The 96023-nt window shown below is 70.4% G+C and carries 102 protein-coding genes and 1 riboswitch (1 of these 103 running past the window's edge); of the genes, 51 read left to right on the top strand and 51 right to left on the bottom strand.

All coding sequences use genetic code 11. The features are described 5' to 3' along the window. Positions 1-1078 (top strand): HNH endonuclease signature motif containing protein (locus O6P37_RS25430; protein ID WP_269896684.1); only part of this gene is annotated, 1078 nt, incomplete at its 5' end. A 38-nt stretch (positions 1079-1116) separates the two neighbouring features. Next, positions 1117-1494 carry a pyridoxamine 5'-phosphate oxidase family protein gene (locus O6P37_RS25425; RefSeq protein ID WP_269896683.1) on the top strand — a complete coding sequence of 126 codons (378 nt, stop codon included), beginning with the start codon at positions 1117-1119 and terminating at the stop codon, positions 1492-1494. Between the two features lie 15 nt (positions 1495-1509). On the opposite strand, the gene O6P37_RS25420 is transcribed toward O6P37_RS25425, so the two are convergent. The 4 genes from O6P37_RS25420 to O6P37_RS25405 form a co-directional block, all read right to left on the bottom strand. After that, a complete protein-coding gene (locus O6P37_RS25420) occupies positions 1510-2721 on the bottom strand; it encodes a hypothetical protein (protein ID WP_269896682.1) in 1212 nt (403 codons plus the stop codon). A gap of 108 nt (positions 2722-2829) precedes the next feature. Next, positions 2830-4413, bottom strand: coding sequence for a long-chain-fatty acid--ACP ligase MbtM (gene mbtM / locus O6P37_RS25415; RefSeq protein ID WP_269896681.1), 1584 nt, complete (start codon positions 4411-4413; stop codon positions 2830-2832). A 398-nt stretch (positions 4414-4811) separates the two neighbouring features. After that, on the bottom strand, positions 4812-6437 hold the full coding sequence (groL, locus tag O6P37_RS25410; RefSeq protein WP_269896680.1) for a chaperonin GroEL: 1626 nt from the start codon (positions 6435-6437) through the stop codon (positions 4812-4814). A gap of 183 nt (positions 6438-6620) precedes the next feature. After that, positions 6621-7178 (bottom strand): TetR/AcrR family transcriptional regulator, encoded by a 558-nt coding sequence (locus O6P37_RS25405; RefSeq protein ID WP_269896679.1) that lies wholly within the window; start codon positions 7176-7178, stop codon positions 6621-6623. Between the two features lie 98 nt (positions 7179-7276). Here O6P37_RS25405 and O6P37_RS25400 point away from each other — a divergent pair, with 98 nt between their 5' ends. The 4 genes from O6P37_RS25400 to O6P37_RS25385 all read left to right on the top strand — a co-directional run bounded on the left by O6P37_RS25400 (position 7277) and on the right by O6P37_RS25385 (position 11038). Continuing rightward, positions 7277-8170 (top strand): SDR family NAD(P)-dependent oxidoreductase, encoded by an 894-nt coding sequence (locus tag O6P37_RS25400; protein ID WP_269896678.1) that lies wholly within the window; start codon positions 7277-7279, stop codon positions 8168-8170. A 30-nt stretch (positions 8171-8200) separates the two neighbouring features. Beyond that, positions 8201-8701 (top strand): cupin domain-containing protein, encoded by a 501-nt coding sequence (locus O6P37_RS25395; RefSeq protein ID WP_269896677.1) that lies wholly within the window; start codon positions 8201-8203, stop codon positions 8699-8701. 44 nt (positions 8702-8745) lie between these two features. Beyond that, entirely contained in the window at positions 8746-9126 is a 381-nt protein-coding gene (locus tag O6P37_RS25390) for a hypothetical protein (protein ID WP_269896676.1), read from the top strand. Positions 9127-9331: 205 nt separating this feature from the next. Next, positions 9332-11038: a DEAD/DEAH box helicase gene (locus O6P37_RS25385; protein WP_269896675.1), complete on the top strand. Its 1707-nt coding sequence runs from the start codon at positions 9332-9334 to the stop codon at positions 11036-11038. A 3-nt stretch (positions 11039-11041) separates the two neighbouring features. Here O6P37_RS25385 and O6P37_RS25380 read toward each other — a convergent pair whose 3' ends face one another. The 3 genes from O6P37_RS25380 to O6P37_RS25370 are packed head-to-tail and all read right to left on the bottom strand — an operon-like array spanning position 11042 to position 13878. Further along, complete coding sequence (locus O6P37_RS25380) at positions 11042-11857, bottom strand: HAD-IIA family hydrolase (RefSeq protein ID WP_264015198.1); 816 nt, start codon at positions 11855-11857, stop codon at positions 11042-11044. 27 nt (positions 11858-11884) lie between these two features. Continuing rightward, complete coding sequence (locus O6P37_RS25375; RefSeq protein WP_269896692.1) at positions 11885-13333, bottom strand: PH domain-containing protein; 1449 nt, start codon at positions 13331-13333, stop codon at positions 11885-11887. 38 nt (positions 13334-13371) lie between these two features. Next, a complete protein-coding gene (locus O6P37_RS25370; RefSeq protein WP_269896674.1) occupies positions 13372-13878 on the bottom strand; it encodes a PH domain-containing protein in 507 nt (168 codons plus the stop codon). 40 nt (positions 13879-13918) lie between these two features. On the opposite strand from O6P37_RS25370, the gene O6P37_RS25365 reads away from it, so the two are divergent. The 6 genes from O6P37_RS25365 to O6P37_RS25340 all read left to right on the top strand — a co-directional run bounded on the left by O6P37_RS25365 (position 13919) and on the right by O6P37_RS25340 (position 20414). Then, positions 13919-14839, top strand: a complete 921-nt coding sequence (locus O6P37_RS25365; RefSeq protein WP_269896673.1) for an SDR family NAD(P)-dependent oxidoreductase — start codon at positions 13919-13921, stop codon at positions 14837-14839. Between the two features lie 6 nt (positions 14840-14845). After that, entirely contained in the window at positions 14846-16051 is a 1206-nt protein-coding gene (gene moeA, locus O6P37_RS25360; RefSeq protein WP_269896672.1) for a molybdopterin molybdotransferase MoeA, read from the top strand. Positions 16052-16094: 43 nt separating this feature from the next. Further along, positions 16095-16802: a phosphatidylserine decarboxylase gene (locus tag O6P37_RS25355; RefSeq protein WP_269896671.1), complete on the top strand. Its 708-nt coding sequence runs from the start codon at positions 16095-16097 to the stop codon at positions 16800-16802. Continuing rightward, complete coding sequence (gene pssA / locus O6P37_RS25350) at positions 16799-17665, top strand: CDP-diacylglycerol--serine O-phosphatidyltransferase (protein WP_264015193.1); 867 nt, start codon at positions 16799-16801, stop codon at positions 17663-17665. Before O6P37_RS25355 ends, pssA begins: the two co-directional genes overlap by 4 nt. A 1-nt stretch (position 17666) precedes the next feature. Continuing rightward, positions 17667-19889 carry an AAA family ATPase gene (locus O6P37_RS25345; protein WP_269896670.1) on the top strand — a complete coding sequence of 741 codons (2223 nt, stop codon included), beginning with the start codon at positions 17667-17669 and terminating at the stop codon, positions 19887-19889. 90 nt (positions 19890-19979) lie between these two features. Continuing rightward, entirely contained in the window at positions 19980-20414 is a 435-nt protein-coding gene (locus O6P37_RS25340; RefSeq protein ID WP_269896669.1) for a DUF1707 domain-containing protein, read from the top strand. Here O6P37_RS25340 and O6P37_RS25335 read toward each other — a convergent pair. Continuing rightward, positions 20382-20996 carry a TetR/AcrR family transcriptional regulator gene (locus O6P37_RS25335; RefSeq protein ID WP_269896668.1) on the bottom strand — a complete coding sequence of 205 codons (615 nt, stop codon included), beginning with the start codon at positions 20994-20996 and terminating at the stop codon, positions 20382-20384. The two genes, O6P37_RS25340 and O6P37_RS25335, sit on opposite strands and share 33 nt — an antisense overlap. 21 nt (positions 20997-21017) lie before the next feature. Between O6P37_RS25335 and O6P37_RS25330 the strand changes: the two genes are divergently transcribed. The 8 genes from O6P37_RS25330 to O6P37_RS25295 all read left to right on the top strand — a co-directional run bounded on the left by O6P37_RS25330 (position 21018) and on the right by O6P37_RS25295 (position 28569). Then, on the top strand, positions 21018-21413 hold the full coding sequence (locus tag O6P37_RS25330; protein ID WP_269896667.1) for a hypothetical protein: 396 nt from the start codon (positions 21018-21020) through the stop codon (positions 21411-21413). A gap of 158 nt (positions 21414-21571) precedes the next feature. Continuing rightward, on the top strand, positions 21572-24475 hold the full coding sequence (locus O6P37_RS25325; protein ID WP_269896666.1) for a Na+/H+ antiporter subunit A: 2904 nt from the start codon (positions 21572-21574) through the stop codon (positions 24473-24475). Then, positions 24472-24945, top strand: a complete 474-nt coding sequence (locus tag O6P37_RS25320; RefSeq protein WP_269896665.1) for a Na(+)/H(+) antiporter subunit C — start codon at positions 24472-24474, stop codon at positions 24943-24945. The genes O6P37_RS25325 and O6P37_RS25320 overlap by 4 nt, the downstream gene beginning before the upstream one ends. Further along, positions 24942-26540, top strand: coding sequence for a Na+/H+ antiporter subunit D (locus tag O6P37_RS25315; protein WP_269896664.1), 1599 nt, complete (start codon positions 24942-24944; stop codon positions 26538-26540). Before O6P37_RS25320 ends, O6P37_RS25315 begins: the two co-directional genes overlap by 4 nt. Then, a complete protein-coding gene (locus O6P37_RS25310; RefSeq protein ID WP_269896663.1) occupies positions 26537-27124 on the top strand; it encodes a Na+/H+ antiporter subunit E in 588 nt (195 codons plus the stop codon). Before O6P37_RS25315 ends, O6P37_RS25310 begins: the two co-directional genes overlap by 4 nt. Next, positions 27121-27396 (top strand): monovalent cation/H+ antiporter complex subunit F, encoded by a 276-nt coding sequence (locus O6P37_RS25305; RefSeq protein WP_264015185.1) that lies wholly within the window; start codon positions 27121-27123, stop codon positions 27394-27396. The genes O6P37_RS25310 and O6P37_RS25305 overlap by 4 nt, the downstream gene beginning before the upstream one ends. Further along, positions 27393-27770 (top strand): monovalent cation/H(+) antiporter subunit G, encoded by a 378-nt coding sequence (mnhG, locus tag O6P37_RS25300; RefSeq protein ID WP_269896662.1) that lies wholly within the window; start codon positions 27393-27395, stop codon positions 27768-27770. Before O6P37_RS25305 ends, mnhG begins: the two co-directional genes overlap by 4 nt. Further along, positions 27751-28569: an SAM-dependent methyltransferase gene (locus O6P37_RS25295; protein ID WP_269896661.1), complete on the top strand. Its 819-nt coding sequence runs from the start codon at positions 27751-27753 to the stop codon at positions 28567-28569. Before mnhG ends, O6P37_RS25295 begins: the two co-directional genes overlap by 20 nt. Positions 28570-28572: 3 nt before the next feature. Here the strand turns inward: O6P37_RS25295 and O6P37_RS25290 are convergent, their stop codons facing one another. From O6P37_RS25290 to O6P37_RS25270, 5 genes are read right to left on the bottom strand one after another with little or no spacing between them, the layout of a single operon-like run. Beyond that, positions 28573-29202 (bottom strand): LON peptidase substrate-binding domain-containing protein, encoded by a 630-nt coding sequence (locus O6P37_RS25290; RefSeq protein ID WP_269896660.1) that lies wholly within the window; start codon positions 29200-29202, stop codon positions 28573-28575. A 9-nt stretch (positions 29203-29211) separates the two neighbouring features. Continuing rightward, a complete protein-coding gene (locus O6P37_RS25285) occupies positions 29212-30342 on the bottom strand; it encodes a glutamate--cysteine ligase (RefSeq protein WP_269896659.1) in 1131 nt (376 codons plus the stop codon). Beyond that, positions 30320-31030, bottom strand: a complete 711-nt coding sequence (gene sodC / locus O6P37_RS25280) for a superoxide dismutase[Cu-Zn] (RefSeq protein WP_269896658.1) — start codon at positions 31028-31030, stop codon at positions 30320-30322. Before sodC ends, O6P37_RS25285 begins: the two co-directional genes overlap by 23 nt. 10 nt (positions 31031-31040) lie before the next feature. Next, positions 31041-31505, bottom strand: coding sequence for a LytR C-terminal domain-containing protein (locus O6P37_RS25275; RefSeq protein WP_269896657.1), 465 nt, complete (start codon positions 31503-31505; stop codon positions 31041-31043). Between the two features lie 40 nt (positions 31506-31545). After that, positions 31546-31854: a DUF3263 domain-containing protein gene (locus tag O6P37_RS25270; protein WP_264015178.1), complete on the bottom strand. Its 309-nt coding sequence runs from the start codon at positions 31852-31854 to the stop codon at positions 31546-31548. 151 nt (positions 31855-32005) lie between these two features. On the opposite strand from O6P37_RS25270, the gene O6P37_RS25265 reads away from it, so the two are divergent. Genes O6P37_RS25265 through O6P37_RS25255 form a run of 3 tightly spaced genes read left to right on the top strand, consistent with a single transcriptional unit; the run spans position 32006 to position 34334 of the window. Further along, entirely contained in the window at positions 32006-32599 is a 594-nt protein-coding gene (locus O6P37_RS25265; protein ID WP_269896656.1) for a peptide deformylase, read from the top strand. Between the two features lie 7 nt (positions 32600-32606). Then, positions 32607-33503, top strand: a complete 897-nt coding sequence (locus O6P37_RS25260; protein WP_269896655.1) for an N-acetylglutamate synthase, CG3035 family — start codon at positions 32607-32609, stop codon at positions 33501-33503. Between the two features lie 27 nt (positions 33504-33530). Next, positions 33531-34334, top strand: a complete 804-nt coding sequence (locus tag O6P37_RS25255) for an exodeoxyribonuclease III (protein ID WP_269896654.1) — start codon at positions 33531-33533, stop codon at positions 34332-34334. On the opposite strand, the gene O6P37_RS25250 is transcribed toward O6P37_RS25255, so the two are convergent. Beyond that, positions 34331-37069 (bottom strand): AAA family ATPase, encoded by a 2739-nt coding sequence (locus tag O6P37_RS25250; RefSeq protein ID WP_269896653.1) that lies wholly within the window; start codon positions 37067-37069, stop codon positions 34331-34333. The two genes, O6P37_RS25255 and O6P37_RS25250, sit on opposite strands and share 4 nt — an antisense overlap. Before the next feature lie 216 nt (positions 37070-37285). Between O6P37_RS25250 and thiC the strand changes: the two genes are divergently transcribed. From thiC to O6P37_RS25220, 6 genes are all read left to right on the top strand, one after another. Beyond that, positions 37286-38911 carry a phosphomethylpyrimidine synthase ThiC gene (gene thiC / locus O6P37_RS25245; RefSeq protein WP_269896652.1) on the top strand — a complete coding sequence of 542 codons (1626 nt, stop codon included), beginning with the start codon at positions 37286-37288 and terminating at the stop codon, positions 38909-38911. Further along, positions 38908-39759, top strand: coding sequence for a bifunctional hydroxymethylpyrimidine kinase/phosphomethylpyrimidine kinase (gene thiD / locus O6P37_RS25240; protein ID WP_269896651.1), 852 nt, complete (start codon positions 38908-38910; stop codon positions 39757-39759). Before thiC ends, thiD begins: the two co-directional genes overlap by 4 nt. Then, the gene (locus O6P37_RS25235; RefSeq protein WP_269896650.1) at positions 39746-40360 is read left to right on the top strand and encodes an alpha/beta hydrolase family protein; all 615 of its coding nucleotides are present in this window, start codon (positions 39746-39748) and stop codon (positions 40358-40360) included. The genes thiD and O6P37_RS25235 overlap by 14 nt, the downstream gene beginning before the upstream one ends. 37 nt (positions 40361-40397) lie before the next feature. Further along, a complete protein-coding gene (locus tag O6P37_RS25230) occupies positions 40398-41003 on the top strand; it encodes a septum formation family protein (RefSeq protein ID WP_269896649.1) in 606 nt (201 codons plus the stop codon). A 61-nt stretch (positions 41004-41064) separates the two neighbouring features. Then, positions 41065-42555 carry a flavin-containing monooxygenase gene (locus O6P37_RS25225; protein WP_269896648.1) on the top strand — a complete coding sequence of 497 codons (1491 nt, stop codon included), beginning with the start codon at positions 41065-41067 and terminating at the stop codon, positions 42553-42555. Positions 42556-42586: 31 nt separating this feature from the next. Next, the gene (locus O6P37_RS25220; protein WP_269896647.1) at positions 42587-42868 is read left to right on the top strand and encodes a hypothetical protein; all 282 of its coding nucleotides are present in this window, start codon (positions 42587-42589) and stop codon (positions 42866-42868) included. On the opposite strand, the gene O6P37_RS25215 is transcribed toward O6P37_RS25220, so the two are convergent. Continuing rightward, positions 42835-44073, bottom strand: coding sequence for a TetR/AcrR family transcriptional regulator (locus O6P37_RS25215; protein WP_269896646.1), 1239 nt, complete (start codon positions 44071-44073; stop codon positions 42835-42837). The two genes, O6P37_RS25220 and O6P37_RS25215, sit on opposite strands and share 34 nt — an antisense overlap. 212 nt (positions 44074-44285) lie before the next feature. Here O6P37_RS25215 and O6P37_RS25210 point away from each other — a divergent pair, with 212 nt between their 5' ends. Beyond that, positions 44286-44609: a hypothetical protein gene (locus tag O6P37_RS25210; protein WP_269896645.1), complete on the top strand. Its 324-nt coding sequence runs from the start codon at positions 44286-44288 to the stop codon at positions 44607-44609. Positions 44610-44628: 19 nt separating this feature from the next. After that, positions 44629-45870 carry an APC family permease gene (locus O6P37_RS25205; RefSeq protein WP_408633251.1) on the top strand — a complete coding sequence of 414 codons (1242 nt, stop codon included), beginning with the start codon at positions 44629-44631 and terminating at the stop codon, positions 45868-45870. A gap of 6 nt (positions 45871-45876) precedes the next feature. Here the strand turns inward: O6P37_RS25205 and O6P37_RS25200 are convergent, their stop codons facing one another. From O6P37_RS25200 to O6P37_RS25185, 4 genes are read right to left on the bottom strand one after another with little or no spacing between them, the layout of a single operon-like run. Continuing rightward, positions 45877-46545, bottom strand: a complete 669-nt coding sequence (locus O6P37_RS25200) for a GntR family transcriptional regulator (protein ID WP_269896643.1) — start codon at positions 46543-46545, stop codon at positions 45877-45879. A gap of 53 nt (positions 46546-46598) precedes the next feature. After that, positions 46599-47582 (bottom strand): transketolase family protein, encoded by a 984-nt coding sequence (locus O6P37_RS25195; RefSeq protein WP_269896642.1) that lies wholly within the window; start codon positions 47580-47582, stop codon positions 46599-46601. After that, entirely contained in the window at positions 47579-48430 is an 852-nt protein-coding gene (locus O6P37_RS25190) for a transketolase (RefSeq protein WP_269896641.1), read from the bottom strand. The genes O6P37_RS25195 and O6P37_RS25190 overlap by 4 nt, the downstream gene beginning before the upstream one ends. Then, positions 48430-49773, bottom strand: a complete 1344-nt coding sequence (locus tag O6P37_RS25185; RefSeq protein WP_269896640.1) for an MFS transporter — start codon at positions 49771-49773, stop codon at positions 48430-48432. Before O6P37_RS25185 ends, O6P37_RS25190 begins: the two co-directional genes overlap by 1 nt. A gap of 206 nt (positions 49774-49979) precedes the next feature. Between O6P37_RS25185 and O6P37_RS25180 the strand changes: the two genes are divergently transcribed. From O6P37_RS25180 to O6P37_RS25170, 3 genes are read left to right on the top strand one after another with little or no spacing between them, the layout of a single operon-like run. Then, entirely contained in the window at positions 49980-50819 is an 840-nt protein-coding gene (locus O6P37_RS25180) for a sugar phosphate isomerase/epimerase family protein (RefSeq protein WP_269896639.1), read from the top strand. 8 nt (positions 50820-50827) lie between these two features. After that, positions 50828-51613: an SDR family NAD(P)-dependent oxidoreductase gene (locus tag O6P37_RS25175; RefSeq protein WP_269896638.1), complete on the top strand. Its 786-nt coding sequence runs from the start codon at positions 50828-50830 to the stop codon at positions 51611-51613. Positions 51614-51656: 43 nt separating this feature from the next. Beyond that, complete coding sequence (locus O6P37_RS25170; RefSeq protein WP_269896637.1) at positions 51657-52970, top strand: uracil-xanthine permease family protein; 1314 nt, start codon at positions 51657-51659, stop codon at positions 52968-52970. Between the two features lies 1 nt (position 52971). On the opposite strand, the gene O6P37_RS25165 is transcribed toward O6P37_RS25170, so the two are convergent. The 11 genes from O6P37_RS25165 to O6P37_RS25115 all read right to left on the bottom strand — a co-directional run bounded on the left by O6P37_RS25165 (position 52972) and on the right by O6P37_RS25115 (position 62600). Further along, positions 52972-54423, bottom strand: a complete 1452-nt coding sequence (locus O6P37_RS25165) for a M20/M25/M40 family metallo-hydrolase (protein ID WP_269896636.1) — start codon at positions 54421-54423, stop codon at positions 52972-52974. Continuing rightward, positions 54420-55922, bottom strand: coding sequence for a M28 family metallopeptidase (locus O6P37_RS25160; RefSeq protein ID WP_269896635.1), 1503 nt, complete (start codon positions 55920-55922; stop codon positions 54420-54422). Before O6P37_RS25160 ends, O6P37_RS25165 begins: the two co-directional genes overlap by 4 nt. A gap of 61 nt (positions 55923-55983) precedes the next feature. Further along, positions 55984-56742 (bottom strand): ABC transporter permease, encoded by a 759-nt coding sequence (locus O6P37_RS25155; RefSeq protein ID WP_269896634.1) that lies wholly within the window; start codon positions 56740-56742, stop codon positions 55984-55986. Beyond that, positions 56739-57647, bottom strand: a complete 909-nt coding sequence (locus O6P37_RS25150; protein ID WP_269896633.1) for an ATP-binding cassette domain-containing protein — start codon at positions 57645-57647, stop codon at positions 56739-56741. The genes O6P37_RS25155 and O6P37_RS25150 overlap by 4 nt, the downstream gene beginning before the upstream one ends. Positions 57648-57687: 40 nt before the next feature. Further along, positions 57688-57978 carry a WXG100 family type VII secretion target gene (locus O6P37_RS25145; protein WP_264012446.1) on the bottom strand — a complete coding sequence of 97 codons (291 nt, stop codon included), beginning with the start codon at positions 57976-57978 and terminating at the stop codon, positions 57688-57690. Positions 57979-57989: 11 nt separating this feature from the next. Then, positions 57990-58295, bottom strand: coding sequence for a type VII secretion target (locus tag O6P37_RS25140; protein WP_269896632.1), 306 nt, complete (start codon positions 58293-58295; stop codon positions 57990-57992). Positions 58296-58396: 101 nt separating this feature from the next. Beyond that, the gene (locus O6P37_RS25135; protein WP_269896631.1) at positions 58397-59161 is read right to left on the bottom strand and encodes an SGNH/GDSL hydrolase family protein; all 765 of its coding nucleotides are present in this window, start codon (positions 59159-59161) and stop codon (positions 58397-58399) included. After that, complete coding sequence (gene thiG / locus O6P37_RS25130; RefSeq protein WP_408633250.1) at positions 59158-59919, bottom strand: thiazole synthase; 762 nt, start codon at positions 59917-59919, stop codon at positions 59158-59160. Before thiG ends, O6P37_RS25135 begins: the two co-directional genes overlap by 4 nt. After that, on the bottom strand, positions 59912-60109 hold the full coding sequence (thiS, locus tag O6P37_RS25125; protein WP_269896630.1) for a sulfur carrier protein ThiS: 198 nt from the start codon (positions 60107-60109) through the stop codon (positions 59912-59914). Before thiS ends, thiG begins: the two co-directional genes overlap by 8 nt. Continuing rightward, positions 60106-61116: a glycine oxidase ThiO gene (gene thiO, locus O6P37_RS25120; RefSeq protein ID WP_269896629.1), complete on the bottom strand. Its 1011-nt coding sequence runs from the start codon at positions 61114-61116 to the stop codon at positions 60106-60108. The genes thiS and thiO overlap by 4 nt, the downstream gene beginning before the upstream one ends. After that, a riboswitch (TPP riboswitch) is annotated at positions 61106-61216 on the bottom strand. (Overlaps the previous gene by 11 nt.) A gap of 4 nt (positions 61217-61220) precedes the next feature. Further along, positions 61221-62600 carry an FAD-dependent oxidoreductase gene (locus tag O6P37_RS25115; RefSeq protein WP_269896628.1) on the bottom strand — a complete coding sequence of 460 codons (1380 nt, stop codon included), beginning with the start codon at positions 62598-62600 and terminating at the stop codon, positions 61221-61223. A 109-nt stretch (positions 62601-62709) separates the two neighbouring features. Here O6P37_RS25115 and thiE point away from each other — a divergent pair, with 109 nt between their 5' ends. Beyond that, the gene (gene thiE, locus O6P37_RS25110; protein WP_269896627.1) at positions 62710-63375 is read left to right on the top strand and encodes a thiamine phosphate synthase; all 666 of its coding nucleotides are present in this window, start codon (positions 62710-62712) and stop codon (positions 63373-63375) included. Here thiE and O6P37_RS25105 read toward each other — a convergent pair. Then, the gene (locus O6P37_RS25105) at positions 63359-63862 is read right to left on the bottom strand and encodes an NUDIX hydrolase (RefSeq protein ID WP_269896626.1); all 504 of its coding nucleotides are present in this window, start codon (positions 63860-63862) and stop codon (positions 63359-63361) included. The two genes, thiE and O6P37_RS25105, sit on opposite strands and share 17 nt — an antisense overlap. A gap of 134 nt (positions 63863-63996) precedes the next feature. Between O6P37_RS25105 and glnX the strand changes: the two genes are divergently transcribed. The 3 genes from glnX to O6P37_RS25090 are packed head-to-tail and all read left to right on the top strand — an operon-like array spanning position 63997 to position 68551. Next, a complete protein-coding gene (glnX, locus tag O6P37_RS25100; protein ID WP_264013602.1) occupies positions 63997-65316 on the top strand; it encodes a protein kinase G-activating protein GlnX in 1320 nt (439 codons plus the stop codon). Continuing rightward, complete coding sequence (locus O6P37_RS25095; protein ID WP_269896625.1) at positions 65316-66308, top strand: glutamate ABC transporter substrate-binding protein; 993 nt, start codon at positions 65316-65318, stop codon at positions 66306-66308. Before glnX ends, O6P37_RS25095 begins: the two co-directional genes overlap by 1 nt. Further along, on the top strand, positions 66308-68551 hold the full coding sequence (locus tag O6P37_RS25090) for a serine/threonine-protein kinase PknG (RefSeq protein ID WP_269896624.1): 2244 nt from the start codon (positions 66308-66310) through the stop codon (positions 68549-68551). Before O6P37_RS25095 ends, O6P37_RS25090 begins: the two co-directional genes overlap by 1 nt. A gap of 17 nt (positions 68552-68568) precedes the next feature. On the opposite strand, the gene O6P37_RS25085 is transcribed toward O6P37_RS25090, so the two are convergent. Next, positions 68569-68892 carry a nitroreductase family deazaflavin-dependent oxidoreductase gene (locus tag O6P37_RS25085; protein ID WP_269896690.1) on the bottom strand — a complete coding sequence of 108 codons (324 nt, stop codon included), beginning with the start codon at positions 68890-68892 and terminating at the stop codon, positions 68569-68571. Between the two features lie 219 nt (positions 68893-69111). Between O6P37_RS25085 and O6P37_RS25080 the strand changes: the two genes are divergently transcribed. Beyond that, a complete protein-coding gene (locus O6P37_RS25080; protein ID WP_269896623.1) occupies positions 69112-69345 on the top strand; it encodes a hypothetical protein in 234 nt (77 codons plus the stop codon). A gap of 90 nt (positions 69346-69435) precedes the next feature. Here O6P37_RS25080 and O6P37_RS25075 read toward each other — a convergent pair whose 3' ends face one another. The 4 genes from O6P37_RS25075 to fgd are packed head-to-tail and all read right to left on the bottom strand — an operon-like array spanning position 69436 to position 74745. Further along, complete coding sequence (locus tag O6P37_RS25075) at positions 69436-70635, bottom strand: acetate kinase (protein ID WP_269896622.1); 1200 nt, start codon at positions 70633-70635, stop codon at positions 69436-69438. After that, a complete protein-coding gene (gene pta, locus O6P37_RS25070; RefSeq protein ID WP_269896689.1) occupies positions 70632-72734 on the bottom strand; it encodes a phosphate acetyltransferase in 2103 nt (700 codons plus the stop codon). Before pta ends, O6P37_RS25075 begins: the two co-directional genes overlap by 4 nt. Before the next feature lie 34 nt (positions 72735-72768). Continuing rightward, positions 72769-73728: an endonuclease/exonuclease/phosphatase family protein gene (locus O6P37_RS25065; protein WP_269896621.1), complete on the bottom strand. Its 960-nt coding sequence runs from the start codon at positions 73726-73728 to the stop codon at positions 72769-72771. A gap of 15 nt (positions 73729-73743) precedes the next feature. Next, on the bottom strand, positions 73744-74745 hold the full coding sequence (gene fgd, locus O6P37_RS25060) for a glucose-6-phosphate dehydrogenase (coenzyme-F420) (protein WP_269896688.1): 1002 nt from the start codon (positions 74743-74745) through the stop codon (positions 73744-73746). Between the two features lie 56 nt (positions 74746-74801). Here fgd and O6P37_RS25055 point away from each other — a divergent pair, with 56 nt between their 5' ends. Beyond that, on the top strand, positions 74802-75536 hold the full coding sequence (locus tag O6P37_RS25055; protein WP_269896620.1) for an MBL fold metallo-hydrolase: 735 nt from the start codon (positions 74802-74804) through the stop codon (positions 75534-75536). A gap of 11 nt (positions 75537-75547) precedes the next feature. On the opposite strand, the gene O6P37_RS25050 is transcribed toward O6P37_RS25055, so the two are convergent. Next, positions 75548-75841 (bottom strand): hypothetical protein, encoded by a 294-nt coding sequence (locus O6P37_RS25050; protein WP_269896619.1) that lies wholly within the window; start codon positions 75839-75841, stop codon positions 75548-75550. A 37-nt stretch (positions 75842-75878) separates the two neighbouring features. Further along, complete coding sequence (locus O6P37_RS25045; RefSeq protein ID WP_269896618.1) at positions 75879-76385, bottom strand: GNAT family N-acetyltransferase; 507 nt, start codon at positions 76383-76385, stop codon at positions 75879-75881. A gap of 203 nt (positions 76386-76588) precedes the next feature. Here O6P37_RS25045 and O6P37_RS25040 point away from each other — a divergent pair, with 203 nt between their 5' ends. Then, a complete protein-coding gene (locus O6P37_RS25040) occupies positions 76589-77461 on the top strand; it encodes an SDR family oxidoreductase (protein ID WP_269896617.1) in 873 nt (290 codons plus the stop codon). Between the two features lie 97 nt (positions 77462-77558). Here O6P37_RS25040 and O6P37_RS25035 read toward each other — a convergent pair whose 3' ends face one another. The 6 genes from O6P37_RS25035 to O6P37_RS25010 are packed head-to-tail and all read right to left on the bottom strand — an operon-like array spanning position 77559 to position 81739. After that, positions 77559-77945, bottom strand: coding sequence for a hypothetical protein (locus O6P37_RS25035; RefSeq protein ID WP_269896616.1), 387 nt, complete (start codon positions 77943-77945; stop codon positions 77559-77561). 1 nt (position 77946) lies between these two features. Continuing rightward, positions 77947-79185 carry an O-succinylhomoserine sulfhydrylase gene (locus tag O6P37_RS25030; protein ID WP_269896615.1) on the bottom strand — a complete coding sequence of 413 codons (1239 nt, stop codon included), beginning with the start codon at positions 79183-79185 and terminating at the stop codon, positions 77947-77949. Further along, positions 79182-79592 (bottom strand): rhodanese-like domain-containing protein, encoded by a 411-nt coding sequence (locus tag O6P37_RS25025; protein WP_269896614.1) that lies wholly within the window; start codon positions 79590-79592, stop codon positions 79182-79184. Before O6P37_RS25025 ends, O6P37_RS25030 begins: the two co-directional genes overlap by 4 nt. A gap of 19 nt (positions 79593-79611) precedes the next feature. Beyond that, positions 79612-80082, bottom strand: coding sequence for an Rv0361 family membrane protein (locus O6P37_RS25020; protein WP_269896613.1), 471 nt, complete (start codon positions 80080-80082; stop codon positions 79612-79614). Continuing rightward, positions 80082-81374, bottom strand: coding sequence for a formate-dependent phosphoribosylglycinamide formyltransferase (gene purT, locus O6P37_RS25015; RefSeq protein ID WP_269896612.1), 1293 nt, complete (start codon positions 81372-81374; stop codon positions 80082-80084). The genes O6P37_RS25020 and purT overlap by 1 nt, the downstream gene beginning before the upstream one ends. 41 nt (positions 81375-81415) lie before the next feature. Next, the gene (locus tag O6P37_RS25010) at positions 81416-81739 is read right to left on the bottom strand and encodes a UBP-type zinc finger domain-containing protein (RefSeq protein ID WP_269896611.1); all 324 of its coding nucleotides are present in this window, start codon (positions 81737-81739) and stop codon (positions 81416-81418) included. 56 nt (positions 81740-81795) lie between these two features. Here O6P37_RS25010 and O6P37_RS25005 point away from each other — a divergent pair, with 56 nt between their 5' ends. Further along, positions 81796-83388, top strand: a complete 1593-nt coding sequence (locus O6P37_RS25005) for a Na+/H+ antiporter (RefSeq protein WP_269896610.1) — start codon at positions 81796-81798, stop codon at positions 83386-83388. On the opposite strand, the gene O6P37_RS25000 is transcribed toward O6P37_RS25005, so the two are convergent. Next, positions 83385-83945, bottom strand: coding sequence for a TetR/AcrR family transcriptional regulator (locus tag O6P37_RS25000; RefSeq protein WP_269896687.1), 561 nt, complete (start codon positions 83943-83945; stop codon positions 83385-83387). The two genes, O6P37_RS25005 and O6P37_RS25000, sit on opposite strands and share 4 nt — an antisense overlap. Positions 83946-84048: 103 nt before the next feature. Here O6P37_RS25000 and O6P37_RS24995 point away from each other — a divergent pair, with 103 nt between their 5' ends. Then, positions 84049-85089, top strand: a complete 1041-nt coding sequence (locus O6P37_RS24995) for a Rieske 2Fe-2S domain-containing protein (RefSeq protein ID WP_269896609.1) — start codon at positions 84049-84051, stop codon at positions 85087-85089. After that, complete coding sequence (locus O6P37_RS24990) at positions 85086-86165, top strand: NAD(P)H-dependent amine dehydrogenase family protein (protein WP_269896608.1); 1080 nt, start codon at positions 85086-85088, stop codon at positions 86163-86165. Before O6P37_RS24995 ends, O6P37_RS24990 begins: the two co-directional genes overlap by 4 nt. Here the strand turns inward: O6P37_RS24990 and O6P37_RS24985 are convergent. Continuing rightward, positions 86162-86428, bottom strand: coding sequence for a helix-turn-helix domain-containing protein (locus tag O6P37_RS24985; protein WP_269896607.1), 267 nt, complete (start codon positions 86426-86428; stop codon positions 86162-86164). The genes O6P37_RS24990 and O6P37_RS24985 overlap by 4 nt on opposite strands. An 86-nt stretch (positions 86429-86514) precedes the next feature. On the opposite strand from O6P37_RS24985, the gene map reads away from it, so the two are divergent. Beyond that, the gene (gene map, locus O6P37_RS24980; RefSeq protein WP_269896606.1) at positions 86515-87303 is read left to right on the top strand and encodes a type I methionyl aminopeptidase; all 789 of its coding nucleotides are present in this window, start codon (positions 86515-86517) and stop codon (positions 87301-87303) included. Between the two features lie 23 nt (positions 87304-87326). Here the strand turns inward: map and O6P37_RS24975 are convergent, their stop codons facing one another. Together O6P37_RS24975 and O6P37_RS24970 are read right to left on the bottom strand one after the other, a co-directional pair. Further along, positions 87327-88088, bottom strand: a complete 762-nt coding sequence (locus tag O6P37_RS24975; protein WP_269896686.1) for a MerR family transcriptional regulator — start codon at positions 88086-88088, stop codon at positions 87327-87329. Positions 88089-88145: 57 nt separating this feature from the next. Then, positions 88146-88610, bottom strand: coding sequence for a MarR family winged helix-turn-helix transcriptional regulator (locus O6P37_RS24970; RefSeq protein ID WP_269896605.1), 465 nt, complete (start codon positions 88608-88610; stop codon positions 88146-88148). 63 nt (positions 88611-88673) lie between these two features. Between O6P37_RS24970 and O6P37_RS24965 the strand changes: the two genes are divergently transcribed. The 6 genes from O6P37_RS24965 to O6P37_RS24940 all read left to right on the top strand — a co-directional run bounded on the left by O6P37_RS24965 (position 88674) and on the right by O6P37_RS24940 (position 94659). Next, positions 88674-90701: an MMPL family transporter gene (locus O6P37_RS24965; protein WP_269896604.1), complete on the top strand. Its 2028-nt coding sequence runs from the start codon at positions 88674-88676 to the stop codon at positions 90699-90701. A gap of 11 nt (positions 90702-90712) precedes the next feature. Further along, positions 90713-91525 carry an alpha/beta fold hydrolase gene (locus tag O6P37_RS24960; RefSeq protein ID WP_269896603.1) on the top strand — a complete coding sequence of 271 codons (813 nt, stop codon included), beginning with the start codon at positions 90713-90715 and terminating at the stop codon, positions 91523-91525. A gap of 9 nt (positions 91526-91534) precedes the next feature. Further along, entirely contained in the window at positions 91535-92746 is a 1212-nt protein-coding gene (locus tag O6P37_RS24955; protein WP_269896602.1) for a cytochrome P450, read from the top strand. 19 nt (positions 92747-92765) lie between these two features. Continuing rightward, the gene (locus tag O6P37_RS24950; RefSeq protein WP_269896601.1) at positions 92766-92963 is read left to right on the top strand and encodes a ferredoxin; all 198 of its coding nucleotides are present in this window, start codon (positions 92766-92768) and stop codon (positions 92961-92963) included. 97 nt (positions 92964-93060) lie between these two features. Next, positions 93061-93837, top strand: a complete 777-nt coding sequence (locus O6P37_RS24945; protein WP_269896600.1) for a hypothetical protein — start codon at positions 93061-93063, stop codon at positions 93835-93837. Positions 93838-93903: 66 nt separating this feature from the next. Beyond that, positions 93904-94659: an SDR family oxidoreductase gene (locus O6P37_RS24940; protein ID WP_269896599.1), complete on the top strand. Its 756-nt coding sequence runs from the start codon at positions 93904-93906 to the stop codon at positions 94657-94659. Here O6P37_RS24940 and O6P37_RS24935 read toward each other — a convergent pair. The 3 genes in view from O6P37_RS24935 to O6P37_RS24925 are tightly spaced (at most 22 nt apart) and all read right to left on the bottom strand, a layout consistent with a single transcriptional unit that may run on beyond the window. Continuing rightward, the gene (locus O6P37_RS24935) at positions 94656-95330 is read right to left on the bottom strand and encodes a hypothetical protein (RefSeq protein WP_269896598.1); all 675 of its coding nucleotides are present in this window, start codon (positions 95328-95330) and stop codon (positions 94656-94658) included. The two genes, O6P37_RS24940 and O6P37_RS24935, sit on opposite strands and share 4 nt — an antisense overlap. Positions 95331-95348: 18 nt before the next feature. Continuing rightward, a complete protein-coding gene (locus tag O6P37_RS24930) occupies positions 95349-95984 on the bottom strand; it encodes a PaaI family thioesterase (RefSeq protein ID WP_269896597.1) in 636 nt (211 codons plus the stop codon). 22 nt (positions 95985-96006) lie between these two features. Continuing rightward, a protein-coding gene (locus O6P37_RS24925; protein WP_269896596.1) for an adenylosuccinate synthase crosses the window boundary here: on the bottom strand, positions 96007-96023 show its 3' portion. 1279 nt of this gene lie beyond the right edge of the window; only the last 17 of its 1296 coding nucleotides appear in the window; its start codon lies beyond the right edge, outside the window — the gene reads right to left on this strand; the stop codon is at positions 96007-96009.

Below are 96023 nucleotides of genomic sequence, written 5' to 3'. Positions count from 1 at the left end.
CCGCGCCGTCTGCGACGACGACCCCCGCACCCTGAGCGAACGACGCGCCGACGCCCTCGGCGCACTCGGCGCCGGCGCAACAGTCCTGGCCTGCGCCTGCGGCGAGACCGACTGCCCCGCCACCAGCGACACCCCCACCCCCGCCCGCAACACCATCGTCTACGTCATCACCGACGCAGACGAGAGTGCCGGCGAAGCCGCGGCTGACGTGGAAGAGGCCGCGGACGAAGGCGACCACGGGGCGGGTGCTGACGAGGCGGCAGACACTGGGGCGGGCGGCGCTACCTACGCCGAGTGCCGGCCACCTCACGGCGAAACCCCCGGAACGCCATCTGAGAACACCGCCGACGCCGTCCCCGCGGATCCAGCGTCCGCCCCGGAAGCAGCAGCCCCGGCTTCGCCACCCGAGGACACCGCCGTCCCCGCCGATCCGGCGCCCGAACCCGCGCCCGCGCCGACCCGCAAGTCACAGCGGCCGATGGCGTTCGTGCTGGGCGCCGGGATACTGCCCACCGCGCTGCTGGCCGAGACCACCGGCACAGCCCGCCGCCGCACCGTCCGCCATCCCGGCGACGCCGCACCCGAACCCCGCTACACCCCCTCACGCGCGCTCGCCGACTACATCCGCTGCCGCGACCTGACCTGCCGCTTCCCCGGCTGCGACAAACCCGCCGACCGCGCCGACATCGACCACACCATCCCCTACCCCGCCGGACCCACCCACGCCTCGAACCTCAAGTGCCTGTGCAGGTTCCACCACCTCCTGAAAACCTTCTGGTGCGGGCCATCGGGGTGGACCGACGTGCAATACCCCGACGGCACCATCGTGTGGACCGCACCCACCGGCCACACCTACACCACCCGCCCCGGCAGCGCCCTGATCTTCCCCACCCTGTGCCGACCCACCGGCAACCTACCCCCACCACCACCAGGCACATTGCCGGACAACACATTCCGCGGCGTCAAGATGCCCACCCGCCGACGCACCCGCGCCCAGAACCGCGCCCAACGCATCGCCGCCGAACGCAAAATCAACGACGACTACGTCGCCGAACGCAACACACCCCCACCCTTCTGAGGCACTGGGTCAACACCCGGTCGCCGTATTGTCGGGGCATGAGTGTCAAGGTGGACATCGCCGAACTGTCCGGTGCGCTGGCCGACTACTCCTATGCCTACCTGGTCACCGTCGGCGACGACTACCGCGCTCACACCGTCGCGGTCGAACCGTCACTGGCCGGCGGCGTCCTCTCCATCACCGGAGTCGGTCGTCGCACCGGCGACAACGCAACGCGGCACAGCGACGTCACCCTGGCCTACCCGCCGCGGGACGCCGGCGGCTACACCTTGATCGTCGACGGGAAGGCCGACGTTTCCGGCGACACTCTGACCATCACACCCAACGGCGCAGTGCTGCATCGCAGAAGGGCAGCAGATTCGCCGGCGACTGCCACCGGATGCGGTGACGACTGCGTGCCATTGTCCGGCGAGTGAACCGAGCCGACCGGGTCAGCCGGTGGCGTCCTCCGACGACTTCTCGTCCGACTTCTCGGCGCGCTTCTCTGACTTCTCCGACTTCTCGGCGCGCTTATCTGCACGCTCTTCTGCCCGGTCAGCCTCAGGCTCGCCCGCCTCGTCGCCTGACGTGTCGCCCTTCTCGGCCGAACGACCGCCGTGCACAGCGCGTTTGATGCTCTCCCGCACACCGATCCTGATGTCCTTGATGCCCTGACGGAGCGACGCCCGCGGCTTCGGAGCCTCCGAGGGCGCGTTCGCCTCGGCATCGGCGTCCGCATCGACGGTCTCGGCTGCCGCGTCATCGGTCTCCGACGCCTCCACCGACGTCTCGATCGACGGCCGCTTCCAGTCGAACCGCATCTCGAAGCCGCTCAACGGATTCGGATTCAGCTCGGCACCTTCCGGCAGCTCGGCACCTTCCGGCAGCTCGGCGCCTTCCGGCAACTCGGCGCCGAGAAGCTCCTCGGTGACCTCCGGCGCGTCAGCGGCTTCGGGTGCCAATCCCCATTGCACCTCCCGCTCCGGTGGCTCCTGTCCCCACGGGGTGAGCAGACCAGGTGCCGGGATCGGCGTGCCGCCGACCTCGCCGGTCACCAGCGGACTCAGATCGCCGTACCCGCCGAACAGCAGGCCGTCGATGACATGGCCGGGTGCGGCGGCGATCCCCTCGAAGAACCCCGCCACGTCACCCGTCGTCGTCGGGTAGTAGATCCCCTCGTGCGCGATGCCGGCGGCGCCGATCGCACTCAGCAGCGGACCCACGAGCCGCACGGTGGTGTACTCCACCAGTCCCGGCAACTGCCCGATCGCCTCGGCGTGGTCGGGGAACGCATCGGCGAGCACCTCGGCGACCGCATCGTTGAGCGGTCCGATCACCAACGGCGCCACGGGCGCCAGGAACGAGTCGGCCACCAGGGCGTAGTTCCAGTGCAACAGCTCCGCGTCAGGCCACTGGGCATTCACCTGCTCCCAGATGGCCGGGAAGTCGTTGGCGAGTCCGTCGACACTCTGCTCGAGCGCGGCCACGGCGCCGGCCACCAGGGTTTCGGCGTAACCGGTCAGCGCCACCGACTGCGGCCCGGCGACGACGACGTGCGGCGCCACCGCAACGGCCTCCTCGCCCGGCAGCGAAACGACCGCCGACCAGGTGATGGCGCCCGCACCGGCAACAGCAAGGCCAGCAGTGAATGACCGTCGAAACACTCTGCAGCCCAGACCTTCTGCGGCAAGCGCACTTGGGGTAACCGGATATCGGGACAGACAGTAGCCGAGTTCGCCCCAGGAATGGGGCCTTCCCTTGTGCAGCGCCTGTCAGTCCGCGGCGCCGACGATGCTGCGCTTGACTTCCAGCCTCTTCAACTTGCCCGAGGACGTGCGCGGCAGCGACCCGGGCCGGACGAAGGTCACGTCCGACGGCACCACACCGCATTCCGATGCGACCTGCTGGATGACCTGGGTCCGCGCGTCGTCCTCGTTGGGTCCGCGGAACTCCGCGACGATGGCCAGGCCGGGCCGGATCGATCGTTCTCCGACGCCGACCGCGACCACGGCGCCCTCGCGCACGCCGTTCACCTGTGCGGCAACTCCCTCGACCTCGGCCGGGAAGATGTTGCGTCCCGCGACGGTGATCAGTTCCTTGGCCCGTCCGCACACCACCAGTCCACCGTCGACGAAGTAGCCGAGATCGCCTGTGCGGAACCAATCGCCGGGACCGTGCGCCGTCTCGCCGACGTATCCCGACATCATCGACGTGCCCCGGATCAGGACCTCTCCCACCTCACGGTCCGAGCCGTCGGCGCTCACGTCGTCGCGCGGTTCGATCCGCACCTCCATGCCGTCGATCGCCTCGCCCAGCACGGTGTGCCTGCGCGGGGTGGCGCCGGTGTCCGTCTGCACCACCGTCTCGTCGACCATCAGACCGCGTCCCGGCACGGGCACCGTGACCGCACACGTCGCCTCGGCCAGACCGTAGGACGGCGCCAGGGCGCCGGCGTCGAAACCGAACCGGGCCATCTCCGTCGCGAAGCGCTGAGTGAGTTCGAAGTCCACCGGCTCACCGCCGTTGAGGGCGAATCGCAGGCGACTCAGGTCGATCCCGGTGACTCGCCGGGAGTACTTGCCGATCATGCCGTACGCCATGTTCGGCGCGGCCGTGATGCTCGCGCCGCCCTCGCTGAGCCAGTTCAGCCACCGGAACGGCGACGCCTGGAACGCCGCGGTGGGCGCTTGCCACACCTCGACGCCCGCCAAGGCCCCGGACAGCAGGAAACTCAGCCCCATGTCGTGGTACAGGGGCAACCAGGAACATCCGACGTCGTCGGAGATGTCGACGCCGATGCGGGCGTTCAGCCCCTGCAGGTTCGCCAACACGGCGTCGGGCGACAGTCGCACGGTGCGCGGAGATCCGGTGGATCCCGCCGTGCCCTGCAGGATTGCGACATCGACCGATGCCGCGGGAGCGGTGAACGTGCTGGAACGCCGGGGGTGCGCGACGGCGGCGACGTCGTTCAGCATCTGCGGCTCGACGATCGACCCGAGTCGCTCCAGGTAGCTGCCGTTGCTCAGGATGCGCTGCACACCAATGTTCTTCAGACGGTCGACCGTCGAGAGCGCCCACTGTCCGGAGTCGGCGCCGCGCACGGGTCCCGGCAGGATCGACACCGCGGCGCCGGCGACGAAGGCGCCGACGATCGAGGCGATGAACTCGACTGTGGGCTCGCCGACCAGGCCGACCGCGCTCACCCCGTCGTCCAGCAGCCGCTCCGCGACGTTCTCCGCCCTGACGAAGACCTCGGGCCAGGGGTGCCGAACCCAGTCACCGTCGCCGAGGACCACCAGATCGTTCGGGCTGTGCCTCAGAGTGTCGGCCAGCGCCGCCCCGAGCGAACTCGTCATCGGTTCCTCGGCCCTGAAGTCGCACAGCGGCGCAAAGAAGTGGTCGGAGAACCGGGGAGGACCGGACGCATGTTTGCGTGCGTCCACGACAGCAACAACACGGGACGACGCTACGCAATTCATTGACGAATTGGTAGTTCTACGTGCACGCGCATCGCGAATCACGCACGCCGCGCACGGTTGCCGCACTCCCGCACGGTGACTCGCGATCTTGATCTCATGCAACAGCTGTCACACCGCGCGAAGAGATACGCATGCGGGCGAGCCGCGAATCGGTTCGATCGGCCAGGCTCGGCGAACGATCCCGCCTGCGCCGCCGGACGCCCGTCGAGCGCGCACGAAAAAGCCCGGCCTGCAAGCAGGCCGGGCCTTCCCGTGTTGTTCTGGTTGAGCAGGACTCAGAAGTCCATGCCGCCCATGCCACCGGTCGGGTCGCCCGCGGGTGCGGACGACTTCTCCGGCTTGTCGGCGACGACGGCCTCGGTGGTGAGGAACAGCGCCGCGATGGACGCCGCGTTCTGCAGCGCCGAGCGGGTGACCTTCACCGGGTCCGCGACGCCGGCCTTGAGCAGGTCCTCGTACTCACCGGTGGCGGCGTTGAGGCCGGTGCCGGCAGGCGAGTTGGTGACCTTCTCGGCGACGACGCCGGGCTCGAGCCCGCCGTTGAACGCGATCTGCTTCAGCGGGGCCGACAGCGCGACGCGAACGATGTTCGCGCCGGTCGCCTCGTCACCGGTGAGCGACAGCTCATCGAGCGACGGAGCCGACTGCAGCAGAGCCACGCCACCACCGGCGACGATGCCCTCCTCGACGGCGGCCTTCGCGTTGCGGACGGCGTCCTCGATGCGGTGCTTGCGCTCCTTGAGCTCCACCTCGGTGGCAGCTCCGGCCTTGATCACCGCAACACCGCCGGCCAGCTTGGCCAGGCGCTCCTGCAGCTTCTCGCGGTCGTAGTCGGAGTCGCTGTTCTCGATCTCGGCGCGGATCTGGGCCACCCGGCCCTGGATCGCGTCGGCATCGCCGGCACCCTCGATGACCGTGGTCTCGTCCTTGGTGACGACGACCTTGCGGGCCTGGCCCAGCAGCGTGATGTCGGCGGTCTCGAGCGACAGACCGACCTCTTCGCTGACGACCTGGCCGCCGGTGAGGATCGCGATGTCCTGCAGCATCGCCTTGCGGCGATCACCGAAGCCCGGCGCCTTCACGGCGACGGACTTGAAGGTGCCACGGATCTTGTTGACCACCAGGGTCGACAGGGCTTCACCCTCGACGTCCTCGGCGATGATCAGCAGCGGCTTGCCGGCCTGGATGACCTTCTCCAGCAGCGGAAGCAGATCCTTGACGGTCGACACCTTGGAGCTGACCAGCAGGATGTAGGGATCCTCCAGGACGGCTTCCTGGCGCTCGGCGTCGGTCACGAAGTAACCCGAGATGTAGCCCTTGTCGAAGCGCATGCCCTCGGTGAGCTCGAGCTGCAGGCCGAAGGTGTTGGACTCCTCGACGGTGATGACACCCTCGTTGCCGACCTTGTCCATGGCCTCGGCGATCAGGTCGCCGATGGACTGGTCGCCGGCGGAGATGCCCGCGGTGGCAGCGATCTGCTCCTTGGTCTCGACCTCCTTGGCCGACTTCAGCAGCGTCTCGGTGACCTTCTCGACGGCCTTCTCGATGCCGCGCTTGAGGCCGAGCGGGTTGGCGCCGGCCGCAACGTTGCGCAGACCCTCGCGCACGAGCGCCTGGGCCAGCACGGTGGCGGTGGTGGTGCCGTCGCCTGCGACGTCGTCGGTCTTCTTGGCGACCTCTTTGACCAGCTCAGCGCCGATCTTCTCGTACGGGTCCTCCAGCTCGATCTCCTTGGCGATGGACACACCATCGTTGGTGATCGTGGGGGCGCCCCACTTCTTCTCCAGGACGACGTTGCGGCCCTTGGGGCCCAGCGTCACCTTTACCGCGTCGGCGAGGGCATTGAGGCCCCGCTCGAGGCCGCGACGGGCCTCTTCGTCATACGCAATTGTCTTGGCCATTGCGAAGTGATTCCTCCGAACAAGGGATTTGCACGTCTTTGTGGCCGGGCCCAGTGCCCGCGACGGACGACTCGGGTGTGCTCCGCATACGCGGACCCGTGTCTCACCGTCCCGACCTAGCACTCACTGGTCGCGAGTGCCAACTGCATTTCTAGCACTCGACCAGGGCGAGTGCAAGGTAGTTCAGCCCGCGCGGAGGCCGTCGACGATGACCGCCACCACCCGGTCGGCGATACCGGCGCCGTGATCCTGGGTGGACTTGCACACCATCAGCAATGCCTTCACTTCGGCCGGACCGACGTCGGCCCGAACGGTGCCCGCGCGCTGACCGGCCGCCAGCAGATCGGTGAGCACCTTGACGAACGCGGCTTCGGCGCCGGGTGCGGCCTGGTCGATGTCGACGCCGTAAGTCGCCAGCGCGTCGGCCATCCCGTGGTCCACCGCGGCCGTCCGCACCATCTCGCGCAGGAACTCGAAGAGCGCCGATCCCGGATCGTCGGCGAGCAGGGACTCGGCGGCGGCCACGATGCTGCGCACCCGGTCCTCGATGACCGCCTGGAACAGCGCCTCCTTGGTCGGGAAGTGCCGGTAGACGGTGCCCGGGCCGACGCCGGCGCGGCGGGCGATCTCGTCGATCGGCACCGCGACGCCCTCGGCCGCGAACGTCTCGTAGGCGACGGCGAGAACCCGCGCACGGTTGCGGGCGGCGTCCGCGCGCAACGGCCGTGACGTCTCGGTCACCACAATCGGTCCTTCCGGTTGACAAAACGGAGCGCGCGTTCCGTATAGTCGGAGGAACCGGAGCGCACGTTCCGAATTCATTCTAACGAGGAGGACCCATGTCCCGCTGGAGCACCGCCGACATCCCCGACCAGACCGGGCGCACCGCCGTCATCACCGGCGCCAACACCGGCCTCGGCTACGAGACCGCCGCCGCCCTCGCCGCCCGCGGGGCACGCGTCGTGCTCGCCGTGCGCAACCTCGACAAGGGCAAGGCCGCCGCCGACCTGATCGCCGCCCGAAACCGCGGAGCCGACGTGTCGGTGCAGGAACTCGACCTCACCTCACTGGAGTCGGTGCGCGACGCGGCCGAGGCGCTTCGGGCCGGTCTCGACCGGATCGACCTCCTCGTCAACAACGCGGGCGTGATGATGACGCCGAAGGCCACCACCAGCGACGGGTTCGAGCTGCAGTTCGGCACGAATCACTTCGGCCACTTCGCCTTCACCGGGCTGCTCCTCGACCGGCTGCTCGAGTCGCCGGGATCGCGGGTGGTGACGGTGAGCAGCATCGGCCACCGCTTCGGCCGCATCCGCTTCGACGACCTGGGATCTGAGCGCGGTTACTCCAGGATCGGCGCCTACGGACAGTCGAAGCTGGCCAATCTGCTCTTCACCTACGAACTGCAGCGCCGCCTCACCACCACCGCCACCACCGCCCTCGCCGCCCATCCCGGAGGGTCGAGCTCCGAACTGGCGCGCTATGCGCCGCCCGTGGTGCAGCTCCTCTTCCGCCCGCTGGAACAGAGCACCGCGATGGGCGCACTGCCGACGCTGCGCGCGGCGACCGACCCCGGCGCGCTCGGTGGCCAGTACTTCGGTCCGGGAGGTTTCGCCGAGCTGCGCGGCTTCCCGAAGGTGGTGTCCTCGAGCGACCGGTCGCACGACGTCGCGGCACAGCAGCGGCTCTGGTCGGTGTCGCAGGAGAAGACCGGCGTGATCTTCCCGGTCTGATCCCGTATCGGGCGGGATACGCTCGACCACGTGTCGCTGGTCGTTCCGCCCTATCCCCCGCCCCGATACACCGAGGACGAGCCCGAGGTGAGTGCGTGGCTCAAACGGGGTGACGAGCCGCCGGACTACGACTCCTTCGGCCTCGTCCAGTACCACTACCTCGCCAACCAGCAGGCGACCGGCGGCGACTACGGGCTGTACCGCGTCGAGATCGCGCCGAAGGGCGGCGGACCGGGACCGCACTACCACCGGGCCATGTCCGAGGCGTTCTTCGTCCTGTCCGGCAGCATCAAGCTCTACGACGGCACCGACTGGCTGGACGGGACGCGCAACGACTTCCTCTACGTGCCGCCCGGCGGCATCCACGGCTTCCGCAACGAGGCCGACGAACCGGCGTCGATCCTCATGCTGTTCGCACCGGGTGCGCCGCGCGAGCACTACTTCGAGGGGCTGGCCCAACTGGGAGAGCTGACCGACGAGGAACGCCGCGAGTGGTTCATCGCCAACGACAACTTCTTCGTCGAGCAGTAGCGGCCGCTGTCGCGGTCGGCCTGACTCTCGTGCTCGCAGGCTGCGTGACGTCGGATGAAAGTGGGGCGGCGCAGCGAATCGCAGACGCGATCCGCCCATTGCCCGGGGTCGCCGCGGTCGACAACGACTACCGGAAGACCTTCACCCACGGCGAGAATTTCGACCTCACCGTCGAGCTCGCCCCGGACGCCACCGCGGATCAGGCTCAGCGCGTCGCCCGGACCTTCGTCGCCGAATCCGAAGGTGTGGGGTTCGGCGAGCCGATCGCCGCGGCACTGAACCGGCTCGACCGGCCGGTGGAACTCACCATGGACGGCGCCGGCGACTACATCCGGATCACCGTCGGCGGGTGCCGCCGCCACGATCCGGGCCACCGCCCATCGCGGGGCGAGGCGAAGTTGGCCCAGATCCACGAACGGTGCTGATGACGGCGGGCGCGGTCGTTTGCTCCGCGGAATGGCCCGGCGCCCCGCAGGCGGAGTGATCGCCGCGACCGGCCGCTCCGGGGCGCGGACCGCCCAGCGCCGCGCCCACCCAGCGGACACGCCGGGCCACCCGGCGCGGGCTGCGGATGTGCGCCGCCGGAATCCGTTGTAATAGACTGCCCCTCGATCGGTGAGGAGACCTTGGGTGCGGGCATACGCAGCGCCCGACACCCAGGCCTTGCGAGGCTGGCAGCGTCGGGCATTGGTGAAGTATCTCGGCGCCAAGCCGCGGGATTTCCTCGCCGTCGCCACCCCCGGTGCAGGTAAGACGGCGTTTGCCCTGCGGATCGCCGGGGAACTGCTGGCCGACGGCACCGTCGACCGGATCACCGTCGTGGTCCCCACCGAACACCTCAAGGTCCAGTGGGCCGCGGCCGCCGCACGCGTCGGCATCTCGCTCGACCCGCGGTTCAGCAACTCCGCGGCGCAGCACTCGTCGGAGTTCCACGGCGTGGTGGTCACCTATGCGCAGGTGGCCAGCCACCCCTCGCGGCACCGCGTCCGCACGGAGAACTACCGGACCCTGGTGGTCTTCGACGAGATCCACCACGGCGGCGACGCAAAGAGCTGGGGCGAGGCGATCCGCGAGGCGTTCGACGACGCGACGCGCAGACTTGCGCTCACCGGCACGCCGTTCCGCAGCGACGACTCCTCCATCCCGTTCGTCCGATACGAGCACGGCCCCGACGGATTCGCGCGCTCGCAGGCCGACCACACCTACGGGTACTCCGACGCGCTGGCCGACGGCGTCGTGCGGCCGGTGGTGTTCTTGGCCTACTCCGGCGAGTCACGCTGGCGCGACAGCGCCGGCGAGGAGCACTCGGCCCGGCTGGGCGAACCGTTGAGCGCCGAGCAGACCGCCCGCGCCTGGCGCACCGCGCTCAACCCGGCGGGCGAATGGATGCCCGCCGTCATCGCCGCGGCCGACCGGCGGCTGGAGCAGAAGCGCCGGCACGTGCCGGACGCCGGCGGCATGATCATCGCCTCCGACCAGACCGCCGCGCGCGCCTACGCCGAGCTGCTGACCCGGCTCACCGGCGAAGCGCCGACGATCGTGCTGTCGGACGATCCGGGCTCCTCGGACCGGATCAGCCAGTTCTCGGCGGGTACCAGTCGCTGGCTGGTCGCGGTGCGGATGGTGTCCGAGGGTGTCGACGTCCCCCGCCTCGCCGTCGGCGTGTACGCGACGAGCGCGTCGACCCCGCTGTTCTTCGCGCAGGTGATCGGGCGCTTCGTGCGGTCGCGCAAGCCCGGCGAGACGGCCAGCGTCTTCCTGCCGTCGGTGCCCAACCTGCTGCTGCTCGCCAGCGAGATGGAGGCGCAGCGCAACCACGTCCTCGGCAAGCCGCACCGCGAGGAAGAGGGCCTCGACGACGCCCTGCTCGAGGACGCCAACAAGGCCAAGGACGAGCCCAGTGATCTGGACAACGGCTACGAGATGCTCGGCGCCGACGCCGAACTCGACCAGGTGATCTTTGACGGCTCGTCATTCGGCACCGCGACACCCGCGGGCAGTGAGGAGGAGGCCGACTACCTCGGCATCCCGGGCCTGCTCGATGCGACACAGATGCGGGACCTGTTGAGCCGCAGGCAGGAAGAGCAGCTGACCAAGCGGACCGCGTCGGGCGCCGCCGCCGCCGAGCCGGCCCTGATGCGCGCCACCCACGGTCAGATCCGGGAACTGCGCCGCGAGCTCAACGCGCTGGTGTCCATCGCCCATCACCGCACCGGCAAGCCACACGGCTGGATCCACAACGAACTGCGCAGGCTGTGCGGAGGACCTCCGGTGGCCGCGGCCACCACCGATCAGCTCAAGGAACGCATCGAGGCGGTCCGCACCCTCAAGGCTTGATCGCTACAGCCCGAGCAGCGGCGGCAGGTCGGCGACCGAGTCGATCACGTGGTTGGGCTGCATCGCGAATTCGTCTGCGGCCCAGCGGTCGAGCGTGTCCTGGCGGAACTTGCCCGTGCGCACCAGCACTCCCGTCATGCCGACCACCTGGGCCGCCAGCACGTCGTTGTTGAGGTCGTCGCCAACCATGTACATCTCGTCGGGGTCGACGCCGAGCCTGCGCGCCGCGGCCAGGAAACCCTCGGGTGCCGGCTTGCCGACGGCGGTGGCCTTGCGGCCCGACGTCTCCTCCATGCCGAGCAGATACATGCCGGTGTCGATGCGCAGGCCCTCGGTGGTGTTCCACGACGTGCTGCGGTGCATCGCCACCACCGGCACACCCTGGGCCATCCAGTCGTACACCCAGCTGAGGGTGAGGTGGTTGTACTCGCGGCCCGCACCGCCCAGCAGCACGACGTCGGGCCGGTCGGGCGTGCCGCCGTCGTCGAACTCGTCGGAGTACACCAGGTCGACGCCCGGCATGTCCTCGCCGATCCGGCCGCTGTTCACCAGGAAGCACTGAGCTCCGGGATACCGCTCCCGGACGTACTCCGCGGTGAGGACCGCGGCGGTGATCACCTCGTCGGCGGTGACGTCCATACCCGCGCCGGACAGCAGTTCGGCGATCTGCCTGCGTGTCCTGGTGGTCGTGTTGGTCAGGTACGACCGTGCGATCTGGTTGTCCGCCAGCGACCTCAGCGTGTCGGCGGCTCCGGCGATCGGCTGCCATGACGTCACCAGGACGCCATCGATGTCGAACAGCACTCCACCGACGGCCATGCTGCAAGACAGTAAACGGCGAATGCTTCAGCGCAACTCGGGCCCGGCTCCGGTGCGCGCCCATCCGGTGCCTGTGAGCCACGGCGACACCCCGGCGGCGACCGACCACGCCGCCCCGGCGGGCACGTCGACCACCCGGTAGGCCTTCACCCCCGCGGCGGTCGCGGCGACCAGCGTGGCGACCCCGGCGCGCCGCTGGAACCAGGACTGCCGCACCGTCCAGCCGACGACGCCGGCACCGTCGACACAGTCCCGCCGCCGCTCGAGGCTGCCCGAACGGGCGACCAGCCAGCCGTCGTCGACGCGGTGGCCCAGCGACCGCGACCGGTCCGCCGCGAGCAGTGCGCAGCACACGGTGAGCACCGCCCACACCGGCCATACCCAAAGAGGCATCGAGACAACGAAACTCGTCCCGCCCATGACGATGGCAAGCAGTGCGGGACCGATCAGCGCGCGCGTCCAGCGCCGCCGGGTGGCGGCCGGGCCGTGCGCACGCAGCGCGCCGGTGACGGCGGCAGGATGGTCGATCAGGTCCGTGAGCACCCACCGCGCGGTGTCCGCCGGGCAGGGCGGCAGCAGCAGCGACGACTCGCCCGCACCGTCGACGCCGGTCATCACCGCGTCCAGCCGGGCGCCGCCGAACATCCGCACCAGCAGCGGCTCCCGCAGTGTGCCGCCCCGCAGCCGGCGCATGTCGTAGGTGTGCTCACGCACCCGCACCACACCGTGCACGAGGTGCAGTACGTCACCGTCACGGCGAAGCACGAGGTTCCCGTACGTCGTCAACGACCTCAGCACCGACAGCACCACCGACGCGACCACCACCGCCAGCACGACGACCGTCACGCTGGCCACCACCCCTGCGCGCTCCGCGGCGTCCAGACCGGAGCGCACCAGCCCCGAATCCTGCACTTGCACAACGTATCCCACCTGATACACCAGCCCGAACGCGGCGGCGATCATCGCCAGGCCGGTGAAGCTGAGCGGGCTGTACCGCAGCCAGGACGGCTGCCACCGGGCGAGCACCCGCCCCGGTGGCGCCGGGTCCTGCTCGGTGTCCCCGCCGGCGCCGGCCAGCGAGTCGGCCAGCAGCACGGCCCGCAGCCGTGGCACCTCGACCGCCTCGACCGCGTCCAGTGCGAACGCCGCGTCAGCGCGGGCCTCCTGCCCGGTGCTCAGCCGCAGCACCGTCAGCCCGAACACCCGGTGCAGCAGCCGGGCGTCCGTCGACACCGAACGAATCCTGTTGCGCGGCACGGACAGCACGTTGCGCTGCAGCACCCCGGCGCGCAGCTGGACCTCGTCGGCGTCGATACGGTAGGCGGTGGTGAACCACCGCGCGACGCCGTACCCGACGGTCGCCACCAGCGCGGCGACCGCCCACAGCGGGTTGCCGGTCGCCGAACCCAGCACCACCGAACCGATCAGCACCGGCACCTGGCGCACCACCTCGTGCACGGGATGAACCAGCAGCATCCGCGGGCTCAGCCGCTGCCACACCGGCGCGGGCTCGGTCACGTGGCGTCCTGCTCGCCGAGTGCGGCGATGTCGGTCAGCTGCGCCACGACGCGGTCGGCCACCTCGGAGTCGAGCGCGACGATGTGCACCGCCCCCGCCGAGGACGCCGTCGTCACCGTCACGTTGGCCAGGCCGAACAGCCGGTCGAGCGGACCGCGCTGGGTGTCGACGGTCTGCACCCGCGAGATCGGCGCGATCCGGCGCTCCTGCATCAGCCAACCGGTGCGGGTGTACACCGCCCGGGAATCGATCTCCCAGCGGTGCACCCGGTACCGCCACATCGGCGCGATGCCGACGAACACCACCACGCCGACCGCCGGAACCGCCAGCACCAGCCACGCCACCCACTGCGGCTGCGGGTCGAGTGCCAGCCACACCAGCAGCCCGGCCAGCAGCGCCAGCCACGGCACGGCGGCGCCGATCGCCCACACCAGGGGCGCCTTCCGGCTGGGCGGGTTGGCCGGATCGGTCAGCGTCACGGTCTGACGGGGCGCACCGTTCATCCTTCGAGCATGACCGATCGGCGTGGGTAGGGTTTCGATCATGAGTGCTGACACCAAGTGGGGCGCGGGCGACGTGCCGGACCAGACCGGGCGCGTCGCCGTCATCACCGGCTCCAACACCGGGATCGGTTACGAGGCCGCCGCCGTGCTGGCCGCCCGCGGCGCGCACGTGGTGCTGGCCGTGCGCAACCTCGACAAGGGCAAGGCGGCCGTCGACCGGATCACCGCGGCGACGCCGCACGCCGACGTCACGCTGCAGCAGCTCGACCTGACCTCACTGGACAGCGTCCGGCGGGCCGCCGACGACCTGCGTGCCGAGTACTCCCGCATCGACCTGCTGATCAACAACGCAGGCGTGATGACGACGCCGAAGGCCACCACGTCCGACGGCTTCGAGCTGCAGTTCGGCACCAACCACCTCGGCCACTTCGCGCTGACCGGGCAGGTGCTCGACAACATGCTGCCCGTCGAGGGGTCGCGGGTGGTGACGATCAGCAGCAACGGCCACCGCTTCGGCTCGATCAACTTCGACGACCTGCAGTCCGAGCGCGGCTACAACCGGCTGCGTGCCTACGGCCAGGCCAAGCTCGCCAACCTGCTGTTCACCTATGAGCTCAACCGGCGGCTGTCGAAGAAGGGCGCGCCGACCATCGCCGTCGCCGCCCACCCCGGCAGCTCCAACACCGAGTTGACCCGAAACCTGCCCGGCGTGATCCGCAGGCCCGTCGAGCTGGTCTGGCGCCAGATCGCCCAGGACGCCGCCGGCGGCGCACTGCCCACGCTGCGCGCGGCCACCGACCCGCAGGTGCGCGGTGGCGAGTACTACGGCCCGGACGGCATCGGCGAGCAGCGCGGGCACCCGAAGCTGGTGCAGTCCAACACGAAGTCCCACGACGAGGACGTGGCGCGGCGGCTCTGGACGGTGTCCGAAGAGCTCACCGGCGTCACGTTCCCGGTGTAGCCGTCGATGCGCTCCGTCTCCGAACACCAGAGTGTTGTCGCCGGCCTGATCGCCGCCCGGCCGTCTGTCACCCTGCTGCTGACCGAGGCGCTCGGGCTGGTGCTGGCCGCCGACGTCGTCGCGCCGCTGTCACTGCCCGGCTTCGACAACTCCGCCATGGACGGCTACGCCGTGGTGGCCGACGACGTCGCGGGGGCGAGCGCCGAGCACCCGGTGCGGCTGCCGGTCGCCGCCGACATCCCGGCCGGCCGGACCGATCCGCTGACCCTGGCGCCGGGCACGGTGCACCGCATCATGACAGGGGCGCCGCTGCCGTCGGGCGCCACCGCAGTGGTCCCGGTCGAGGCCACCGACGGCGACTTCACCGCCACCCCCGACACCGTGGAGATCCGGATCGCACCCCGGCCGGGCCAGCACGTCCGCCGCGCCGGCGAGGACGTCACCGCGGGTACCACCGTCCTCACGGCGGGCCAGCCGGTCACCCCGGCCGCGCTCGGGCTCGCCGCAGCGCTGGGGCTCGGTGAACTCACCGTGGTGCCGCGGCCCCGCGTGCTCGTCATGTCGACGGGCACCGAGCTCGTCGCACCCGGCACGCCGCTGCTGCCCGGCCAGATCTACGAGTCCAACGCGGTGATGCTGGCGGCGGCCGTGCGCGACGCCGGCGGCGAGGTGGTGGCGGCGCCGATGACCGGTGACGACGTCACGGCCTTCCACGACACGCTGGCCCGCTACGCCGGGCAGGCCGATCTGATCATCACCACCGGCGGGGTGAGTGCCGGCGCCTACGAGGTGGTCAAGGACGCGCTCGCCGCGACGGTCGAGTTCGTCAAGGTCGCGATGCAGCCGGGCATGCCGCAGGGCGCCGGGCGCGTCGGCGGCACGCCGATCGTCACCCTGCCGGGCAACCCGGTCAGCGCGCTGGTGTCGTTCGAGGTGTTCCTGCGCTCGCCGCTGCGGGCGGCGATGGGCGCCACGCAGCCGCGACGGCCCCGGCGCGCGGCCGTGCTCACCGAGGACCTCACCTCCCCGCGCGGCAAGCGGCAGTTCCGCCGCGGTGTGCTGGACGCCGACAAAGGCACCGTCACCAGCTACGGCCCGCCCGCATCCCACCACCTGCGGTGGCTCGCCTCGGCCAACTGCCTGCTGGAGATCGGCGAGGACATCACCGAACTCCCGGCCGGGTCGACGGTCGCGGTGTGGGATCTGAGCTAGCTGGCCGGATTCTCGACACCGTCCGCACGTAGAATCCACCCCGATGGCCAGACGCCCAAGAACCGAAGAGCTCCAATCCGGCCCCGAGCGGTTGATGGCCCTGGTCCGGACAACCGTTCCGCCGGTGCACCCGGCAGGCCTGCCGTTCATCGGCGCCGGTCTCGCGCTGGCGGCCGCCGGTCGCCGGAACCGCTGGCTGCGGGGCGCGGGCCTGCTCGCCGCCGGCGCCAACGCCGCGTTCTTTCGGCATCCGCCGCGGGTGCCGCCGACGCGCCCCGGCGCGATCGTCGCTCCGGCCGACGGGCTGATCTGCCTGGTCGAGGACGTCGAACCGCCCGCAGAACTGGGGCTGCCCGCGCGTCCCCTTCCGCGGGTCAGCATCTTCCTGTCGATCTTCGACGCCCACGTGCAGCGCGTTCCGATCAGCGGCGAGGTGACTTCGGTGGTGCACCGGCCGGGGCTGTTCGTCTCGGCCGAACTCGAGGCCGCCAGCGAGGACAACGAGCGCAACAGCCTCGTCATCCGGACGGAGTCGGGCGCCCAGGTGATCGCGGTGCAGATCGCCGGCCTGGTCGCGCGGCGCATCGTCTGCGACGCCAAGGTCGGCGACAAGGTCTCGATCGGCGACACCTACGGGTTGATCCGCTACGGCTCCCGCCTCGACACCTACCTGCCGGAGGGCTCCGAGGTGCTGGTGCTGCCCGGGCAGCGCGCCGTCGGCGGGGAGACGATCCTCGCGGAGCTGCCGTGATCAAGCCCAGGGTGAAGCGTCCCGTCGTGAGCCTGCGCATGCTGCCCAGCGCGATGACGGTGGCCGCGATCTGCCTGGGGCTGTCAGCGGTGAAGTTCGCGCTCGACGACCGTCCGACCGAGGCGATGGCGTTCCTGGCCGTGGCCGCCATCCTCGACGCCCTCGACGGCCGCACGGCGCGGCTGCTCAACGCCACCTCGAAGATGGGCGAGGAGATCGACTCGCTGGCCGACGCGGTGAACTTCGGTGTGGCGCCGGCGTTCATCGTCTACGGCACGCTGCTGTCGCAGTCGCGGATCGGGTGGATCGTGGTGCTGTTGTACGCGGTGTGCATCGTGCTGCGGCTGGCCCGGTTCAACGCGATGCTCGCCGAGGACCAACCGGGTTACATGAAGGAATTCTTCGTGGGCATGCCCGCGCCGGCCGCGGCCATCGGCGCGATCGGCCCCTTGGCGGCCAAGATGCAGTTCGGCGAGGGCTGGTGGACGTCGGAGCCCGCCGTCGTCATCTGGATGATCGGGGTGTCGCTGCTGGCGGTCAGCAGCATCCCGATGCGCAAGGTGCACACGTTCGCCATACCGCCGAGCGCGGTGGTGCCGCTGCTGGTGCTGCTGGCGCTCGGGGTCGCCGCGTCGATCCTCTACGGCTACCTCGTGCTGATGGCGATCATCCTGGCCTACGTGATCCACATCCCGTTCGCGATCCGCAGCAGCCGATGGGTGGCCGCCCATCCCGAAGCGTGGGACGACAAACCGAGGCAGCGCCGTGCCACCCGGCGGGCCACCCGCCGGGCCACCCGCCGCGCCCAGCCGTACCGGCGCTCGGTGGCGCGCCTCGGACTGCGCAGACCTCCGGACCGGTGACATGACCGAGATCGACGTCGCCGACGACGATTACGCGCTCACCCATCTGAGACTCACCGCCCGGCTGAACACCTCGGCGCTGGACAACCGCCGCGGTGTGGTCCGGTTGCATCCCGAAGCCATTGCCGCCCTTGGCCTGCGCGAGTGGGACGCCGTCGCCCTCACGGGTGCCAGGACCACCGCGGCGGTGGTCGGGGTGGCCCCGCCCGGCACGCCGACCGGCACCGCCCTGCTCGACGACGTCACGTTGTCCAACGCCGGCCTGCGGGAGACCAGCACCGTGATCGTCGCACCGGTGACGGTGTACGGCGCACGGTCGGTGACGGTGTCGGGCTCCAGGCTGGCCACCCAGTCGATCTCGTCGGCCACCCTGCGCCAGGCGCTGCTCGGCAAGGTGATGACGGTGGGCGACACGGTGTCGCTGCTGCCGCGCGACCTGGGACCGGGCACCTCGACCTCGGCGGCCACCTCGGCGCTGGCCTCGTCGGTCGGCATCACCTGGACCTCGGAACTGCTCACCGTCACCGGTGTCGATCCGGCCGGACCCGTGAGCGTGCAACCCAATTCGGTGGTCAGCTGGGGTGACGGCACCGTGTCGGTGTCGGACCGCAGAGGCGCAGGCGTGAACAGCAGTGTCGGCCAGGCCACCGTCACCACGCCGTCGCAGCGGCCGTCTGTCAGCGCGGACGATCTCAAGGGTGTGCACAGCCAGGTGAGCCGGCTGACCGAATGGCTCAAGCTCTCGCTCGACGAGCCCGAACTCCTGCAGACCCTCGGCGCCGCCGCCAATCTCGGTGTGCTGGTGTCGGGTCCGGCCGGTGTCGGCAAGTCGACGATGGTGCGGGTGGTGTGCGCCGACCGCAGGCTGGTCGAACTCGACGGCCCCGAGGTGGGCGCGCTACACGCCGAGGACCGGCTGCGCAGCGTCTCCGCCGCCGTGGAGACGGTCCGCGACGGCGGCGGCGTCCTGCTGATCACCGACATCGACGCGCTGCTGCCCTCGACCGCGGAACCGGTCGCCACCCTGATCCTGACCGAACTGCGTTCGGCCGTAGCGACTTCCGGTGTCGCGTTCGTCGCGACGACGGCGATGCCCGACGGGGTCGACCCTCGGCTGCGCGGGCCCGACCTGTGCGACCGTGAACTCGGTGTGAGCCTGCCCGACGGGGCGACCCGCAAAGCGCTGCTGGAGGTGCTGCTGCGCGACGTGCCTGCCGGTGAGCTGCAGCTCGACGAGATCGCGGATCGGACACCGGGTTTCGTCGTCGCCGATCTGTGCGCCCTGGTCCGCGAGGCGGCACTGCGGGCGGCCGCGCGGGCGAGCACCGAAGGCACCGCGCCCGCACTCGTGCAGGAGGACCTGACCGGAGCGCTCAGTGTGATCCGCCCGCTGTCGCGGTCGTCCACCGAAGAGGTGTTGGTGGGGTCGGTGACCCTCGAGGACGTCGGCGACATGGTCGCGACCAAGCAGGCGCTCACCGAGGCGGTGCTGTGGCCGCTGCAGCATCCGGACACCTTCGCCCGGCTCGGGGTCGAACCGCCGCGCGGGGTGCTGCTCTACGGTCCGCCCGGGTGCGGGAAGACGTTCGTGGTGCGCGCGCTGGCGAGCTCGGGCCGGCTCTCGGTGCACGCCGTCAAGGGCGCCGAGTTGATGGACAAATGGGTGGGCGCCTCGGAGAAGGCGGTGCGCGAGCTCTTCCGGCGGGCTCGAGACTCCGCGCCGTCGCTGGTGTTCCTCGACGAGATCGACGCGCTGGCGCCCCGGCGCGGGCAGAGCTTCGACTCCGGTGTCACCGACCGGGTGGTGGCCGCGCTGCTCACCGAACTCGACGGCATCGAACCGATGCGCGACGTCGTCGTGCTCGGCGCCACCAACCGGCCCGACCTCATCGACCCGGCGCTGCTGCGACCCGGCCGGCTGGAGCGGCTGGTGTTCGTCGAACCGCCCGACGCCGAGGCCAGGCGCGAGATCCTGCGCACCTCGGGCAAGTCGGTCCCGCTGGCCGAGGACGTCGACCTCGATGCGCTGGCCGACGACCTCGACGGCTACAGCGCGGCCGACTGTGTGGCGCTGCTGCGCGAGGCGGCGCTGACCGCGATGCGACGCTCGATCGACGCCGCCGACGTCACCGCCGCCGATGTGGCCGCCGCCCGAGCGACGGTGCGGCCGTCGCTGGACCCGGTGCAGGTGGAGTCGTTGCGCGCGTTCTCCGAGAACCGCTGACGCCACTTACATCTTGACAGTGCCTAGTTTTCGGGAGCAGACTCGGATCCATCCGAACTAGCCGCTGACAAGTTTGATGGGAGCGCAGTCATGACCGCCCCGGACACCACCACCCGCGCCGGCGACCGCGAGCGGGAGAAGACGGCCACCGACCTCGGGCTCGCCCTCTCGCAGGGCTACCTCGACATGGCGGACTACGAGCGCCGGGTGCAGTCGGCGTTCGCCGCGGGCACCCGTGAGGAGCTCCGCCTGCTGACCGCCGACCTGCCCGTCGCCCACCTCCGCCGCAACGATCCGCGGCGCCGCGAGGCCCAGGCCAGGGCGGTCCGCCGCGGCATCGCCATGCACCTCGCCGCGTATGTCGCGGGTTCACTGCTGATGCTGGGCATCTGGCTCGCGGTCGGCCTCGGCGGCGGCGGATGGTACTTCTGGCCGGTATGGCCGATCATGGGCTGGGGGATCGGAGTCGCCAGCCACACCCTGTCGGCCAGGTCAGGATCCGCCTGCGGGACGATGCGCCGCTAACAGCGCCCGCACCGCCACTGCCAGGTCGTCGGCCAGCCACGAGGGCGGGCGGTCGTCGCGGGCGTGGCGCCGGACGACGGCGTAGGGCAGATCGACGACCGCCCGGGTGACCGCGTCGAGATGACGGCCGGCGCCCTCGTCGCCGGGGTCGCCGTAGAGCCGCCGGGTGACGTCGTGCAACCGGGAGATCAGCGGGGCGTTCATCGCCGCGAGCGTCTCCTGCAGCGAGGGATCCGGATCGCCGTCGACCAGATCGCCGGGGCGCAACGCCAGCAGCAGGCGGGCATCGTCCGGCAGGTCGCCGGCGAACTCGACGGCCGCCACGGCCATGGCCACCGCCTCGTCCACCGGATCGTCGGCCGCCGCCGCCAGCACCCGGCCCTGGAACCGCTCGAGCGCCCGCAGCCAGGCGGCCGTCACCACCCCGTTGCGGTTGCCGAAGCGGTGATACAGCGTGCCGGTCGGGGCGCCGCTGAACTTGGCGATCGCGGCCACGCTGGCCGCACGCGGGCCCTCAGTGAGGATCAGCGCGCGCGTCGCGTCGAGTATGGCGTCGGTCTCATGCTTCCGCGGAGGTGCCACGATCTAGTATGGTCCTTCTATATGGAACGATTGCCCTATATCGATGAGCATGCCATATCGATCGCCGCCCACCGTGCCACCTGCTGGACGGCCGTGCTGTCCGTGATGTGTCGCGACCGCCGCGACCCGTCGAGCGTGCCGCCCGGCTTCCATCTCGAATCGGCCACGCCGCCCGACCGGTTCGCCATGCACGGTCGCCACCCGTTCGCGGTGTACCGGCTCGTGTTCGAACTCACCGACGACGGGCCGGGCCGCACCCGCGTGGCCGCGCAGACCTTCGCGGCGTTCCCCGGCGCCGCCGGGACGGTGTACCGGGCGATCGTCATCGGCACCGGCGGTCATGGCGTCGTCGTGCGCAGAATGCTCGGCCGGATCGCCGCGCTCGCCGAGCGAAATGCGGAGCGGGCCGTTCCGTAGGGGTGCGAGCAGCTCACCGGGCATCCGTAGAATGAGTGAGGACGGGCTGTTCCCACCACCGATGCGTTTCGCGCCGAGCGTGCATCCGAGCGGCTGACACCCACGATCTGATCTTCGCCAGTCGGCTCACCGCCGACCCGACGAGACCACGGAGTGCCTTGCTTGCCATTCTGATCGCCCACGCGGCAGCGACCGCCATCGCACCCGTCCTCGTGGCACGATTCGGCAGGCTCGCGTTCTACCCGCTGGCGCTGGTCCCCCTCACATCGCTGGTGTGGGTGGCGACGAACTGGCCGTCGCCCGGCGACGTCAAGACCGTCGACCTGGTCTGGCTGCCCGAACTGTCGATGAACATCACCCTGCGATTCGACACCCTCGCGGCGATCATGAGCGTGCTGGTGCTCGGCATCGGCGCACTCGTGCTGCTCTACTGCGCCGAATACTTCCACCACCACGACGGTCACACCGAGAAGCGACTGCCGAGCTTCGCCGCCGAGATGGTGGCTTTCGCCGGCGCGATGTTCGGTCTGGTGACGAGCGACAACATGCTGGTGCTCTACGTGTTCTGGGAGATCACCACCGTGCTGTCGTTCCTGCTGGTCGGGCACTACGCCGAACGTGCCACCAGCAGGCGGGCCGCCACGCAGGCACTGCTGGTGACCACTCTCGGCGGGCTGGCGATGCTGGCGGGCATCGTCGTGCTGGGCAACCTCGCGGGCACCTACCGGCTCTCCGAACTCGTCGCCGCCCCACCGACCGGAGTGGCGGCAGGCGTCGGCGTCGCCCTGATTCTCGTTGGCGCGCTGTCGAAGTCGGCGATCGTCCCGCTGCACTTCTGGCTGCCGGGCGCCATGGCGGCGCCCACCCCGGTGAGCGCCTACCTGCACGCGGCGGCGATGGTGAAGGCCGGCGTGTACCTGGTGGCTCGGTTGACGCCGGGCTTCGCCGACTCACCGGTCTGGCGGCCGATGGTGGTGACACTCGGCCTGGCGACGATGCTGCTCGCCGGCTGGCGGGCGGTGCGCGAGTACGACCTCAAGCTGATCCTCGCCTTCGGCACGGTCAGCCAGCTCGGCCTGATCACCGTGATGGTCGGCGCCGGTGGGCGCGACATGATGCTGGCCGGGCTGGCCATGCTCGTCGCGCACGCGATGTTCAAGGCCGCGCTGTTCATGGTGGTCGGCGCCATCGACCACGCCACCGGCACCCGCGACATCCGGCGGCTCGCATGGCTCGGCCAGGCCAGCCGGCCACTGTTGGTCATCGCCGTCGGGGCCACGGCGAGCATGGCGGCGCTGCCACCGTTCCTCGGCTTCATCGCCAAGGAGGCCGACTTCGAAACCGTCTCGCACAGCGCGTCACTCGGCGTCGCGGCGCCGGTCGTGCTGGCGGGCATCGTGTTCGGCTCGGTGTTCACCACCATCTACAGCCTGCGATTCCTGTGGGGGGCGTTCGCGCGCAAGGGCCTGTCGCAACCCAGCGTCCGCGTCGCCGAGATACACCGGCTGCCTGCGACCTTCCTGGTCCCGCCGGCGATCCTGGCGGCGGCGGGGTTGCTGTTCGGGCTGTGGCCCGCACCGTTGGACGCGGTGCTCGACGACTACGCCGCCACGGTGCCCGGCGGCCAGCACTACGAGCTCGCACTCTGGCACGGGCTGAATCTGCCTCTGCTGCTGTCGGTTCTGGTCATCGCGGCGGGCACCGCGGCCTTCTTCGGCCGCCACCGGCTGCGGCGGGCCCGCACCCCGTACCTGCCGCTGGGCAACGCCGACCACGTGTACGACTCCTTCATCCGCGGACTCGACGTGTTCTCGGTGCGGCTGACCGCGGTGACGCAGCGCGGATCGATACCCGCCACGCAGGCGGTGATCCTGTCGACGCTCGTGGTGCTGCCTGCGGCGGTGCTGGCGTTCGGTGCGCGCGACCGGCCGGAGTTCCGGCTGTGGGATTCCCCGGTGCAGGTGGTGGTCGGACTGCTGATGATCGCCGCGGCGCTGGGCGCGGTGGTGATGCGCAACCGGCTGGCCGCGGTGCTGCTGATCGGGGTGACCGGTTACGGCTGCGGCGCGATCTTCGCCTTCCACGGCGCTCCCGACCTCGCCCTCACCCAGTTCCTGGTCGAGACGCTGGTCCTGGTGATCTTCGTGTTGGTGCTCCGCTCGCTGCCCGCCGAGGCCGACCAGGCCGACATCGGCCGTCTCCGGCTGCCGCGGGCCGTGCTGTCACTGGCCGTCGGCGCGACGGTCACCTCGCTCGCCGTCTTCGCGATGGCGGCCCGCAGCGGCGCGGGCATCGCCGAACTGCTGCCCGACGCCGCGTACTACCGCGGACACGGCGCCAACACGGTCAACGTGCTGCTGGTCGACATCCGAGCATGGGACACGATGGGCGAAGTCTCGGTGCTGCTGGTCGCCGCGACCGGGGTGGCGTCGCTGGTGTTCCGGCACCGGAGGTTCGGCGCCGCACCCCGGGTGTCCGACGCCGGCCAGCCCGACATCGGCCCCGTCGGCACCTACGCCAACTCGCCCGCGGCCGGTGAGGTGACGTGGCTGCGCGGCAGTGAACTCCGCGACCCGCGGCACCGCTCGCTGGTGCTCGAGGTGGCGACCAGGGTCATCTTCCCGCTCATCATGGTGCTGTCGGCGTACTTCTTCTTCGCCGGCCACAACACTCCCGGCGGCGGCTTCGCGGGCGGGCTGACCGCGGGGCTGGCGCTGGTGCTGCGCTACCTGGCCGGCGGCCGCTACGAACTCGGCGAGACGCTGCCGCTGGACGCCGGGAAGATCCTCGGCGTCGGGCTCGGACTGTCCGCGGGCACCGCCGCGGCCTCGCTGCTGCTCGGCGCACCGGTGCTGTCCTCGGCAGTCGTCGAGTTCGACGTCCCGGTGCTCGGCACCGTCAAGTTCGTCACGGCGCTGTTCTTCGACCTCGGCGTGTACCTCATCGTCGTCGGCCTGGTGCTCGACGTGCTGCGCAGCCTGGGTGCGCGGGTCGACACGGAGATGGCAGAACCGCGAACCGGTGGCCGGCCCGCCGTCGAGACCGGAACGGCGACCCGATGACCACCTACCTGATCCCGCTCATCCTCGTCGGGGCCCTCACCAGCGCGGGTGTCTACCTACTGCTGGAGCGCAGCCTGACCCGGATGTTGCTGGGCCTGTTGCTGATCGGCAATGCGGTGAATCTGCTGATCCTGATGGTGGGTGGGCCGTCGGGCAATCCGCCGGTGCGCGGCCGCACCAGCAACGGCGAGACCACCACGGCCGATCCCCTGGCCCAGGGCATGATCCTCACCGCGATCGTCATCAGCATGGGCATCGCCGCGTTCGTGCTGGCGCTGACCTACCGGTCGTTCCGGTTGACCACCGCAGAAGAGGTGGGCAACGACCCAGAGGACACCCGGGTGTCCCGGCTGTCCGCCATGGACGCCACCCCCGTCGACGAGGACCGGCCACCGGAACCGGACACCGGCAAGGACACCGACCTGCCCGACGAGCTCGACGCCCTGCCCGGGCAGGAGGGTTCGCGATGACCCTCTCGACCGTGCTGACCCCGCTGCCGGTGCTGATCCCGACACTGGCCGCGGCACTGACGCTGTTCGCCGGCCGCACCCCCCGGTTGCAGCGCGCCATCACCCTCGTCGCGCTGATCGCCGTGGTGGCGGTGTGCGCTGTGCTTCTCTACCTGACGGACCGGGACGGCACGCTCGCGCTGCAGGTCGGCGGCTGGGGCCAGAGCGTGCCGGGCATGGGGCCGCTCGGCATCACCCTGGTGGTGGACCGGCTCTCGGCGCTGATGCTGGTGGTGTCGTCGATCGTGCTGCTGGCGGTGGTCTTCTACGCCATCGGGCAGGGCATCCGCGACGGCGACGACCGCCAGCCGGTGTCGATCTTCCTGCCCACCTATCTCGTGCTGTCGGCCGGCGTGTGCACCGCCTTCCTGGCCGGTGACCTGTTCAACCTGTTCGTCGGTTTCGAGGTGCTGCTGTCCGCGAGCTTCGTACTGCTGACCATCGGGTCCAGCGCCGAACGCGTCCGCGCAGGCATCGCCTACGTGATGGTGTCGATGGTCTCGTCGCTGATCTTCCTCATCGGCATCGCACTGGTCTACGCCGCCACCGGCACACTGAACATGGCCGAGCTGGGCGTGCGCCTCGACGAGGTCGCGCCGGGCACCCGCACCGCGCTGTTCGCGGTCCTGCTCGTCGCGTTCGGCATCAAGGCCGCGGTGTTCCCGCTGTCGACCTGGCTGCCCGACTCCTACCCCACCGCACCGGCGCCCGTCACCGCCGTGTTCGCCGGACTGCTCACCAAAGTCGGTGTGTACGCGATCATCCGGGCGCACTCCCTGCTCTTCCCCGGCGGCGGCCTGGACGCGGTGCTGCTGGTGGCCGCACTCATGACGATGGTGATCGGCATCCTCGGCGCCATCGCGCAGAGCGACATCAAGCGGCTGCTGTCCTTCACCCTGGTCAGCCACATCGGTTACATGGTGTTCGGCATCGCGCTGTCGAACGAACTCGGCATGTCCGGCGCCATCTACTACGTGGCGCACCACATCCTGGTGCAGACCACCCTGTTCCTGGTGGTCGGGCTGATCGAACGGCAGGCAGGCGCGTCGACCATGCAGCGGCTCGGCGGACTCGCGGCCGCCAGCCCGCTTCTGGCCTTCGTCTGGGTGGTGCCCGCGCTCAATCTCGGTGGCATTCCGCCGTTCTCGGGTTTCATCGGCAAGGTGGCGCTGATGGAGGCCGGCGCGGCCAACGGTTCCGTGCTGGCCTGGTTCCTGGTCGGCGGCGGCGTGCTCACCAGCCTGCTGACGCTGTACGTGGTGGCCCGGGTGTGGACCAAGGCGTTCTGGCGAGCCCGGGTCGACGCTCCGGAAGGCCATCTGTCCGCGGCCGTCCCGGCGGCGCTGCTCGTCGAGGACGAGGACGTCGAGTACGCCGACCGGGCACACGTCGGCCGGATGCCGATCGGCATGCTGCTGCCCACGGGCGCGCTGATCGCGGTCGGCCTGATGCTGACGGTGGCGGCGGGACCGATCTTCGCCTACAGCGTGCGCGCCGCTGAGCAGGTGCTCGACCGCGAGCAGTACATCACCGCCGTCGTCGGGGAGCGGCCGTGACCGGCGACAGCGTGCGGAGCCGGTGGCCGATGCGGCGGATCGCCCTGCGGGCGTGGGTGCTGTGCTGGCTGATGCTGGTGTGGATCTTCCTGTGGGGCACCTTCTCCGCGGCCAACGTCCTCAGCGGGCTGGCCGTGGCGCTGGTGATCACGGTGCTGCTGCCGCTGCCGCCGGTGCCCGTCGAGGGCCGGATCCATCTGCTCTCGGTGCTCCGCCTGATCGCGACCGTCGCCTACTACCTGGTGCTGTCCTCGGTGCAGGTGGCGTGGCTGGCGGTCAAGCCGGGTCCGCCGCCGCTGACGGCCGTGCTGCGCGCGCACCTCGCACTCAAGTCCGACCTCGTGCTGGCGCTGGCCGTCAACATCATGAACCTGACCCCGGGCAACATCGTGCTCGAGATCGACCAGGCCCGGCGGATGATCTACGTGCACGTCATCGACGTGGGCTCCGACCGGGCCCTCGCCCGGTTCTACCGCCAGGTCGACCAGTTCCAGCGGTTGCTCATCGCGGCGTTCGAACGCGATGCGGACTGGCGGCCGTCGGCCCATCCGGTGGACGCAGTGGAGGAGGAGGATCGCGCATGACTTACGTGTGGATCGTCGCCGCGGTGATGCTCAGCGCCGCCGCGGCCATCGTGATGTTCCGGCTGCTGGCCGGCCCGAGCACACTGGACCGGCTGGTCGCGCTCGATACCCTGGTCGCCGTCACCATGTGCGCGATCGGCACGTGGGCTGCGTTCAGCCTCGACACCACCGTCACCTACAGCCTCACCGCGCTGGCGCTCATCAGCTTCGTCGGGTCGGTGAGCGTGGCGAGGTTCCGGGTGCCCGATGTCGAGAAGCGGAGGACCCGGTGAGCAGTCCCGACATTCCCGATGTGGTCGCCGCCGTCCTGGTGCTCGGCGGGTCGACGCTGGCGCTGACCGCGGCGATCGGCGTCGTCCGGTTTCCCGACACCCTGTCGCGGATGCACGCCGCGACCAAGCCCCAGGTGCTGGGGCTGCTGCTGGTGCTGGCGGGCGCCGCGATCCGGCTGCGGGGCAACGTCGATGTCGGCATGGTGATCCTGACCGGCCTGTTCACCATCATCACCGCCCCCGTGGTGGCCAACCGCGTCGGCCAGCTGGCCTACCGCGAGCAGAACATCCGCGACGACCTGTTGACCAGGGACGAGATGCATGAGTTCGCGGCCGATGGGGAACACCGACCGCATGGCACGGACGGACTCTGACACCTGGAGCATCACCGAAGGCGTCGGTCCCACCGCGCTGGGGGTGGCGATGGCCCGGGCCGGTGAATCCTCGGCCGGCTGCCCGCTGTTCGACGATCCGTTCGCCCAGGTGTTCATCGACGCCGCGGTCGCCCTCGGCTGGGAGCTACCGACGGGGGCGATGGCCGAGAGGATCCGCGCTGTGTCGGGGTACGCGGCGTCGCGTACCAAGTGGTTCGACGAGTTCTTCATCGCCGCGGGAGCACACGGTGTCGAGCAGTCGGTGATCCTCGGCGCCGGCCTGGACTCGCGCGCCTGGCGGATGCCGTGGGTGAGCGGCAGCGTGGTCTACGAGATCGACCAGCCCCAGGTACTCGAGTTCAAGTTGGACGTGTTGCGCGCCCACGGCGCCGAACCGAATGCGCGGTATGTCCCGGTGCCCGTCGATCTCCGGCACGACTGGCCGAAGGCGTTGCGCGACGCGGGATTCGACGCCACCCAGCCGGCAGCGTGGTCGGCCGAGGGGCTGCTGCCCCACCTCCCGGCCGAGGGCCAGGACCGGTTGTTCGCACAGATCGTCGAGATGGCCGTGCCGAGCAGCCGCATCGCGGTCGAGGCGTTCGTCGAGGAGCGCACCGACGTCGCGCAGTGGCTGACCGCGCAGGGCTGGGAGGTCACCTCGATCGACGCCCGCCGGCTGATGGACCGCTACGACCGGTGCACTCCCGACGACGCCGAGGACGCCTTTCCCAACACCGTGTTCGTCGACGCGAAGCTCAGTTCCGCGGCGTCGTCGGGGCCCACCGCGGCGACCGCCTAGGGACTACTCCGAGAGCTGGAACTCGACCCGGGCGGTCACCGTGTCCACGGCTTCGCTCAAGGCATCCAGCCGCGCCGCCGGGCCGGGCGCGGCCAGCACCGCGTACCGGTCGGCAGGACCCATCGGCAGGCGGTTGGCCAACGCGTACAAGCGCTTCGGCACGTCGGGTTCGGCGCGGGCGAGCAGCCCGTCGCGGTCGCGGATTTCTCCGCCGCGGGCGGCCGCGATCCGCTCGAAGAGCGCGATGATCCGGTTCTCCACGTCGGCGAGCCGGGCCGGATCGACGCCGGCGTCGGGCTCGTCGGGCCACGGTTCGACGTCGGCCCGCGGATACGGATCGTCGTCGAGCCACTCGGTGACCCGGATTCGTTCACCCAGCGGGCAATTCATCCGGTAGCGGCCCTCACCGGTCGCAGCGCACTCGGCGATCCGGGCCAGCACACCGACCCGGCTGCGCCGGTCCCCGCCGCCCACTTCGCGCCCGGCCTCGATCAGCACCACCCCGAACACCGGGTCGTCGGCGGCCAGGCAGTCCCGGACCAGCGCGGCGTACCGCGGCTCGAAGATCCGCAGCGGCAACTCCTCGCCGGGCAGCATCGCCACTTCGAGCGGGAACATCGGCGTGACGCTCATGGGTCCAACCTATAGTTCGAGCTCGCCGACGATGGCGTCGACGACCGCACGCAGGTCGCCGTCGCTCTCCTCGGCCACCCGGCGCTGCCGCTGGTAGGACGCGCCCAACCGGTGGATCTCACTGACCGAGGCCAACTCGTCGACGCAGCCCAGGGACTTCGCCACCGGTTGCAGCCGGTCCACCAGGTTGTCGAGATCCTCGGTGACCAGCCGCTCGTTGCTGTCGGCGTCGAGGATGATGATGGCGTCCAGGCCGTACCGCGCGGCGCGCCACTTGTTCTCCTGCACGTGCCACGGCGGCATCATCGGGAGCTCCTCGCCGGCGTCGAGCCTGCGGTCGAGGTCGACGATCAGGCAGTGGGTGAGCGCCACCAGCGCGCTCAGCTCCCGCAGATTCGACACCCCGTCGCACACCCGCACCTCGACCGTGCCCAGATGGGGCGAGGGCCGGATGTCCCAGCGGACCTCGTTGATGTGGTCGATGATCCCGGTCTTCTTCTGGTCGTGGACGAAGCCCTCGAACTCCGACCACTGCCGGAACTGGAACGGCAGCCCCGCCGTCGGCAGCTGCTGGAACATCATCGCCCGGTTGCTCGCGTAGCCGGTGTCCTCACCGTCCCAGAACGGCGACGACGCAGACAGCGCCAGCAGGTGCGGGAACTGGTTGAGCAGCGACGAGATGATCGGCATCACCTTGTGCGCCGAGGACACCCCGACGTGGACGTGCACCCCCCAGATCACCATCTGACGGCCCCACCACTGCGTGCGCTTGATCAGCTCGGCGTACCGCGGCGCATCGGTGAGCTGGGCCGCCGACCACTTCGCGAACGGGTGGGTGCCCGCGCTGAACAGGTTCATCCCGCGGTCGCGCACCACCTGCTGCGCCGTGACCAGGCTGCCCCGCAGGTCGTCCATCGCCTCCGGCACGGAATTGCAGACGCCCGTGACGATTTCGACGGTGTTGCGCAGCAGCTCCTTGTGCACCTTCGGGTTCTCGCCGATCTCGGCGATCACCGCGGCGGCCTCGTTGCTCAGGTCGCGGGTGACCGCGTCGACGAGTGCGAACTCCCATTCGACACCGAGCGTCGGGCGGTAGGACCCGGCGAAGTCGATCCGGCTACTGCGCGGGAGCGATGACACCGCAGGCCACCCGGCCGCCGGCGTCACCGGTCGCCAGCGTCTGCTGGTCGGGTCCGGGTGTGCCATTGACCTGCTGATACTTCTCCGGCGGGATGTTCGCGAAGTTGTCGGCCTTCTCGTGGATGACGATCGCCGTCTTCTGGCCGGCCTGCAGCTGCTCGGCGGTGAACGCGTCGGTGGTGGTGACGAGCATCGCCGAACCGTCCTCCCGCACCTGCAGCGAGCTCAGGTCACCGCTCGCCGGGTGCGTGGTGTGGCCGGGCACCTGGAAGTGCCCGCCCGCGGAGTTGAAGTTCCCCGGCGCGCCGCCGGTGGGGGCCACCGAGTCGGCCTCGCACTTGCCGACAGAGTGGATGTGGATGCCGTGGAAACCCGGCGTCAGCTGTCCGGATGCGGTGGTGCGCACGGTGACCGTCGCATAGCCGCCGGTGAAGTCGATGTCGGCGGTGGCCACCGTGGTGCCGTCCGGGCTCCGCAGTTCGGCGGTCATTTTCTCGCCACCGGCGCCCTGACCCTCGCTGTGGCCCTCGCCGTGCTCCTCGCCCGGCGCGGCCGACGGCGACGGGGAGCCGGTCCACACCGAGGGCGTGGTGCCGGGAGTGCTGGACGCCTGCTCCGGGGGGCTGCAGGCGCTCAAAGCCAGGGCGGGAACGGCGAACAGGGTGGCGACGGTGGCGGACTTGCGCATGGCCACGAGCCTAACCGGTGACCGCCACGATCACGCCTGGTGGTTGGTCGGCGAGCGCGGGCGTGCGCGGCTCGACCGGCGCCTCGAGGAGCTTGCCCACTTCGTCGGCGGCTTCGCGTTCGCCCGGCGCCTCGCCGAAGTACACCGTGGTGGCGGTGACGCCGTCGAGCGTGAGGTTGTCGGTGTCGGCGACGTTCCAATCGGCCTCGCGCAACTGGGTGGCCACTCCTTCCGCGGCGCCGGCCACGTCGGAGATGTTGTAGACGCGGACCTCGGGGCGCGCGGCCGGAGCCTCCGACGACGCCGGGGCCGCGGAGGTGGTGGAAACGGCGGACGCCACGGGCGCGTCGTCGTCGCCGGAGTCGTCACCCGAGCCCATCGCCTGGAAACCGACCAGCAGGAAGACCACACCGAGGAACAGCAGCACCATGACCATGGCCCGCAGCGGCAGCCCGGAACTCTCTCGCTGGTTCATCGCGCCCACTCTAACGAGTGCGCCTGCGCCGACCGACCGCTCAGGTGACTTCGAAGCCGAGCCTGCGCGCCGCGCGGGCCTTCTGCCTGCTCGCGCGCAGCCTGCGAAGGCGCTTGACCAGCATCGGATCCGCGGCGAGCGCCTCCGGCCGGTCCACCAGCGCGTTGAGCACCTGGTAGTAGCGGGTCGCCGACATGGAGAACAGCTCCCGGATCGCGTCTTCCTTGCTGCCGGCGTACTTCCACCACTGGCGTTCGAACGCCAGGATGTCGTGCTCGCGCCGGGAGAGTCCTTCGGGGAGATCAGAGTCATCGCCGGAAGGCTCAGTACGCGCGATAGCGCCGTCCATATTGCTCCTCGGACCTTTCCGACCTGAAAAGAATGACATCCCTGTAGTTCGCGCTCATTCAATCACGGGTTGCTGGGTTGCGACGTCATCAATGCGGGCGAGTCGGCTGGTGCGTCGTGCGGACATAGGCCGCCGACTTAAGCTCTCCCGCATGGCCGTCGTACCCATCCGGATAGTAGGAGACCCCGTCCTGCGCACCGCGACCACTCCCGTGCCCGTCGGTCCCGACGGTTCATTGCCCGCGGATCTGGCGGATCTGGTCACCGACCTGTACGAGACGATGGACGCGGCGTACGGAGTGGGCCTGGCCGCCAACCAGATCGGCGTCTCGAAGCGGGTCTTCGTCTACGACTGCGCCGACGCCCGCGGCCGCACCACCCGTCGCCGCGGCGTCGTCGTCAACCCGGTGCTCGAGACCTCCGAGGTGCCCGAGACGATGCCCGATCCCGACGACGACGAAGAGGGCTGCCTGTCGGTGCCCGGCGAGCAATTCCCCACCGGCCGCGCGGAATGGGCCCGCGTCACCGGACTCGACGCCGACGGCACCCCGATCACTCTCGAAGGCACCGGCCTGTTCGCCCGGATGCTGCAGCACGAGACCGGGCATCTCGACGGGTACCTCTATCTCGACCGGCTCGTCGGCCGGCATGCCCGTGCGGCCAAACGGGCGGTCAAGTCCAACGGCTGGGGTGTCGACGGCCTGAGCTGGCTGCCCGGCGAGGACCCCGACCCATTCGGTCACTGAGCAGTCCGTGCCGGAACTGCCGCCCACGGGCACCAGGGTCAGCCTGCGCTACCGGCTGCCGCAGGGCTCCTCGCCGCCGCTGACCGATGTGGTCGGTCATCTGGTCGCGGTCGGTCCGACCCTGCGCGTGCGCACGAAACGGGGAGACGAGGTGGACGTCGCCGCCGCCGACGTGGTGGCGGTCAAGGCGCTCGCCGATGCACCCGTGCGCACCGCCGACATCCGCAACCTCGAACACGCCGCCGCCGGCGCCTGGCCGGGGCGCCGTCAGGAGTGGCTCGACGGGTGGCTGTTGCGCGAGGCGGGCGGCCACACGCACCGCGGCAACTCCGCGCTGCCGCTGCTGGCCGGCGCCGACCTGCGCGCGCTGCCCGGCATCGTAGAGTGGTACACCGACCGCGGACTGACCCCGTGGCTCTCGGTGCCCGACCGGCTGGTGCGGCTGCCTGCGTCGGCGCCCACCCACATCGAGTCGCTCGTGATGACGCGCGCGCTCCAGGCCGGCGGGCACCCCGCGGCGATTGACCTGTCACCGCATCCGGACGATCGGTGGCTGCACATCTATCAGCGCGACGTGCCCGTCGACGTGTTGACCGCGGTGCTCGACGGCGAGGTGACGTTCGGCCGTCTCGGCGACGCCGCCGTCGGGCGTGCCGCCGTCACCCCCGCGCCCGACGGCACCCGCTGGCTCGGCATGTCGGCGGTGCGGGTGGCCGACGACCGGCGTCGCCGCGGCCACGCCCGAACGCTGTGCGGCGCGCTGCTCGACTGGGGTGCGGCCCGGGGTGCGACGCGCGCCTACGTCCAGGTCGTCGTCGACAACGCCGGCGCCGCCGCCCTCTACGAGTCGATGGGCTTCGTCACCCAGCACCGGCAGCGCTACGTCGACGCACGTGCGCTGTGACGACGACGCGCTCGTAGGCTGTCACCCATGCGGCTGGCCACCTGGAACGTCAACTCCATCCGCGCCCGCGTCGACCGCGTGACCGACTGGTTGTCGCGCGCCGACGTCGACGTGCTGGCGATGCAGGAGACCAAGTGCAACGACGAGCAGTTCCCCACGATGCCCTTCGCCGCCCTGGGCTACGAGGTGGTGCACTGCGGCTTCAGCCAGTGGAACGGGGTGGCGATCGCGTCGCGGGTCGGCATCGACGACGTCACCGTCGGGTTCGAGGGCCAGCCGACGTGGAGCGACAAGCCTGAGATGGAGGCCGCCGCGGAGGCGCGGGCGCTTGGCGCGACGTGCGGCGGTGTGCGGGTCTGGAGCCTCTACATTCCCAACGGACGCTTCGTCGACTCACCGCACTATCGATACAAGCTCGAATGGCTTGCCGCACTGCGCAAGACGTCGAACAGCTGGCTCACCGACGATCCGCGGGCACAGATCGCACTGGTCGGCGACTGGAACATCGCACCCACCGACGACGACGTGTGGAGTGTCGAGGCCTATCGCGACAGCACGCACGTCACCCCGCCGGAGCGGGCGGCCTTCGACGCGATCGTCGACACCGGGTTCGCCGACGTTGCGCGGCCGTTCACACCCGGCCCCGGCGTCTTCACCTACTGGGACTACACCCGGTTGGCGTTCCAGAAACGGCGCGGCATGCGCATCGACTTCGTCCTGGGCTCACCGGCGTTCGCCGAGCGCGTGACCCACGCCGAGATCGTCCGCGAGGAACGAAAGGGCAAGGGCGCCAGCGACCACGCCCCGGTGCTGGTGGAGCTCGCCGGCTAATCGGCATCGTGCAGGGCCCGCCACAGCCCCGCCCGGGAGCGGATGCCCAGTTTCCGGTACACCCGGGACAGGTGCAGTTCGACGGTCTTGGTGCTGACGTAGAGCTCCGCCGCGATCTCCTTGTTGGTGCGGCCCGCGGCGGCGAGCTCGGCGGCTCGCAGTTCCGGCGCAGTCAGGCCCGGGCGCTGCCGCGGAGCCAGCTGCGTCACCTCCCACCGGGCTCGTTCGGCCCAGAACCGCAGACCCATCCGCTCGAAGGTGCGCATCGCCGACTGCAGCAGATCGGCGGCGGCCTCGCGCTGCCGCAGCCGGTGCCGCAGGTGGCCGGCGAGCAACTGGGTGCGGGCCAGTTCGAACGGCATCGCCGCCCGTCTGTGTTCGCGCAGCGCGCGGTCCGCGGCCACGGCGGCCGCCTCGAGGTCACCGCGTGCGGCGTGCAGCAGGCTGCGGCACCGGGCGGCGACCCCGCGCGTCCAGGGCCGGTCGAGTCGCTCGCCGTTGTGCTCGAGCACCTCCACGATCCGGTCGGCCTCGTCCAGCCGGCCGACGACGATCATCGCCTCTACAGCGTCGGGCAGGAACGGCGCGGTGACGATCTCGGTGGCCGCGGGCAGCAGTCGCCACTCGGCCACCAGCGGATCCAGATGTCGAAGTGCGGCTTCATGATTGCCCAGAGACAGCTCCAGAGATCCCAGCGCGGTGGCCGCCCAGGCGCTCAGCCGGCCGGAGTCGCACCGCCGGCCGATCACCAACGCCTGTTCACCGTTGCGGCGGCAGGCCTCGACCCGCCCGAGCTGGGCGTCCACCAGCGCACGGACGGTCAGCGCGATGAACATCGGTAGGTCCCCACCGAGCGCGAGCGCACGCTCCATCGTCGCCTCGGCCGCCCGCTCGGCCGCATCCATGTCTCCTCGCCAGGTGTGCGCCAGCACGAGGTTGAAGCCGATCAGGATGAGTTCGCTCTCCTCGCCGCGTTCGACGCACCGCTGCGCGATGGACGTGAGCATCGCAGCGGCCTCGTCCACCTGGTGCGACCACAGCTTGACCATCGCGTGAAGGGTTCGCGGGCGGACCGCAAGTGGCACGTCGGCGGGATCGTCGACCTGCAGCGCGCGGTTCAGCGCCACCTCGTCGACGCCGTCGCCGACCAGGAAACGCATCATCGCCCGCATCGTCGTGGCCTGGACGAGGAGATCCTCGCGCGGCAGCTGCTCGGCCAGCTCCACCGCCTGCTCCGCCCGGCGCAGCGCAGTGCCCGCATCGCCGGCGTTGTACTCGACGAAGGCCAACATCACCAGCATCGGCACCTGCCGGTCGGGCACTGCGCCGGGTTGTTCCACGGCCTCGCACAGCAGCGCGGCCGCATTGGCAGAACTGTTGTCGTACAACCGGACCAGCCCGAGCAGGTGCAGCGCCTCGGCTCGCAGCGGACCGGGTGTGAGCCGATCGACGGTCTGCTGCAGCAGTGTTCGCGCCCGTGCCGCGCCGCCCGCCTCGAAATGGTGCGCGGCCGCGGCGATGGTGCGTTCCGGCGTGTCCCCGCCACGCCCGCGGGCGAGCTCGAGGAGTTCCGCCGCGGTGGCCGGTGCGCCCCGCAGGCGGGCGGACTCGGCGGCGGCGTCCAGCGCGTGCAGGACGTGCTCGTCGGCGCCCTCCACCGACAGTGCGAGGTGCCGGGCGCCGAGCTCGGTGTCGTCGAGCACGTTGGCGAGCCGCCGGTGCATCAGCTGCCGCATGTCCGGGGCGGCCTCGGCGTACGCGCCGCGAGCCAGCAGCGGATGGGTGAACCGCAGGTGCTGGCCCGAGATCTCGATCACCCCGGCGTGTTCGGCGTCCTCCAGCAGCGCGACGACCTCCTGCAGCTCCGACTCGGTCACGGAGGCCAGCTCCGCCATGGTGGGAGCAGGCAGGCAGGACGCGGCGAGCAGCACCCACTTCGTCGCGTCGGTGAAGCCGGCGATGCGGGCCCGCACGAGATCGGCGAGCGTGGCGGGCAGCTCAGCCGCGCCGCCGTCCGCCGCACGGGCGAGTTCCACAGCGTAGAAGGGATTTCCGCCGGACTCCCGGTGAATTCGCACCATCTCGCCCCTGGCCAGGGAGCGGGTGAGCCGGCCGGCCAGCACCTGACGCAGCGCACCGAGGCTGAGCGGCCGGACGTCGAGCCGCTGCATCCGCGCGGGATCGTGCAGCTCGAGCTCGGCCAGCGCATGCTCACCCTTGACGTCGGCGCGCACGGTGGCCACGAACCCGATCCGCCCGGTGCACCGCCGTGCCACCGACGAGATGACCAGCCGGCTGGGCGGATCGAGCCACTGCAGATCGTCGATGGCGACGAGGACGGGTGACATCTGCGCGAGCCGGTCGAGCACCCCGCGGACCGCTGGGAACAACGCGCGCTGACCGGCGGCCGGATCGCCGTCGGCGGACGGGGACAGCACACGGTCGATCGCGAGCCGCTGCGGACGGGGCAGCTCGTCGAACGCCGATTCGTCCAGCACCCCCAGCAGATCGGCGAGACCCGAATAGGCGGCAACGGATCCTGTCGACTGCGCGCGGGTGCTCAGGACGCGGAAGCCGACCTCGGTGGCGCGGGCGGCGCAGACCTGCCACAGCGTGGTCTTCCCGATACCCGGTTCGCCGATGAGGGCGAGCAGCGACGGCCCCTCCGAGGCCTCGGCCAGGAACGTCCGGACCACACCGAGCTCCGGCTCCCGGCCGACCACTCGTTCCCCCATCCCGGGATACTGCCAGCCGACGGCGACTTCCCGCTCGGCAAACGCCTCATCGGTATCGCGCCTGCGGCTGGCCGCGCCCCCTTCCCCACCGGGACGCCTTGCGCTACGTTGGGGACGCCATCAACGCGGGAGCGCGCACCGAGCGTGCTGAGAGGACAGCTGGGGCTGTCGACCGTACGAACCTGACCGGGTAATGCCGGCGTAGGGAGACATGTCATGACCGACCGTTCTGTCGTTGCCGACGCTGCGATCACCACCGGCCCGATCACGGGCAGCAGCAAGGTGTATCAAGAGATCCCCGGCGTACCGGGATCCCGGGTGCCGTTCCGGAGGGTGCATCTGACCGATACCCGCGAAGACCACCTCGACCTGTACGACACCTCCGGCCCGTACACCGACGCCGCGGCGGCGATCGACCTGCAGGCCGGCCTGCCTGCGCGGCCCGGCGTGGTCACCGACCGCGGCACGCAGCTGCAACGCGCGCGGGCCGGGGAGATCACCGCCGAGATGGCGTTCGTCGCCACCCGCGAAGGACTACCCGCCGAGCTGGTGCGTGACGAGGTGGCCCGCGGCCGCGCGGTGATCCCGGCCAACCACCGGCACCCCGAGTCCGAGCCGATGATCATCGGAAAAGCGTTCGCGGTGAAGGTGAATGCCAACATCGGCAACTCCGCGGTCACGTCGTCGATCGCCGAGGAGGTCGACAAGATGGTGTGGGCCACCCGCTGGGGCGCCGACACCATCATGGATCTGTCGACCGGCCGCGACATCCACCTCACCCGCGAGTGGATACTGCGCAATTCGCCGGTGCCGGTCGGCACGGTGCCCATCTACCAGGCACTGGAGAAGGCCAACGGCGATCCGACCGCGCTGACGTGGGAGTGCTACCGCGACACGGTGATCGAGCAGTGCGAGCAGGGTGTCGACTACATGACGGTGCACGCCGGGGTGCTGCTGCGGCATGTCCCGCTGACCGTCGGGCGGGTCACCGGCATCGTCAGCCGCGGCGGGTCGATCATGGCGGCCTGGTGCCTGGCGCACCATCGGGAGTCGTTCCTGTACACCCACTTCGACGAACTCTGCGAGATCCTCGCGCGCTACGACGTCACCTTCTCGCTGGGCGACGGGCTGCGCCCGGGGTCGATCGCCGACGCCAACGATGCGGCCCAGTTCGCCGAACTACGCACCCTCGGCGAGCTGACGAAGATTGCGAAAGCCCATGGCGTGCAGGTGATGATCGAGGGTCCGGGGCATGTCCCGATGCACAAGATCGTGGAGAACGTGCGCCTCGAGGAAGAACTGTGCGACGAGGCGCCGTTCTACACACTGGGACCGCTCACCACCGACATCGCCCCCGCCTACGACCACATCACCTCGGCGATCGGGGCGGCGATGATCGCGCAGGCCGGCACCGCGATGCTGTGTTACGTCACCCCCAAGGAACACCTCGGGCTGCCCGACCGCAAGGACGTCAAGGACGGCGTGATCGCCTACAAGATCGCCGCCCACGCCGCCGATCTGGCCAAGGGGCATCCCGGTGCGCAGGCCCGCGACGACGCCCTGAGCCGGGCCCGGTTCGAGTTCCGCTGGCACGACCAGTTCGCGCTGTCACTGGATCCGGACACCGCGCGGGAGTTCCACGACGAGACGTTGCCGGCCGAGCCCGCCAAGACCGCACACTTCTGTTCGATGTGCGGCCCGAAGTTCTGCTCGATGCGCATCAGCGCCGACCTGTCGGACGCCATCCGCGAGGCCCACGAGCAGGGCATGGCCGAGAAGTCCCAGGAATTCGCCGACCGTGGCAACAGGGTGTATCTGCCTCTGGAAAACTCCGTGCCATGACGTTCCTGCCGCTCACCCCGCCGGGCGAGACGCCGCCGAGGGTGATGACCATCGCCGGGTCGGACTCCGGCGGCGGCGCGGGCATCCAGGCCGACCTGCGGACGTTCGCCCTGCTCGGTGTGCACGGCCTGGTCGCCGTCACCGCGGTGACGGTGCAGAACTCGGTGGGCGTCAAGGGCTTTCACGAGATCCCGCTGGACGTGGTGGCCGGTCAGATCGACGCGGTGGCGTCCGACATCGGTGTGCAGGCGGCCAAGACCGGCATGCTGGCGTCGTCGGCCATCATCGAGACGGTCGCCGACGCCTGGCGTGCGGTGGCGCCGGAGGGCGCGGTGCCACTGGTCGTCGACCCGGTGTGCGCGTCGATGCACGGCGACCCGCTGCTGCATCCCAGCGCCCTCGACGCGCTGCGCACCCAGCTGTTCCCCCTGGCGACGGTGGTCACCCCGAATCTGGACGAGGTGCGCCTGCTCGTCGGCATCGACGTGGTCGACGAGGAGTCCCAGCGCGAGGCGGCGCGCGCGCTGCACGGGCTGGGACCGCGGTGGGCACTGGTCAAGGGCGGGCATCTGCGCTCGTCGGCCCACAGTCCCGACCTGCTCTACGACGGCGCCGAATTCCACGAGTTCGACACCTCCCGGATCGACACCGGACACGACCACGGCGCGGGCGACACCCTGGCGGCGGCGACCGCGGCAGCACTCGCGCACGGGTACACCGTCCCGGACGCGGTCGCCTTCGGCAAGCGTTGGGTCACCGAATGTCTGCGCGCCGCATACCCGTTGGGCCACGGCCACGGACCGGTCTCCGCGCTGTTCCGGTTGCACGAGTCCGATGACGCTCGATGACATCGCAGGGGTGGCCCACCACCCCGACGGGGAGCCGGCCGGCGCGGTGGTGCTCACCCACGGGGCAGGCGGCAGCCGGGATGCGCCGCTGCTCACCCGGATCTGCGACGAGTGGGCCGCGAGGGGATGGCTGGCCGTCCGCTACAACCTGCCCTACCGGCGGCGCAGGCCGAAGGGGCCGCCGTCGGGATCCGCGGCCGCCGACCAGGCCGGCGTCGTGGAGGCCGTCGACGCGGTGCGCGCGCTGACGGACGGACCCGTCGTGGCCGGCGGGCACTCCTACGGCGGCCGCATGACGTCGATGGCGGTCGCCGAGGGGCTGGCGGTCGACGTCCTCACGTTGTTCTCCTATCCCCTTCACCCGCCGGGCAAGCCGGACCGCGCCCGCACCGAGCACCTGCCGCGCATCACGGTGCCGACGGTGTTCACCCACGGGACCGCCGACCCGTTCGGCTCCATCGACGAACTGCGGCCGGCCGCGGCGCTGGTGGGCGCGGACACCGAGATCGTCGAGATCACCGGCGCCCGCCACGACCTGGGTTCCAAGACGCTCGACGTGCCGGCGCTGGCCGTCGACGCGGCACTGCGGTCACTCCGGTGACCTGCGCACGGCCCCGGACTGGCGCTATCGTCGCCGAATGACCACACCGCCGGGGCCGCCGCCACCGCCGTACGGGCAGGGACCGTACGGACAGGGCCCCTACGGCCCGCCGCCGGGTCAGCCCTATCCGCCGCCCCCGCCGCAGCCGTACTCGACTCCCGCCGGCTATCCGCCGCCTCCGCCTCCGCCTGCGAAACGGAAGAACCGGCTCTGGCTCATCCTCGGTCTGGTCGGGCTGGTGCTGCTGCTGCTCATCGCCGCGGTCGTCGTCGTCGCGTACTTCCTCGTCGGCAGGGGAACGGTGACCGCGAACAACGTCGAGGTCGGCGACTGCCTGGCCGAGATGCCCGACGGCACCCGGGTGCTCACCGTGCGGACCATCGACTGCGCCGAGCCGCACGCCGGTGAGGTGTTCGCGATGCTGACCATGCCCGACGGCGAGTTCCCGGGGCAGACCGCCCTCGAGGAGTTCTCCGACGGCTGCGGCCCCGCGTTGGCCACCTACGCGCCCGCCGCGATCGAGGACCCGTCCGTCGGCGTGTACGTGCTCTACCCGACCGAGGAGACCTGGGGCCAGGGCGACCGCGTGGTGACCTGCATCGCCACCGTCGACCCGCCGCGCACCGGGACGCTCAAGGGCTGATCGGCGGTCCGGGTCCGGTACCTCTGGGCCACCTACCCGATACCTGGGGTACCGTTCACCCATGACTTCGGAGCACTTCGACGCGGTCATCGTGGGGGCCGGTTTCGGTGGGATCGGCGCCGCCATCCAGCTCAAGCGGATGGGCATCCACGACTTCGTCATCCTCGACCGCGAGGACGATCTGGGCGGCACGTGGTACGTCAACCACTACCCCGGCCTGGCCGTCGACGTCCCCACCACCACCTACAGCTACTTCTTCGAACCCAACCCGAACTGGTCGCGGCTGTTCTCCACCGGGCGGGAGATCAAGCAGTACGCCGACGACGTCGCCGACAAGTACGACGTGCGCCGCCACATCCGGTTCAGCACGACGGTCGAAGGCGCCCGCTGGGAAGAGGAAGCCAAGGTCTGGCGCGTGACGATCGCGGGCGGCGAGACGCTGGCCGCCCGCTACCTGATCACCGCCACCGGATTCCTGTCGCAGCCGAAGATGCCGGACATCCCGGGCATCGACGACTTCCAGGGCCGCGTCGTGCACACCGTCGACTGGGACGACGCTTACGACCCCACCGGTGACCGGGTCGCGATCATCGGCACCGGCGCCACCGCCGTGCAGCTCATCCCCGAACTGGCCGAGACGGCCGCCGACCTGACCGTCTACCAGCGCACCCCGATCTGGGTCGCGCCGAAGGTCGACCTGCACTTCTCCGAGCGGGCGAAGCGACTGTTCGCGCGCTTTCCCCTGACGCAGCGGGCCATCCGCGCGGTGACCGACAACATCTACGAGGCGATGATCGCCATCGGCGTGCTGCGCTACCGGGTGCCGCTGTTCCGGCGACTCAACATCTCCGCGATGGACCTGTGCAAGATGAACCAGTTCTTCTGGATCCGGGACAAGGAACTCCGCCGCAGGCTCACACCGGACTACGACATCGGCTGCAAGCGGCCGACGTTCTCCAATCGCTACCTGCGCACGTTCACCAAACCGCACGTGCACCTGCAGAGCGACGGCATCGAGCGGGTAGAGGCCGACGGGATCGTCAACGCCGACGGCACCCGCACCGCAATCGACACCCTGGTGCTTGCGACGGGCTTCGACCTGTGGGAGGCCAACTTCCCGGCGATCGAGGTGATCGGCCGCGACGGCCGCAACCTCGGCAAATGGTGGCGCGAGACGCAGTTCCAGGCCTATCAGGGTGTGTCGATGCCGTACTTCCCGAACTACCTCAGCCTCGCCAGCCCATATGCGTTCCTCGGCCTGAACTTCTTCAACACGATGGAATACCAGATGCGGTTGATGGAGCGGCTGCTCGGTGAGGTCAGGCGGCGCGGCGCCGCCACGTTCGAGGTGACCGAGACCGCCAACGACCGCTATCTGGAGCGGATGACCGAACTGCTCGGCGGATCGCTGTGGAAGATCGGCAACTGCGCCTCCGCGCGGTCCTACTACTTCAACCCCAGCGGCGAACCCTCGCTGCTGCGGCCTATGTCCGCCCGCGAGGCGATCAGGGAAGCCTCGGAGTTCCCGCTCACCGACTACCAGATCGCCTGAGCCGCCCCACCCCGCCCGAGAGGATTCCACTGTGCCCAAACGATCTGCGGCCAAACCCGATTCGCGTGCCGCCAGGTTCGCCGGCCTCGCCCTGGCCGGCACGGGGCTTGCACACTTCGCCAATCCGAAGATGTTCGAGCCGATCACCGTGGCGTCGTTCCCGAACAACACCCGCCGCCACGTCTACACCAACGGCGGCCTGGAGACTGCGATCGGCCTCGCACTGGCAGCACGCCGCACCCGCCGGCTCGGCCTCGCGGGCCTGGTCGGTTACGCCGCCTATTTGGCCGGCAGCACCGTACGCAGCCGGTAGCGGCCGAGCAGCGTCAGGTCCATCAGCGTGGCGACCGTCGCACGGGACTGCGCCGAGTCGCGATAGGCCATCAACCGGCCCAGGTCGACCATCAGCGCCATCGCGGCGTACACCGCGAAACGCGCCTGCCCCGTTGTCCATTCGGGACGCAGTGTGACCACGATGCCGACCCAGCCGTCGATGGTGGAGCGCTGCAGGTTGCGCAGGATCTCCTGATCGGCCGGCGCCATGTTCAGGCGTTCGGTGTAGTACACGTAGTCCAGCTCCGGGTGGGCGAACGACCGCTCGACATAGGCGTCGACGAGCCGGGCGAGCGCCACCTCCCGGTCCGGCACGGCGCTCAGCACCGTGGACACCTCGGCCGACAGCCGGTCGGCCGACCGCCGGAAACCCGCCGCCAGGATGTCGCTCTTGCCCGAGAAGTAGCGGTAGATGCCCGACGCGGGCATGCCCACCGCCGAGGCGATGTCCTCCACGCTGGTGTCGCGGTAACCCTTCTCGTTGAACAGCCTCATCGACTCACTCAGCAACGCTTCGTATTTCGAGGCGGGCGGCGGGGCGGCGGAGGCAGGCGCAGCGTCGACGTCGTCGGCCACGTCGGGCAGCTCGACACCGGCCAGGGTTGCCACGATGTCGGACATCAACATCCGGATCTGGATGCCTGGGAGCTTGGCGCCGTGATCGACGATGCTGCCGATCACGCTGAGCACCGCGGTCGACAGCGTCCATCGCTGCCGTGAGGTGAGGTCGGGCCGGATCGCGGTCAACGGCTCCTGGATGCGCCGGTGCACCTCTCGCAGCTGGGCGTTGAGGGTCGCCTGGTCGTCGCCGCGCAGGTAGCGGGCCTCCCATCGGTACAGCCCGCCCGACTCCCGGCTTGCGAGCGCGGTCTCGGTGAGCGCCACCGCCAGCCGGCGCAGCGTCTGTATCGGGTCGTCGTCATCGACCGGGTCCACCGACATCACGCTGTCGACCAGCAGCTGCCCGAGGTTGAACACCGCGTCGCGGAACAGCTCGTATTTGCTCGAGTAGTGCCGGTACAGCGCGGCCGCCGAGATGCCGACCCGCGAGGCGATGGCCTCCATGCTCACCCCGTGGTAGCCCAGCTCGCTGAAGGCCTCGGCCGATGCACGGGCGATCTGGGCTTTCCGGTCCTTCGGCCGACGCCGGACACCGTCGACACGGCGGGACGGGGTGCGCGCCATGGCGAACACGATATCCGACGGCCTGCACACATAGAGGCCGAGTTCAGGGGCTTTTTCTTACGGAACTGAGCGGCACAGTAAGAATGACGGTTAACATAGTGGGCGGCACAGGCCCGGTCGGGGGGCCGATGCGCGACGTGTTCGATCCTCTCCGCCGTGGGAGTCGTCCGGTCCCCCCGGGCGACCGTCCACTGCACGAGAAGGGGAGATCTTTGACTCATCGGGCCTGGTACATCGGTATCGCCGGCGCCGTCCTGCTGGGGGTCGGGCTGTTTGCGCTGCGATTCCCCGTCCTGCTCGACACCTACGACCAGTGGGGTTGGCAGGTCGAGTGCGGGAACGGGTTCAGCGCCGACCTCAGTCAGGCGGGCGCCGCGGGGCAGGACCTCGTCGAGCAGTGCGACTCGGCGCTGCTGCTGCGCCGGTCGTGGACGATCACGCTCTCGCTGATCGGGCTGACGGCGCTGCTCGCCGTCCTGGTGGCCGCGATCCGGACGCCGGAGCACCAATCGCTGGTCCCCGGACGAGGTGCCTGACCGGGCGGCCTCACCTACGATCACTGCCGTGACCGCAGCGGACGACTCGGCCCTGCGGCGCCGGCTCGGCACCGGCGATGCCGTCGTCATCGGCCTCGGGTCGATGATCGGCGCCGGCATCTTCGCGGCGCTGGGTCCCGCCGCCGCGGCGGCAGGCGCCGGTCTGCTTCTCGGCCTCGCGATCGCCGCCGTCGTCGCGTACTGCAATGCGACGTCGTCGGCGCGGCTGGCGGCCCGCCATCCGCAGTCCGGTGGCACCTATGTCTACGGCCGCGAGCGGCTGGGTCCGTTCTGGGGCTATCTCGCCGGCTGGAGTTTCGTGGTCGGCAAGACCGCGTCGTGCGCCGCGATGGCGCTCACCGTCGGCTACTACGTGTGGCCCGGCGCCGCGCACGGGGTCGCGGTGGCCGCGGTGGTGGTGCTCACGGTGGTGAACTACACCGGCGTGCAGAAGTCGGCGCTGCTCACCCGCGTCATCGTCGCCGTCGCGCTGGCGGTGCTGGCCGCCGTGGTCGTGGCGGTGCTCGGCGGAGCCGGCGGGGCGGACCGGGCGCCGGGGGTCGACGTCACCGTGGGCGGCGTCCTGCAGGCGGCGGGCCTGCTGTTCTTCGCCTTCGCCGGCTATGCGCGCATCGCGACGCTCGGCGAGGAGGTGCGCGATCCGGCCCGCACCATCCCGCGTGCGATCCCCATCGCGCTGGGCATCGCGCTCGTCGTCTACGCCGCGGTCGCGGCGGCGGTGCTGGCCGGTGTCGGTCCGGCGGCGCTCGCGTCGGCGAGCGCACCGCTGGCCGAGGCCGTGCGCGATGCGGGAGCACCGTGGCTGGAGCCCGTTGTCCGGGTGGGCGCCGCGGTCGCCGCGCTGGGCTCGCTGCTGGCGCTCATCCTCGGGGTGTCCCGGACGACGCTGGCGATGGCGCGGGATCGGCATTTCCCGCATGCCTTGGCCGCCGTTCATCCCACGTTCGGCGGACCGCACCGCGCCGAGATCGCGGTCGGCGCGGTGGTGGCGGTGCTGGCCGCGGTGGTGGACCTGCGGGGCGCGATCGGGTTCTCGTCCTTCGCGGTGCTGGTCTACTACGCGATCGCCAACGCCGCGGCGCTGACACTGGGGCACCGCGTCATCCCGATCCTGGGACTGGCCGGGTGCATCGTGCTGGCGTTCGCGCTGCCGGTGCCGTCGGTGGCCGCGGGTGTGGCGGTCGTCGGGCTGGGCGCGGCGGTCTACGGGGTCCGCCGGCTGATCCGCCGCCGCGACTGACTGCGGCTAGGTGGCGCCGTCGACCAGAACACTGGCCGCGCCGTCCATGTGGTCACGCACCGTGGCCGCGGCGAGCCGCCCGTCGCCGGACTCGATGGCGTCGACGATCTCGAAGTGCCGCTTGGTGTCCATGTTCTTCAACGCCCGGTCGACACCGGCGAACATGATCGACATGCGGATGCTGCCCTCCAGCGACAACCATTGGTGCAGCAGGGTCTCGTTGCCGGTCAGGTGGCACATCGTGCGATGGAAGCGCAGATCGGCCTCGATGCGATCCTCGAGATTCGATGCGGCCCACCGGTCCATGTCGTCGACGGCCTTGCTCAGCTCGGCGACCGCGGACGTGCGGTCCGGCAGTTCGGCGAGGCACTGCGCCGCCAGCGACTCGAGCGCCGCCCGGACAGCGAAGATGTCCCGGATCTCCTTGGTGTCGAGATGGCGCACCGACAGGCGACCCCTGGCGCCCGCGGAGATCAGGCCCTCCTGCTGCAGTTGCCGCATCGCCTCGCGCAGGGTGCCGCGGCTGATCTGCAACGCGTCGGACAGTTCGGTCTCCACCAGGTGGGTGCCCGGCGTCAACTGCCCCGTCGTGATGGCGCGGCGCAGCGCCGTCAGCGCCTGCTGACGCAGGCTGGTCTTCTCCAGCCGCAGCAGCGACGGGGCGTCCACCGACACGGGGCTCCCTTCCGGTCGACACGACTGTCGACAATCAGTTGTCGACAGTGATCCTACAGCCGGTCGAGCACCGAGGCGACGATGCGACGGGTGGACAGGCCGTAGCGGTCGTGCAGCGTCGGCAGCGCCCCGGCGGCGAGGAATTCGTCGGGCAGCGCGATCGGCACGACCGTGCGGTGCACGCCCCGACGCACCGCCTCGGCCGCCACCGTCTCGAAGAGCCCGCCGATCACCGTGTGGTTCTCCAGCGTGACCGCCAGCCGGTCCGAATCGATCTCGCGCAGCACCGTTTCGGCGTCGAACGGCTTGATGGTCGGCGTGTGCACCACCGCGACGTCGACGTTGTGGCCGGCGAGCTCCTCTGCGGCCAGCAGCGCCCGCATGGTCATCAGCCCACTGGACACGAACACGACGTCCGCGCCCGGACGCAGCACCTTGGCCCGGCCGAGCTCGAAGGTGTAGTCGTACTCGTCGAGCACGGTCGGCACCTGACCCCGTAGCAGGCGCAGATACGTCGGGCCGTCGTGCTCGGCCAACTGGGGCACCGCCTGGGCGATGTCGACCGAGTCGCAGGGATCCACGATGGTCAGCCCGGGCACGCCGCGAAATATGGCCATGTCCTCGGTGGCCTGGTGCGACGGGCCGTAACCCGTTGTCAGACCGGGAAGTCCGCCGATGATGTTGACGTTGAGCCCGGGTTCGGCGATGTCGAGGCAGATGAAGTCGTACGCCCGGCGAGCCGCGAACACCGAATAGGTCGACGCGAAGGGGATCAGCCCCGTCTCGGCCATGCCCGCGGCGGCGCCGAAGAGCAGCTGTTCGGCCATCCCCATCTGGAAGTACCGGTCGGGGAAGGCCTTGGCGAAGATGTGCATGTCGGTGTACTTGCCGAGGTCCGCGGTCAACCCGACGATGCGCTCGTCGGCCTTCGCAGCCTCGACCAGCGCGTGGCCGAACGGCGCAGGAGTGGTGCGTTGTCCGGGATCGGCGAACGAAGCGATCATCGCCGAGGTGCGCAGTGGGGCAACAGATGTCATGCGTCTACTCCAGCCTTCTCCTGGTATCCGGCGGTGAGCTGCTCGCGGCAGATCTGCCACTCGTCGGCGTCGATGCGCATGAAGTGCGCCTTCTCGCGGTTCTCGAGCAGCGGGACGCCGCTGCCGACCCGGGTGTCACAGAGGATGACCGCCGGGGTGCCGACGGGTGCTGCCCGCCCGGCGATCTCGTCGAAGGCCGCCAGCAGCGCCTCGACGTCGTTGCCGTTCACCCGCTGGGTGAACCAGCCGCAGGCCGCCCACTTGTCGGCGACGGGTTCGGTGCGCAGCACGCCCGCGGTGGGCCCGTCGGCCTGCAGCGCGTTGATGTCGACCATTGCCACCAGGTTGCCCAGCTGATGGTGGGCGGCGCCCATGGCCGCCTCCCACGTCGAGCCCTCGTCGAGCTCGCCGTCGGACAGGAAGTTGAACACCCGCACCGGCGAGCCCTGATGCCGGAGCCCGAGCGCCATCCCGACTGCGACGGTGAGGCCGTGGCCGAGCGATCCGCCGGAGATCTCCATACCGGGTGTGTAGCTGGCCATCCCGGACATCGGCAGCCGGGAGTCGTCACATCCGTAGGAGTCGAGCTCGGCGGCGTCGATGATCCCGGCCTCGGCCAGCGCTGCGTACAGACCGATGGCGTAGTGCCCGGTGGAGAGCAGGAACCGGTCACGCCCTTCCCATTTCGGGTCGTCCGGGCGAAAGGACAGCTGGTCGGCGTACACGCAGGCGAGCATGTCGGCGGCGCCGAGCGCCTGTCCGACGTAACCCTGGCCCTGCGCCTCGCCCATGTCCAGCACGTGGTGGCGCATCCGGTGGGCGGCGTCGCGTACTTCGTCGATGCGCATCAGGCGGCCACCACATGCGGGTCGGCGGTCTCGGCAGCAGCCTTGTCGGCCAGCGTCCGTTCCCGGGGACCCCACGTCTCGCGGGTGAGGATCGCGGCGACGAGGCCGATCGCCATATAGCCGCTGAACAGCAGCGCCGGGCCCCACCATCCGTAGGCCTCGAACAGCAGCGTGGTGATGAACGGGGTGAAGCCCGATGCGATGGCCGAGATCTGGTACGCCAGTGACGCACCCGAGGAGCGGGTGTTCGCGTTGAACAGCTCGGGGAACCACCCGCCCTGGGCGCCGGCGAGCGCGTTCTGGAACACGCCGTAGGCGATGACGAACGTGGCGATGATGAGGATGAACACGCCGGTGTTCACCGTGACGAACATCAGCACGCCGAACGGAATGCCCAGTGCGCACACCCAGAGGTACAGCGGGCGGCGGCCGATCCTGTCGGTGAGCTTGGCCCAGGCGAAGGTGGCGAAGATGCCGATCGCGGACGCGATGCACAGCGCACCGATGGTCTGGGAGCGCGTCGCGAGTTCGGCGCCTTTGAGGTAGGACAGCATGTAGGTGATCGACACGGCGTAGCCGGCGGTCTCGGCGATGCGGAGGCCGATTCCGCGAATGATGTTCCGCCAGTCCTTCTTGACCACCTCGACGATCGGCGACTTCACGATGTCGCCCTGCTCCTTCACGTCCTCGAACACCGGAGACTCCGGCACCTTCGCGCGGATGATCAGACCGACGATGACGAGGATGATGCTCGCGAGGAACGGCACCCGCCACGCCCAGTCACCGCCGAGGTGGATGCTGACGAAGAAGACCAGGTTCGCGATGAGCAGGCCGACGGGGAAGCCGGCCTGGACGATGCCGGTGTAGCGGCCCTTCTTCTTCCATGGGGCGTGCTCGTAGCTCATCAGGATCGCCCCGCCCCACTCGGCGCCGAAGGCGAGACCCTGGATGATGCGCACGGTCACCAGCAGGATGGGTGCGAGCACACCAACCGAGGCGTACGTCGGCAGCAGGCCGATCGCGAAGGTGGCGAGGCCCATCAGGATGAGTGACGCGACCAGGACCGGCTTGCGGCCGACCTTATCGCCGAGGTGTCCGCCGATGATGCCGCCGAGCGGCCGGGCGACGAAGCCGACGCCGAGGGTCGCGAACGACAGCAGCGTGCCCGCCAGCGGGCTGGAGTTCGGAAAGAACGCCGTGCCGAAGTACAACGCGGCAGCCGTGCCGAAACCGATGAAGTCGTAGGTCTCGATCACGGCGCCGACACCGGAGCCGATCGCGACCCGTTTGGCGTCGCGAGTGCCGTGCACCGGCCCCCGCATCGAGAGAGCGTCGTCGCTCATGAGCAGATCCTTTCCCAGCATCTATACCCGGAATCGGGCGATTTCCACGTCACTGTCGACGGTCAACAGTGCGCCACGTCACTCAGTGTGAGGGCGCACACACACCATTGTCAACAGTCGACACCGACTAGCAGTCAATAGTTGACTGTTAACAGTTGGCACCATACTGTGGCAGTCATCACGTCCGCTCGACGCAGGGAACCGCCATGCACGCCGCCTCAAGGCCGGACCGCCGGCTGGGTTGCTCCACGATCAGCTTCCGGCACCTCGACCTGGAGATGGCGCTGACCTGGATCCGCCAGCTCGGTTTCCGGGGCATCGACCTCGGCGCCCTACCGGGCGTCTGCGACCACGTGCCCTATGAGCTGGACGCCACGGCCGTCGCCTCGGTGATCGCGACGGTCCGCAGCAGCCGTCTGCTGGTGCGCTCCATCAACGGTGACGTCGGCGACCTCAACCTGCCGCTCGACGCGGACGGCAGGCGCAACCGCGAGGCCCACCTCGACGCACTGCTGAGCCTGACCGCAGGCACCGGCGCACAGGCACTGGTGCTGCCGTGCGGCGCACTCGCTCGCACGCCGCTGCGCTCGCTGGACGACGACCTGGACCTGGTCGCCGCCGAGCTCATCGCGGCCGCCCGGCGCGCGGCGCAGCACGGTGTCGAACTGTGGACCGAATCGCTGCACTTTCACCGGCTGTGCTCCGACCTGACGCGCGCGCAGGCACTCTCGGACAGGCTGGCCGGCAGCCCGGTGGGCATCGTGATGGACTTCAGCCACATCGTCGCCTCCGGCGGGGATCCGCTCGACTTCGTCGACCGGTTCGCCGGCCGCATCGCCCACGTGCACATCCGCGATGCGGTGCCCGGCAACATCAACATCTCCGTCGGCCGCGGCGCCGTCGACTTCGCAGGCGGGCTCAAGGCGCTCGCCGACGCCGGATACACCGGCCACTTCGCACTCGAACTCGAGACGCGCGACATCACCGATGACCAACGGCCGACGGCCACCGCCGAAGCAGCACAACACATTTCCGACCTGATCTGAGGAGACACATGACAACACCGACCAACCGCACGCAACGCACCGCCGTCATCACCGGTGCGACGTCCGACCGCGGCATCGGCATGGCCGTCGCGCAACGCTACGCCCGGGAAGGCTGGGCGGTGGTGATCCTCGACCTGGACGGCGAGAAGTCGGCCAAGGTGGCCGCCGACATCGGCAACCAGTTCGCGGTGCCCGCATTCGGCTGCGCCGTCGACGTGACATCGGAGGACTCCGTCGCGGCAGCGCAGGCCGCCGTCGCGGCCGAGGTCACCGACGGCAACCTGCCACCGGTCGGGGCGCTGGCCAACATCGCGGGCATCACCTCGCCGGTGCCGTTCCTCGAGACGACGCTCGACCTGTGGAACAAGGTGATGGCCGTCAATGCCACCGGCACCTATCTGGTCACCAAGGCGTTCCTGCCCGCGATGATCGAGCAGGGCTGGGGCCGCATCGTCAACATGTCCTCGGTGTCCGCGCAGCGCGGCGGCGGCGTGTTCGGCAAGGTGCCGTACTCCTCGGCCAAGGCCGCGATCCTCGGCTTCACCAAGGCGCTGGCCCGCGAGGTCGCCGACACCGGCGTGACCGTCAACGCCGTCACTCCCGGCGCGGTTGACACCAACATCCGCGTCGGCTCCACCGGCGAGCAGGAGGCGAAGCTGGCCCGCGACATCCCCGTCGGGCGGACCGCCACCACCGACGAGGTCGCCGCCTGCATCACGTTCCTGTCGTCCGAGGACGCCGCCTACCTGACCGGCAGCACGATGGACATCAACGGCGGCAGCCACATCCACTAGTCCGAGCGGCGGGCGGCGGGTCCGCCGGGCAATATAGGCACCCATGACCGCACCGGGGAGCCGATGGACCTGGACTCACGTCGAGTCCCGCGCCGACAGCGACTTCGTCGTCGCTCCCGACGAACGCCTGGACTGGGCCCGCACCGTGGGTCTCGGCGCGCAGCACGTGGTGGCGATGTTCGGCGCCACGTTCCTGGTGCCGGTGCTCACCGGTTTCCCGCCGGCGACCACGCTGCTGTTCTCCGGGATCGGCACCATCCTGTTCCTGATCATCACGGGCAACCGGCTGCCGAGCTACCTCGGCTCGAGTTTCTCGGTGATCGCCCCGGTGACGGGCGCGGTCGCCGCGCAGGGCACCGGAAGCGCGCTCGGCGGACTGATCGCCGTCGGACTGATGCTGATCGTCATCGGCGCGGTGGTGCACGTCGTCGGCACGCACTGGATCGACGTCACGCTGCCGCCGGTGGTGACCGGTGCGATCGTCGCATTGATCGGACTGAACCTCGCCCCGGCGGCGAAGGACAACTTCGAGAAGGGACCGCTGGTCGGCCTGGTGACCCTGGTGCTGCTGGTGGTGGTGCTCGCGTTCTTCCGCGGCATCGTCGGCCGGCTGGCGATCTTCCTCGCGGTGGTGGCCGGCTACCTGCTGGCGCTGGCGCTCGGTGACCTCGACCCGGACAAGAAGGCCGCCGTCGCCTCGGCCGCATGGGTCGGGCTGCCGGAGTTCCAGACGCCGTCGTTCACCTTGTCGGTGCTGCCGCTCTTCCTGCCCGCCGTCATCGCGCTGGTCGCCGAGAACATCGGGCACGTCAAGTCGGTCGGCCAGATGACCGGCACCGACGCCGATCCGCTGATCGGCCGCGCCCTGATGGCCGACGGTGTGGCCACCACCCTGGCCGGCGCAGGCGGCGGATCGGCCACCACCACCTACGCCGAGAACATCGGCGTGATGGCCGCGACCCGGGTGTTCTCGACCGCCGCCTACTGGGTGGCGGCCGTGGTGGCGATCGCACTCGCGTTGTGCCCCAAGGTCGGAGCGGTGATCGCGGCGACACCCGACGGTGTGCTCGGCGGCGCCACCGTGGTGCTCTACGGCCTCGTCGGCATCATCGGCGTGCGGATCTGGCTGACCAACGACGTCGACTTCGCCAAGCCGGTCAACCAGCTGACCGCGGCCATCCCGCTGATCATCGGCATTGCCGATTTCAGTTGGCAGGCAGGGAGTCTGACGTTCACCGGGATCGCTCTCGGTTCGATCGCCGCGCTGCTGGTGTACCACGGCATGCGGCTGCTGGGATTGGTGCGGGGCGTCCGCGACGACCAGCGCGACCCGGATCCGACGTCGCCGGTCGGCTAGGTCAGCGCCCTCTGCGGTCGCGCCGATCGCGTGGCGGCACACCGTTGGGGCCGTCGGTGGACCGGGCGTAGGCGCCCACGCCGTAGGCCACCGCGGGGCCCATCACGGACAGGGCGTGCCGGTCGACGTTGTCGACGGTGTCGCGCCGCGTGTGGTAGTTCGGGTCGAACGCGACATCGGCCCGGCCACCCCAGAGTCGCGCCTGCACAGCGGTCTTGCGCTGCGCCGCGCCCGTGGTGACCCCGCCGATCGGCACGCCGGCGGTGACGAAGGGGTGGTAGTCGGTGCGGTCGCCGATCGGCATGTCGGCCGGCCGGACGCCGGCGAGGTTGAGGTAGCCGGCCAGCGTGCGTTCGATGCCCGCCGAGCCTTCCGGCGTCGCACCGCCCGGTTGTGCCGAGGCGGACTGGTCGCCGTCGTAGGTGAAGTACCCGGGGTTGGGCGAGCCGAGCATGTCGAAGTTGAGGTAGAGCGCGATGTCGTCGAGCCGGTCGCGATCCAGGCCGCGCACATAGGCCTGGGAACCGGCAAGGCCGATCTCCTCCGAACCCCAGAAGGCGAACCGCACCGTGTTGCGCACATCGGGCGAGGCGCCGAGCTGCAGTGCGGTCTCGAGCAGCGCCGCCACCCCGGTGCCGTTGTCGTTGATGCCGGGCCCGCCCGCGACGCTGTCGAGGTGCGCGCCGGCCAGCACGACGTTCGCGGTGTCACCGGTCTTAGTCTGCGCCAACAAGTTCCGCGACTTGACCAGCACCGGTTCCCCGTCGAGCACCAATCGCACGGGCGCGGCGGTGCGGCGCAGCGCCGCGTTGGCGGCGGCGTCGATGATGCCCACCGGGACGTCGAGGTCGCGGTAGTAGCCGGGGGTGAACAGCCCGGGCGTCGCTGCGTCCGGCCGGGCAGCGACCACCAGCAGACCGACGGCGCCGCCCGCCACGGCGGCGTCGTGCTTGGCGACCACCGAACATCCGGCGTCGTCGACCACGGCGATGGCCCCCTCGACGTCCACACCGCGGTAGGCCTCGCGGGTGCATCCGTCGGGTGACGCGGGCCGCAACGTGACGGCGTTCAGCCCGCCCGGGCGGGTGGTCACCAGCAGCGACGCCTGCTGCACCGAGTGGTCGCGACCGGCGACCGTGACGCGGGGCTTGCCACCCCGGGTCGAGCCGTAGCGCTCGAACTCGGGCGTCTCTACGTCGAACCCCTTGTCGCGCAGCAGCTTCGCAACGTAGTCGACGCTGGCGTCGTAACCGGGTGTGCCCTCGGCCCGATTACCGCCGTGCTGGTCGGCGATGGACTGAAGGGCGTCGAGGTGCGCGGCCATCGCGTCGATGCCCACCCGGGCCGCCAGATCGCCGGCGAGGTCGGTGGGTGGTGGCGGCGCCGACGACGGGGAGCAGGCCGCCAGCAGCGCCGTCGCCGCGATCGCGACGACCGTCCGCGCGAGCATCATGCGTCGGACAGCGGATGGCGGGTGCGGTCCTCGCGCAGCGGGACGCCGTTGCGACCGCGCTGATCCTGGGCGTACAACCCGACTGCGTACGGCACTGCGCCACCGTTGATCTCCATCGAGGTGCGGTCGATGTGTTCGAGGGTGTCGTTCTTCTTGTGGTAGTTCGGGTCGAACGGCTGGTCGGCCTCGCCGCCCCACAGTTCCGCCTGCTCCTTGGTCATCTTGTTCTCCGCGCCCGAGAACGTGCCACCGGCCGGGATGCCGGCCGCGGTGAACCCGTCGTAGTCGGACCGGCCGTCGAAGTAGATGTCCTGCGCCTTCTTGTCGGTGCCCTGGTAATAGGCGACCAGTGCGCGCTCGATGCCCGCCGAACCCTCCGGCACCCGCGGCACGCCTCCGCGCGGGTCGGGCCGCGAGGACTGGTCGCCGTCGTAGGTGAAGTACCCCGGGTTGGGCGAGCCGACCATGTCGAAGTTGAGGTAGAGCGCGATGTCCTTGAGAGCCTCCTGGTCGAGCGACTCGACGTACTGGGTTGAACCGATCAGCCCGAGTTCCTCGGCGCCCCAGAACGCGAAGCGCACCGCATTGCGGACATCCGGCGAACTGCCCAGTTGCAGCGCGGTTTCCAGCACCGCGGCCACCCCGGAGCCGTTGTCGTTGATGCCCGGGCCCTCCGGCACGCTGTCCAGGTGTGCGCCGGCCATCACCACGTCGGCGGTCGAACCGGTCTTGGTCTGTGCGATCACGTTGCGGGTGCGCTCGGTGCGCACGCCGGCCTTCAACCGCAGGGTCGTCTCGCCGGGGTTGCCGCGCAACTGCGCGCCGTCGGCCTTCCCGACGCTGACGACCGGGATCTTCACCTCGGTCGTCTCACCGAGCGTGCCGCCCATCTGGTCGCCGTCCTCGTTGTCGGCGACGACGAGCGCGACGGCGCCGCGTTGCGCCGCGGCGGCCTGCTTGTCACCGAACGGGCATTCGCCGCGGTCGACGAGCACGACGGCGCCGCGCACCGGTAATCCGTCGTAGTCCTCGGCGGTGCACCCCGGCGAGTCCTCGACGCGGGCGGCCACCAGCGGTCCGGTCACCCCCTGGGGCGGCGTGCCGATGGTGAACTCGAGGGGGCGGGCCGGCACCGTCCGGCCGCTCACGCGCAGTTCCGGCTCCTCCGCGAACGGCAGTTTCACCTCGAATTCGTTCGCCTGGACGTCGAATCCCTTGTCGCGCAACGCATTCGCGACATAGGCCACGCTGGCGTCATATCCGGGGGTGCCCAATGCCCGGTTGCCGCCGTGGTCGTCCGCGATCTGCTGCAGCTTCTCCAGGTGACCCATCATCGCGTCGACCGACACCCGCGCCCGCAGCTGGTCGGCGAACTCCGTCGCGGCCGGTGACGCCTCCTGCGTCGCCGGTGGCGACTCCGGTTCGGAATCGCGGCCGCAGCCGCCCAATGCCGCGGTGACGACCAGCGCCGTCAGCACGGCCGATGTTCTGCGCCCCATGGCACACACGTTAGCCGTTCGCACCGAGTGCCCAGGCAAACCCGTTGCGACCGAGTGGCCGTCACGCGTCGCGGCGGACGAACACCACCGCCGCGGCCACCCACACCACGGCGACGGTCGCGGCGAAGAACACCAGTGACCCGGCAGGTCCCCACGCCATGTCGAAGGTCGGATACAGCCACGTGACGTCGAGGAACCTGAAGACGTTGCCGAACGGCAGCCACGGCCCGACGCGGGTGCCGAGGTCCGGCACGTTGGCCAGGATGGGCTCGGCCACCAGGGGCCACAGCAGAAGCACCGCGACCGCTCCGGCCGCGACGCGCAGCAGCGCACCGACGGCGACCCCGAGCACGGCGGCCAGCGCCGCGTACAGCGCGACCCCGCCGATCACCTCCCACACCTCCCGGGATGCCGGCGACAGCGGGCCACCGGCCAGCGGGTCGGCGGCCAACCGGGCCACCACGATCGCGGCCAGCGCCATCACCGCGGCACTGATCGCCGAGAAGGTCGCCGCCACCGCCGTCTTGGCGGCCAGCACGCCGGTGCGCTGCGGAGTCGCGAGCAGCGTGGTGTGGATCAGCCCGTGGCGGTACTCCGCGGTCATCGCCGTCGACGCCAGGATCATCAGCACCGGCACACCGAACACGGTCACCCCCAGCGCGGCCTCCTGCGGTGACACCGGGCTGTACTCGTAGGCCGTGCGCCCCTGCACCGCGGCCAGCCCGAGCGACAGCAGCGCGGCGCCTACCACCGACCACAGCGGCGCGCGGGTGGTGAACAGCTTGATCCGCTCGGCGGACAACACGGCGAGCCCGCTCATCGGGCTCCCGCCCTGTGGTCGACCGCCCCGTCGGTGAGCGCCAGGTACGCCGCCTCCAGCGAGGCCTCCCGGGTGCTGAGCTCGTGCAGCGTGATGCCGTTGCGCGCGGCCAGGTCGCCGACGACCTCGATGGCCGCACCGCGCACGGTCAGGCCGTCGCCGTCCCCGTCGGGCGCCACCTCGATGTCGGCGTCGCGCAGCAGATCGCGCAGGGTGTCCCGCTGGGGGCTGCGCACCCGGATCGTCTGGCCGCCGGCACCGACGAAGTCGGCCACGGTGGTGGCCGCGATGAGCCTGCCGCGGCCGATCACCACCAGCCGGTCGGCGGTGTTGGCCATCTCGGCCAGCAGGTGGCTCGACACCAGCACGGTGCGGCCCTGCCCGGCGAGCGTGCGCATCAGCGTGCGCACCCAGTGGATGCCCTCCGGGTCGAGTCCGTTGACCGGTTCGTCGAACAGCAGCACCGGCGGGTCGCCGAGCAGGGCGGCGGCGATGCCGAGCCGCTGGCCCATGCCGAGCGAGAGTGCGCCGGCAGGCCGGCCCGCCACCGCCGTCAGCCCGACCATGTCGAGCACCTCGTCGACCCGGCGGCCGGGAATCCGGTTGGCCGCGGCGATCCAGCGCAGGTGGTTGCGGGCGCTGCGCTGCGGATGCAGCTGCCGGGCGTCGAGCAGGGCGCCCACGGTGCGCAGCGGCTCACGCAGGTCGCGGTAGGCGCGGCCGTCGATCGTCGCGGTCCCCGACGTCGGGTGGTCGAGGCCGAGGATCAACCGCATCGTGGTGGTCTTGCCCGCGCCGTTGGGCCCGAGGAAGCCGGTGACGACGCCGGGCTCGACGGTGCACGTCAGGTCGTCGACGGCGCGGGTGTCGCCGAAGGTCTTGGTCAGTGCGGTCAGTTGGATCATCGGCGCCCATCATCCCAGGGGACGCCGATCGGGTCGGGGGTCAGTTGAAGAGGCCGGACACCTGGCTCTCGGTGTCCTTCATGAGGCCGTGCGCCGCCTCGACCGCCTGCACGAGGCGCCTCAGCGCCGCGGACTCCTCGACGGACTCCTTCTGCCACTCACGCTGACGCTGCTCCCACGACCCTTCGCCGGAGCCGGTCCACTCGCTGCCCGCGATCTGGTCGACCAGGGCGCCCTCCTCGGCCGTCAGCTCCTCGAGCTTGGCGGCTTCGGCGTTCAGCTCGTCGACGGCTTGCTGGGCCTCGTTGAATTTCAGGACGATGTCGGTCATCGCGAGTCCTCTCAGATGCCCATCTGGCCGGAAAGGCCGCCGGCCGCGTCGGCGTCGGTCTGGTCGTATTGATTGGCGGCCTGGATGAGCGCGTCGGCGATCTCCATCTCTTCGCGCCGGGTGTCGGACGCCTCCTGCACATAACTCTCCAGCGCTTTCTGCACCGCGTCCCCGCCCTGGCCGGTCCACGCCCCGGTGAACGCGGAGGCGATCCGCACGACATTCGAGACGTGCTCGGCGCGCTGATCGGCGAACTCGTGCATCCTGGCGGCCTGCTCGCGCAGGACCTTCGGGTCGACGCCCAGCGGTGAAGTCATCGTCACGTCCTCGGGTTCTCCGGTAGCTGCGGCCAGTCGCACGGCCGTCGACGATTATCGTCGCATGCACCCCGCACCCGCGGATGCACGAATTCGGCCCGTCAGCGCAGCGCGTCGAGCACCAGATCGGCGACGGCGCGCATCCCCGCGGCGTTGGGGTGCAACGGCGCCGGACGGCCGGGCAGGGGCAGGCCGGGCCGCGTCGTCCACGGCTGCGCCGACCACGCGTGGTGGGCACGGCTGGCCTCGGCGGCCCGCACCCATCGGCACCCGGTCGCCGCGGCTGCCTCACCGGTCAACCGCTCGAGGGTGTCGGCCACCCGCCGGCCCAGCGCGGCGTCGACACCGGCCAGCGGCGGTGCGGGCGAACCGGCCGGCGGCAGCAGCGTCAGGTAGTCGACGAACAGCACGGTGGCGCGCGGCGAACGTTCGCGGACGGCCTGCCCGACCCGCTGCAGCGAATCGGCGACCAGCACCAGGGCGCGGTCGCGCGCCGTCGGGTCGAGCAGGTCGCGGATCCGGCCGCCGAGCAGCGGCAGTGAGCGGGTGAACCGCGGCAGCGCGGCGACGGTCAGCAGGGGCACGTAGCCGGCGTCGTTGCCGCCGATCGTCACGGTCACCAGGCGCTCGTCACCGTCGAGCGCCTCGATCTGCGGCGGCACGCCGTTCTGCCGCTCGTCGAGCACGTGGGCGGTGGTGGCGCCGGAGTAGGTGACATCGACCAATTCGAGATCGAGCGCCGCGGCCACCAGGTGGGGGTAGTTGCGTACCGACCGGCCGGCCCGGAACGGCGCCCCGTCAGCCGACGGGCGGATCCCCGGCCCGGCGGCCATCGAGCTGCCGAGCGCGACGTAGCGGCCGTTCACAGCGACGGGCTCGACGCCTGCGCCCAGAACCGCTTGGGGATCCGGCCGGCCTGGCGGGCGAGGCGTCCGGCCGTGACGGCGGCGGCCATCGCGGCGGCCATCAGCGCCGGGTCGGTGGCGCGGGTGACGGCGGTCGCCAGCAGCACGGCGTCGCAGCCCAGTTCCATCGCCATGGCCGCGTCACTGGCGGTGCCGATCCCGGCGTCGAGGATCACCGGGACGCCTGCCTGCTCGACGATCATCGCGATGTTGTGCGGGTTGGCGATGCCCAGACCGGTGCCGATCGGGGAACCCAGCGGCATCACCGCGGCGCAGCCGGTGTCCTCCAGCCGCCGCGCCAAGACCGGATCGTCGTTGGTGTACGGCAGCACGGTGAACCCGTCGTCGACGAGTTGCTCTGCGGCGCGGACCAATTCGATCGCATCGGGCAGCAGGGTGCGCTCGTCGGCGATCACCTCGAGCTTCACCCAGTCGGTGCCGAGCGCCTCACGCGCCAGTTGCGCGGTCAGCACCGCCTCGGCGGCGCCGCGGCAGCCCGCGGTGTTCGGCAGCGGCGTGATGCCCAGCCGGTTCAGCAGGTCGAGCACGCCGGTGCCGCTCTCGGCGTCCACCCGCCGCATCGCCACCGTCGTCAGCTCGGTGCCCGACGCGACCAGCGCCTGCTCGAGTACCGCAAGGTTGGCCGCGCCGCCGGTGCCAAGGATGAGCCGGGAGCCGAACTCCCTGCCCGCGATCGTCAGCTTGCCCGGATCAGCCACCCTGCACCGCCGTCACCACGTCCACCCTCGCGCCCTCGGCCAGCGGGGTCTCCCACTCCGACCGCGGCAGCACCGACCAGTCCACCGCCACCGCGATGCCCTTGTCCGGGAAGCCCATCCGGTCGAGCAGGTCGGCCACCGTGGGCCGGCCGTCCAGGTCGACGTCCTCGTTGTTCACCGTGACTCTCATGCCCTCACCCCTGCCATGACGTTCAATTCGGCCGCGATGCGTTCGGCGGTCCACGGTGCGAGCAGGAATCCGCTTCGGCCGTGGCCTGCCGCCACCATCGTGCGCTCGTCGAGGCGCTCGACGATCGGCACCCCGTCGGGCGTCATCGGCCGGAGTCCCGCCGCGCACTCGGCGAGTTCGTACTCCCCCAGCGCAGGCACCACCGCACACGCGTCGTCGAGCAGTTCGCGCACCCCCGCGACGGCGGGCGCGGTGTCGCGACCGTGTTCGTACTGGGTGGCGCCGACCACCACCCCGTCGGCGCGCGGCACCAGGTATACCGGCCGTCCGTGCACCCGGGCCCGGATCACCCGCTGCGGCACCGGCATACACCCGCGGCGCCACCGCAGTCGCAGCACCTCACCCTTCACCGGCCGGATCGGCAGCCCGGGCCAGAGGGTGGGCGCGTCGATGCCGTTGGCGATCACCCGGACGTCGGCGCCGACGTCGGACAGCTGGTCGACCGGGCCTTCCCACCGGACCCCGAGCCGATCACAGTGCGCGGCCAGCGCGTCGACCACCAACCGGTTGTCCACCGCCAGTTCGGTTCCCGCGACGAAGCCGTGCCTGATGCCCTGGGCCAGCAGCGGTTCGATCTCGCGTGCGGACGTGGTCGGGGTGACCGGGTGCCCCTGCTCGGCCAGGAACTGAGCCACAGTCCGCAGGTCCGCCGCGTCGGCGCGGTCGACGGCCACCACCAGCGACTCCCGCGCCGTCACCACGCCGTCCGGCATCCCGTCGAGGAAGCCCTCGTGCCACAGTCGCAGCGACTCCAGTCCGATCTGCAGCAGCCGCTCCTCACCGGGCCAGCCCTCGCTGTGCGGGGCGAGCATGCCACCGGCCACCCACGACGCGCCGTGCGCGTCGGCCCGGTGCACCGAGACCTGCCAGCCGTCGAGCGCGGCGCGGCGGGCGACGGCCAGGCCGATGACGCCGCCACCGATGACGGCGAGTGATCCCTGAGGCATTGCTGCTCCCTTCGCCGGCATGATCCGGATCAGGTCCGACGGTAAGGGCGGCGCGCGCCCACTCTCAGTCCCCGGTGCCGGGACTCCCGTGTCGAGCCTCCAGACTACCCGGCGGTGCCCTCCGCAACCGGGACGCGCTCGGCCGGATGCGACCGGCGGCGCGGCGAGAGGGCGCGCAGGGCGATCCTGGGATGCAGCAACCGCTGCGGCGGGTCGAGCAGGCCCACCACCCGGATGAACTGCTCGGCGACGTCGACGTCGTGTTCGCTCGCGGCCTGCACCCGGTCGACGTACCGGCCCATGAGCTTCATCGACAGGGACCGGTGCCCTTCGACCTCGGGCAGGCTCAGGTCGCCGCCGACCGCGAACTGCCATGCCACGCCGATCGGTTCGGCGGCGGCCCGGAAGTACCGCCGGGCCAGCCCGGCGGTGCCCGCCCGCAGGCTGTCCTGCAGCGCCTTCGCCTGCAGCGCGGCCACCGTCATGCCCTGGCCGTAGATCGGGTTGAAGCTGCAGATCGCGTCGCCGAGCACGAGGAAGCCGTCGGGGAAGCGGCGCATTTGGTCGTAGCGCCGCCACCTGCTCTCGGGGTAGCGGAAGCGGCAGACGTCGGCGACGGGTGTCGCGGCGCGAACCGCCTCGAGAACGTGCCGCGGCGCGAGGCCCGCGGCGAAGTCGACCATCTCGGACAGTTCACCGGGCGGCTCGTGGCCGGCCATCCCGAACACCGTGAATCCCCACATGTCGTTCTCGTAGCCGATCAGCGCCATCCCGGTCGGACGCCCGGGAACCGGGCTGACCAGGGCGATCATCTCGTCGATGGTGTGGGCCGGCATGTGCAGCAGCTGGCTCGAGTAGATCACCCGAACGCTGACGCTCTCCTCGGCCGGGCGCCCGTATCCCAGGCCCTCGACGAACGCGGGCGTCCGCGAACCGCGACCGGTCGAGTCGACCACCAGGTCCGCGGTGAGCACCTCGTCGCCGCCGCCGTGGTGCGGACGCACCCGCGCGCCGATGATGCGGTCGCGCGAGGCGTTGGTCACGATGTCGATGAGGTCGTGGCCGTCGAGGACGGTGACGTTGGGGATCGCACGCACCCGCCGCCGGACCAGCCCCTCGAGCAGCGGCCGGCTCGGCATGTACAGCGACGGGACGTTCTTGAACCCACCACTGGGCATGCTCGGGTGCCCGCCGAGGCACAGGTACATCTTCGACATGTCGGTGTAGTCCAGCGCGGGCACACCGGCGGCATCGAGGTCACCGGTGATGCCCGGGAGCAGCTCCTCGAGGATCCCGGTCCCGCGCCCGAGCAGGGCGTGCACATGCCTGCCCTGCGGTACGCCGCGGCGGTTGGCGGCGCCGTCGGGCAGCACGTCGCGCTCCACCACGGTGACGCTGTCGTAGAGGTCGGCGAGCACCCTTGCGGCCAGCAGGCCGCCCATGCTCGCGCCCAGCACCACTGCGCGTCCGCCGATTCTGTCCATGCCGCCACCTGCCTCACCGGGTTTGACCTGCTCATGGAGCGTCTCCCCGGCTCGGGCGGCCGCCTAGAGTAGTCCGCTACCCGACTTCGGCTAGCGTCGCGATGTGCTCATGCCACGCGAACGTCTGGCCGCCGCCTCGCTGTATCTGTGCACCGACGCCCGCCGCGAGCGCGGTGACCTCGCCGACTTCGCCGACGCCGCGCTGTCAGGCGGGGTGGACCTCATCCAGCTGCGGGACAAGGGCTCGCCCGGCGAGCAGCGGTTCGGCCCTCTGGAGGCACGCCAGGAGATCGAGGCGCTCGCGGTGCTGGGCGAGGCGGCGCGACGGCACGGCGCACTGCTGATGGTCAACGACCGCGCCGACATCGCGCGGGCGGCCGGCGCCGACGGCCTGCACCTCGGCCAGGACGACCTGCCGCTGCTGCTGGCCCGCGACATCCTGCGGCCGGGACCGGTGGTGGGCCGGTCCACCCATGATCTCGCGCAGGCGGAGGCGGCCGTCGCCGAGCAGGTCGACTACTTCTGCGTCGGCCCGTGCTGGCCGACGCCCACCAAGCCGGGGCGGCCGGCGCCCGGGCTCGACCTCGTCCGGGAGGTGGCGCGGTTGGCGCCGGCGAAGCCGTGGTTCGCCATCGGCGGCATCGACGAGCAGCGGCTGCCCGAGGTGCTGGCCGCAGGCGCTGCGCGCATCGTGGTGGTGCGGGCGATCACCGCCGCCGAGGATCCGGCGGCGGCGGCGCGGCGGTTGAAGGCGGCGCTCAGCTCTGCCCGTTGACCAGCAGCGGGATCGCCGCCGTCACGGTGCGCAGCCGCTCCCAGCTGGCGGCGAATCCCGGATGCAGCGGCAGCTCCGCCACCTCCTCCTCGGCCACCCAGCGCAGTTCGGCGCTCTCTCGGTTGGGCACAGTGTCGAGCAGTTCCGGCGCGTCGGCGATCACGGTGGTGTAGCTCCACGCCGCGCCGCCGATGCCGGCCACCTCGGCGGTGACGACGGTGGTCCGCACGGTGAGCTGATCGGTGGTGAGGCCGGCCTCTTCGTGCGCCTCGCGGACCGCGGCCTGTTCAGCGGTCTCGTGGCTGTCCCGTGCGCCCCCGGGCAGACCCCAGGTGCCGCCCTGGTGACTCCACACCGCGCGGTGCTGCAGCAGCACCGCGGGTGATCCGTCCGGGCGGGGCGCGCGCAGCAGCAGCCCGGCCGCGCCGTGTCTTCCCCAGAAACGGCCGCTGTCGGAGAACACCCAACCGTCACCGTCGCCGCGCATCCGTACAGGATAGGACTGCCCGACCTCGGACGGCCGTCGCCGATCGGGCGCGCGTCCTCCCCCGACCTCTTAGGATTCTTTTATAGAGTTGATCAAGTCGTTCACGCAGCCGGATAGATGAGGACCGCGCACAGGTGACTGTGGAGTTGGCGCACCCGTCAACCGAGCCGCTGGCGTCACGGTCACCCACGACGCCGGCGCATCCGCGGTGGTGGTTCCTCTGGACGACGCCCGGCCGCATCCTGACGATCGGCATGGTGCTCTCCGCACTGGCCATCTCCTGTGCGTTCGCCACGTCGACCAGCATCAACGACCGCCAGCAGGCGCTCACCACGGTGCTCGACCACACCGAGCCGCTGTCGTTCGCCGCCGGGCAGCTCTACACCCGGCTCTCGGTCGCCGACGCCGCCGCGGCCACCGCGTTCATCGCCGGCACCGAACCGCGCGACGTGCGGCAGCGCTACGAGCAGGCGATCACCGACGCGGCCGTCGCCCTCACCCGCGCCTCGAGCGGCCTCACCGATGAGCCGCTGGTGCAGCTGCTCGGCCGGATCAACGCGCGGCTGGCCGTCTACACCGGGCTCGTCGAGACCGCCCGCACCAACAACCGGGCGGGCAACCCGGTGGGCTCGTCCTACCTGTCCGAGGCCTCGTCGCTGATGCAGACGCAGATCCTGCCCGACGCGCAGCGGCTCTACCAGGAGACCTCGGCGCGGGTGGACGAGGAGACCACGGCCTCCACCCGGATCCCGAACCCGGTGATCCTGGTGGTGCTGGCGACGCTGCTGTTCGGCGCATTCGCCAACCGCTGGCTGGCGCGACGGACCCGGCGCCGGGTCAACATCGGTTTCGTCGCCGGCGGTCTGGCCGTGCTGATTATGGTGGTGTGGGTGGGAACGGCGCTCGCGATCTCCACCGCGGACAGCCGCAGCGCCAAGGGCGCCGGGGCGGAATCGCTGCGGACCATCACGACCCTGGCCATCACCGCCCAGCAGGCGCGCGCCGACGAGACGCTGGCGCTGATCCGGCGCGGCGACGAGAACGTCCGCAAGCAGTCCTACTACCAGCGCATCGACATGATGCAGCAGGAGTTGTCGGACTACCTCGGTCGCGACAATTCGATCGACACCACCGACCTGGCCAACGCGGAGGGTCTGCTGACCCGGTGGCGCGCCGCCGACGACCGGATCAACTCCTACATCGCGGTCGGCAACTATCAGGCCGCGACGCAGGTGGCACTGGGCACCGGCGAGGACGATTCCACCCCCGCGTTCGACAAGCTCAACGACGCCTTGAACAAGGGCATCGAGGAGAGCCGCGGCCAGCTGCGCAGCGACATCATGAATGCCCGTCGCGTGCTGTCGGGCGCCACCGCGGGCGCCGCAGTGCTCAGCGTGATCGCGGCGATCGCGGTGGCGCTGGGGCTGTGGCCACGACTCAGTGAGTACCGCTGATGAGCGCTTGCGCGAAGAAGAGACAGCCGCTGATGAGGCTGCTGCTCGCCCTCGTCACCGCCGCCGCGGTGCTCACCGGATGCGGGCAGGCGACGTCCTCGACTCCCGCGCCGGGGGTGACGCTCGCGCCGCCCACACCCGCCGGGATGGAGGAGCTGCCGCCGGAGCCGGTGCGGTTGCCCCCGACCGAGGACGACGACTGCAACCGCAGGGCGAGCCTGCGCCCGTTCAGCGACCGCGACGAGGCCGACGCGGCCGTGCGCAACATCCGGGACCGCGGCCGGCTGATCGTGGGGCTGGACATCGGCAGCAACCTGTTCTCCTTCCGCGACCCGATCACCGGTGAGATCACCGGCTTCGACGTCGACATCGCCGGCGAGATCGCCCGCGACATCTTCGGCTCGCCCGCCCAGGTCGAGTACCGCATCATGTCGTCGGCGGACCGCATCGCGGCGCTGCAGAACAACCAGGTGGACGTGGTCGTCAAGACGATGACGATCACCTGCGAGCGCAAGAAGCTGGTGAACTTCTCCACGGTGTACCTGACCGCCAACCAGCGGATCCTGGCCCCGCGCAGTTCGGCCATCTCGCAGGCGTCCGACCTGTCGGGCAAGCGGGTGTGCGTGGTCAAGGGCACCACGTCGCTGCGGCGGATCCAACAGATCAGCCCGTCGCCGATCATCGTCGCCGTGGTGACGTGGGCGGACTGCCTGGTGGCGCTGCAGCAGCGGCAGGTCGACGCCGTCAGCACCGACGACGCGATCCTTGCCGGGCTGGTGGCTCAGGACCCGTACCTGCACATCGTCGGGCCGAGCATGAACGAGGAGCCCTACGGCATCGGCGTCAACCTGCAGAACACCGGTCTGGTGCGCTTCGTCAACGGCACGCTGGAGCGGGTGCGGCGCGACGGGACGTGGAACACGCTGTACCGCAAGTGGTTGACGGTGCTCGGTCCGGCTCCCGCACCTCCGGTCGCAAGGTACGTCGACTGATGCCCGCCGTCGAGGACGACGAGGGCCCCGGCACGCAGCCGGCGTCGCTGGACGAGCTCGATTCCGTCGCGACGCTGCGGCCGATGGCGACGCAGGCGGTGTTCCGCCCGCATTTCGACGACACCGACAGCATCTCGGTGCGCACCGAGGACACCGACTCGCACGATCACCCGACGACGGTGACGCGCACACTCTCGCCGATCCGGCGGCTCGGCGGCGGGCTGGTCGAGATGCCGCGGGTGCCCGCCAAGGATCCGCTGGACGCGTTGATGGTCAACCCGGTGGTGGCCGAGTCGAAGAGGTTCTGCTGGAACTGCGGCCGCCCGGTGGGCCGGTCGTCGAAGGACGGCAGGGCGCGGTCCGAAGGCTCCTGTCCGCACTGCGGCAGCCCGTATTCATTTCTGCCGCAACTCAATCCCGGCGACATCGTCGCCGAGCAATACGAGATCAAGGGTTGCATCGCGCACGGCGGGCTGGGCTGGGTGTACCTGGCGTTCGACAAGAACGTCAACGACCGGCCCGTGGTGCTCAAGGGTCTGGTGCACACCGGCGACGCCGAGGCGCAGGCGATCGCCATGGCCGAACGGCAGTTCCTGGCCGAGGTGACCCATCCCGGCATCGTGAAGATCTACAACTTCGTCGAGCACAACGACAAGCACGGCAATCCGGTCGGCTACATCGTGATGGAGTACGTCGGCGGAACGTCGCTCAAGCAGGCCAAGGGGTCGGGCCTCGGGGTGGCCCAGTCGATCGGCTACATGCTCGAGATCCTGCCCGCAATGGGCTATCTGCATTCGATCGGCTTGACCTACAACGACCTCAAGCCCGAGAACATCATGCTCACCGAGGACCAGCTGAAGCTCATCGACCTCGGGGCGGTGTCGACGATCAACTCGTTCGGCTACCTGTACGGCACGCCGGGCTACCAGGCGCCGGAGATCGTGCGCACCGGTCCGACGGTGCAGACCGACATCTACACGGTCGGCCGGACGCTCGCGGCGCTGACGCTGGACCTGCGCACCCGCAAGGGCCGCTATGTCGACGGCCTGCCGGAGGACGATCCTGTTCTGATCCAATACGATTCGTTCGGCCGACTGCTGCGGCGGGCGATCGACCCGGACCCGCGGCGCCGGTTCGGGTCGGCCGAGGAGATGTCGGCGCAGCTGCTGGGCGTGCTGCGCGAGGTGGTGGCGCTCGACACCGGATCGCCAAGACCCGGTCTGTCCACGGTCTTCTCGCCGACGCGCTCGACGTTCGGCATCGACCTGCTGGTGGCACATACGGACGTCTATGTCGACGGCCAGGTGCATTCGGAGAAGCTCACCGCACAGGAGATCGTCAAGGCACTGCCGGTGCCGCTGGTCGACCCGGCCGACGTCGGTGCGGCGGTGTTGTCGGCGAGCGTGCTGAGCCAGCCGGTGCAGACGCTGGACCAGCTGCGTGCGGCACGGCACGGTGCGCTGGACTCGGAGGGCATCGACCTCTCGGAATCGGTTGAGCTGCCGCTGATGGAGGTGCGGGCGCTGCTCGACCTCGGCGACGTCGCGAAGGCCACCCGCAAGCTCGACGACCTCGCCGCCCGGGTGGGCTGGCGGTGGCGGCTGGTGTGGTTCCGCGCGGTCGCCGAACTGCTGTCGGCCGACTACGAGTCCGCCATGAAGCATTTCACCGAGGTGCTGGACACCCAGCCCGGCGAGCTGGCGCCCAAGCTGGCGTTGGCGGCGACGGCCGAACTCGCGGGCAGCGCCGACGAGCAGCGGTTCTACGACACGGTGTGGGGCACCGACAACGGCGTCATCTCGGCCGGTTTCGGCCTGGCGCGCGCCAACTCGGTCGAAGGCAACCGCGATGCGGCGGTCCGCACGCTGGACGAGGTCCCGGCCACCTCGCGGCATTTCACCACCGCCCGGCTGACCAGTGCGGTGACGCTGCTGTCCGGGCGATCGGCCGCCGAGATCACCGAACAGCAGATCCGCGACGCCGCGCGGCGCGTGGAGGCACTGCCCGACACCGAGCCGCGGGTGCTCCAGATCCGGGCACTCGTGCTCGGCACCGCGATGGACTGGCTCGCCGACAACACCGCGAGCACCAATCACATCCTCGGTTTCCCGTTCACCGAGCACGGCCTGCAGCTGGGTGTGGAGGCCTCGCTGCGCAGCCTCGCCAGGGTGGCGCCCACGCAGTCGCACCGTTACGCGCTGGTCGACCTGGCGAACAGCGTTCGCCCGATGAGCACCTTCTGACGGCGGAGGCTTGCGGGTCAGACGGGTGAGAGCGCTGCGTGCAGGACGCGCCCGGCACCGCTCGACAGGATGCGTGGGCTACTCAGGACAAATCGCGTCTCCTTGTTGACGACCTCGGCGGTGCCCGCGGCCATCACGTTTCGCACCCAGTCCGACCGCTCCCCGTAGTTGAGCACGACACGCAGGTGGCCGTCGCCGATGAAGGCCATGACCGGCGTGCGGTACCGCCTGCCCGACGTACGGCCCCGGTGCTCGATCACCGCCATGTGCCGCAGGTGCGGTGCCCATCGGCCTAGAAGGGGATTCGTCACGAATCTGTTGAAACGCGCGACAACCCGCATCACGCGGGGACCGAGGATCCGAGCCGTCGAAGCGGCCACCAACGCAACGATGTTCGCTACTCGACCGGCCATCTCTCACCCCCTTTGGGAAAAGGTTACGGACGCCTTGAGCCCGCCGGCATCATGCCGGGGTATGAGTTCGGGCCCGTCCAAGGGAGGACCTGAAGATCGAACCGCAGGGCGATGCGCGCGGCACCCTGCAGTTCATAGCGTTCAGCCATGACAACGGCAGACCTGGGCGCACGCCCACCGATCGGTTCCCTGGCCGGATTCCATGCCGGCTCCACACCACTGACGCGCTCCGGAGCTCGACAGAAGCCGTTCGCGGCCATCAGCACTGCGATCGCCGCCTGGCTGTCCGGCCCGGCCGCACGGCCGCAGCAGCACCGCCAGGCGCGACGGGAGAGCTTCATGGAGAACGCCGCGATGTCGCGCGAGATGCACCGGCTCTGAGCGCGTCACGTCTCGGCGTCGAGATTGCTCTCACGCATGACTTGTCCCGCACTTCTTCTGCACCACGTCGATCTCGGCGCAGGACAACCGCTATTCGTCGATGACCTGCACGCAGGCCCGCGCGATCGCCAGCTCCTCGTTGGTCGGCACGACGAGCACCGTGGTGGGCGACCTGTCCGCGGAGATCCGCCGGGCCGCCTTCGCGGGGCTGGCGTTGAGGTGCTCGTCGAGTTCCACCCCCAGCGGCGCGAGCCCGGACAGGGCGTCGCGCCGGACGGCGGCGTCGTTCTCGCCGACACCGGCGGTGAAACTGATGACGTCGGTGGTGCCCAGCAGTGCCAGGTACGCGCCGATGTACTTGCGCAACCGGTGGATATAGACGTCGTAGGCCAATTGCGCCTGCTCGTCGCCTGATTCGATGCGCTCGTGCAGCACCCGGAAGTCCACCTCGCCGCCGAGACCGCGCACGCCGGCGCGCTTGTTGAGCATGGTCTCGATGTCCTCGACGCTCATGCCCGCGGTCCGCCACAGGTACATGACGACGCCGGGGTCGATGTCCCCGGAGCGGGTGCCCATCACCAGCCCCTCCATCGGTGTCAGGCCCATCGAGGTGTCGACCGGGCGCCCGCCGACGATCGCCGACGCCGACGCGCCGTTGCCCAGGTGCAGCACGATCTGGTTGAGCGATTCCGGCGCTGCCCCGAGGAAGGCGGCGGCCTGTTCGCTGACGTACTGGTGTGACGTGCCGTGGAAGCCGTACCGGCGGATGTGCCACTGCTCGGCGATGTCCCGGTCTATCGCGTAGGTCGCCGCCGCCGGTGGCAGGTCGTGGAAGAACGCGGTGTCGAACACCGCGACGTGCGGCAGGTCGGGCAGCGCCTTGCGGGCGACGTTGATGCCGAGCACCGCCGGCGGGTTGTGCAGCGGCGCCAGCGGCGCCAGCTCCTCGAGTTCGGCGACCAGTGCGTCGTCGATCAGTGTCGGCCGGTACAGATCCGGGCCGCCGTGTACGACGCGGTGACCCACTGCGACCAGCCCGACCGACCCGAGTTGCGCGCCGGCCTCCTCGAACAGCTCGAACGCGGTGCGCAGCGCGGCCTCGTGGTCGGCCACCTTGTCGTCGCGGCGGACCTCACGCTCACCGAGCGTGAGGCTCGCCGAGGATGACTCCTCACCGATCCGCTCGACGACGCCGTCGGCCAGCGACGCACCCGAATCGGGCTGTATCAACTGGAATTTCACCGACGACGAGCCGGAGTTGAGCACCAGGACGGTGCGCTCGGCGCTCACTTGCCCTGCGCCTGGATCGCGGTGATCGCCACGGTGTTCACGATGTCCTCCACGAGCGCCCCCCGGGACAGGTCGTTGACCGGTTTCTTCAGGCCCTGCAGCACCGGGCCGATGGCGATCGCCCCCGCACTGCGCTGCACCGCCTTGTAGGTGTTGTTGCCGGTGTTGAGGTCCGGGAAGATCAGCACCGTCGCCCGGCCGGCGACCGGTGAGTCGGGCATCTTCGTCTCGGCCACCGACGGTTCGACGGCGGCGTCGTACTGGATCGGGCCGTCGACCAGCAGGTCCGGCTCGCGTTGGCGGACGAATTCGGTTGCCGCCCGGACCTTGTCGACGTCGGCGCCGGTGCCCGACGTGCCGGTGGAGTAGGACAGCATGGCCACCCGCGGGTCGATGCCGAACTGCGCGGCGGTGCGCGCCGAGGAGATCGCGATGTCGGCGAGTTGCTCCGACGTCGGGTCGGGCACGATCGCGCAGTCACCGTAGGCCAGCACCCGGTCGGCCAGGCACATCAGGAAGATGCTGGAGACCGTAGAGACGTCGGGCAGGGTCTTGATGATCTCGAAGGACGGACGCACGGTGTGCGCGGTGGTGTGCCGGGCGCCCGACACCATGCCGTCGACCATGTCGTTGTGCACCAGCATGGTGCCGAAGTAGGAGACATCGTGGATGGTCTCGCGGGCCTGCTCGACCGTCACACCCTTGTGCTTGCGCAGTTCGGCGTACTGTTCGGCGAACCGGTCACACAGGTCGCTGGTGAGCGGGTCGAGCACGGTGGCCGCGGACAGGTCGACGCCGAGTTCCGCGGCGCGCGAACGCACCTGGGTCTCCTCGCCGAGGATCGTCAGGTCGGCCACCCCGCGTTGCAGCAGCCGCCCGGCGGCCTTGAGGATGCGGTCGTCGTCGCCCTCGGGCAGCACGATGTGCCTGCGGTCCGAGCGGGCCTGGTCGATCAGCTGGTAGGTGAACATCTGCGGCGTCGTCACCGTCGGCACCGAGATCGAAAGCTGCGCAATCAGATCGGCGGTGTCGACGTGACTGTCCATCAGCGTCAGCGCGGTGTCGATCTTGCGCTGTGAGGAGGCGGTGACCCGGCCGCGGGTGGCGGCGACCCGGCTGGCCGTCTCGAATGTGCCGTACGGGGTGGCGATGATCGGCAGCCGCAGCCCGAGCCCGGACACCAGCGCCGAGATCGACGGGTGCAGGTCCAGCCCGCCGTTGAGGATGATGCCCGACAGCGACGGGAACCCCTCGGCGGCGTGTGCACTGACCACGGCGAGCACCACGTCCGAACGGTCCCCGGGGGTGACCACCGCGACGGCCTCGGTGAGCCGCTCGAGCACATGTTCGGCGGTCATACCCGCAACGAGCACGTCCATCGCCTCGCGGTGCAGCAGCGCCTCGTCGCCGAGGATCAGCGTCCCGTCGACGGCGCTCTGCAGTTCGGCCACCGACGGTGCGACCAGCAGCGGTTCCTCGGGCAGCACGTACGCCGGCGGGCCGACGGTGCGCAGCGCGTCGGCGACCGCCGTCAACTGGTCGGGGTCGCAGCGGTTGGCCACCACCGCGGCGGTCAGCGCGTGCTGGCCGGCGATCTCGTCCAGGCAGACCTCGACCACCTGTGCCACCTGGGCGGGGCTGCGGTCCCGGGCCTTGACCGCGAGCACCACCGGGGCGCCGAGGTTCGCCGCGATCCGCGCGTTGACGCTCAACTCGCTGGGGGCGGCCACGTCGGTGTAGTCGCTGCCGACGATCAACACCGCGTCGCACTGGTCGGCCACCCGGTGGTAGCGGTCGACGATCTCGCCGATCGCGGCGTCGGGGTCCTCGTGCAGCTGCTGGTAACTGACGCCGACGCAGTCGTCGTAGGACAGCCCGGCGGTGGTGTGTGCCAGCAGCAGTTCCAGGATGTAGTCGCGCTCCGCCTCAGCGCCATCCCCCGGGTCGCTTCGCTCCTGCCCCACCGGGTCCGATACCCGCGCGATCGGCCGGAACACACCCGCCTTGGCGACGGTCGCCGCCAGGCGGTGCAGGATGCCGAGCGCGATGGTCGACTTCCCGGTGTCGCCTTCCGGCGACGCGACGTAGATGGCGGACACTCGGGGTTCTCGGGCCTCGGGCACGAGTCAAAGCCTACGGATCGAGCGGGACCTCCACACCCACCAGCAGGCCGAGGTGGTCGGAGCCCGGCAGGCCTATCCTGCGCGCCGACGTCGCATGGCAATTGCGCACCAGGACGTGGTCGATGGCCAGCACCGGCGGTATCCGGCTCCCGCCGGGGAACGTACGGCCCAGACCGGCGCCGGCCTGTTCGGTCGCGGTGCGGTAGCCCTCGTCGAGCAGCCGCCGTAACGGCGCCATGTCCATCGTCGCGTTCAGGTCGCCCGCCACGATCACCGCGCCGGGGCCGGCCTGAGTGCCCAGCTCGCGCAGCGTCGTCGGCAACCGGGCCAGATCGCGCCGCCAGTCGCCGATCGGCTTCGGCCACGGCGAGGGCAGGTGAATCGCCACCACGGTCGGGGCGATGACCACCCCGGGCACCTGGATGCGCATCCGCAGCGTCGACAGGGTGTAGTCCTCGACGAATCCGGAGTCGGTGATCGGGTGGCGGCTCCACACGCCGATCCCGCCGGCCATCGGGTGGGGGTCGAGCATGCGGTGCGGGAAGGCGCGGTCAAGACCGGCCCGCGACAGCCCGGTCGCCGCCTCCTGCGTCATCTCCTCGACCACCAGCACGTCGGCGGTCGCGGTCGCCGCCGACGCGAGGGCACGTGGATCCGCCCGGCCCATGCCGAGATTGGCTGTCAGCACGCGCACAGCGGCCGAGGATTCGGCGGCGTTTTCGGAGCCGATGTAGCGGGGCAGCATGACGACCAGCAGCGCCACCGACAGCAGTGCCGCCAGGCCGGTCAGCACCCAGCGCCGGCCCAGGACCAGCAGCGCCACGGCGACGGGCGCGGCGAGCATCAGGTACGGCGCCGCCGACGCCACGATGAGCACGGCGTGCCCGTCGATCGGCACATACCGTGCCGCCAGGCCGAGCGCAGCCGCACCCAGCGCGAGCACGCCGAGGACGGTGAGGAGTATCCGCATCGGCAGCGCGGCGGATCAGCCCAGCCGGCGCAGGCGCGGTTCCAGGTCGCGCTGGAACAGCTCGAGGAATCGCCTCTGGTCGTGCCCCGGTGCGTGGAACACCAGGTGATTGAGGCCCCAGTCCACGTAGTCCTTGACCTTCTCGACGGCCTCGTCGGGGTCGGAGGCGACGATCCAGCGCTTGGCGACCTGCTCGATGGGCAGCTCGTCGGCGGCCTTCTCCATCTCGATCGGGTCGTCGATGCTGTGCTTCTGCTCCGCGGTCAGCGACAGCGGCGCCCAGAATCGGGTGTTCTCCAGCGCCAGTTCGGGATCGGTGTCGTAGGAGATCTTGATCTCGATCATCCGGTCGATGTCGCCGGACGATCTGCCCGCACCCGCTGCGCCTTCTGAGACGGCGGGGATGAGCTTGTCCTTGTACAGCTCCTCGCCCTTGCCGGAGGTGCAGATGAAGCCGTCGCCCGCGCGGCCGGCGTACTTGGCCACCACCGGGCCGCCCGCGGCGATGTACACCGGCACCCCGCCCTCGGGCACGTCGTAGATCGAGGCGCCCTTGGTGCGGTAGTACTCGCCGTCGAAGTCGACGCGGTCACCCAGCCACAGCTCGCGCATCAGCTTCACCGACTCACGAAGGCGCGCGAACCGTTCCTTGAACTCCGGCCACTCGCCCTCGTAGCCGGTGGCGATCTCGTTGAGCGCCTCTCCGGTGCCGACGCCGAGGAAGATGCGGTCCGGGTACAGGCACGCCATCGTGGCGAACGCCTGCGCGATCACCGCCGGGTTGTAGCGGAACGTCGGTGTCAGCACCGAGGTGCCCAGCTGGAGTGTCTTGGTGCGCTCACCGACGGCGGTCATCCACGCCAGGGAGAACGGCGCGTGGCCGCCCTCGTGCCGCCACGGCTGGAAGTGGTCGCTGACCGTGGCGCTGTCCATGCCGTGCGCCTCGGCGGCCACGGCCAGTTCGACGAGCTCACGCGGCGCGAACTGCTCCGCCGACGCCTTGTAGCCCAGTTTCAGTCCATGTTTGGTTTCAGCCACGCGTTCGTTTCTACTCTCTTGCCTAGACTCGCGGGATGGCGGCGGCGCTGACGCAGATCACCGAGCACGTGCACTTCGCCCGCACCGAGCTGGTGAACTGGACGCTGGTGACCGGTCCCGACGGTGTGCTGGTGATCGACGCCGGCTTCCCGGGGCAGCGCGGCGAGGTGCTGCAGTCGGTGCGCGACGCCGGTTTCGGGGTCGACGACATCCGGGCGTTCCTGCTGACCCACGCCCACGTCGACCACTTCGGATCGGCCATCGGGCTCGCGAAAGACCATGGCATCCCGGTGTTCTGCCACGCCGACGAGGTGGGCCACGCCAGGCGCGACTACCTCGAACAAGTCGCGCCGGCCAAGGTCGCGCAGCACATCTGGCAGCCGCGGTGGCTGTCCTGGACGGTGGCGATCACCCGCAGGGGCGGCATGGTGCGTGACGGCATCCCGACCGCGCGGGCCCTGACCGACGAGGTCGCCGCGGGGCTGCCGGGTGCGCCCCGGGCCGTCCCGACACCGGGCCACACCGGCGGTCACTGTTCCTTCGTGGTGGACGGTGTGCTCGTCAGCGGCGACGCACTGGTGACCGGCCACCCGCTGCTGCGCCACCACCGGCCCCAGTTGCTGCCCGACATGTTCAACCACGATCAGGACGGCTGTGTGCGCAGCCTGGCCGCGCTCGGCCTGCTGGAGACCGAGGTGCTGCTGCCCGGGCATGGCCCGGTGTGGCGCGGCCCGATCCACGACCTGGTCGAGCAGGCCCGCCCCCGCTGAGCACGAAGCGATCAGGGGGCCAGCAGCACGTAGCCGAGCAGGAACAGCGCCGACAGGCAGATCCCGCAGGAGACGATGATCGTCGGCATCAGGATCATCTGGTCGAGTTCCTCGGGTTCGAGCGCGTCGCCGTGCACCGGGCCGAAGAACAGCCTGCCGAAGCGGGTGGTCCGGATCCGCCGCAGTATCCGGCCGAGCGCGCTGCGGTCGGCGCGTCGGCCGACGAAGGACCGCAGCAGAAGACCCCCGGCCAGCAGGAACATCGCCGCCGCCAGCATCAGCCATCCCACGGCCGCCTGAGACACCCTTGACCACCCCCACGGGTCTCGCGTGCCGTACAGCCTATCCGCCGGCGGGCAGCCCCTTGACGAACGCGACGGGGTAGACCTCGTTCTCGGCTGGCAGTGGCTCGTCGAGCCGGGTGTAGCCGGTCGCGAGATACAACGCCTCCGCTTCGGGTTGACGGTCGCCGGTGGTGAGGTAGATCCGCGTGTACCCGCGGGCGGCGATCTCGGATTCGAGCGCCGCGAGCAACGCGCGGGCGTGGCCACGCCGGCGGTGGTTGCCGTCGGTCCAGATCCGCTTGAGTTCGGCGGTGTCGGCATCGAAGCGGCGGAAGGCGCCGCCGGTCACCGGCACCTCGTCGCGCAGGCCGATCAGCATGGCGCCGTTCGGGGCACTGAACTCGGCGGCCGGGTAGGAGCGCAACCAGCGCGCGACCCGTTCCGTGCTGCCTCCGTAGCGGTCGGCGTACTCCGTCGCGAGCTCCGCGAGCAGCGGCGCGGCCAGCGGATCGTCCTGGCCGACGGCCACGAACCGGATTTCACCCGACGTCTGATCTTCAACCACTGTGTTGACAGTAGCTGCATCCTCATGTTGTCCTGAGGCCAATATTCAACTGAACTGTTGAATGACTTGTTCGCGAGATGCCAGAGGGCTGCGCATCTTCTGACCCGCCGGCACCGACATCGAGGAGTGATCGCAACGCGCCTGTGGGAGCACCCGCCCGACCCACTTCCGATCAAAACTTGACACGTGTAAAGTTTGGCGCCATGGACAACATCCGTGGCAAGACCATCGCGATCACCGGCGCCGCGCGGGGCATCGGATATGCGACCGCCGAGGCGCTGCTCAAGCGCGGCGCCCGCGTGGTCATCGGCGACCGTGACGTGGCACTGCAGGAATCCTCGGTGGCCAAGCTGACCAACCTCGGCACGGTGTCGGGCTACCCGCTCGACGTCACCGACCGCGAGTCGTTCGCCACGTTCCTCGACAAGGCGCGCACCGACGGCGGCGGCCACATCGACGTGCTGATCAACAACGCGGGCGTGATGCCGATCGGGCCGTTCCTCGACCAGTCCGAGCAGTCGATCCGGTCGTCGATCGAGGTCAACCTGTACGGCGTCATCGCCGGCTGCCAGCTGGCGCTGCCGGACATGATCGCCCGCCGTCGCGGCCACATCATCAACATCGCCTCGCTGTCCGGTGTGATCCCGGTGCCCGGTCAGGTCGTCTACGTCGGCGCCAAGTTCGGCGTCGTCGGCCTCTCGGCGGCGCTGTCCGACGAGATGGCCCCGCATGGCGTGCATGTCTCGGTGGTCATGCCGCCGTTCACCAACACCGACCTCATCTCGGGCACCCGCGAGACCATCGGCACCAAACCGGTTGAGCCCGAGGACATCGCCGCCGCGATCGTCAAAACGCTGGACAAGCCGAAGACCCACGTGGCGGTGCCGCCGTTCCTGCGGTTCACCGCGCAGGCCGCCCAGTTGCTCGGCCCGCGTGGCCGCCGCTGGATGAATCGCAAGCTCGGCCTGGACAACGTGTTCCTGGAGTTCGACACCACCAAGCGGCAGAGCTACGAGCAGCGAGCGCAGGCCGCGCAGGGCGTGGTCGAGGGCGGCGGTTCGTCGACTCAGCCGTGAGGTGAGCGGGCGCCGAGTGTGAAACCTGGGCGGGAATCCGGCCTGAATCCCGCCCACGCTTCACATTCGGCGCAGGGGAACTCGTCTCGGCACGCTCCTAGTCGAACGCCGGCGCCGGATCGCCGTGGCGGTACTGCTCGATCGCCTCGAGGTTCTCCAGCAGCGAGTCGGCGGTGAACACGTAGTCGACCGATTCCGCGCCCGCGCCGACGAAGATCACGTGCCAGGTGTCCTCGTCGTCGGCGCCGAGCCAGATCCTCGTCACGGATTCGACTGTGTCGCCGATGATCTCGACTCCGGACGGCGGGAAGAACCACGTCGCGATGTCGTCGGTGGAGTTCTCGACGTCGAACTCCCACCCGCGGTCGGTGAGCACCTCGTCGACGGCTTCGAGGCTCAACACCTCGCCACCCAGTCGCCGTTCCTCGCGGACGGTGCGGCGTTTGCGCCTGCGGGCCTTCTTCGCCTCCGTCCGCCGTGACACGTCAGCCCAGCGCCCGGTCCAGGTCGGCGATCAGGTCTTCGGTGCCCTCGAGGCCGACGGAGACGCGCACCACCCCGTCGCCGAGGCCGATGGCCGCCCGGCCCTCCGGGCCCATCGCCCGGTGCGTGGTGGTGGCGGGATGGGTGATCAACGATTTCGCGTCGCCCAGGTTGTTGGAGATGTCGATCAGCGACAGCTTGTCGAGCACCTCGAACGCGCGCTCCTTGGCGCGGCCCTCGGGTGCGTCGAGTGCGAAGGTGACCACCGTGCCGCCTCCGGTCATCTGCCGCTTGGCCAGGTCGTACTGGGGATGGGACTCCAGGAACGGGTAGCGCACCCACGACACCGAGGAGTTCTGCTCGAGGAATTCCGCGATGCGGTGCGCGGAGCGGTTGGAGTAGTCCACCCGCACAGCGAGCGTCTCCAGCCCCTTGAGCAGGGTCCAGGCGTTGAACGCGCTGATCGCCGGGCCGGTGTGGCGCATCAGCTTCTGCACCGGGCCGTCGATGTACTCCTGGTCGCCCAGGATCGCCCCGCCGAGCACCCGGCCCTGACCGTCGATGTGCTTGGTGCCCGAGTAGACCACCACGTCGACACCGAGCGGGAAGCCTTGCTGCAGAAGCGGTGTCGCGAACACGTTGTCCAGTACCACTTTCGCGCCTGCGGCGTGCGCGAGCTCCGACACCGCGGCGATGTCGACCAGCGACTGCATCGGATTGGACGGCGTCTCGAAGAACACCGCCTGGGTGGGAACCGAGAGCGCCTCTTCCCACTGCGCGAGGTCGTCGCCGTCGACGAACACGGTCTCGATGCCCCAGCGCGGCAGGATCTCGCTGCACACCACGAAGCACGAGCCGAACAGGCTGCGGGCCGCCACCAACCGGTCACCGGCGCCCAGCAGCGCGCCCAGCGACGTGAACACGGCCGCCATCCCGGTGGCCGTCGCGAAGCACGCGGGCGCGTCCTCGATGAGCCGCAGCCGCTCCTCGAACATCGAGATGGTCGGGTTGCCGTATCGCGAGTACACGTACCGGTCGATCTCGCCGGTGAACGCTTTCTCTGCGGCCGCGGCGCTGTCGTAGACGTAGCCGGACGTGAGGTAGAGCGCCTCGGCGGTCTCGTCGAAGCCCGACCGGAGCAGGCCGCCGCGCACTCCGATGGTGGCCTGGCTGACGCCGTCGGGCAGTGGCGCAGGGATCCGGACGGACGGGACCGCGTCCTGGGGGTCAGACGAGCTCACGACTGGACCCAGGGCAGGCCGACGGCCTTCCAGCCGGTGCTCCCGCGCCGGCGATGCTCGTCGAGGTTGCCCTCGAAGCCGTCGAGCACGTTGTACGACGGGCCGATGCCGGCCTCGGTGGCGGCCTCGGCGGCGCCGATGGACCGGTTGCCGGACCGGCACAGGAACACCACCGGCCGCTCGCCGGACACGCCGGCCGACTGCAGGTCGGCGACGAAGTCGTCGTTGTGCGAGCCGTCGACGCGGTTCCACTCGATGAAGATCACGTCGCGCTGCAGCGACGACAGATCGGGCACGCCGACGAACTTCCACTCCGCGTCGGTGCGACAGTCCACCAGCACCGCGTCAGGGTTGTCGTTGAGGACCTTCCACGCCTCCTCAGGCGTGATGTCTCCGGCGTAGCTCACGGCCGCGAGTCTCCCATATCTAGCTGGGACCGGTCGAACAGACCTTCCAGGTTCCGTCCTGCCGCTCGAAGGTGGTCGGGACCTCGGTCTTGGTGTCCGGCGCCTTCTCGAAGTAGTAGGTCACCGTCGCGGTCGCGCGGTCCCCGTCGACAGCCACACCGGTGACGTCGTCGACGAAGCGGGGGCCCTTCTTGTCCTTCGAATCGCGGTGCCGGGCAAGGAATTCGGTCTGGTCGCCCTGCTGGGCAGCGCAGGTGTTGGCGCGGAAGTCGGGGTAGGCCTCCCGCTGCAGTGCGTCGTTCTGCGCGACGGCCGCGCGGGCGACCTGCTGCTCGGGGGTCAGCTCCGGGTCACCCTCGAACAGGTTGACCAGCCCGATTGTGATCACCACGAGGACAATGATTGCCAGTGCCCCCATGAACGGCGCGACCGTCGGCCGGTCGCGGTCGGGTTCTCCGTCGGCTCCCGCAGGGTCGGTGGGCTTCGCCATCACCAGAGCTTGCGCAGCGCGGCGCCCACCCGGCGCGCCCGGTCCCGCGCGATGATCACGTCGGGTGCGGTGGCCAGCGCGACGCCCAACCGGCGGCGGTCCTCGGTCTCGTCGGGGCGGCCGAACAGCCGCACGTCGCTCTCCTGGGTCTCCAGCGCCTCGGACAGCACGGCGGTGACGTCGGCGGCGGCGGGTTCGGTCACCGGCGCCTCCGCGCCGCCGTATCGGATCTCCGCCGCACCGGGCGAGATCATGATCGTGTCGACGGCCAGGCCGAGGATCGCCCGCGCGTGCAGCTCGAACACCGACAGACGTTGGGAACGCAGCGTCACCATGCCGGTGTCGTGCGGCCGGGTCCGGACGTCGGAGAAGTACACCTCGTCGCCGCGGACCAGCAGCTCGACGGCGAACACACCGCGTCCGCCCAGCGAGTTGACGATCCGCGCCGCGATCGATTTCGCCGCGTCCAGCGCGGCGGGGTTCATCTGCTGGGGCTGCCAGACCTCGAGCACCTCGTCGCCGTCACCCTGGCGGTGTCCGATCGGCTCGCAGAACGTCAGCGCCGGCCCCGTCGGCCCTGTGGTGCGCACGGTGAGCAGGGTGACCTCGTAGTCGACCTCGACCACGGTCTCGGCCATCACGCGGCTGTGCGCGATGCGTCCCGCGGCGATGGCCCGCTGCCACGCCGGCTCGACGTCCTCGGGGCGCAGCAGCACCGACTGACCGTCGCGCAGCACCCCTGACACCGGCTTGACCACCAGCGGGAAGCCCGCGTGCTCGGCCACCGCGCCGAGTTCCTCGACCGAACCGGCGAACCAGAACGGCGCGGTCGGCAGGCCCAGTTCGTCGGAGGCCAACCGGCGCATGCCCTCCCGGTCCAGGGCGAGCCGGGTGCTGCGCGGAGTGGGGAACACCTCGACGTCGTCGCGCTCGGCGACCGCCAGCAGCGCGTCGGTGGCGATGACGCCGGATTCGGCGACCACGTAGCGCGGGTTCTCCCGGCCGATCAGCGCGGTGAGTTCCTCGGCGTCGTTCATCTTCACCACCGCCGAGCGGTCGGCCACGCCGTGCGCCGCGCCGTAGTGCCGGTCGACGGCGATCACGACGGCGCCCAGCCGCTGGAACGCCAGCGCCAGCTCGCGGCTGAGCTCACCGGAACCCAGCAGCATCACGGTCGCCCGGTGGTCCGCGGGCCCGTTGGCGGTGACCTGCTGCGACGACGCCTCAGGCGCTACGCCTTCCACCGGCGTGACGGGCTCGCTTGTCGATTCGCCTTCGAGTGATTCAGTCATCGCCTGTCAAGCCTGCCAGATCGGCCCGCGGCGCGACGGGCTCAGCCCAGACACGAGTCGACGTAACACCACCGCCAGGTCTCCCCCGGCTCGGCCGAACGCATCACGGGATGGCCGGTGGCGCGGTGGTGCTCGGTGGCGTGCTGGTGCGGGCTGGAGTCACAGCAGCCGAGGTGGCCACAGGTCACGCACACCCGCAGGTGCGCCCACAGCGTCTCGCCGAGCGCGGCGCAGCCCTGGCAGCGGCTCGACGCCGGCGGCACGTGCGCCGAGTCGTCGGCGGCCAGATGCTCACACAGCGGCGTGGAGCGCGAGCCCGGGCGGGGGGTGTGCCCGCGGTCGCGGGATCGTGATCTCCTCAACATGTTCTGCCAAGCATGCTGGACAACGATACGGACGCAAATCACCCGGAGGTCGCGACGTGAATGCCGTGCTGCTGGCGGTGCTGGTGGTGTCGCTGCTGCTGGCCGCGGTGGCCCGCCGCCTGGACGTGTCGGCGCCGCTGGCGCTCGTGGTGGCCGGCCTGGGCGTCGGCCTGATCCCCGGACTGCCCGACATCCAGCTCGACCCGGAGCTGGTGCTCTTCGTGATCCTGCCGCCGCTGCTGTGGTCGGCGGGGCTGGAGAGCAGCTCCGTGGCGCTGCGCCGCAACGTCCGGCCGATCGGGCTGCTGGCCGTCGGGCTGCCGCTGGCGACCACGTTCGCGGTCGGCTTCGTCGCCTTCCACACGGTTCCGGAGCTGACCGTGGCGGCCGCACTCACACTCGGCGCCATCGTCGCGCCGCCCGACGCGGTGTCGGCCACCGCGGTGGGCCGGCGCCTCGGGTTGCCGCGGCGCACCATGACCCTGCTGGGCGGGGAGAGCCTGCTCAACGACGCCACCGCTCTGACGGCGTACAAGGTGGCCCTCGGCGCGGCGGTGGGGACGGCGGCGACCTGGCGCGACGGGCTGGGCACCTTCGCACTCGCCGCCGTCGGCGGGGTGCTGGTCGGCGGTCTGCTCGGCGCGGTGATCGTCGCCATCCGTGCCCGGCTGGACGACCCGGTGGTGGAGAGTGCCCTCGGCCTGGTCGCGCCGTTCGCGATCTACCTGCTGGCCGAGGAGGTGCACGGGTCGGGGGTGATCGCGGTGGTGGTGGCCGCCCTGATCTCGGGGCAGCGCTCCATCCGTGCGAGCTATGCGACCCGGCTGCAGGACGACGCGGTGTGGCGGGCCGCGCAGCTGGTGCTCGAGTCGTTCGCCTTCCTGCTGATCGGGCTGCAGCTGCCGAAGGTCGTCGGCGAGCTGACCGGCATCTCGGCCCGCACGCTGGTGATCGCGTCGGCGGCCGTCTTCGGGACGGTGCTGGTGGTGCGCCTGGTGTGGGTCTTCCTGTTCGCCTATGTGCCGCGCTGGGTGTCGCCGCGCATCCGCAGCAGCGAGCCGGAGCCCACGCCCGCGCAGGTGTTCGTCGTCGCGTGGGCCGGGATGCGTGGCGTGGTGTCGCTGGCGGCCGCCTTCGGCGTCCCGATGACCACGATGTCCGGGGCGGAATTCCCCGGCCGCCCGCAGCTGGTCTTCCTCACCTTCGTCGTGGTGGTCGGCACGCTGCTGCTGCACGGTCTGACGCTGCCGTGGCTGATCCGGGTGCTCGGGGTGCAGGGCGACGAAGCCCACCGCGACGCGCTGGCGGCGGCCGCTGCCCAGTCCAAGGCGGCACAGGCGGCGGCCGAACGGCTCGACGAACTGATGGCCGAGCAGAAGCCCGGCTCGGACGTGCACGACCGCGCCGCCGAGGTGCTCAGGGGCTGGAACAACCGCAGGGCGAACTCGGCGTGGGAGCATCTCGGCCGCGATGAGAAGGACATCGGCGAGAGCCCGGCGTCGGCGTTCCGGCGGATGCGGCTGGAGATGCTGGCCGCCGAGCGCGAGACGTTCATCGCCGAGCGCGACGCCGGACGCATCGACGACGAGGTGCTGCGGTCGGTGCTGCGCGGGCTTGATCTGGAGGAGGCGACGCTCAACCGCCGTTAGGCCGGCGGTTCGAGGTAGGCGACGATCGCGTTTGTCAGGCCGCGCCGTGCCACGTCGAGGTCGTAGTACGAACCGAGTTGGCGTTCGGAGACCAGGCCGCGCATCGCGCCGGGGATGAACGACGCGACCTCGCTGATGCGCTCGGGGTCGACGTCCACGTCGGCGAATGCCGCCTGGCAGGCCTCGATCCAGCCGCGCCCCCAGGACTGCAGCTCCGCCGCGGTCTGCGGGTAGAGCCGTTCCAGCTCCGCGCCGTCGCGGGGCAGCGCGGCGCGCAGCGTCTCGATCGCGCGGGAGTCCGGGGCGGACAGGCCGTCGAAGAGCAGGTCGATGATGGCGCTGACGCGTTCACGCAGGGGTGCGCCGGGCGTCGCCCCGGACGGGAGTCTGCCGCGGCGCTCAGCGGTGCGGCGCAGCACGGCTGCCCACAGCCCGTCGATGTCGCCGAACTGGTATTTGACCGCGCCCCACGTCGCGCCTGCGTCCTTGGCGATGCGGTTCCCGGAGGCGGCGGATGTGTCTCCGGTGGCGAGCGCGCGCAGCGCGGCGTCCAGCATGCCGTCGCGGGTGGCCTGGCCACGCCGGTTGGTTCGCCGGGGACTTTCGGTCCGCGATGCCGACACTTGACGAATCGTAGAGCCCTCTGTGATTCTTGTCCACATGGCGAAACCGCCGCTCTCGATGAAGCCGACGGGCTGGTTCCAGGTGGCCTGGTCCGACGAGGTCGGCGTCGGCGACGTGCACACCATGCGGTACTTCGGCGAGGACATGGTCGCCTGGCGCTCGGAGACCGGCCGGGTGGTCGTGATGAACGCCTACTGCGAGCATCTCGGCGCCCACCTCGGCTTCGGCGGCCATGTCGTCGGCGAGGTGATCCAGTGCCCGTTCCACGGCTGGCAGTGGAACGCCGACGGGCGCAACGTGTGCATCCCGTACCAGGACCGGCCCAACCGCGGCCGCCGCATGCGGACCTACCCGGTGACCGAACGCAACGAGGCCGTCTACATCTGGCACGACGCCGAGGGCCGGGAGCCGTTCTTCGAGGCCCCCGATGTGTTCGCCTCCTTCGCCGACGGCAGCAGCGCTGCCGAGTACTTCCCGCAGCAGCGGCTGTTCCGGCAGGGGCTGGAGATGCACCCGCAGTACGTGCTCGAGAACGGGGTCGACTTCGCGCACTTCAAGTACGTGCACGAGACGCCGATCGTTCCGGTGTTCACCCGCCACGACTTCGCCGAACCGGTGTCCTACGTGGACTTCACGATCACCTTCGAGGGCGACGACCAGCAGTCGATCGACGACGTGCGCAGCGGGGTCGAGGCGATCAACGGCGGGCTGGGCATCGCGGTGACCAAGAGCTGGGGCATGGTCGACAACCGCACCATCTCGGCCGTCACCCCGGTCGACGACTCGACCTCCGACGTCCGGTTCATGGTCTACATCGGCAGGCCGGGCAAGCCCGTGCGGGATCCAGAGCGGGCCCGCGTCAAGGCCGAGGCGTTCGGCGACGAGGTGATCCGCCAGTTCGCCCAGGACATCCACATCTGGTCGCACCAACGCTATTCCGATCCCCCCGCGCTGGCCACCGCCGAGTACGAGGGGTTCACCGCGATCCGCAAGTGGGCGATGCAGTTCTATCCCGACGGCCGCGGCGGCAGTGCCGCGGACCTCGCCTCGATGACCGAGAAGGGTTCAGCGACATGACTTCACCGATCCGCGTGTTCCAGGTGGCGACGGGCAACGTCGGTTCCGAGATGATCCGCCGGCTGCAGCACCGGACCGATCTCGAACTGGTCGGACTGCACTGCTACACACCGGAGAAGGTGGGTCGCGACGCCGGGGAGATCGCCGGGATCGACCCGATCGGGGTCACCGCGACCGGCACGGTGGACGAGATCATCGCCGCCGAGCCCGATGTGCTCACCTTCCACGGCGTGTTCCCCGACGAGGATCTCTACGTCGCGGTGCTCGAGGCCGGCATCGACATCGTCACCACCGCCGACTGGATCACCGGCTGGCACCGGGACACCAACCACCCGCACCCATCGGGAAAGCCGGTGACACAACTGCTCTCGGAGGCCTGCGCGAAGGGCGGTTCGACGTTCTACGGCACCGGCATGAACCCCGGCGTCAACCAGATCCTCGGGGTGGCCTGCTCGGCCGACGTCGCCGAGATCGAGAACGTCACCACGATCGAATCGGTCGACGTGTCCTGCCACCACTCCAAAGACACCTGGATCGAGGTCGGTTACGGCTTGCCCGTGGACGATCCGTCGATACCGGGCAAGCTGGAGAAGTACACCCGGGTCTTCGCCGACAGCGTGCTGATGATGGCCGACTGCTTCGGCCTCGAACTCGACGAGGTGGCGTTCAGCTACGAACTCGGCGCCTGCACCAAGGACGTCGACCTCGGCTGGTACCAACTGCCGAAGGGGTCACTCGGCGGCAACTACATCAGGTACCAGGGCATGGTCGACGGCGTGCCGCGGGTGGAGACCCACCTGGAGTGGCAGATGACGCCGCACACGGACCCGAGCTGGGACATCAAGGGCTGCTACATCACTCAGATCAAGGGCGATCCGTGCGTCTACAACAAGCACATGATCTTCCCCAAACCCGGTGTTGACCTGTCGAATCCGGAGAACTTCGCGTCGATCGGGATGACCGTCACCGGCCTGCCCGCACTCAACGCGATCCGCTCGGTGGTCGCCGCGCCGCCGGGACTGCTCACCAGTGCCGACGTGCCGCTGCGTGGATTCGCGGGGCGCTTCGCGCTCTAGATGGCCAGCTGGTGGTTGTCGGCGCCGTGCCAGGCGTCGACGGCGTCCTGCAGCGGCAGGCCGAGGGCATTGCAGAGCCCGATCACCGTGCCGAAGCTGGGGCTGGGCATTCTTCCGACCTCGATCTTGCGCAGCGTCTCGGGTGAGATGCCGGCGTCGCGCGCGATCGTCTCGGGGTCGCGTCCGGCGCGGGCCGTCCTCATCAGCGCGCCGAGGCGTTGTCCGGCCTTCACCTGCTCCGGGCTCAGCGGTACGCGCACCATGGACGTCAGCATAGCCGGTATTCAAATACCGGAGCCGGTACCGTCGTGACGGTATAAAAATACCGACGCTGCACGGAGGCACGGACGTGATCGAACTGAAGACCGCCCAGGAGATCGACAAGATGGCGGTGACGGGTGATTTCGTCGCGCAGACATTGGCGACGCTTGCGGCCGAGGCGGAACCCGGGATGAACCTCATGCATCTCGAGCACCGTGCCCGCGCACTGGTCGCCGAGCGCGGCGCCACGTCGTGCTACTGGGATTACGCGCCGTCGTTCGGCCGCGGGCCGTTCCGCAACGTCATCTGCCTGTCGGTCAACGACGCTGTCCTGCACGGCATGCCGCACGACTACGTGCTCCGTGACGGCGATGTGTTGAGCCTGGACTTCGCGGTGTCGATCGACGGGTGGGTGGCCGACGCCGCGGTCTCGGTCATCGTCGGTGACAGTGCCGACGACGCCGACACCGCGCTGATCGACTCGACGCGGCGAGCCCTCGACGCAGGCGTCGCGGCAGCGGTGCCCGGCGGTCGGCTCGGTGACATCTCCGCCGCGATCGGCCGCGTCGCCGCCGACGCCGGCTACCGCGTCAACGTCGAATTCGGCGGGCACGGCTTGGGTCGCACGATGCACGAGGACCCCCACATCCCCAATCGCGGACGGCCGGGCCGCGGCCTGCTGTTGCGGCCGGGCATGACCCTCGCGCTCGAGCCGTGGTGGGCCCTAGGCAGCGACCGCCTGGTCATCGACGCCGACGGCTGGACGCTGCGTTCGGCGGACGGGTCGAACGCGGCGCACTCCGAGCACACCATCGCGATCACCGAATCCGGCCCGCGCATCCTGACCCCGGCCCGGTGCGCACACCGAGCCAGGTAACCAGACCCGTCGCGCCGATCTCGTCAGGTGCCAGTTCGATCCGCGTTCGCGTGGATCGCCTCCCGGCAGTAGGCCGCGAGGCCTGGAAGCCCGAACGATTCGTCGTAAGTGGCGACGTACTTGGGGTCGCTCACATACATGTCGCCGAGATTGCGGTGGAAGGCCGGCGGGCAGTCGTAGAACCAGCGATTCACGTGCAGCCGGTGTTTCTCCGCCGCATTCATCGCCTCTTCGGAGTCGGCCGAGAGCCCAGCGCGGAAAGCGTCGGACAAGGCCTTCTCGACAGCTTCGCCCTCGGCTTTGATCTGGATCCAATCGTCGCGGCCGTAGGACCTGGCTCGGCGCTGCGATTCCTTCCACTCAGCCGTCTCGCCCCACTTCTGCTCGGCCTCTGCCTGATAGTCGTCGAAGCCGTCACCGAAGAGTTCACGCATGTCGTCGTCGGTCATGGGGGTGTTCGTCATTGCTTTCTCCAATGCCTGATCGATTGCCTCGATGAGGTTCTTCGCCTCGTCGAGCCGGGACATGACGCGCTCGCGCTGGCGAACCAGGTGGCTGACCACGTCACCCTCGTCCAGCAGGCTGGTGATCTCGTCGAGCGAGAACTCGAGCCGGCGGTAGACGATGACCTGAGACAAGCGGGTCAGGTCCGCCGCCGCGTACAGCCGATAACCGGAAGCGGTCCGCCGACTCGGGGTCACCAGCCCGATGTCGTCGTAGTGGTGAAGCGTCCGGATCGTGATGCCATACCGCTCGGCGACGTCGCCCACGGTGAGTTCGTCCACCTGCATCTCCTGCGTCACGTCAACAAGGCTGAGGCCTCACGTCGCGTGAGGGTCAAGCTAGCCGTCCACCTCGCGCTGGAAGGCCAGCATCGCCTCGAGCACCGCGGCGAAGGTGCGGTGCGCGGCGGCGAGGTCCCGGTCGGAGAGGCCGGCCATCGCGCGGTGACTGTGGTCGGCCAGCGGCGTGAAGAACCCCTTCGCCACCGCCATGCCGTGGTCGGCCACCCGCAGCATCACCTTGCGCCGGTCCGTCGGGTCCGACTCGCGCTCGAGGTGGCCCGACGCGATCATCCGCTCGACCAGGTAGGTGATGGCCGCTCCGGACATTGCCATCCGGTGCCGCAGTTCGCCCGCCGTCAGCGGCGTGCCCGCCGTGTCGGCCACCATGACGTGCAGAAGGGCGCGAAAGTCGTTCACCGAGACGTCGTGCCGCGCCGCGAACAGCCGGCCGACGCGTTCGGACTCCGCGGTGAGCGCCCGCACATCCGCGGCGATCACCGCCTCCAGCTCCGCCCGGTCCACCCCGACAGCGTAGCGGTTATTCGTTCACTTGATTAATAGTTAAGTATCTGAAATATTCGGAGGATGTCCGGCCGCTTCTCCTGGGTACTCGCCCTCATCGTCGTCGCGCTCTCCGGTGCGCTGCTCGGTCTCGTCGGCAGCGGGGACTCCGGCAGCCAGTCGCCCGTGTCCGTGCCGTCCGATGCGGAGTCGGCACGCGTCACCACCCTGCGCACCGAATTCCCCGACGGCGACCAGGTGCCTGCCGTCCTCGTCGTCACCCGCGCCGATGGAACCGCCCTGACGCCCGCGGACGTCGACGCCGCCGGACAGGCGCGCCAGCGCATGCTGGCCGTCGCCGGGACCGACGGCGCCGCAGGCCCGCCCGTGATGGTCTCCGATGACGACCAGGCCGCGGTGACCACCGTGCCGCTGAGCGGCGAGCTGTCCGGGTTCGCCCTCAACGACGCCGTGAAGGGCCTGCGGACCGCCGCCACCGACGGCCTGCCCGCCGACCTGCGGGCCGAGGTGACCGGCGGCCCGGCGTTCGGCGCCGACATCGCCAACTCCTTCGCCGGCGCGAACTTCACCCTGCTCGCGGTGACCGCGGCGGTGGTGGCCGTGCTGCTGATCGTCACCTACCGGTCGCCGGTGCTGTTCTTGGTGCCCCTCGCCGTGATCGGTTTCGCCGACCGGGTGGCCGCCGTGGCGGGCACCGCCGTCGCCGAAGCCCTCGGTATGAGCCCGGACGGTTCGACCTCCGGCATCACCAGTGTGCTGGTGTTCGGCGCGGGGACGAACTATGCGCTGCTGCTGATCTCGCGCTACCGCGAGGAACTCGGCCGCGAAGAGGACCACCGCAGCGCGCTGCGGGTCGCGGTGCGCAGCGCGGGCCCGGCGATCGTCGCGAGCAACGCCACGGTGGTGCTGGCACTGCTGACGCTGGTGTTCGCGTCCGCACCGAGCACCCGCAGCCTCGGCGTGCAGGCGGCGTCCGGCCTGGTGGTCGCCGCGGTGTTCGTGCTGCTGGTGCTGCCGCCGCTGCTGCGCCTGTTCGGCAAGCGGCTGTTCTGGCCGTTCATCCCCCGCACCGGCGCGACACCGCTCACCGACAGCGGGGTCTGGCACCGGATCGCCGACGCGGTGGCGCGCCGCCCGGGTCGTGTCGCCGTGGTGTCGATCGCCGCGCTGGCGATGCTGTGCACCGGCCTGCTGAGCACGCCGCTCGGGCTCTCGCAGACCGAGCAGTTCCGGGTGCAGGCCGAATCGGTCACGGGCTACCAGCGGCTGGCCGACCACTTCCCCGGCGGGCTCACCGACCCCACCCGGGTCATCGGCCCGACGTCGCAGACCGCGGCGATTCAGCGGGCCATCGACGACACCGACGGCGTGGTCTCGGCGAACCCGGCGGGGCAGTCGCCCTCGGGCCTCACCCAGTGGTCGGTGGTGCTCGACGCCGAACCCGCCTCCGACCGGGCCTTCGACATCGTCGACCGCCTTCGGACGTCGGTGCACGAGGCGGATCCGGCAGCGCTGGTCGGCGGATCGGACGCGCAGGCCCGCGACATCGGCGCCGCCGCCGCCCGCGACCGGCTGGTGGTGGTCCCGGCGATCCTCGCGGTCGTGCTGCTCGTGCTGTACGCGCTGCTGCGTTCCGCGCTGGCGCCGCTGGTCCTGGTGGCGGTGACCGTGCTGTCGGCACTCGCGGCGATCGGCCTCGGCGGCTGGGCCAGCGTGCACCTGTTCGGCTTTCCCGCGCTCGACAACTCGACGCCGCTGTTCGCGTTCCTGTTTCTGGTGGCGCTCGGCGTCGACTACACGATCTTCCTCGTCACCCGCGCCCGCGAGGAGACACCCGAACACGGCACCCGGCAGGGCATCGTGCGGGCGGTGTCCGCGACCGGCGCCGTCATCACCAGCGCGGGCATCGTGCTGGCTGCGGTGTTCTGCGTGCTGGGCGTGCTGCCGCTGATCGTGCTCACCCAGGTCGGCATCATCGTCGGCCTCGGCATCCTGCTGGACACGTTCCTCGTGCGCACCGTGATCATCCCCGCGTTGTTCACCCTGATCGGACCGCGCATCTGGTGGCCGGCGCTGCGGCCGGACCGCTAGCGTCACAAGTCGTGCAGGAACGCCTGATCGACACCGCACTCGGCCGGCTTCGGACGACGGTTGGCGGCGCGCAGACCGGCGACACCATCGTGTTCTGGCCCAGCCTGCTGATGACCGGCGAGATGTGGTCGGCTCAGGCGGCGCACTTCGGCTCCGGGCACCGCGTCGTGCTGGTCGACCCGCCCGGCCACGGCGGGAGCGAAAAGCTCACGGCGACATTCTCGTTCGAGGACTGCGCGCGCTGCGTCGTCGACATCCTCGACGCACTCGGGGTGCCGAGGGCACACTTCGTCGGCAACTCGTGGGGCGGGATGATCGGCGCCACGTTCGCCGCCCGCCATCCCGACCGGATCGGACGCGCGGTGCTGATGAACTGCACGGCCTCGGCCGCCGGCGGAAGGCAGCGGCTCGAATACGGGCTGCTGCTGCGAATGGCGGGACTGCTGCGCGGCATCCGGCCGCCGCTGACCCGGTCGGTGCTCAAGGCGTTCCTCGGACCCACCACCATGCGGACCCGCCCGGACGTGGTCGCCTACGTGCGCGACGCCGTCCAGCGCGTCGACGTCGACTCGGCCCGGTGGGCGGTGCGCTCGGTGGTGCCGCTGCGCCCGGATCAGCGCGCGCTGCTGGCCGGCGTCAGGACTCCGGTGCTGGTGGTCGCCGGCGCCGAGGACGCCACGTTCCCGATTCCCGAAACCGCCGCCATGGCCGACGCCATCCCGGGTGCCTCGTTCCTCGTGCTCGACGGCGTCGCCCACCTCGCGGCACTGGAGAACCCGCCGCTCGTCAACACGCTGACCGGGGACTTCCTGACACGCGGGTAGCGTCGTGACATGACCGACGTCGAGGCCGAACCGCTGCCGCCGTTGCACATGCGCCGCAACGACTTCGATCCCACCCCCGAACTGCGCGAGATCCGCGAGTCGACGGGTGTGCGGATCGCCAAGAGCGCCTTCGGCATGGACGTCTACCTGGTCACCCGCCACGAGGACGCCAAGGCGGTGCTGGCGGATCACCAGCGCTTCTCCAACGGCCGACCGCCCGGCTTCGTGATACCGGGCGCCCCGGTGCTCTCGGAGGACGAACAGCAGCGCAACCGTTCGGGGAACCTGCTCGGCCTCGACCCGCCCGACCACCAGCGGCTGCGCCGGATGCTCACCCCCGAGTTCACCATCCGGCGGATGAAACGGCTCGAACCCCGGATCGTGGCCATCGTCGACGAGCACCTCGACGCGATGGAAAAGACCGGCGCCCCAGCCGATCTCGTCGAGGGCTTCGCGCTGCCGATCCCGTCGCTGGTGATCTGCGAGCTGCTGGGCGTGCCGTACGAGGACCGCGCCGACTTCCAGCGCCGGTCGGCACGCCAGCTGGATCTGTCCATCCCGATACCCGACCGGTTCGAGCTGCAGCGGCAGAGCCGCGACTATATGCAATCGCTGGTCACCCGGGCGCGGGTGGAGCCAGGCGACGACATCCTCGGCATGATGGTGCGCGAGCACGGCGACGAACTGACCGACGACGAACTCGTCGGCGTGGCGAGCCTGCTGCTGCTGGCCGGACACGAGACCACGTCGAACATGCTGGGCCTCGGCACCCTCGCGCTGCTGCGGCACCCCGACCAGCTGGCGGCGGTGCGCGACGATCCCGATGCGGTGGCGCCCGCGGTCGAGGAGCTGCTGCGCTGGCTCTCCATCGTGCACAGCGCGATCCCCCGCATCACCACCACCGACGTCGAGGTGGCGGGAGTGCCCATCCCGGCGGGCCAGCTGGTGTTCGTGTCACTGCCCACAGGCAACCGGGACCCGAACTTCGTCGACGCACCCGAGAAGCTCGACATCTCCCGCGGCGCGATGGGGCATCTGGCCTTCGGCCACGGCGTGCACCACTGCCTCGGCGCACCCCTGGCCCGGATGGAGATGCGGATCGCCTTTCCCGCCCTGCTGCGCCGCTTCCCGCGACTCGCGCTCGCCGAGCCGTTCGAGGATGTGCAGTTCCGGTCGTTCCACTTCATCTACGGACTACGGTCGCTGGCAGTGAGCTGGTAGCAGGGGCGGTGATGAGCGGATGAGGGTCGAAGCCGAACAGGACGCGTGCATCGCGTCGGGGAACTGCGTCATGGTCGCCGACGCGGTGTTCGACCAGGACGACGACGGCATCGTCGAGGTGATCGTCGACGAGGTGCCCGCCGGCGAGGAGGATCACGCACGCGAGGCCGTGAAACTGTGCCCGGCCTCCGCACTGCGGATCGCCGCGGAGGAGTAGCGGCCGGCAGTAATTGGGATCGGTAGCCCCGCTCCCCCTCTGTACTTGTCCCACGACGGCCGACACGGCCGAGGACGAGACCACAGAGGAGCACCCGATGAACGCCGCCGACAACCTCGAAACCGCAGCCCACACCGGCGCGGTCGACAACGAGACGATCCGGTCCGCCTACCTCGACGTGCTGTCCCTGGAGCACACGCAGGCCTCGGCGTGGTCGAACGCGCTCGCCGACCTCCACGGCCCGATCGACGGCCCCGACCCTGCCGACGACCAGGCCCGGACCGGCCGGTCCACGGCGTTCACCAACGGCGTGGTGGCAGCCGCCATAGCGGGTGCCGTCGGCGCCTTCGCCGTCCTCGGCGTGGTCGTCTCGCAGTACTACACCGAGCCGCATTCGCCGGCGCCCGTCGCGGTCACACCCGGTGCGGTCGTCGTGCCCGCGACCCCGACCGCGGCGCCGGCCCTTCCGTCGGTCGCCGCCGTCCCGACCGTGGTGACGGCGCCCGCGAACAATCAGCCCGTCCCGGTCCGCATCAGCAACAACCGCCCGGCAGCCCCCGTCAAGGCTCCCGCGCGCCCCGCGCCCGTCGCGGCTCCCGCACCTGCACCTGCCGCACCCCCACCGGCGCCCGCCCCTGCTGTCGCGCCGGCCCCGGTCGTCATCATCGACATCCCGGTGCCGCAGCTTCCGCCTCTCCCGCAGGCTCCCGCTCCCGCGGATCCCGCGCCGGCCGCTCCCGCCGACCCGGCTCCCGCCGACCCGGCGCCCGTCGAACCCGCTCCTGCGCCTGCCGAGCCGCCTGCCGAGCCGGTGTTGCAGCCGCTTGCGCCGCCGGTCCTCGACCCTGCGCCGGTGGTGCAGCTGGCACCGTGAGGTGATCTTGTCCTAGACGCGCACCAGTTCTAGGGTCTGAACAGGCTGTCGAAGGAGGTGTGCCCTATGCGGATCGCGGTAGCCGGCGCGACCGGCAACATCGGAGCCCGGACGGTCGCGGCCCTCGAACGCGACGGTCACGAAGCGGTGCGGATCAGTCGTTCCCTCGGCGTCGACCTGCTGTCGGGCGACGGCCTCGACGCCGCCCTGGCGGGCGTCGACACAGTGATCGACACGGTCAGCTCCCCACCGGTGAGTGCCGCCGAGACGGTGGCCTACTTCGGCACCATCACCGCGAACCTGCTGCGCGCCGAGGCCCGCGCCGGCGTCGCCCACCACGTCCTGCTGTCGATCGTCGGAGTGCACCGCCTCGAGGGCAACGCGCACTACGCCGGCAAGCGCGAACAGGAGCGGCTGATCGCCGAAGGCGTCGACGGCGTCTCGGTGCCGTGGACCGTGGTGCCCGCGACGCAGTTCCACGACTTCGCCGAGCTGGCGGTCGGCTGGACCGAGCACGAGGGCGCGGCCACCATCGCACCGCTGCTCGTCCAGCCCATCGCACCCGACGACATCGCCGCCGTGCTGGCCGAGATCGCCGTCGGCGAACCGCGGGGCCGTTACGTCGACGTCGCCGGACCCGATCCGCAGGATCTCGTCGACATGGCCCGCCGCACGCTGGCACTGCGCGGGCGCGAGGTGAAGCTGATCCCCACCTGGAACGGCGTATTCGACGAATCGATGGCCGGCAGCATCATGCTGCCTGGCGAGGAGGCCCGCATCGCCCCAACGACATTCGAGGATTGGCTGGCCGCAGGCGGCTAGCGCCGCTCGCCCACTTCGTGGTCGCCCCAGTGCACCACGCCGGCGCGGGCCAGCAACAGCACACTGACCAGCAGCACCCACACCGGGAACGCCAGCACCAGCCACGCACTCACGTCACCGGCGAGCAGCAGCGCCACCGCCACCAGGTAGGTGGCGTACACCAGCGGACGCGGCATGAGCCCGGTGCGCAGCCAGATCGTCGCCAGCGAGATCATGAACACCGCTGCCATCCGCACGGCGTACGTCTTGCTCAGCGTGTTGAGCAGTGTCTGCCCGAACGCCGCCACCTCGGTGTGCACCGCGGAATCCACCGACACCACCCTCGTGGCGATCAGGCCCTCCCCGACCGCCGCGGTGGTGAACATCATCGCCAGGAACAGCAGTCCGCTGCCGATGAACACGGTCGCGAAGAATTTGTCCTCGTACCGGCCCAGTCCGTCGCGGACGACGCCGATGAACCACAGGAAGGCGATGCCCGCGAACGGCATCAGCACCGACGCCCACCGCAGCCGGCCACTGGCCCCGTCGACCCACTGTGAACCAGGCGCGCCGCCCTCGGGCAGCGCGGTGCGGATGAGGATCAGTGCGGCGCCGAACAACAGCGCGAACAGCACCCCCGCCACTGCCGCGGCCTTGGGCGTCGTCAGCCTGCGCAGATGATGCTCGACCACGCGGTCATGGTGTCACGCTCAGGGCTGTCCGGGCAGCAATCTGATCATCAGGCCGTTCGCCTCGGCCAGCAGATTCCCTTCGGGATCGCGCATCTCGGCGTTGACGAACGACTTGCGGCCCTGTGCCTCGCGGACCCAGCCCCGCACCGTCAGCGTGGTGTCGATCGGCGTCACCTTGCGGTAGTCGACGTGCAGGAAGCCGGTGCGACTGATCGGCCTGCCGGTGGCGTGGATGACCATCCCGAACACCGAGTCGAACATCAGTGGCAGCACCCCGCCGTGCACCGCGTAGTTGCCGCCGACGTGGAAACGGCTGAACTGCACGGTCAGTTCGACGGCTTCGGCGTCGAACTTCGTCACCCGGTACGGCGCCATCAACAGGCTGCCCGCGCCCGGCAGCTCCGGCACCCGGTTGGCCGGGCCGACGCCCTCGGCGGCCTCGAACGGGTCGAGCAACTCGACGAGCGCCTCGACGTGCTGGGCGGCCTTCTCCCACGTCTCGCTGTCCGGAGCGGCCGACACCGCCAGGTCCTGAGCGCGGCGCATCGCGGTCAGGAACCGCGCGAAACCTGGTCCGGGATCGGCGCGTTCGAAGTTGGGAAACCCGCCGTGCCTGTCGTATTCGGGATCGACCAGCCGCGGGTCGTCTGTCATGCCTCGACTCCCACTCGGGAAGTCACTTCGCCGCCAGGA

The organism is Mycobacterium hippophais (assembly GCF_027529605.1).
Classification (GTDB): Bacteria; Actinomycetota; Actinomycetes; order Mycobacteriales; family Mycobacteriaceae; genus Mycobacterium; species Mycobacterium arseniciresistens.
Note: the sequence above shows the minus strand (reverse complement) of the source record. Positions and strands in the feature narration are given on the sequence as shown.

What these genes read in the sequence shown, in the direction of transcription:
- O6P37_RS25425 (WP_269896683.1), top strand. Translation starts at nt 1,117, where the DNA reads ATGAGTGTCAAGGTGGACATCGCCGAACTGTCCGGTGCGCTGGCCGAC.
- mbtM (WP_269896681.1), bottom strand. Translation starts at nt 4,413, where the DNA reads ATGACGAGTTCGCTCGGGGCGGCGCTGGCCGACACTCTGAGGCACAGC.
- groL (WP_269896680.1), bottom strand. Translation starts at nt 6,437, where the DNA reads ATGGCCAAGACAATTGCGTATGACGAAGAGGCCCGTCGCGGCCTCGAG.
- O6P37_RS25400 (WP_269896678.1), top strand. Translation starts at nt 7,277, where the DNA reads ATGTCCCGCTGGAGCACCGCCGACATCCCCGACCAGACCGGGCGCACC.
- O6P37_RS25380 (WP_264015198.1), bottom strand. Translation starts at nt 11,857, where the DNA reads ATGGCCGTCGGTGGAGTGCTGTTCGACATCGATGGCGTCCTGGTGACG.
- O6P37_RS25375 (WP_269896692.1), bottom strand. Translation starts at nt 13,333, where the DNA reads ATGCTGCTGGTTCATCCCGTGCACGAGGTGGTGCGCCAGGTGCCGGTG.
- O6P37_RS25370 (WP_269896674.1), bottom strand. Translation starts at nt 13,878, where the DNA reads ATGAACGGTGCGCCCCGTCAGACCGTGACGCTGACCGATCCGGCCAAC.
- O6P37_RS25365 (WP_269896673.1), top strand. Translation starts at nt 13,919, where the DNA reads ATGAGTGCTGACACCAAGTGGGGCGCGGGCGACGTGCCGGACCAGACC.
- moeA (WP_269896672.1), top strand. Translation starts at nt 14,846, where the DNA reads ATGCGCTCCGTCTCCGAACACCAGAGTGTTGTCGCCGGCCTGATCGCC.
- O6P37_RS25355 (WP_269896671.1), top strand. Translation starts at nt 16,095, where the DNA reads ATGGCCAGACGCCCAAGAACCGAAGAGCTCCAATCCGGCCCCGAGCGG.
- O6P37_RS25345 (WP_269896670.1), top strand. Translation starts at nt 17,667, where the DNA reads ATGACCGAGATCGACGTCGCCGACGACGATTACGCGCTCACCCATCTG.
- O6P37_RS25340 (WP_269896669.1), top strand. Translation starts at nt 19,980, where the DNA reads ATGACCGCCCCGGACACCACCACCCGCGCCGGCGACCGCGAGCGGGAG.
- O6P37_RS25330 (WP_269896667.1), top strand. Translation starts at nt 21,018, where the DNA reads ATGGAACGATTGCCCTATATCGATGAGCATGCCATATCGATCGCCGCC.
- O6P37_RS25320 (WP_269896665.1), top strand. Translation starts at nt 24,472, where the DNA reads ATGACCACCTACCTGATCCCGCTCATCCTCGTCGGGGCCCTCACCAGC.
- O6P37_RS25315 (WP_269896664.1), top strand. Translation starts at nt 24,942, where the DNA reads ATGACCCTCTCGACCGTGCTGACCCCGCTGCCGGTGCTGATCCCGACA.
- O6P37_RS25305 (WP_264015185.1), top strand. Translation starts at nt 27,121, where the DNA reads ATGACTTACGTGTGGATCGTCGCCGCGGTGATGCTCAGCGCCGCCGCG.
- O6P37_RS25295 (WP_269896661.1), top strand. Translation starts at nt 27,751, where the DNA reads ATGGCACGGACGGACTCTGACACCTGGAGCATCACCGAAGGCGTCGGT.
- O6P37_RS25290 (WP_269896660.1), bottom strand. Translation starts at nt 29,202, where the DNA reads ATGAGCGTCACGCCGATGTTCCCGCTCGAAGTGGCGATGCTGCCCGGC.
- sodC (WP_269896658.1), bottom strand. Translation starts at nt 31,030, where the DNA reads ATGCGCAAGTCCGCCACCGTCGCCACCCTGTTCGCCGTTCCCGCCCTG.
- O6P37_RS25275 (WP_269896657.1), bottom strand. Translation starts at nt 31,505, where the DNA reads ATGAACCAGCGAGAGAGTTCCGGGCTGCCGCTGCGGGCCATGGTCATG.
- O6P37_RS25270 (WP_264015178.1), bottom strand. Translation starts at nt 31,854, where the DNA reads ATGGACGGCGCTATCGCGCGTACTGAGCCTTCCGGCGATGACTCTGAT.
- O6P37_RS25265 (WP_269896656.1), top strand. Translation starts at nt 32,006, where the DNA reads ATGGCCGTCGTACCCATCCGGATAGTAGGAGACCCCGTCCTGCGCACC.
- O6P37_RS25255 (WP_269896654.1), top strand. Translation starts at nt 33,531, where the DNA reads ATGCGGCTGGCCACCTGGAACGTCAACTCCATCCGCGCCCGCGTCGAC.
- O6P37_RS25250 (WP_269896653.1), bottom strand. Translation starts at nt 37,069, where the DNA reads ATGGGGGAACGAGTGGTCGGCCGGGAGCCGGAGCTCGGTGTGGTCCGG.
- thiC (WP_269896652.1), top strand. Translation starts at nt 37,286, where the DNA reads ATGACCGACCGTTCTGTCGTTGCCGACGCTGCGATCACCACCGGCCCG.
- thiD (WP_269896651.1), top strand. Translation starts at nt 38,908, where the DNA reads ATGACGTTCCTGCCGCTCACCCCGCCGGGCGAGACGCCGCCGAGGGTG.
- O6P37_RS25235 (WP_269896650.1), top strand. Translation starts at nt 39,746, where the DNA reads ATGACGCTCGATGACATCGCAGGGGTGGCCCACCACCCCGACGGGGAG.
- O6P37_RS25230 (WP_269896649.1), top strand. Translation starts at nt 40,398, where the DNA reads ATGACCACACCGCCGGGGCCGCCGCCACCGCCGTACGGGCAGGGACCG.
- O6P37_RS25225 (WP_269896648.1), top strand. Translation starts at nt 41,065, where the DNA reads ATGACTTCGGAGCACTTCGACGCGGTCATCGTGGGGGCCGGTTTCGGT.
- O6P37_RS25215 (WP_269896646.1), bottom strand. Translation starts at nt 44,073, where the DNA reads ATGGCGCGCACCCCGTCCCGCCGTGTCGACGGTGTCCGGCGTCGGCCG.
- O6P37_RS25195 (WP_269896642.1), bottom strand. Translation starts at nt 47,582, where the DNA reads ATGACATCTGTTGCCCCACTGCGCACCTCGGCGATGATCGCTTCGTTC.
- O6P37_RS25190 (WP_269896641.1), bottom strand. Translation starts at nt 48,430, where the DNA reads ATGCGCATCGACGAAGTACGCGACGCCGCCCACCGGATGCGCCACCAC.
- O6P37_RS25185 (WP_269896640.1), bottom strand. Translation starts at nt 49,773, where the DNA reads ATGAGCGACGACGCTCTCTCGATGCGGGGGCCGGTGCACGGCACTCGC.
- O6P37_RS25180 (WP_269896639.1), top strand. Translation starts at nt 49,980, where the DNA reads ATGCACGCCGCCTCAAGGCCGGACCGCCGGCTGGGTTGCTCCACGATC.
- O6P37_RS25175 (WP_269896638.1), top strand. Translation starts at nt 50,828, where the DNA reads ATGACAACACCGACCAACCGCACGCAACGCACCGCCGTCATCACCGGT.
- O6P37_RS25170 (WP_269896637.1), top strand. Translation starts at nt 51,657, where the DNA reads ATGACCGCACCGGGGAGCCGATGGACCTGGACTCACGTCGAGTCCCGC.
- O6P37_RS25165 (WP_269896636.1), bottom strand. Translation starts at nt 54,423, where the DNA reads ATGATGCTCGCGCGGACGGTCGTCGCGATCGCGGCGACGGCGCTGCTG.
- O6P37_RS25160 (WP_269896635.1), bottom strand. Translation starts at nt 55,922, where the DNA reads ATGGGGCGCAGAACATCGGCCGTGCTGACGGCGCTGGTCGTCACCGCG.
- O6P37_RS25155 (WP_269896634.1), bottom strand. Translation starts at nt 56,742, where the DNA reads ATGAGCGGGCTCGCCGTGTTGTCCGCCGAGCGGATCAAGCTGTTCACC.
- O6P37_RS25150 (WP_269896633.1), bottom strand. Translation starts at nt 57,647, where the DNA reads ATGATCCAACTGACCGCACTGACCAAGACCTTCGGCGACACCCGCGCC.
- O6P37_RS25145 (WP_264012446.1), bottom strand. Translation starts at nt 57,978, where the DNA reads ATGACCGACATCGTCCTGAAATTCAACGAGGCCCAGCAAGCCGTCGAC.
- O6P37_RS25140 (WP_269896632.1), bottom strand. Translation starts at nt 58,295, where the DNA reads ATGACTTCACCGCTGGGCGTCGACCCGAAGGTCCTGCGCGAGCAGGCC.
- thiS (WP_269896630.1), bottom strand. Translation starts at nt 60,109, where the DNA reads ATGAGAGTCACGGTGAACAACGAGGACGTCGACCTGGACGGCCGGCCC.
- thiO (WP_269896629.1), bottom strand. Translation starts at nt 61,116, where the DNA reads ATGCCTCAGGGATCACTCGCCGTCATCGGTGGCGGCGTCATCGGCCTG.
- O6P37_RS25115 (WP_269896628.1), bottom strand. Translation starts at nt 62,600, where the DNA reads ATGGACAGAATCGGCGGACGCGCAGTGGTGCTGGGCGCGAGCATGGGC.
- thiE (WP_269896627.1), top strand. Translation starts at nt 62,710, where the DNA reads ATGCCACGCGAACGTCTGGCCGCCGCCTCGCTGTATCTGTGCACCGAC.
- O6P37_RS25105 (WP_269896626.1), bottom strand. Translation starts at nt 63,862, where the DNA reads ATGCGCGGCGACGGTGACGGTTGGGTGTTCTCCGACAGCGGCCGTTTC.
- O6P37_RS25095 (WP_269896625.1), top strand. Translation starts at nt 65,316, where the DNA reads ATGAGCGCTTGCGCGAAGAAGAGACAGCCGCTGATGAGGCTGCTGCTC.
- O6P37_RS25090 (WP_269896624.1), top strand. Translation starts at nt 66,308, where the DNA reads ATGCCCGCCGTCGAGGACGACGAGGGCCCCGGCACGCAGCCGGCGTCG.
- O6P37_RS25085 (WP_269896690.1), bottom strand. Translation starts at nt 68,892, where the DNA reads ATGCGGGTTGTCGCGCGTTTCAACAGATTCGTGACGAATCCCCTTCTA.
- O6P37_RS25080 (WP_269896623.1), top strand. Translation starts at nt 69,112, where the DNA reads ATGACAACGGCAGACCTGGGCGCACGCCCACCGATCGGTTCCCTGGCC.
- O6P37_RS25065 (WP_269896621.1), bottom strand. Translation starts at nt 73,728, where the DNA reads ATGCGGATACTCCTCACCGTCCTCGGCGTGCTCGCGCTGGGTGCGGCT.
- O6P37_RS25055 (WP_269896620.1), top strand. Translation starts at nt 74,802, where the DNA reads ATGGCGGCGGCGCTGACGCAGATCACCGAGCACGTGCACTTCGCCCGC.
- O6P37_RS25040 (WP_269896617.1), top strand. Translation starts at nt 76,589, where the DNA reads ATGGACAACATCCGTGGCAAGACCATCGCGATCACCGGCGCCGCGCGG.
- O6P37_RS25020 (WP_269896613.1), bottom strand. Translation starts at nt 80,082, where the DNA reads ATGGCGAAGCCCACCGACCCTGCGGGAGCCGACGGAGAACCCGACCGC.
- purT (WP_269896612.1), bottom strand. Translation starts at nt 81,374, where the DNA reads ATGACTGAATCACTCGAAGGCGAATCGACAAGCGAGCCCGTCACGCCG.
- O6P37_RS25010 (WP_269896611.1), bottom strand. Translation starts at nt 81,739, where the DNA reads ATGTTGAGGAGATCACGATCCCGCGACCGCGGGCACACCCCCCGCCCG.
- O6P37_RS25000 (WP_269896687.1), bottom strand. Translation starts at nt 83,945, where the DNA reads ATGCTGGACGCCGCGCTGCGCGCGCTCGCCACCGGAGACACATCCGCC.
- O6P37_RS24995 (WP_269896609.1), top strand. Translation starts at nt 84,049, where the DNA reads ATGGCGAAACCGCCGCTCTCGATGAAGCCGACGGGCTGGTTCCAGGTG.
- O6P37_RS24990 (WP_269896608.1), top strand. Translation starts at nt 85,086, where the DNA reads ATGACTTCACCGATCCGCGTGTTCCAGGTGGCGACGGGCAACGTCGGT.
- O6P37_RS24985 (WP_269896607.1), bottom strand. Translation starts at nt 86,428, where the DNA reads ATGGTGCGCGTACCGCTGAGCCCGGAGCAGGTGAAGGCCGGACAACGC.
- O6P37_RS24965 (WP_269896604.1), top strand. Translation starts at nt 88,674, where the DNA reads ATGTCCGGCCGCTTCTCCTGGGTACTCGCCCTCATCGTCGTCGCGCTC.
- O6P37_RS24955 (WP_269896602.1), top strand. Translation starts at nt 91,535, where the DNA reads ATGACCGACGTCGAGGCCGAACCGCTGCCGCCGTTGCACATGCGCCGC.
- O6P37_RS24950 (WP_269896601.1), top strand. Translation starts at nt 92,766, where the DNA reads ATGAGGGTCGAAGCCGAACAGGACGCGTGCATCGCGTCGGGGAACTGC.
- O6P37_RS24945 (WP_269896600.1), top strand. Translation starts at nt 93,061, where the DNA reads ATGAACGCCGCCGACAACCTCGAAACCGCAGCCCACACCGGCGCGGTC.
- O6P37_RS24940 (WP_269896599.1), top strand. Translation starts at nt 93,904, where the DNA reads ATGCGGATCGCGGTAGCCGGCGCGACCGGCAACATCGGAGCCCGGACG.
- O6P37_RS24930 (WP_269896597.1), bottom strand. Translation starts at nt 95,984, where the DNA reads ATGACAGACGACCCGCGGCTGGTCGATCCCGAATACGACAGGCACGGC.